Annotated in this window: 99 protein-coding genes, 2 tRNA genes and 1 other RNA gene (1 of these 102 running past the window's edge); 55 read left to right on the top strand and 47 right to left on the bottom strand. The window is 37.1% G+C overall.

The window, feature by feature from the left end; genetic code table 11:
• From U0R11_RS12265 to rhuM, 6 genes are all read left to right on the top strand, one after another.
• Nucleotides 1–376 carry the 3' portion of a gluconate 2-dehydrogenase subunit 3 family protein gene (locus U0R11_RS12265; RefSeq protein WP_406751961.1) on the top strand. 164 nt of this gene lie to the left of the window's left edge, so 376 of the gene's 540 nt are visible here — the last part of the coding sequence; its start codon lies beyond the left edge, outside the window; its stop codon occupies nt 374–376.
• A gap of 11 nt (nt 377–387) precedes the next feature.
• The gene (locus tag U0R11_RS12260) at nt 388–2097 is read left to right on the top strand and encodes a GMC oxidoreductase (protein WP_406751960.1); all 1710 of its coding nucleotides are present in this window, start codon (nt 388–390) and stop codon (nt 2095–2097) included.
• Nucleotides 2098–2103: 6 nt separating this feature from the next.
• A complete protein-coding gene (locus U0R11_RS12255; protein WP_406751959.1) occupies nt 2104–5022 on the top strand; it encodes a PD-(D/E)XK nuclease family protein in 2919 nt (972 codons plus the stop codon).
• A 68-nt stretch (nt 5023–5090) separates the two neighbouring features.
• Complete coding sequence (locus tag U0R11_RS12250) at nt 5091–5375, top strand: SCP2 sterol-binding domain-containing protein (protein WP_109322748.1); 285 nt, start codon at nt 5091–5093, stop codon at nt 5373–5375.
• Nucleotides 5375–6739 (top strand): tRNA uridine-5-carboxymethylaminomethyl(34) synthesis GTPase MnmE, encoded by a 1365-nt coding sequence (gene mnmE, locus U0R11_RS12245; protein ID WP_406751958.1) that lies wholly within the window; start codon nt 5375–5377, stop codon nt 6737–6739. The genes U0R11_RS12250 and mnmE overlap by 1 nt, the downstream gene beginning before the upstream one ends.
• 81 nt (nt 6740–6820) lie before the next feature.
• Nucleotides 6821–7405: a RhuM family protein gene (gene rhuM, locus U0R11_RS12240; protein ID WP_406751957.1), complete on the top strand. Its 585-nt coding sequence runs from the start codon at nt 6821–6823 to the stop codon at nt 7403–7405.
• 54 nt (nt 7406–7459) lie between these two features.
• Here rhuM and U0R11_RS12235 read toward each other — a convergent pair whose 3' ends face one another.
• On the bottom strand, nt 7460–8101 hold the full coding sequence (locus U0R11_RS12235; RefSeq protein WP_406751956.1) for a hypothetical protein: 642 nt from the start codon (nt 8099–8101) through the stop codon (nt 7460–7462).
• Nucleotides 8102–8262: 161 nt separating this feature from the next.
• Between U0R11_RS12235 and U0R11_RS12230 the strand changes: the two genes are divergently transcribed.
• Nucleotides 8263–8697: a VOC family protein gene (locus tag U0R11_RS12230; protein ID WP_406751955.1), complete on the top strand. Its 435-nt coding sequence runs from the start codon at nt 8263–8265 to the stop codon at nt 8695–8697.
• Between the two features lie 136 nt (nt 8698–8833).
• Nucleotides 8834–9511 carry a spheroidene monooxygenase gene (locus U0R11_RS12225; protein WP_406751954.1) on the top strand — a complete coding sequence of 226 codons (678 nt, stop codon included), beginning with the start codon at nt 8834–8836 and terminating at the stop codon, nt 9509–9511.
• Nucleotides 9512–9626: 115 nt separating this feature from the next.
• On the opposite strand, the gene U0R11_RS12220 is transcribed toward U0R11_RS12225, so the two are convergent.
• On the bottom strand, nt 9627–9968 hold the full coding sequence (locus tag U0R11_RS12220; protein WP_130925100.1) for a P-II family nitrogen regulator: 342 nt from the start codon (nt 9966–9968) through the stop codon (nt 9627–9629).
• Between the two features lie 18 nt (nt 9969–9986).
• Nucleotides 9987–11228 (bottom strand): ammonium transporter, encoded by a 1242-nt coding sequence (locus tag U0R11_RS12215; RefSeq protein WP_166227750.1) that lies wholly within the window; start codon nt 11226–11228, stop codon nt 9987–9989.
• A 122-nt stretch (nt 11229–11350) separates the two neighbouring features.
• Between U0R11_RS12215 and U0R11_RS12210 the strand changes: the two genes are divergently transcribed.
• The 3 genes from U0R11_RS12210 to U0R11_RS12200 are packed head-to-tail and all read left to right on the top strand — an operon-like array spanning nt 11351 to nt 14718.
• A complete protein-coding gene (locus U0R11_RS12210; RefSeq protein WP_406751953.1) occupies nt 11351–13273 on the top strand; it encodes a beta-N-acetylhexosaminidase in 1923 nt (640 codons plus the stop codon).
• Between the two features lie 4 nt (nt 13274–13277).
• Nucleotides 13278–14054 (top strand): carboxylesterase family protein, encoded by a 777-nt coding sequence (locus U0R11_RS12205; protein ID WP_406751952.1) that lies wholly within the window; start codon nt 13278–13280, stop codon nt 14052–14054.
• A 10-nt stretch (nt 14055–14064) separates the two neighbouring features.
• The gene (locus U0R11_RS12200) at nt 14065–14718 is read left to right on the top strand and encodes a DNA/RNA non-specific endonuclease (protein ID WP_406751950.1); all 654 of its coding nucleotides are present in this window, start codon (nt 14065–14067) and stop codon (nt 14716–14718) included.
• Here U0R11_RS12200 and U0R11_RS12195 read toward each other — a convergent pair.
• Nucleotides 14715–16610: a glycoside hydrolase family 88 protein gene (locus U0R11_RS12195; protein ID WP_406751949.1), complete on the bottom strand. Its 1896-nt coding sequence runs from the start codon at nt 16608–16610 to the stop codon at nt 14715–14717. The two genes, U0R11_RS12200 and U0R11_RS12195, sit on opposite strands and share 4 nt — an antisense overlap.
• A gap of 2 nt (nt 16611–16612) precedes the next feature.
• Nucleotides 16613–17443 (bottom strand): 5-dehydro-4-deoxy-D-glucuronate isomerase, encoded by an 831-nt coding sequence (gene kduI, locus U0R11_RS12190; protein WP_406751948.1) that lies wholly within the window; start codon nt 17441–17443, stop codon nt 16613–16615.
• Between the two features lie 50 nt (nt 17444–17493).
• On the opposite strand from kduI, the gene U0R11_RS12185 reads away from it, so the two are divergent.
• From U0R11_RS12185 to U0R11_RS12145, 9 genes are all read left to right on the top strand, one after another.
• Nucleotides 17494–18381 carry a hypothetical protein gene (locus tag U0R11_RS12185; protein WP_406751947.1) on the top strand — a complete coding sequence of 296 codons (888 nt, stop codon included), beginning with the start codon at nt 17494–17496 and terminating at the stop codon, nt 18379–18381.
• Nucleotides 18382–18432: 51 nt separating this feature from the next.
• Nucleotides 18433–19239, top strand: a complete 807-nt coding sequence (locus U0R11_RS12180; RefSeq protein WP_406751945.1) for a tRNA (adenosine(37)-N6)-dimethylallyltransferase — start codon at nt 18433–18435, stop codon at nt 19237–19239.
• 21 nt (nt 19240–19260) lie between these two features.
• Nucleotides 19261–19348, top strand: a tRNA-Ser gene (locus tag U0R11_RS12175).
• 172 nt (nt 19349–19520) lie between these two features.
• The gene (rsmI, locus tag U0R11_RS12170; RefSeq protein WP_406751944.1) at nt 19521–20192 is read left to right on the top strand and encodes a 16S rRNA (cytidine(1402)-2'-O)-methyltransferase; all 672 of its coding nucleotides are present in this window, start codon (nt 19521–19523) and stop codon (nt 20190–20192) included.
• A gap of 6 nt (nt 20193–20198) precedes the next feature.
• Entirely contained in the window at nt 20199–21347 is a 1149-nt protein-coding gene (locus U0R11_RS12165; RefSeq protein WP_406751943.1) for an Lnb N-terminal periplasmic domain-containing protein, read from the top strand.
• A 5-nt stretch (nt 21348–21352) separates the two neighbouring features.
• Nucleotides 21353–22369, top strand: coding sequence for a threonine aldolase family protein (locus U0R11_RS12160; protein ID WP_406751942.1), 1017 nt, complete (start codon nt 21353–21355; stop codon nt 22367–22369).
• Nucleotides 22370–22455: 86 nt separating this feature from the next.
• Nucleotides 22456–22770 (top strand): L-rhamnose mutarotase, encoded by a 315-nt coding sequence (gene rhaM, locus U0R11_RS12155; RefSeq protein ID WP_406751941.1) that lies wholly within the window; start codon nt 22456–22458, stop codon nt 22768–22770.
• A 10-nt stretch (nt 22771–22780) separates the two neighbouring features.
• Nucleotides 22781–23905 carry a glycoside hydrolase family 88/105 protein gene (locus U0R11_RS12150; protein ID WP_406751940.1) on the top strand — a complete coding sequence of 375 codons (1125 nt, stop codon included), beginning with the start codon at nt 22781–22783 and terminating at the stop codon, nt 23903–23905.
• 54 nt (nt 23906–23959) lie between these two features.
• A complete protein-coding gene (locus U0R11_RS12145; RefSeq protein WP_269003255.1) occupies nt 23960–24511 on the top strand; it encodes a hypothetical protein in 552 nt (183 codons plus the stop codon).
• 58 nt (nt 24512–24569) lie between these two features.
• On the opposite strand, the gene U0R11_RS12140 is transcribed toward U0R11_RS12145, so the two are convergent.
• The 4 genes from U0R11_RS12140 to U0R11_RS12125 form a co-directional block, all read right to left on the bottom strand.
• Entirely contained in the window at nt 24570–25523 is a 954-nt protein-coding gene (locus U0R11_RS12140) for a 3-keto-disaccharide hydrolase (protein WP_406751939.1), read from the bottom strand.
• 246 nt (nt 25524–25769) lie between these two features.
• Complete coding sequence (locus U0R11_RS12135) at nt 25770–27305, bottom strand: S10 family peptidase (RefSeq protein ID WP_406751938.1); 1536 nt, start codon at nt 27303–27305, stop codon at nt 25770–25772.
• 358 nt (nt 27306–27663) lie between these two features.
• Nucleotides 27664–28035, bottom strand: a transfer-messenger RNA (tmRNA) gene (gene ssrA / locus U0R11_RS12130).
• Between the two features lie 40 nt (nt 28036–28075).
• Nucleotides 28076–28549 carry an Lrp/AsnC family transcriptional regulator gene (locus U0R11_RS12125; RefSeq protein ID WP_166374234.1) on the bottom strand — a complete coding sequence of 158 codons (474 nt, stop codon included), beginning with the start codon at nt 28547–28549 and terminating at the stop codon, nt 28076–28078.
• Nucleotides 28550–28763: 214 nt separating this feature from the next.
• Between U0R11_RS12125 and ald the strand changes: the two genes are divergently transcribed.
• Complete coding sequence (gene ald / locus U0R11_RS12120) at nt 28764–29849, top strand: alanine dehydrogenase (RefSeq protein ID WP_406751937.1); 1086 nt, start codon at nt 28764–28766, stop codon at nt 29847–29849.
• On the opposite strand, the gene U0R11_RS12115 is transcribed toward ald, so the two are convergent.
• Genes U0R11_RS12115 through U0R11_RS12105 form a run of 3 tightly spaced genes read right to left on the bottom strand, consistent with a single transcriptional unit; the run spans nt 29850 to nt 33781 of the window.
• Nucleotides 29850–31151 carry a TolC family protein gene (locus U0R11_RS12115; protein ID WP_406751936.1) on the bottom strand — a complete coding sequence of 434 codons (1302 nt, stop codon included), beginning with the start codon at nt 31149–31151 and terminating at the stop codon, nt 29850–29852.
• Between the two features lie 4 nt (nt 31152–31155).
• Nucleotides 31156–32739: a DHA2 family efflux MFS transporter permease subunit gene (locus U0R11_RS12110; RefSeq protein WP_406751935.1), complete on the bottom strand. Its 1584-nt coding sequence runs from the start codon at nt 32737–32739 to the stop codon at nt 31156–31158.
• Between the two features lie 4 nt (nt 32740–32743).
• Nucleotides 32744–33781 carry an HlyD family secretion protein gene (locus U0R11_RS12105; protein ID WP_406751934.1) on the bottom strand — a complete coding sequence of 346 codons (1038 nt, stop codon included), beginning with the start codon at nt 33779–33781 and terminating at the stop codon, nt 32744–32746.
• Nucleotides 33782–33885: 104 nt separating this feature from the next.
• Here U0R11_RS12105 and U0R11_RS12100 point away from each other — a divergent pair, with 104 nt between their 5' ends.
• Entirely contained in the window at nt 33886–34386 is a 501-nt protein-coding gene (locus U0R11_RS12100) for a MarR family winged helix-turn-helix transcriptional regulator (RefSeq protein WP_406751933.1), read from the top strand.
• 1 nt (nt 34387) lies between these two features.
• On the opposite strand, the gene U0R11_RS12095 is transcribed toward U0R11_RS12100, so the two are convergent.
• From U0R11_RS12095 to alaS, 4 genes are read right to left on the bottom strand one after another with little or no spacing between them, the layout of a single operon-like run.
• Nucleotides 34388–35821 (bottom strand): ATP-dependent DNA helicase, encoded by a 1434-nt coding sequence (locus U0R11_RS12095; RefSeq protein ID WP_406751932.1) that lies wholly within the window; start codon nt 35819–35821, stop codon nt 34388–34390.
• A gap of 19 nt (nt 35822–35840) precedes the next feature.
• Nucleotides 35841–36440 (bottom strand): aminotransferase class IV, encoded by a 600-nt coding sequence (locus tag U0R11_RS12090; protein WP_406751931.1) that lies wholly within the window; start codon nt 36438–36440, stop codon nt 35841–35843.
• A gap of 3 nt (nt 36441–36443) precedes the next feature.
• Entirely contained in the window at nt 36444–37418 is a 975-nt protein-coding gene (locus U0R11_RS12085; RefSeq protein WP_406751930.1) for an aminodeoxychorismate synthase component I, read from the bottom strand.
• A gap of 7 nt (nt 37419–37425) precedes the next feature.
• Nucleotides 37426–40062 carry an alanine--tRNA ligase gene (gene alaS, locus U0R11_RS12080; protein WP_406751929.1) on the bottom strand — a complete coding sequence of 879 codons (2637 nt, stop codon included), beginning with the start codon at nt 40060–40062 and terminating at the stop codon, nt 37426–37428.
• A gap of 125 nt (nt 40063–40187) precedes the next feature.
• On the opposite strand from alaS, the gene U0R11_RS12075 reads away from it, so the two are divergent.
• Together U0R11_RS12075 and dprA are read left to right on the top strand one after the other, a co-directional pair.
• A complete protein-coding gene (locus U0R11_RS12075; protein WP_406751928.1) occupies nt 40188–40517 on the top strand; it encodes a MerR family transcriptional regulator in 330 nt (109 codons plus the stop codon).
• A 36-nt stretch (nt 40518–40553) separates the two neighbouring features.
• Nucleotides 40554–41654, top strand: coding sequence for a DNA-processing protein DprA (gene dprA, locus U0R11_RS12070; RefSeq protein WP_406751927.1), 1101 nt, complete (start codon nt 40554–40556; stop codon nt 41652–41654).
• Between the two features lies 1 nt (nt 41655).
• Here the strand turns inward: dprA and pyrE are convergent, their stop codons facing one another.
• Nucleotides 41656–42294 carry an orotate phosphoribosyltransferase gene (pyrE, locus tag U0R11_RS12065; protein WP_406752013.1) on the bottom strand — a complete coding sequence of 213 codons (639 nt, stop codon included), beginning with the start codon at nt 42292–42294 and terminating at the stop codon, nt 41656–41658.
• Nucleotides 42295–42394: 100 nt separating this feature from the next.
• Between pyrE and U0R11_RS12060 the strand changes: the two genes are divergently transcribed.
• Nucleotides 42395–43090 carry an NUDIX hydrolase gene (locus tag U0R11_RS12060; RefSeq protein ID WP_406751926.1) on the top strand — a complete coding sequence of 232 codons (696 nt, stop codon included), beginning with the start codon at nt 42395–42397 and terminating at the stop codon, nt 43088–43090.
• On the opposite strand, the gene coaD is transcribed toward U0R11_RS12060, so the two are convergent.
• Nucleotides 43060–43530 carry a pantetheine-phosphate adenylyltransferase gene (coaD, locus tag U0R11_RS12055; protein ID WP_406751925.1) on the bottom strand — a complete coding sequence of 157 codons (471 nt, stop codon included), beginning with the start codon at nt 43528–43530 and terminating at the stop codon, nt 43060–43062. The genes U0R11_RS12060 and coaD overlap by 31 nt on opposite strands.
• Nucleotides 43520–44194: a DUF3822 family protein gene (locus U0R11_RS12050; RefSeq protein ID WP_406751924.1), complete on the bottom strand. Its 675-nt coding sequence runs from the start codon at nt 44192–44194 to the stop codon at nt 43520–43522. The genes coaD and U0R11_RS12050 overlap by 11 nt, the downstream gene beginning before the upstream one ends.
• Before the next feature lie 154 nt (nt 44195–44348).
• Here U0R11_RS12050 and U0R11_RS12045 point away from each other — a divergent pair, with 154 nt between their 5' ends.
• Nucleotides 44349–45962, top strand: coding sequence for an ABC-F family ATP-binding cassette domain-containing protein (locus U0R11_RS12045; RefSeq protein WP_406751923.1), 1614 nt, complete (start codon nt 44349–44351; stop codon nt 45960–45962).
• 193 nt (nt 45963–46155) lie between these two features.
• On the opposite strand, the gene U0R11_RS12040 is transcribed toward U0R11_RS12045, so the two are convergent.
• The 7 genes from U0R11_RS12040 to queA form a co-directional block, all read right to left on the bottom strand.
• The gene (locus U0R11_RS12040; RefSeq protein WP_406751922.1) at nt 46156–47547 is read right to left on the bottom strand and encodes a Gfo/Idh/MocA family protein; all 1392 of its coding nucleotides are present in this window, start codon (nt 47545–47547) and stop codon (nt 46156–46158) included.
• Nucleotides 47548–47655: 108 nt separating this feature from the next.
• Nucleotides 47656–49278, bottom strand: a complete 1623-nt coding sequence (locus tag U0R11_RS12035; RefSeq protein WP_406751921.1) for an NADP-dependent glyceraldehyde-3-phosphate dehydrogenase — start codon at nt 49276–49278, stop codon at nt 47656–47658.
• 120 nt (nt 49279–49398) lie between these two features.
• Nucleotides 49399–49587, bottom strand: a complete 189-nt coding sequence (locus U0R11_RS12030; protein WP_406751920.1) for a hypothetical protein — start codon at nt 49585–49587, stop codon at nt 49399–49401.
• Nucleotides 49577–50761 carry an MFS transporter gene (locus U0R11_RS12025; RefSeq protein WP_406751919.1) on the bottom strand — a complete coding sequence of 395 codons (1185 nt, stop codon included), beginning with the start codon at nt 50759–50761 and terminating at the stop codon, nt 49577–49579. The genes U0R11_RS12030 and U0R11_RS12025 overlap by 11 nt, the downstream gene beginning before the upstream one ends.
• A gap of 1 nt (nt 50762) precedes the next feature.
• Nucleotides 50763–53135, bottom strand: a complete 2373-nt coding sequence (locus tag U0R11_RS12020) for an efflux RND transporter permease subunit (protein ID WP_406751918.1) — start codon at nt 53133–53135, stop codon at nt 50763–50765.
• A 2-nt stretch (nt 53136–53137) separates the two neighbouring features.
• Nucleotides 53138–53827 (bottom strand): 2-C-methyl-D-erythritol 4-phosphate cytidylyltransferase, encoded by a 690-nt coding sequence (locus U0R11_RS12015; protein WP_406751917.1) that lies wholly within the window; start codon nt 53825–53827, stop codon nt 53138–53140.
• Between the two features lie 18 nt (nt 53828–53845).
• A complete protein-coding gene (gene queA, locus U0R11_RS12010) occupies nt 53846–54898 on the bottom strand; it encodes a tRNA preQ1(34) S-adenosylmethionine ribosyltransferase-isomerase QueA (protein WP_406751916.1) in 1053 nt (350 codons plus the stop codon).
• A gap of 182 nt (nt 54899–55080) precedes the next feature.
• Between queA and U0R11_RS12005 the strand changes: the two genes are divergently transcribed.
• Complete coding sequence (locus U0R11_RS12005; protein ID WP_406751915.1) at nt 55081–56376, top strand: cryptochrome/photolyase family protein; 1296 nt, start codon at nt 55081–55083, stop codon at nt 56374–56376.
• Here U0R11_RS12005 and U0R11_RS12000 read toward each other — a convergent pair.
• Nucleotides 56368–57156 carry a DUF3108 domain-containing protein gene (locus U0R11_RS12000; RefSeq protein ID WP_406751914.1) on the bottom strand — a complete coding sequence of 263 codons (789 nt, stop codon included), beginning with the start codon at nt 57154–57156 and terminating at the stop codon, nt 56368–56370. The two genes, U0R11_RS12005 and U0R11_RS12000, sit on opposite strands and share 9 nt — an antisense overlap.
• Nucleotides 57157–57319: 163 nt before the next feature.
• On the opposite strand from U0R11_RS12000, the gene recA reads away from it, so the two are divergent.
• Complete coding sequence (recA, locus tag U0R11_RS11995) at nt 57320–58381, top strand: recombinase RecA (RefSeq protein WP_406751913.1); 1062 nt, start codon at nt 57320–57322, stop codon at nt 58379–58381.
• A gap of 50 nt (nt 58382–58431) precedes the next feature.
• Here the strand turns inward: recA and dnaA are convergent, their stop codons facing one another.
• Together dnaA and U0R11_RS11985 are read right to left on the bottom strand one after the other, a co-directional pair.
• A complete protein-coding gene (gene dnaA / locus U0R11_RS11990; protein ID WP_406751912.1) occupies nt 58432–59850 on the bottom strand; it encodes a chromosomal replication initiator protein DnaA in 1419 nt (472 codons plus the stop codon).
• A gap of 428 nt (nt 59851–60278) precedes the next feature.
• Entirely contained in the window at nt 60279–61130 is an 852-nt protein-coding gene (locus tag U0R11_RS11985) for a diacylglycerol/lipid kinase family protein (RefSeq protein ID WP_406751911.1), read from the bottom strand.
• Nucleotides 61131–61193: 63 nt separating this feature from the next.
• Here U0R11_RS11985 and U0R11_RS11980 point away from each other — a divergent pair, with 63 nt between their 5' ends.
• On the top strand, nt 61194–61598 hold the full coding sequence (locus U0R11_RS11980; RefSeq protein WP_406751910.1) for a MaoC family dehydratase: 405 nt from the start codon (nt 61194–61196) through the stop codon (nt 61596–61598).
• A 56-nt stretch (nt 61599–61654) separates the two neighbouring features.
• Here U0R11_RS11980 and U0R11_RS11975 read toward each other — a convergent pair whose 3' ends face one another.
• Entirely contained in the window at nt 61655–61834 is a 180-nt protein-coding gene (locus tag U0R11_RS11975) for a histone H1 (protein WP_109322819.1), read from the bottom strand.
• 156 nt (nt 61835–61990) lie between these two features.
• The gene (locus U0R11_RS11970) at nt 61991–63244 is read right to left on the bottom strand and encodes an aminotransferase class I/II-fold pyridoxal phosphate-dependent enzyme (protein WP_166374208.1); all 1254 of its coding nucleotides are present in this window, start codon (nt 63242–63244) and stop codon (nt 61991–61993) included.
• Between the two features lie 122 nt (nt 63245–63366).
• Here U0R11_RS11970 and ggt point away from each other — a divergent pair, with 122 nt between their 5' ends.
• Nucleotides 63367–65058 carry a gamma-glutamyltransferase gene (ggt, locus tag U0R11_RS11965; RefSeq protein ID WP_406751909.1) on the top strand — a complete coding sequence of 564 codons (1692 nt, stop codon included), beginning with the start codon at nt 63367–63369 and terminating at the stop codon, nt 65056–65058.
• Here the strand turns inward: ggt and U0R11_RS11960 are convergent.
• The gene (locus U0R11_RS11960; protein WP_406751908.1) at nt 65055–65753 is read right to left on the bottom strand and encodes a VIT1/CCC1 transporter family protein; all 699 of its coding nucleotides are present in this window, start codon (nt 65751–65753) and stop codon (nt 65055–65057) included. The genes ggt and U0R11_RS11960 overlap by 4 nt on opposite strands.
• A 4-nt stretch (nt 65754–65757) precedes the next feature.
• Nucleotides 65758–67347, bottom strand: a complete 1590-nt coding sequence (locus U0R11_RS11955) for a peptide MFS transporter (RefSeq protein ID WP_406751907.1) — start codon at nt 67345–67347, stop codon at nt 65758–65760.
• Nucleotides 67348–67510: 163 nt separating this feature from the next.
• On the opposite strand from U0R11_RS11955, the gene U0R11_RS11950 reads away from it, so the two are divergent.
• The 6 genes from U0R11_RS11950 to lepB are packed head-to-tail and all read left to right on the top strand — an operon-like array spanning nt 67511 to nt 72543.
• Nucleotides 67511–68290 (top strand): ParA family protein, encoded by a 780-nt coding sequence (locus U0R11_RS11950; RefSeq protein ID WP_406751906.1) that lies wholly within the window; start codon nt 67511–67513, stop codon nt 68288–68290.
• Nucleotides 68291–68303: 13 nt separating this feature from the next.
• The gene (locus tag U0R11_RS11945) at nt 68304–69224 is read left to right on the top strand and encodes a ParB/RepB/Spo0J family partition protein (RefSeq protein ID WP_406751905.1); all 921 of its coding nucleotides are present in this window, start codon (nt 68304–68306) and stop codon (nt 69222–69224) included.
• 7 nt (nt 69225–69231) lie between these two features.
• Nucleotides 69232–69888: a DUF5683 domain-containing protein gene (locus U0R11_RS11940; RefSeq protein ID WP_406751904.1), complete on the top strand. Its 657-nt coding sequence runs from the start codon at nt 69232–69234 to the stop codon at nt 69886–69888.
• Nucleotides 69889–69892: 4 nt separating this feature from the next.
• Nucleotides 69893–70612 carry a 4-hydroxy-tetrahydrodipicolinate reductase gene (gene dapB / locus U0R11_RS11935; RefSeq protein WP_406751903.1) on the top strand — a complete coding sequence of 240 codons (720 nt, stop codon included), beginning with the start codon at nt 69893–69895 and terminating at the stop codon, nt 70610–70612.
• 1 nt (nt 70613) lies between these two features.
• On the top strand, nt 70614–71396 hold the full coding sequence (locus U0R11_RS11930; protein WP_406751902.1) for a phytanoyl-CoA dioxygenase family protein: 783 nt from the start codon (nt 70614–70616) through the stop codon (nt 71394–71396).
• A gap of 1 nt (nt 71397) precedes the next feature.
• Nucleotides 71398–72543 carry a signal peptidase I gene (lepB, locus tag U0R11_RS11925; protein ID WP_406751901.1) on the top strand — a complete coding sequence of 382 codons (1146 nt, stop codon included), beginning with the start codon at nt 71398–71400 and terminating at the stop codon, nt 72541–72543.
• A 53-nt stretch (nt 72544–72596) separates the two neighbouring features.
• Here lepB and U0R11_RS11920 read toward each other — a convergent pair whose 3' ends face one another.
• Both U0R11_RS11920 and U0R11_RS11915 read right to left on the bottom strand, forming a co-directional pair.
• Entirely contained in the window at nt 72597–73778 is a 1182-nt protein-coding gene (locus U0R11_RS11920) for a class I SAM-dependent rRNA methyltransferase (RefSeq protein ID WP_406751900.1), read from the bottom strand.
• A 19-nt stretch (nt 73779–73797) separates the two neighbouring features.
• A complete protein-coding gene (locus U0R11_RS11915; RefSeq protein WP_406751899.1) occupies nt 73798–74694 on the bottom strand; it encodes a zinc dependent phospholipase C family protein in 897 nt (298 codons plus the stop codon).
• A 54-nt stretch (nt 74695–74748) separates the two neighbouring features.
• Between U0R11_RS11915 and rpsT the strand changes: the two genes are divergently transcribed.
• Nucleotides 74749–75006: a 30S ribosomal protein S20 gene (gene rpsT, locus U0R11_RS11910; RefSeq protein WP_406751898.1), complete on the top strand. Its 258-nt coding sequence runs from the start codon at nt 74749–74751 to the stop codon at nt 75004–75006.
• A gap of 85 nt (nt 75007–75091) precedes the next feature.
• On the top strand, nt 75092–75793 hold the full coding sequence (radC, locus tag U0R11_RS11905) for a RadC family protein (RefSeq protein ID WP_406751897.1): 702 nt from the start codon (nt 75092–75094) through the stop codon (nt 75791–75793).
• A 147-nt stretch (nt 75794–75940) separates the two neighbouring features.
• Here radC and hisB read toward each other — a convergent pair whose 3' ends face one another.
• Nucleotides 75941–77053: a bifunctional histidinol-phosphatase/imidazoleglycerol-phosphate dehydratase HisB gene (hisB, locus tag U0R11_RS11900; RefSeq protein ID WP_406751896.1), complete on the bottom strand. Its 1113-nt coding sequence runs from the start codon at nt 77051–77053 to the stop codon at nt 75941–75943.
• 120 nt (nt 77054–77173) lie between these two features.
• Between hisB and U0R11_RS11895 the strand changes: the two genes are divergently transcribed.
• Both U0R11_RS11895 and U0R11_RS11890 read left to right on the top strand, forming a co-directional pair.
• Nucleotides 77174–78424, top strand: a complete 1251-nt coding sequence (locus U0R11_RS11895; RefSeq protein ID WP_406751895.1) for an OmpA family protein — start codon at nt 77174–77176, stop codon at nt 78422–78424.
• Nucleotides 78425–78595: 171 nt separating this feature from the next.
• Entirely contained in the window at nt 78596–80395 is a 1800-nt protein-coding gene (locus tag U0R11_RS11890) for a DEAD/DEAH box helicase (RefSeq protein ID WP_406751894.1), read from the top strand.
• A gap of 49 nt (nt 80396–80444) precedes the next feature.
• Here U0R11_RS11890 and U0R11_RS11885 read toward each other — a convergent pair whose 3' ends face one another.
• Together U0R11_RS11885 and apaG are read right to left on the bottom strand one after the other, a co-directional pair.
• The gene (locus U0R11_RS11885) at nt 80445–80891 is read right to left on the bottom strand and encodes a hypothetical protein (protein ID WP_406751893.1); all 447 of its coding nucleotides are present in this window, start codon (nt 80889–80891) and stop codon (nt 80445–80447) included.
• The gene (apaG, locus tag U0R11_RS11880; RefSeq protein ID WP_406751892.1) at nt 80891–81277 is read right to left on the bottom strand and encodes a Co2+/Mg2+ efflux protein ApaG; all 387 of its coding nucleotides are present in this window, start codon (nt 81275–81277) and stop codon (nt 80891–80893) included. Before apaG ends, U0R11_RS11885 begins: the two co-directional genes overlap by 1 nt.
• A gap of 4 nt (nt 81278–81281) precedes the next feature.
• Here apaG and U0R11_RS11875 point away from each other — a divergent pair, with 4 nt between their 5' ends.
• On the top strand, nt 81282–81986 hold the full coding sequence (locus U0R11_RS11875) for a uracil-DNA glycosylase (RefSeq protein ID WP_406751891.1): 705 nt from the start codon (nt 81282–81284) through the stop codon (nt 81984–81986).
• Here U0R11_RS11875 and U0R11_RS11870 read toward each other — a convergent pair.
• Together U0R11_RS11870 and U0R11_RS11865 are read right to left on the bottom strand one after the other, a co-directional pair.
• Nucleotides 81981–82277: a DUF4286 family protein gene (locus tag U0R11_RS11870; RefSeq protein WP_406751890.1), complete on the bottom strand. Its 297-nt coding sequence runs from the start codon at nt 82275–82277 to the stop codon at nt 81981–81983. The genes U0R11_RS11875 and U0R11_RS11870 overlap by 6 nt on opposite strands.
• Nucleotides 82274–85234 carry an FAD-binding and (Fe-S)-binding domain-containing protein gene (locus U0R11_RS11865; RefSeq protein WP_406751889.1) on the bottom strand — a complete coding sequence of 987 codons (2961 nt, stop codon included), beginning with the start codon at nt 85232–85234 and terminating at the stop codon, nt 82274–82276. Before U0R11_RS11865 ends, U0R11_RS11870 begins: the two co-directional genes overlap by 4 nt.
• Nucleotides 85235–85379: 145 nt before the next feature.
• Here U0R11_RS11865 and U0R11_RS11860 point away from each other — a divergent pair, with 145 nt between their 5' ends.
• Nucleotides 85380–86624: an ABC transporter permease gene (locus U0R11_RS11860; RefSeq protein WP_406751888.1), complete on the top strand. Its 1245-nt coding sequence runs from the start codon at nt 85380–85382 to the stop codon at nt 86622–86624.
• Between the two features lie 48 nt (nt 86625–86672).
• On the opposite strand, the gene mdh is transcribed toward U0R11_RS11860, so the two are convergent.
• Nucleotides 86673–87608, bottom strand: a complete 936-nt coding sequence (gene mdh, locus U0R11_RS11855) for a malate dehydrogenase (RefSeq protein ID WP_406751887.1) — start codon at nt 87606–87608, stop codon at nt 86673–86675.
• A 156-nt stretch (nt 87609–87764) separates the two neighbouring features.
• On the opposite strand from mdh, the gene U0R11_RS11850 reads away from it, so the two are divergent.
• From U0R11_RS11850 to U0R11_RS11800, 11 genes are all read left to right on the top strand, one after another.
• Nucleotides 87765–88184, top strand: coding sequence for a YkvA family protein (locus U0R11_RS11850; protein ID WP_406751886.1), 420 nt, complete (start codon nt 87765–87767; stop codon nt 88182–88184).
• A 71-nt stretch (nt 88185–88255) separates the two neighbouring features.
• Nucleotides 88256–88462: a twin-arginine translocase TatA/TatE family subunit gene (gene tatA, locus U0R11_RS11845; RefSeq protein WP_109322843.1), complete on the top strand. Its 207-nt coding sequence runs from the start codon at nt 88256–88258 to the stop codon at nt 88460–88462.
• A 78-nt stretch (nt 88463–88540) separates the two neighbouring features.
• Nucleotides 88541–89956, top strand: a complete 1416-nt coding sequence (gene gatA, locus U0R11_RS11840; RefSeq protein WP_406751885.1) for an Asp-tRNA(Asn)/Glu-tRNA(Gln) amidotransferase subunit GatA — start codon at nt 88541–88543, stop codon at nt 89954–89956.
• 4 nt (nt 89957–89960) lie between these two features.
• Nucleotides 89961–91391 (top strand): lytic transglycosylase domain-containing protein, encoded by a 1431-nt coding sequence (locus tag U0R11_RS11835; RefSeq protein ID WP_406751884.1) that lies wholly within the window; start codon nt 89961–89963, stop codon nt 91389–91391.
• Between the two features lie 2 nt (nt 91392–91393).
• On the top strand, nt 91394–91981 hold the full coding sequence (gene ruvA, locus U0R11_RS11830; protein ID WP_406751883.1) for a Holliday junction branch migration protein RuvA: 588 nt from the start codon (nt 91394–91396) through the stop codon (nt 91979–91981).
• A gap of 29 nt (nt 91982–92010) precedes the next feature.
• The gene (gene sov / locus U0R11_RS11825) at nt 92011–99132 is read left to right on the top strand and encodes a T9SS outer membrane translocon Sov/SprA (protein WP_406751882.1); all 7122 of its coding nucleotides are present in this window, start codon (nt 92011–92013) and stop codon (nt 99130–99132) included.
• 74 nt (nt 99133–99206) lie between these two features.
• Entirely contained in the window at nt 99207–99587 is a 381-nt protein-coding gene (gene gcvH, locus U0R11_RS11820) for a glycine cleavage system protein GcvH (protein ID WP_406751881.1), read from the top strand.
• A gap of 44 nt (nt 99588–99631) precedes the next feature.
• On the top strand, nt 99632–100915 hold the full coding sequence (locus U0R11_RS11815) for a dihydroorotase (RefSeq protein WP_406751880.1): 1284 nt from the start codon (nt 99632–99634) through the stop codon (nt 100913–100915).
• A 1-nt stretch (nt 100916) separates the two neighbouring features.
• Nucleotides 100917–101438 (top strand): hypothetical protein, encoded by a 522-nt coding sequence (locus U0R11_RS11810; protein WP_406751879.1) that lies wholly within the window; start codon nt 100917–100919, stop codon nt 101436–101438.
• A 4-nt stretch (nt 101439–101442) separates the two neighbouring features.
• The gene (locus U0R11_RS11805) at nt 101443–101988 is read left to right on the top strand and encodes a DUF4199 domain-containing protein (RefSeq protein WP_406751878.1); all 546 of its coding nucleotides are present in this window, start codon (nt 101443–101445) and stop codon (nt 101986–101988) included.
• A 5-nt stretch (nt 101989–101993) separates the two neighbouring features.
• A complete protein-coding gene (locus tag U0R11_RS11800; RefSeq protein ID WP_406751877.1) occupies nt 101994–102719 on the top strand; it encodes an ABC transporter permease in 726 nt (241 codons plus the stop codon).
• Here U0R11_RS11800 and U0R11_RS11795 read toward each other — a convergent pair.
• Genes U0R11_RS11795 through U0R11_RS11770 form a run of 6 tightly spaced genes read right to left on the bottom strand, consistent with a single transcriptional unit; the run spans nt 102705 to nt 108555 of the window.
• Nucleotides 102705–103322: an ABC transporter ATP-binding protein gene (locus U0R11_RS11795; RefSeq protein WP_406751876.1), complete on the bottom strand. Its 618-nt coding sequence runs from the start codon at nt 103320–103322 to the stop codon at nt 102705–102707. The genes U0R11_RS11800 and U0R11_RS11795 overlap by 15 nt on opposite strands.
• An 11-nt stretch (nt 103323–103333) precedes the next feature.
• Nucleotides 103334–104104, bottom strand: a complete 771-nt coding sequence (gene lpxA / locus U0R11_RS11790) for an acyl-ACP--UDP-N-acetylglucosamine O-acyltransferase (protein ID WP_406751875.1) — start codon at nt 104102–104104, stop codon at nt 103334–103336.
• An 8-nt stretch (nt 104105–104112) separates the two neighbouring features.
• Nucleotides 104113–105507 carry a bifunctional UDP-3-O-[3-hydroxymyristoyl] N-acetylglucosamine deacetylase/3-hydroxyacyl-ACP dehydratase gene (locus tag U0R11_RS11785; RefSeq protein ID WP_406751874.1) on the bottom strand — a complete coding sequence of 465 codons (1395 nt, stop codon included), beginning with the start codon at nt 105505–105507 and terminating at the stop codon, nt 104113–104115.
• A 17-nt stretch (nt 105508–105524) separates the two neighbouring features.
• Nucleotides 105525–106547 carry a UDP-3-O-(3-hydroxymyristoyl)glucosamine N-acyltransferase gene (gene lpxD / locus U0R11_RS11780; RefSeq protein ID WP_406751873.1) on the bottom strand — a complete coding sequence of 341 codons (1023 nt, stop codon included), beginning with the start codon at nt 106545–106547 and terminating at the stop codon, nt 105525–105527.
• A 46-nt stretch (nt 106548–106593) separates the two neighbouring features.
• Nucleotides 106594–107838, bottom strand: a complete 1245-nt coding sequence (locus U0R11_RS11775) for an HD domain-containing protein (RefSeq protein ID WP_406751872.1) — start codon at nt 107836–107838, stop codon at nt 106594–106596.
• Between the two features lie 3 nt (nt 107839–107841).
• On the bottom strand, nt 107842–108555 hold the full coding sequence (locus U0R11_RS11770; protein WP_406751871.1) for a DUF1003 domain-containing protein: 714 nt from the start codon (nt 108553–108555) through the stop codon (nt 107842–107844).
• A 116-nt stretch (nt 108556–108671) separates the two neighbouring features.
• On the opposite strand from U0R11_RS11770, the gene U0R11_RS11765 reads away from it, so the two are divergent.
• Both U0R11_RS11765 and U0R11_RS11760 read left to right on the top strand, forming a co-directional pair.
• Nucleotides 108672–108745: transfer RNA gene (locus U0R11_RS11765), tRNA-Ile, on the top strand.
• Between the two features lie 324 nt (nt 108746–109069).
• A partial coding sequence (locus U0R11_RS11760; RefSeq protein WP_406751870.1) for an Ig-like domain-containing protein occupies nt 109070–115343 on the top strand: 6274 nt, incomplete at its 3' end.

Raw genomic sequence — 115343 nt, 5'->3', positions numbered from 1 at the left:
TGGAATCATTATCCCCGAATCGACAATCCCCGGAGCTGTTAGTTTAGGAGTTCCTTTGTTTGTTAAAACTATGTTGGATGATTGCTATCAGCCAGCAGCTCAGGAGGCGTTTCGTAAGGTATTGGATGGTTTTAGAACTTCTTTGGAATCCTATTTGAAAAAGCCATGGGTACAGGCTAATCAAGCAGAAAAGGAACAATTCCTGTTTACCATGTCCAAAGGAAATTTAGGCCCAGATGCACAAAAAGCGATGTCTACCCTGAAGGGATTAACTATTCAAGGCTATACTTCTTCGGAAGAAATCATGGTCAAATACTATCATTATGTTATGGCACCAGGCTTTTTTAATGGCTGTGCTCCTGTCAAAAAATCATAAGTTTTATTTCAATGAATTATTTAACGAATGCCGAAAAGCGCACCTATGGTGCTATTGTAATTGGATCAGGAATGGCAGGAGGATGGGCTGCCAAAGAATTTTGTGAGAAAGGGATTAAAACCCTTGTTTTGGAAAGAGGAAGAAAGGTGACTCACAATGAAGACTATCCTACAACTTTAATGTCTCCTTGGGAATTCCCCCATCGTGGTCGCTTGACTGATGAGGAAATCAAAGAAAATCCAATTATATCTAAATGTTATGCCTTCAAAGAGGATGCCAAACATTTTTTTGTAAAAGATAAGGAGCATCCATATGAACAAGACAAGCCATTCGACTGGATTCGTGGGTATCAAGTAGGAGGGAAATCCCTCTTGTGGGCTAGACAAACACAGCGATGGTCTCAATTGGATTTTGATGGACCTGCACGTGATGGTTTTGCCACACCTTGGCCAATTACCTATAAAGAATTAGACCCTTGGTACTCCCACGTAGAGAAATTTGCAGGTATATCGGGGAATAAAGATGGCTTAGATGCACTTCCCGATGGAGAATTTTTACCTCCACATGAATTGACTTGTGTAGAAAAACACTTTCAAAAGGAAATAAAACGACTATACAATGACCGCCATGTGATTATTGGTCGGTGTGCGCATTTAACTCAGCCTCAGGAAATACATTATCAGCAAGGTAGAGCCCAATGTTTAGGTAGAAATTTATGTCAAAGAGGCTGCCCTTATGGAGGCTATTTTTCAGCTAATGCTTCGACATTACCTTGGGCAGCCAAAACGGGTAACATGACTTTACGTCCTGATTCGGTGGTTCATTCCATCATTTACGATGAAAAGAAACAAAAGGCCGTAGGTGTTCGTGTGGTGGATGCATATACCAAAGAAATGGTGGAATATTATGCTAAAGTGATCTTTGTTACCGCTGCGGCTCTAAATACCAATTTAATTTTATTGAATTCTACTTCACATCGATTCCCGAATGGACTTGGTAATGATTCTGGTTTATTGGGTACACACATTGCCTTTCATAATTATCGCGCATCAATTTCTGCCGAATATGAAGGTTATTTGGACTTTAAAACAGAAGGTGGTCGACCTAATTCAGGATATATCCCTCGTTTCCGTAATTTGTACAAACAAGAAACAAATTTTCTACGTGGCTATGCGGCTGGTATGAATGCTGGTAGAGGATCAGGTACTGATCGAGAAGGTTTAGGAGAGAGTTTGAAAAATTCTCTATTAAATCCTAAGCTAAACCAAATGTGGTATGCTGGCTCGCACATGATGGGAGAGACGATACCTAAAGAGTCCAATAAAGTCACATTGGATAAATTGAAAAAGGATGAGAATGGCATGCCTATTTTGCATGTGAATGTGGCATATGACGACAATGACGATAAAATGGTACAAGATTTCATTGATCAGTTTACAGAGATGTATACCAAAGCGGGCTTTACCAATATTCATCACCGAGATACCAAACAAGCACCTGGTTTAGATATTCATGAAATGGGTGGTGTGCGCATGGGTGCGGATGCTAAAACTTCTCTTTTGAATAAATGGAATCAAATGCATCAGGTAAAAAACGTATTTGTAACCGACGGGGCTTGTATGACTTCTACTTCTACCCAAAACCCTTCCTTAACCTACATGGCTTTTACTGCCAGAGCCGTGGATTATGCTGTCAAAGAAATGAAAAAGGGAAATCTGTAAGACAGTATGAAATCATTTTTAAGGAAAACAGCCGAACATCTCATAGCCCAACATGGCTTTGATGAACTGAGGGAAGTCGCTATTGTGATGCCTTCCCAAAGGGGTACACTTTACCTTAAAACTCAATTAGCACAATTGGGAGAAAGACCTTTTATTTCCCCTAAAGTGATGACCATCGAGGAATTTGCCTTACAAATGACAAATTCTGAGCTTATAGATCCTATTACTTTATTGATGGAAGCTTTTGCTTGCTTCAAGGAAGTGGATACCAAGGTAGATTTTGACCGATTTGTTTCTTGGGGACAATTGATGTTGAAAGATTTTGATTTGCTAGATCTATATCTAGTAGACCCTGTTCAATTATTTTCTTTTTTGTCGGAAGCCAAATCCCTAGAACGATGGGGACAAGAATATGGAGAAGAGCATCCTGAAAAATTCATTACCGAAAATACCAAGGCCTATTTTAAGCTCTATGAGCATTTATTAGAGGTATATATTCGACTCAAAAGCAGATTAGAATCCTTAGGTTTGGTTTACCGGGGAATGGCTTACCGTAACTTGGTAGAAAATTTAGAAAAAGGAATACCCTTAGCCAAAAACTTCAAAAAAATATATTTTGTTGGTTTTAATGCACTTTCGAAAGCCGAAGAAGATATTATCAGGACCCTACTCAAACAAGGAGTGGCCGAAACCCTTTGGGATGCGGATGAATACTATGTAAAAAATAAATTTCATCGAGCAGGTAATTGGTTAAGAAATTATTCTCACCCTGCCTCGCAAGATTATTTATCGAGAGGTCCTTTCCTTTGGATGGAAAAGCATTTACTCGAAGATCCTAAAAAAGTTCAAATCATAGGTTTGGCCAATCCATCAGCTCAAGTTTATGTGGCTATAGAAGCTATCAGAAAATGGGCATATACCTATGGGGATCAAGAGCAAGTAGCCTTGGTGCTGGGGGATGAATCGCTTTTGGATCAAGTGACTCAGTATATTGGTGAATTTAAAGATCGTTTGAACATCACGATGGGTTTTTCCATCAAAAAGACACAAATATTTTCATTGATTAACCTTTGGTGGGACTTGACCAAAAGAGGTACTGATGGACGATATCCCACTTCCCATTTGATGAAGTTATGGCAACATCCCTTAGTTCAACTTTATGCCCAGTATTGGTCAAAACATCAACACAAAGATGTCCAACAATTATTTGTTTCAAAGCTTGCTAGCGATAGCCTTTATGTGTCATTCGATTCGATTAAGGAAATGAATATTCCATTATTGAATCACGTTTTGGTGCAGGTTGAAGCTGAATTTCCAGAAATTTTAGGGCATATCAAAAATTTTATCCATCAGATTATGCTGGCTTATCCTCGCAATGAATGGGATGAACAAGCGCAAGCCGTTCAGCAAGCTTTTGATGTTTGTGAAACGTTAGAAAAAGCTATATTTGATCGATTTTCAATATCTTATGCCAGTGGAAAAATTTTGTTGATGCAATTATTACAGCAACAAAAATTGACTTTTGAAGGGCCAGATCATAGTTCGCGAACCTTGCATGTGATGGGTCTATTGGAAACGCGAACCTTAGATTTTGATCGAGTAATTGTGTTGTCTTTGAATGAAGGTTCATTGCCTGGAACCAGAAAGCGAGAAAGTTTGATTCCTACCGACATCGCCAATATGTCGTATTTCTCATTACCCACTTTTACACAAGCAGATGCGGTTACTTCCTACCACTTTTATCGTTTGTTGCAGAGGGCCCAAGAAGTGATACTCTGTTATGTACATCCCTCCGAAAAATCGAGTATCAAGGAAATGAGTCGTTTTATTAAGCAAATACGATTTGATTGGAAAAAGAAGAATCCTAAGCTGGTTTTAGAAGAACCAATTTTGGAATTAGGCAAATCAGACAAAAAGCAGGAAGAACATGTAACGAGCATAGAAAAAACGGGGGAGATGCGACAAAAGATCAAGGAGGTTCTTTTGAAAAGAGGTTTATCTGCTTCTTCGGTATCCATGTTGGTGACCTGTTCCATGAAGTATTACTTCTCCCAAATTGTAGGATTGCGGGATGATAAACAAAGTGATGACGACATGGGGGCCGATGTTTTTGGTACTTGGATTCATAAAGTGTTGGAATTACTCGATACAGAAATTCAAGAGCAACATGCTGGGAGAATGGAGTTAGTCGATTGGAATGATAAAATTTTTCATTTGGATGATTATTTGAATCGAGCCATTCGAGAAATTGAAAAAGAGAAAGGGGTATTTGAGCTGGAAAAAGGTTTTAATTATGTGTTAAAAGAAGTAGCCAAAACGATATTAGAAAATTATTTAATGGCATCTCCTCAATGGGTAAATGAGCCCATTGAACTTTTAGAAGTCGAAGGAAGTTTAGAAACTCAAGTTGGTATACCAATTGATGGAGAAATTTGGCCAGTGAAAATCAAAGGTCGCGTTGACCGATTAGATCGTTTAGGGGCAAATACCCTTCGGATTATTGATTATAAAACGGGGAAAGTAGAGCAAAAGGATTTGAAAATTGGAGAAGACTTAATGTCAGAATTAACCTCCGAGGATATCAAGGAAAAGCTTTTTCAATTATGGCTATATAAGTTTTTACTAGGGAAAGAGTTATCTAAACCTCAAGAAGAGCGAGTGGATTATTTAAAAAATATCCATACTCCTTCAGCAAAGATTCAACCAGGCATTATATCTTTTCGGAATTTATCCGCCACGGTATTGACGGAGAATATTGAATTTAGGGAGAATCAACCCTTAGTAGATTTTTTAAAAGAATCTGAACAATTGATTGCCCATTGGGTTCACAGACTAATAGACCCCTCAGAGCCTTTTGAGAAAACGGCTAATTTGGAAGATTGCCAATATTGTGACTTCAAGGGGATTTGTCACCGAGAGGTCTAATGTAAAATTTCTTTAAGGAAATAAATGCCTTAAATTTGCTATTTCATTGACACATTTAGAAAAATAATATGACATTTCAAGACATCAACGATCGTATTGCTACCATGGCTGCACAAAAAGGCGGCTTAGGTGTATCATTTAAATTTGCCTTCCCAGAAGGAATCATTGTCGTTAAAAACGATGGAACGGTAACGAATGAAAATGAAGAGGCAGATTGTACTATCTCCGCTACGGTAGAAAATTTTAGTAAAGTAATGTCGGGCGACTTAAACCCGATGATGGCCGTAATGACTGGAAAAATCAAAATTTCTGGTGATATGTCAGTAGCCATGAAATTACAAAACTTGTTATAATGGATTTTAAGGATACAATTATTGCCCTAGCGACACCTTTGGGTGTAGGAGCTATTGGTGTCATCCGCTTGTCGGGCGACAAGGCCATAGCTTGGGTCAATGAGGTATTCCCAAACAAAGATTTATCCAAACAAGCCCCACATACCTTGCACTATGGACGTATTGAGTCGGGTAGACGCGTGTATGATGAGGTGGTCATTAGTTTATACAAGGGCCCTAAGTCCTATACAAAAGAGGATGTTATAGAGATTTCTTGTCATGGGTCGCCTTTTATTCAAGAAAGTATCATCCAATTATTTGTAGAGAAAGGGGCTAGATTGGCCCGGGCAGGTGAGTTTACACAAAGGGCCTTTTTGAATGGAGCCTTTGATTTAGCTCAAGCCGAAGCGGTAGCAGATGTTATTGCAGCCGATTCAGCAGCGGCTACTTCTGCTGCTTTACACCAATTGCGTGGAGGTTTTTCTCAGGAATTGGCCGCCTTACGAGAGGAATTAATTCATTTTGCTTCTTTGATCGAACTGGAGTTGGATTTTGGAGAGGAAGATGTAGAATTTGCGGATCGACAAGATTTAGAAGATTTAGTCAATAAGCTCTTGGATAAAGTGAGACCCTTGGTGGCTAGTTTTAAGGCAGGAAATGCCATTAAAAATGGCGTGGCTACCGTGATAGTAGGGAAACCCAATGCAGGAAAATCCACGCTGTTAAATGCCTTATTGAAAGAGGAGAGAGCCATAGTGTCTGATATTGCGGGCACTACCCGAGATAGTTTAGAAGATGAGTGGGTATTGGGGGGTATTCGATTCCGCTTGGTGGATACAGCAGGACTGCGTGATACTACGGATGTTATCGAAGCGCAGGGAGTTCAACGAACGCAAGCTTGGGTAAAGAAGGCTCAAGTGATTTTATATGTGGTCGATGTGAGTGAGAATAATCCTATGGATATTCAAGCTGCATTGTCGGAAATGGCCGAATTAGATATTCCGCTGATTTTGGTATTGAACAAAGTCGATGAGAACCAGCCAGCCATTACAGATTGGGAAGCAATAGGTTTTCCTACTGTTGCCATTTCGGCCAAATTTGGTCAAGGTTTAGCCGATTTTGAGCAATTGTTATTGGAGGTGGTCGGATTAAATCAGGTGTCCAACTCAGGAACTATGGTAACCAATTTACGACATTACGAAAAATTAAAACAGACACAGGAAACCTTGGAAGAGGTTTTGAACGCTTTGAAAATCAATTTAACGGGAGATTTAATTGCTCAAGACCTACGTTACGCCCTACATCATTTAGGCGAGATCACAGGAGCCATATCCAACGACGACCTTTTGAAAAACATCTTTGGGAAGTTTTGTATTGGAAAGTGATTTCATAATTAATATTACCGCTGTTTGGTATATCTACACAAATTTTAATACTTGCAGATTAGTCTTAGGATTCAAATTATTATGCCAGAGAAAATGCAAAGTAGCGATATCATTTTTTACACTACCCCAACAGGTCATGTGAATATTGAAGTTGTTTTTAATAACGAAACCTTTTGGCTTACACAAAAAGCGATGTCGGAATTATTTGGTGTCAAAGTACCAGCCATTAGTAAACATTTAACTAATATATTTGAAACCAACGAGTTAGATGAAAATTCAGTTATTTCCATTTTGGAAACAACTGCTCCCGATGGGAAAAACTACAAAACTTCCTATTACAGCTTAGATGCCATAATTGCTGTAGGATACAGGGTCAATTCCATCAATGCAACCCAATTCCGCATTTGGGCTACCAAAACCCTTAAAGAGTTCATTATAAAAGGTTTTGTATTAGACGATGAACGTCTGAAACAAGGTAAACGCTTTGGAAAAGATTATTTTGATGAACTCTTAGATCGGATCAGAGAAATCCGAGCGAGTGAAAGACGCTTTTATCTTAAAATTACGGATATATACGAGCAGTGCAGCATTGATTACAATAAGGAAGCTGAAATAACCCAGCAATTTTTTAAAACTGTTCAAATGAATGTCGTAACATATCTTTGATAAATTAATACAAAATCAAGAAAATCTATTTAATCACTTTTTATCTAAATTCTATTACTGTATTTGGATTTTAAGATTATCATAATCTTTCGAATTAATTATTGTGCTAATATTTCTCAAGCCTGGTATGTATATTTTAATGGCTTTGTCATTTGGTTGTTTAAATAGAATTCTATACTCATTTTGGTAGCTGAAATCATTATCTTTCTGGTGAAGTGTTAATTCTCCATTGTAAGATTTTCGGTCAAAATATGATACTTTTTTTCTTGAATATTGATAGTTTAGTTTTTCTAAATTTTCGTCTAAAATTTCAAAAAACTTTTGGCAGTCATAAATTATAAGCATTTTGTCACCCATTTGTAAAAGTCTCTCATTAAATGTAGGGGCTTTCTTACCTACTTCTAATTCCGTCCAATAGAGACAACAACAGTTTATTTTAGATTTTTCAAGATGAGTAATATATTGACCACTAAAATTTTTAGAATTTTTATCTGAAAGAATAGTTTTATTATTTGTTTTTATTGACAAAGATTTTAATTGTTCCAAATTAACAACTAATTCAAGAGGGTCATTTCTACCAGATTGGTCGGAATCAATACTTTTTTTAAACGTTTCCAAAGAGTTAAAATACAAATACTCATTTGAATACATGTCTTCAATAATTATTGACTCTTGTATTTTAATAAGGATAAACATCTATTAAATTAATTCTTTGTACATATGATAAATGTATTATAAACTTTCAATAACTTTTTAAAAATTGGATTATTTCTTTTGAAACGAAATCTATTTTTATTTGTTAATATTAAAATATTTTCTTCTATATCTTTTAATATTAAGTATTAAAAGATAACCACATGCCCAAAATCAGCACCTACCTCAACTTCCCCGGAAATGCAGAAGAGGCTTTTCTGTTTTATCAATCGATTTTTAAAACGGAGTTTGTGAATGGAATTCAGCGATTTGCTGATATTGCAACAGAAAGTAATTTGCCTCCTATGTCTGATGCTGTTAAAAATATGATTTCGCATATTGAGCTGCCATTACTAAATAATCATATTTTAATGGCTAGTGATGCTCCTTCAGAGTTGGGATTTACAGTAACTGCTGGAAATAACATGCACATTTGTGTGGAGCCTGAAAGTAAAGAAGAAGCTCAACGAATTTTTGATGGCTTGTCGGAAGGAGCAGCCATCTCCATGCCCATTCAAGATATGTTCTGGGGCGCCTATTATGGTACCTTAACCGATCAGTTTGGTATCAATTGGATGATTACATTTACGGCTAAATAGTAAGTGTACTTCACGGTGACTTTGGTTATTTTAAAGGTTGACTGAGGAAACGAAGTTGCCAGATTTTAGATCACGATATGTAAATATTAGTTTTGACAACAAATAATAATCTACATTACTCCTTTTAAATAGACACATGCAATTCATCACCATTCGATTTCTTCATGTAGCAGGTTTTGGGAAAAAGCTCAAAGCATTTGCCTTGATGGGGAAATTAAGGAATCAAGCTTGGAAAGCTGATGGTATGCTATTTGCCAAACAATTAGGCACGGGAGCAGGAAAAGGCTTTTCCATTTGGCCTGATTGGGGCACTTATGCTTTTTTAGGTCTTTGGGAGAAAGAAGAAGACGCAAAAGTATTTTTTCAGCAAGACGAAAGATGGCTTGAATTTTCAAGTTTAAGCTATTCCATTTCAGGGTGGGATGCCACGCCTTGGAAAGGGCATGGTACTTGGAATAACTTACAACCTTTTGAATTTGAAGATACCAATGAGTCTTGGGATGGCCCTGTGGCCGTAATCACCCGTGCTAGTATCCGTCGTTCTCAAGCCATCAGATTTTGGTGGAATGTTCCTTCCTCTAGTCGGGGTATTGAAAATCAAGCAGGACTCATTTTTGCCAAAGGAGTAGGAGAGATTCCCTTATTGGAACAGGCTACTTTCAGTCTGTGGGAAAACGTGCAGGTCTTGGATGCCTTTGCTTACCGTTCCCGATCTCATGCCCCCATGATTAAAAAAACGAGGCAGTATCAATGGTATACAGAGGAGATGTTTGTGCGGATGAAAACCAAAGAAATTATAAATTATAAGTTATAGTTTATAAATGAATTGTTTTTCAGAATTGAATTGACCCGTTACTTATCGATCATTAACAACTATAAATTCACCATTAACATCTTATAATCAATAATTTATAAATTATAACTTATAATTACCTTATTGCTTCCACCCCGCGAGTTCTAGTTCTGATGCGAATCGCATCTTGTACATCATAAATGAATATTTTGCCATCTCCAGTATTGCCTTCCGAGGCATTATCTAAAATGACGTCAATGCATTTTTCAAGATTTTCATCACTCACCACGCAAATGATCATCACTTTGGGAAGTAATATCAACGATTTCTCCGTACCACGGTAAATTTCAGAATAGCCTTGTTGTAAACCTGCTCCACGCACGGGAACCACTGTCATACAAGGGATGTTGGCATCTATAAGCCCTTTTTGAATGGCTTTTAATTTGGATGGCTTAACGATAGCTTCTACTTTTTTCATGTGTTTTTCCCTTTCAGCTTATTCAAATGTGGTATATGATTCAACTCCAAACTCAACAGCATCAATACCTGCCGATTCTTCTTTGTAACTTAAACGGATACCGATGGTGCTCTTTAATACTTTAAATATCGCAAATGTTGCGCCAAATGAAAACAAACTGATAATTCCTACACCCATCAATTGAATCAGCAATTGCTCACTTTGACCTGTGGTAAATAAACCATTCTTTTCTGAAAAAAGGCCAACAGCTACTGTACCAAAAAAACCATTGATTCCATGTACCGCAATAGCACCTACTGGATCATCAATTTGCATTTTATCGATTAATACAACAGCCACATCTACCAATATACCTGCTATGAAACCGATTAGTAAAGCACTTTCTGGACTGACCACATTACAACCAGCTGTTACTGCAACCAATCCTGCCAAAACCCCATTGATGACCATGGTGATATCTACTTTTTTATAGCGTAAAAAGGTATACAGCATGGTCGAAATACCCCCCATTGCCGACGCTAAAAAGGTATTGGTCGCTACGGAACCAATTAAATCCCATTTGCCTACCGCCGCTAGGGTAGATCCTGGGTTAAATCCAAACCATCCAAACCAAAGCAAAAAGGCTCCTACGGCAGAAAGCGTTAAATTATGACCAGGAATGGCATTGATGCTACCATCCTCATTGTATTTTCCAATTCTAGGTCCCAAAACAATGGCTCCTGCCAAAGCGGCAAATCCACCCATGGCATGTACAGCTGCCGAACCTGCAAAATCATTAAATCCTTTTACTGCAAACCATCCCTGTGGGTTCCAAACCCAATGTGCCACCACAGGATATAAAAACGCACAAAATATAGTTACATAAATAGCGTAAGCCCACATTTTCATTCTTTCAGCTACACCACCCGATACAATGGAAATAGCTGCAATGGCAAATCCCATTTGAATAAACCAAAATAATTTATTGGAAATGGTGAGACCTAATCCTAAATCTCCTAAATTGATTCCGAAATCGAATAAACCTGTTCCGTAGGCTATACCAAACCCTACTACATAAAAGGCTATTCCGCCAAACATGATGTCAATCATGACTTTGGCAATGATACTAACTGCGTTTTTTGAACGGACAAAGCCTGCTTCTAATAAAGCAAAGCCTCCTTCCATTTGAAAAATGAGCGCTCCACAAAGAGCCACCCAGACAGTATCAATAGCATGCGTGAGTTCGACTTGCTGTGCCGCAAGGGAAATGGTATTATTCATGGTTTTGTTTCTGTTTTTAACCTTATTGCTGCGAAATTATATTAAAATTTCGAAAACGGCTTTATTTTTTAACCTTTAAAATTTAAAAATTACATTTTTTACCTAAAATCTATTTAAAAATTATGTTGAAATTCAAATTTGTTGCAATTGCAGTTTTTCTTCTGCAAGGTTTAAGCTTGGTAATTACGGCCCAACAAGCACCTTTAATTCCCATACCCGTAAAAGCTGAATATCCCCAAGGATTTTATAGTTTACCTAGTCGAGTTATTATAGCCGCACCTAAACAGGAGGCCTTATTAGTTGCAGTCAAAAACCTAACAAATCGCTTAGAAAATACGGCCATGCGCAAGGTTCAGATGCTTTGGGATGCGAATTCGCAGGCTGATTTGGCACAAATTCGTTTGATATTAGCTAAACAGTCCATCCCTAATTTAGGAAATGAAGGCTATACTTTGCTTGTTAATGCCAAGGGTATAGTCATTACGGCTAATAAACCTGCTGGGCTATTTTATGGTATTCAGAGTTTATTACAATTAATGCCAAAAGAAATTGAGTCCAAGCAAACAGTCATTAAATCAGCTTGGAAAGTTCCTTTTGCTCAAATAACAGATTATCCACGTTTTGCATGGAGGGGCTTAATGCTCGATGTGGCTAGACATTTTTTCAATAAAGACCAAGTGAAGCAGTTCATCGATGAGATGGTCGCTTACAAATACAACATCTTACACTTTCACTTAACTGATGATGAAGGCTGGAGAGTTGAAATTAAATCCTTCCCCAATTTGACAAAAAAGGGTGCTTGGAATGTACCTAAGGTAGGTCGTTTTACGGAATTTTCTAAGCCAGAAGCCAATGAACCGCGTACCCAAGGTGGTTTCTTTACGAAGGAAGATATCCAAGATATCGTCGCTTATGCCAAAGATCGTTTTGTAAATGTGATGCCGGAAATCGACGTGCCTGGGCATTCCATGGCAGCTATTGCTTCTTATCCTGAACTTTCTTGTACTCCAGAAGCGGTTAATTATCAAGTGATTTCGGGTGAACCTTTCATCGATTGGTCACAAGGACATGCCGTAGCCTTGCAAGACAATACCTTATGTCCTGCCAATGAAAAAGTATATACTTTCCTAGATAAAGTGTTTACGGAAGTGGCTGAAATGTTTCCGTTTGAATACATACATATGGGAGGAGACGAATGCCCAAAAAACTATTGGGAAAAGAATCCTCAAATTTTAGCCTTGATGCAAAAGGAGAATTTAAAAACTCCTCAAGAAGTTCAAGCCTTTTTCACCCGTCGATTGGAAAAAATCATTACTTCCAAAGGTAAGAAAATGATGGGTTGGGATGAGATTTTAGAAGGAGGGGGATTGCCTAAAAATACGGCTGTGATGTCTTGGAGAGGTATTGCAGGTGGCGTTCAAGCAGCCAAAGACGGCCATGAAGTGGTGATGACTCCTAATAATCATGTTTATGTGGATTTGATGCAAGGTGATGCCGCTATCGAACCTCCGGTATATGAAACAGTACGTTTGCGTGATTCTTATGCTTTCAATCCGGTGCCAGAAGGGGTAGATGCTAAACTTGTTAAGGGTGGTCAAGCCAATTTATGGTCGGAGCAATTATTTACCTACCGTCATTTACAATACATGTTATTTCCTCGTGCTTGGGCTGTATCCGAAGCTCTTTGGTCTCCACAAGAAAACAGAAATTGGGATAATTTTGTAGGTCGTGTCGAACACCATTTTGCTCGTTTTGATCAGGCAGAAAAGAAATATGCTCCAAGTATGTATGATGCCATTATCAAGGTTGGGAAAAATGAGCAAGGTCAAATGTGGGTAGAATTAAGCACTGAAGTCAATCCTTTATCTATTCATTATAGTTTTGATTACTCGTATCCAGATAATTTTTATCCTGCTGCATCGGGTAAAGTAATCATTCCGAAGGATGCCTTGGTGATGCGGATGATTTCCTACCGAGGTAAAGAAAAAATAGGTCGTATGATGACAGTTTCTATTGAAGATTTGAAAAAACGTGTAAAGAAATAAAACCATGAAGAAAATACTTTTCCTTTTATGTGGCTTATTCATTAGCCTTGGTGCATTTTCACAAGCAAAATTCGAAAAAAGAGAATTGGCTTTTGGTCCAGACCAAACTTTGCCTTATCAGATTCTTTATCCTTCCAATATGGAAAAAGGAAAGAAATACCCCGTTATTTTGTTTTTACATGGGGCTGGTGAACGAGGAAGTGACAATGAAAAACAGTTGACTCATGGATCCAAATTGTTTTTGGATCCTAGTAATCAAGTTAAGTACCCTGCCATTGTAATTATGCCTCAATGCCCTGCTAATTCCTATTGGTCTACGGTCAAAATTGATCGAAATACGAAACCTACTACTTTTGTTTTCGAGTATCCGAAAGATCCCAATTGGCCTTTGGCAGCTGCTGTTAGTATTGTAAAGTCGTTGGTGAAAGAAAAAGTAGCTGATAAAAAGCGTTTATACATCATGGGATTGTCCATGGGAGGAATGGGTACATTTGAAGCTATTTCAAGAAATCCTAAATTGTTTGCGGCAGCGGCTCCTATCTGCGGTGGAGCTGATTTACATTTTGTAAAAAAGTATGCTAAAAAAATGCCTTTATGGGTATTCCATGGTGATGCTGATGCCGTGGTGCCTGTCAGACATTCCAGAGAGGCCGTAGCTGCTTTAAAGGAAGCTGGGGCTAATCCTACTTATACCGAATATCCTGGTGTCAATCATAATTCTTGGGATAATGTATTCAAAGAGCCAAACTTGTTTTCTTGGATGTTTTCGCACAAAAAATAATACCTAAATTATGCTTTTAGGCATCTTATTATACCTCCAGGTCGCTTTATTACCTGGAGGTATTTTTAATGTATCAGGGGCATCTACGGCCTCTACTACCAACTATTTATTGGTAAAGAAGGGTTATGTTATGTCTTATGATGGACTACAAGGGAAAGCGAATTGGGTGGCTTGGACCTTGACCGCTTCAGATATGGGTGATGTACCAAGATCCAACCGATTTAGACAAGACGAGGACTTGCCCAGGCAATTTAAGCGTATCGATTCGGATGATTATAAATATAGTGGTTATGACCGTGGGCATTTGTGTAATTCAGAAGATCGCTCGTCTAGTACTTATCTAAATGCGGAGACATTCCTCATGTCCAACATGATACCACAGACTCCTGAATTAAATCGAGGGCCTTGGGAGCGATTGGAAGCTTATTGTAGGAAATTGGCCAAAAGAGGACAAAAATTAACTATTTATGCCGGTGGAATTGGAGTGGTTGACAAAATTGGGAATGAAGTTGTCATCCCCAAATATTGCTGGAAAGTAGTTGTGGGTCCCGAAAAATCATGGTATTTATTGTTTCCCAATGTGCATGATTTACATCCCAACTGGCAAACATTTGCCGTTTCTAAATCTACCTTAGAAAAAATGACAGGTTTGCGTTTTCCTTAAGGTTTTAAGGCCCATTCCATGAGTTTCTTGGCAGCAGGGAAGTTCTCGTATTCCAAAGGAATGCGGCGATTATTCGTGTATTCATTGTAAATCCAAGGATCACCTAAAGCGAATACCCGTCCTTTCCCGACTTGGGCCATGGCCATGACACTAAAGCCGTTTAGATCTTCTAAGGATTTGGCTGGTCCAGCAAGTTTAATGGTTGAAATCTCTTTGATATAGATTTTTTTCAATCCTTTGAATACGGGATTATTGGCTGATATATTCAACGTTCCTTGATGCCAGTTTTTACCTTGAACCATGTTTAAATTTGGTCCAACAAACTCCATACCAAACCTTTTAGCTAAGGTATTAAACTTGGGTATTTCGCAATTGGTGGTATCATTGGCTAATAGAATTAATGTTCCACCCGCTTTTACCCATTTCTCGATTTCATCCGCATCTTGGCTACGCATGTAGTTAGGTTTAGCTGTTTCTTTTTGACTATCTGGATCTACGATGATGTAAACTTGGGCTCTAGCTAAGTTTTTAAGGGTAGGAGCTTGCGCTAAACTATCAATTTTAGCACCCAATTGTTCAATTTGAACTCCTAATAATTGGAATCCTGAGTCTTTTCTATCTTCCCAAGTATAGTGGAAGCGCTCTATGTTTCCTTGTTTATTTTTACGGAACTCATGGTTGAAATAATAATCTAATACCACTTTTTTACCTTTTCCTATACCCAATTCTTTGGCAATTTCCATTTCCAATGAAGCCATAATAAATGGCCCAGCACCTTTTAAATCATCTGTTTTTAAAGGTTCCGACATGTAATAAGCAAAGCTGCCATCTCGATAAGGTGTACCGCCTAATCCACCCACACTAACGGTTTTCTCAAGATGTATATACCCCTGAGGATCTTTGGTGATGAACTTTTCGATGATGGAGGCATAAGCTTTTTGAGATGCTGCCAAATAAGAAGAGGGAAGATAGCCCTTGCGAACCCCTTTTGCAAAGGCGTATACGTACATATTGGCACAAGAGGCCTCTAAGTAATTCCCTTTTTGAGTACCTAAAGTGGGTAATTGGTACCAAAGTCCAGTAGATTGATCTTGTACCTTAATAAGCGCTGCGCTCAATTCATTTAACTGTCTGATTAACATATTTCTTTTAGGATGCTGCTGAGGAAAATAGTCTAACACATCCACTAAGGCCATGGCATACCAGCCCATGGCTCTTCCCCAAAAATTTGGAGATAAACCAGTTTGTTTACTTGCCCAAGCCTGTTTACGCTCATGGTCATAAGCATGATACAAAAGCCCCGTTTTAGGGTCTTTAGCATTTTTATACATCAATTCAAATTGTAGAGCAATGTCATCCCAATTATTCTGTTGAAAGACTTGGCTGTATTCTGCATAAAAGGGCTCTAGCATATACAAGCCGTCCAACCACATTTGATCCGGATAGCGGTCTTTATGCCAAAATCCACCTTCTTTTGTTCTAGGTTGCTTGCTGATTTGTAAACGTAATTGCTCCGCGGCTATTCGATATTTATCTTCGCCCGTTTCCTGATAAAGAGATAGTAATAGTCGTCCTGTGGTAATGTTATCTGAATTGTATTCGGATAATTTATAAGTACGAATCTCTCCCTTTTCATTGATGAAGCTGTTGATATTCTTCTGAAAGTATTGGAAGTAGCTTGCGTCGCCTGTTCTTTGGTAAACATGTTCAAGCGCCTTTAGGAACAAGCCTTGTTCATAATCCCATGTAGCAGACTTCCCTATTTTAACTTGAATGGAATCTTGATGGGTATGCATCAAAGATTGAGCCATTTGGATAGAATAAGGAGTGTTTTGTGCCCATGCTGTAGCTAATAAACAATAGCAAAGTATACCTAAAAGCGCTTTTTTCATATTTAACGTAGTTCAGTAATTTCAGAAAAATCCATGTCAGTATAGTCTTTATTTTCACCAGCCATTCCCCAAATAAAGGAATAGTTTTGTGTGCCTGCACCGCTATGAATGGACCAAGGTGGGGAAATTACGGCTTGGTGATTTTGTACCCAGATATGTTTTGTTTCTTTGGTTTCGCCCATTAAATGTAAAACGGCTTGACCAGGTTTTACGTCAAAATACAAATAAGCTTCCATTCTGCGGTCATGCACGTGAGCAGGCATGGTATTCCAGATGGATCCAGGTTCTAATATGGTTAGACCCATGACCAATTGGCAGGATTGTATACCATCGTGGTGGATGTATTTATAGATGGTTCTATGATTGGAGTTTTCTAGTGTACCGACATTCACTGTCACCACATTTTCGCGGTCTAATTTTTCATTCGGATAGGTGGCATGTGCTGGAGAAGAAAGTAAATAAAACTGTGCTGGTTCATTAGCTGAAAGCGAACTAAAATGAACGTCTTGTGTTCCTTTTCCAAGATATACAGCACTTAATTTAGATATTTCAAAACTTTGTCCATCTGCTTTTACGATTCCCGGACCACCCACGTTGATAATTCCCAATTCTCTACGCTCTAGAAAATAATTGGCCTTTAATTTTTCTGGGTTAGGTAATTTTATTTCGCCTAATACCGGCATGGCCCCACCAATAATCATGCGATCATAAATGGAATAGGTTAGGTGAATTTGATTTGCTTCAAATATATGTTCAACCAAAAAATGGTCTCTTAATTCTTGATTAGTAAAGGTGGAAACTTCTTTTCTACTCGCCTCAAATCGATAGTTCATATGATTAATTTTTAGTTTAGAAAGAGATGACAGGTGATATTCTACTCAAAATGCAACTATCTTTGGACGCAATTTCAAACGGCATGTCGGTATATCCTATTAATTTCTATGATGATGTGTCCTCTTTTTTCAAGGAAATCGAGTTAACGGTAGAAATTGCTTTGGATAAAGCTCCCAACACCTTGTATTTACCTGAATTATCCTTATTTGTTCAATGTTATTCCTTGTCAGATTTTGAAATAGCAAAGAAACAAGTAGATCCGGAGACTTGGCAAAGGGATTATTTAAACTTAGTGAGTGGGACGGTAGAATTCATCCGAATTTGGGAAGATATATGGTTCAAGCATTCCGATTGGATTAAGTCCTATTTTCAATACCGAAAATTAGGTACTAAGGCCATTTTTGCTCGAGATTTACGTGTTGTACACATGACTAAAGAGCAAGCCAATACATTTTTAGATGCTGAACATCTTTTGGGAAAAGTACAAGCTAAATTTTTTTATGGTTTAGTTGTTCCTAAACACCGTCAATTTAGAAATATCACCAGTGAATACTTCATCGGAGAACAAAAATTGGTGGGCGTGGCAGCATTTGCCAAACCTATGCTCATGAAGGAAATGGGATTTGAAGGTCAACTTTCTGGAGAGCTGATTCGCTTTTGTTCCATGTTAGGAACACGTATTGTTGGAGGTTTGAGTAAGGTGATTCAATATTATCACCAGGAAGAAAAGGTAGATAATATCATGACCTACATCGACCTGGAATGGAATAGGGGTCAAGGTTATCAATCGATTGGATTTCAAGAGGTCCAAGTGACTAAACCGATTTTATATACGCTCAATGACCAAGGAGAACGAGTAATTTGTCCAACTTGGGAAGAAGCCAAGGTTTGTACTGCTGGAAATAAAAAACTCCGCATCTATTTTTCAGAAAATTGACGCAATTTTGTGAACGTTTTTGCCCATAGACCCCAAACTTGATCTAAGTTCATGCAACTTCCACTTATTACCATTCTTGGACCTACCGCTAGTGGGAAGACAGCTTTGGCAGTTGAATTGGCTAGAAGAATAGGGGGGGAGATTATTTCAGCGGATTCTAGGCAAGTATATCGACGCTTGGATATTGGAACGGGCAAAGATTTATTGGAATATGGATCAAATGAAAATGCAGTTCCTCATCATCTAATTGATATTTTGAAAGTGGGCGATACTTATTCGGTGGCACATTTTCAGAAGGATGCTTTTGATGCACTGAAGGAAATAGATGCTCATGAAAAATATCCCATACTATGTGGAGGTACGGGATTGTACATTGATGCCGTATTGTCCAGTTATCAATTTTCCAGTTTACCTCCTTTTTTAGATTCACCCTTAGAATTGGATCGTTCAAGCATCGTTTTTGGATTACAGCCTACATGGGAAAGCAGAAGAGCAAATTGCTCGAAACGATTGTTTCAGCGCTTGGATGAAGGGATGATTGAAGAAGTAGAAAATCTATTAAAAGAAGGTGTCATGCCAGCAGATTTACGTTGGTTAGGACTGGAATACAAATGGTTAACGGATTTTGTCGAAGGGAAAATTAGTAGTGAAGAGTTAGAAAAAGGCCTTGAAGTTGCTATTCATCAATTTGCCAAGAGGCAAATGACATTTTTCCGTAAAATGGAACGATCGGGGATTGAGATTCGATGGATTCCCGAAAATTTAAAGCGGTCAGAAGCAGTCGATTGGATGATTTCTCAATTAATTTTTAAGGATTTTTTGACAAAGGATTTGCTTAAAATCGAAAAAAGGCCTTAATTTGCATTCTCAATTTGAGACAGAGGGTTGTCAGAGTGGTCGATCGAGGCAGTCTTGAAAACTGTTGGCTGTTACAGGCCCGGGGGTTCGAATCCCTCACCCTCTACCAGAAGCGCAAAGAAATTTGCGCTTTTTTTGTTTTTAGCCCTTTCTTTTTTCGGAAATTCCGCAGCTTTTTTACTGTATTTGACGACAAAATCTAGTCGTTCAGTTTTTGGAAATTATTGTTGACTTATGAATGGTCTCCCAAGAAATTCATATTTATGTAGTATTTTCATGGCATGAAATTATACATTGTTCCTACACCTATTGGAAACTTAGAAGATATTACCTTAAGAGCTATTCGGATTTTAGGGGAAGTGGATGGTATTTTGGCAGAAGATACGCGTAATACGGGTCAATTATTGAAACATTTAAACATCAATAAGCCCTTATTTGCACATCATGCACATAATGAACATGCTGGGGTAGCAGGAGTTATCAAAATGTTATTAGCAGGGAAGTCGATGGCCTTAGTATCCGATGCAGGTACTCCTGGGATTTCAGATCCTGGTTTTTTATTGGTCAAAGCTTGTGTAGAACAAGGAATAGAGGTGGAGACTTTACCAGGAGCCACAGCCTTTGTACCAGCTTTAGTGAATTCTGGATTCCCTTGTGATCGATTTATATTTGAAGGATTTTTGCCCCATAAAAAAGGCCGACAGACTCGTTGGAAATTCATATCAGATGAAGATAAGACCGTAGTATTATATGAATCCCCTCATCGTATAGTAAAAACGATGGAACAAGCCGTAGAGTTTTTAGGGGAATCAAGACAAGTGATGCTTGCCAGGGAATTATCCAAAATGCATGAGCAAATGATTCGAGGAACGGCGGCTGAAGTATTATTGTATTTGAATCAACATCCTGATAAAGTAAGAGGCGAAATGGTTTTAATTATTGCTGGTAAATAAGCTTTTATGAAGTATTTGTATGTCTTGTTTCTGAGTATTCTGATGAGCTCAGCTTTGGCTCAAAATAGTCTAAGTACACAATCTCGGGTATCCTTAGTGACCATTGCTCCTGGAACAGAATTGTATTCCTATTTTGGTCATACCTTGATTCGGGTATATGATCCAGCCACGGGTTTAGACCGAGCCTATAGTTATGGTACTTTCGATTTTCAAACGGAAAATTTTTACTGGAAATTTTTGAAAGGTACTTTACCTTATTCTTTGTCGTACAATAGTATGTCCGACGTATTGAATTATTATTCACAATATGAAAACAGGACCCTTAGGGAACAAGTATTGGCTTTGAATGATACTCAGCGCAATCAAATTTTTCAAGCATTAGAAAAGAATTACTTGCCTGAAAACCGCTATTACCAATACAAGTTTTTCTACGATAACTGTGCTACGCGCATACGTGATATCTTTGAGCAGGCTGCTCCTGGAGCATATCCTTGGGATAAAATGACTCGTTTAGAAGGCTTATCTTACCGAGATTGGATGAACCGTTACTTGCCTGCTACTGCTTGGGTCACCTTTGGTATGAACATGGCTTTAGGTTTACCTTCTGATGTTACCACCAATGCTTCGCAATCTTGTTATTTGCCAGATAATTTGGAAATAGCCACGGCACAAGCTGGTCTGAATAATCAAAAACTGGTAGAACCATCCCTAACTTTGTTTGAAGCTCAACCGATTCTAGTGGAGGGATTTGATCCGTTAGGTCCATTACCTGTTTTGCTGACATTATCATTTGTTTTAGTGTTTTTATCTATGCGTTTTTCTCATAAAAGAGGCTTGCTTTATGGCTTAGATATAGCTCTTTTTCTGATATATGGATTATTTGGAATCTTGATATTCTTTTTGGCCACGGCTACTGACCATGAAGTAATGTCATATAATGTGAGTTGTTTAATTTTATGGCCTGTGCATTTTCCTTTGGTATTTTGGTTTGCTAAAAACCCATCTGGTGGATTTTGGCTCAAATATGTTAGACTTGCCCTTATTGTTGGGTTGATAGCTAGCATTATTTCAGGTTATCTCTTTTATGGCCTATTCATTATTGCCCTCCCAATTTTAATTCGTTTGTTCTTTTTGTCTCGTTTTTATTCCAAATAATCTCCATGAAAATCATTGAATTAAGAAGTGATACTTTTACATTACCCACTCCAGGAATGCGAGATGCCATGTTCTCTGCTCCATTGGGGGATGATGTATTTGGAGAAGATCCTAGTGTTTTGGCTTTGGAGTATAAATTGGCCAATATGTTTCATAAAGAAGCGGCTTTATTTTGTCCATCAGGAACGATGAGTAATCAAATGGCCATTTCTGCGACTGTTTCTAAAGGACAAGAAGTGATTTGCGATGAGCTATCTCATATATATTTGTACGAGGGCGGAGGAATCATGGCCAATGCGGGTGCCTCTGTGAAATTATTGAAAGGGGATTTAGGTCGATTAACTAAATCTCAAATAGAAGCAGCAATTTCATCAGACGACATTCATGCCTGTGAAAGTGCCATGGTGAGTTTAGAAAACACAGTAAACAAAGGAGGAGGAAGTGTTTATACCAGTGAAAGTCTAGAAGAAATTTCAAGTTTTTGTCAAGCTAAAGCTATTCCACTCCATTTAGATGGAGCACGAATATTTAATGCTATGGCTGTAACGGGTCAAATTCCTGCTCAATTCGGCCATTGGTTTGATTCCATTTCGATTTGTTTATCCAAAGGCTTAGGAGCACCAGTCGGATCTGTATTGGTGGGGAATGCTGCCTTTATCAAAAAAGCAAAAAGGGTTAGAAAGCGATTAGGAGGAGGTTGGCGACAAGCGGGAATGCTTGCTGCTGCAGGGATTTATGCCTTAGATCATCAAGTGGAAAGACTTCAAGAAGACCACCAAAGGGCGAAATCTATTGCAGAAATTTGTTCTACTTTGGATTGGGTAGCCATGACTTTACCTGTTGTTACCAATATCGTGATTGTCAAGATTCAAGCAGGTTTGAATTCCTCCACTAAAGTGGCTGAATTAGCTCAAAAAGGTATTAAATGTTCCCCATTTGGTGTGGATTACATCCGATTTGTTACCCACCTAGGCTTTGATGATGATGATTTAAATCGTTTTGAAAAAGCCATCCAAGCTTAGTTCAATTCTTTTCTTTGGCATAATCATATTGATTGAGTAGAATTGTTGATTCATTGACTTATTTCAACAATTAGATTCGCTAAAATATGCAAAGAAAAGCCCTTAAAATGTTTCTTCTTCCAGGGAAAGAGGCTGAATACAAAAAACGTCACGATGAAATTTGGCCAGAGTTGGTTGAACTATTAAAATCGGTAGGTGTCCAAAATTATTCCATATTTCTAGACCCTGAAACCTTAGTGCTTTTTGCCTATTTAGAGGCAGAGGGTCTAAGCCAATTAGATCATTTGCCCCAATTACCTATTATGCAAAAATGGTGGGCCTACATGGCGGATATCATGGAAAGCAATCCAGATCATTCACCTAAATCTGTTGAAATTCCTTCTGTATTTTACTTAGCTTAATCCTATTCTGATGAGAATTAGATACTCCTTGCCTAGTTTCCTTATTCTACTTTTTGTGGCTTTTTCCATTTGGGCTAAACCTAATAAAAAGCTGATTTTATCTCAAATGCATTTAGCAAACAGCTACTTTAAACAAAAGTGGCCAGAGGTAGGACAGGTGATTGTTAGCCCTGATCGAACGCGTCCATCCAATATTTGGACAAGGGCCGTTTATTATGAAGGACTGATGGAATTGTATAAACTAGATCCCAAAGAATCTGATTTGTCCTATATGACAGATTGGGGTATTTTTCATCAATGGGGTTTACGAGATGGCTTGAAAACTCGAAATGCGGATAACCAAGCTTGTGGACAAGTCTATTTAGATTTATTTGATATACAGGGTGATTCTGCGAGGATAAAACCCATTAAAGCTAATATTGATTACATGTTAGCCAGTGAAAAAGCGGATGATTGGTCTTGGATTGATTGTTTACAAATGAGTATGCCTGTTTTTGCTAGATTAGGAACTCGATTTCATGATAACCGATATTATGAAAAAATGTATGATTTATATGCCTTTACTAAATATAAACACGGCGGAAAAGGTTTATATAACGCACAAGAGCATCTTTGGTGGCGAGATAAGGATTTCATTCCTCCATATAAGGAGCCCAATGGGGAAAACTGTTATTGGTCACGAGGTAATGCCTGGGTTTATGCAGCTCTCATTAGAACATTAGAAGTGATGCCTGCGCATGCACCCCATCGTGCGGAATACATTCAAGATTTTAAAGATATGACGGAAGCCTTGCTCCCTTTACAAAGGAAAGATGGGTTTTGGAATGTGAGTTTAAAAGATGAAAGCAATTTTGGCGGTCCTGAATTAACGGGCACGGGATTATTTGTTTATGGCATGAAATGGGCTTTAAGGAATGGAATATTAAAGGATAAAAAATACCATAAAGCAGCCGATAAGGCTTGGGAAGCGATGAGCCATTGTGTTCATCCCAATGGATTTTTAGGCTTTGTTCAAGGTACAGGTAAAGAACCGAAAGATTCACAACCCGTGACATTTACTACGGTACCTAATTTTGAAGATTTTGGATTAGGTTGTTTCCTTTTGGCAGGCTCAGAAATGTTAAAATCAAATTAATTCTATGTTTTCTATTTTTTTTCATACATTTAACGCACACTAAATGTTAAAACCATGAAAAGAACAATCATAGGAGCTGTAGTAGGTGGCTTAATTATTTTCTTTTGGCAAGCTGCTTCCCATGTGGCATTCAACTTGCATGAGCCTTCCCAAATGTACACTGCTAGTCAGGATAGTGTATTGAACGTACTGACGAAACATCTCAAAAAGGAGGGAGGATATATTTTGCCTCGTATGGAAAATGAGCAAGACATGGCCAAAGCAGATGAGTTTACTAAATCTGTCACTGGAAAGCCATGGGCCAGAATACAATATTATTCCAACTATAATATTTCCATGCAGGAAAATATGATTCGAGGATTAATCGTGGATATATTCTTGGTATTCTTAGTCATTTATCTGATTAGGCAATTAAAAACGCCTACCATGAAGACAATTTTAGGTATGTGTTTGGTGATAGGCGTATTGGTATTTACTAATTCACCTTATACCCAACATATTTGGTACCCTGTGTTTGATTTGAGGGCAGAACTCATTGATTTAATCGTTTCTTGGGGCTTATGTGGCCTGTGGTTAGGATGGTACTTGCCAAGAAGAGTTGAATGAAGAATGTAGAATGAAGAATGTAGAATAGTCAATTAATTCTACATTCTTCATTCTACATTTATTTCGCTGGGGTGATTACCAAATTTCTGTATTCTACTGGGCCATGATCACCTTGAATCATGATTGGACCAGCCTGTCCTTCGTTGCTATCTAAAGCACCACCCGTAATTCCTGGAATTTCTGCTTTATAAATAACTGTTTTGCCATTTAAAGTAACCGTGATATTACGGCCAACTAATTCAATGTCATAAGTTTGCCATTCACCAGCTTCTTTAGCCACATTTTCTAAAGGAGCTATAAATCCATATACGGCACCTAACTGATCTTTGGCTGGTTCTAAGCCCTTGCTGTCGGCCACTTGGATTTCGTAACGACCGCGTAAATATAAACCACTGTTGCTTTCTTTAGGTACACGAAATTCTGCGTGTAATTTGAAATCTTGGAAAGTTTGAACGGTACGTATATTTGCCCCAGTTCTAGGACTTTTCATGATTCCATTCTCAGCTACCCATTGGTTATCGGGCCCTAAAGTCTGCCAGCCATCCATGTTTTTACCATTGAAAAGACTGATAGGAGTACCCCAAACAGGTGCTTTTTCTCTCCATAATTTAGGTGCTCTAACCCCTAGAATTCGGAATTTCTCTCCTAATGGGGTCGTTAATGTGCCCATTAATTTATCATCTTTTAACTCGGCTTCTAGCATTAAATCTTTTTCGGAATTTTCCCATTGGGGAGGAATGCTAAATGAAATGATATTGTTTGCAAAATTTACTTTGGAAATAGGTCGAGAACTACCGCCATCGCCTACAAAATGACCAGTCAATGTTTTTAAACCAGAGTGCGTCACTTCTAGCCAGGCCGGAGTGGTCACATTTCTTTTTGTAATGGTGATGTCCCACCTTCCTTCTATCACAGAATGCCCAGCTGGAACTTGAGCCAAGGTACTAAAGGATAAAGAGACAATGGAGAGCAAGAATGAGGTCTTAATGAATGAAATGAATCTTTGTTTCATAGTAAAATTGAGTATTGTTTGAACAATGAATTTACGATTTTTTCATTGTTATCATTCTGAAATCAATAAAAAAAGCTCCCACATCGGTTCTGTCCTGATTGAAAGAAGGGGAATATTAGAAATAGTAAAATGATGGAATGAAATCAGTTGAATTTAACATGATTAAATAGGAATACAGGTCCCATATTTGGCACTCAGCATGCATTCAATTGTTAAGTTCTAGGTTAAGCTGGATTATTTGTTCATTTAAAATTTTGCGGGTGTACCATGTTTGGGAATACTCTTTTTAATAAAAGTTCTTAGATGATCATTGCTGGTTTTTAAATCTTCTTTTCGTAAATACATCATGTGTCCACTCCTGTATCCTTCCCAAAACATTCGATCTTGAATTTTTCCAGCGGGATCCATTTGCCACATATTGTATTTCGCGTTGAAATAATCACATGCACCGTCATAATAACCTGATTGTACCAACACATGCAAGTAAGGATTTTGCATCATCGCTTGACGTAAATCGTCACCTGTATGGTTATTGGTTCTATCCCAAGGGAATGTTGGTCCAAAAATATAATAGGGTAAATCTGTTTTGTAACCTAATTCATCTCGTAAATACATGTTTATTGCGGGAGTAAATGAGTGCTCCCAACTGGTTAGCTCCGAATTATAATCTGGTTTGTCCCCAGCATCTTTTTTATCTATACCAATATATCTTGAATCTAATCGTCCAACCGTTTTACCTTGATTTCGTAATAATTCTTTCCAGAAAAAGTCTAATGGAATTTCTAAATTCTGATTCATGACTGCTGTCTCACTTAGCCCAGTATAACGTGCTAATTTTTTTACCATCAATGCGCGTTTCTCTTTACTTAACGCACCACCTTGGGCAATAGCAGGTAATAATTCATTCAGAGTAAATTCCTCTACCTCTGGTAAGTATGTTGTTAAATCTTTTGATTGTAAGTCTACAGGTAATTTTTTATGGTACCAAGCAGTTGCTGCCATATAAGGCACACGCAAGGCCGCACTCATATTTCCACCACGTTCAATGCCCAAATCCGTAGGAGAAACCAAGATGACACCATTTAAATACATCCAATGTTTATTTTGTAATTCTAAAGACAAGCCTGCCACCCTAGCTGTACCATAACTTTCACCAATCAAGAACTTAGGCGAAGCCCATCTTTTTTGACGAGCCACAAATGCATTGATCCATTCAGCTAAATATTTTATATCTGCATTGACTCCGAAGAATTTTGAAGTTGGGACTGATTTATCTAGAATACGTGAAAATCCGGTATTCACAGGATCGATGTACACAATATCTGCTACATCTAAGATAGATTGTGGGTTTTCATCAAATCCATAAGGTTGTATTGGATATCCCTCATCGTCAATTTTCAATTTCCGTGGGCCAGTATAACCTAAATGCATCCAAACACTGGCAGTTCCTGGACCTCCGTTAAAAGAAATGACTAAGGGACGTTCTGTTTTATTGCTAACATCTGTACGCTCATAATACACATAAAATAATCCAGCAATAGCTTTTCCCTGATCATCCCAAACAGGCATAGTTCCTGTTATCACTTTATAACTTACTTTTTGTCCTTTGATATTGATTTCTCCTTTATTTTCAGTTTTAGCCTCTAAAGACAGCTCTCTTTTAAAATTAGAATGCATATCTACCTTAAGAGCGGCCTTGGCAACTGTGTCTTCCAAGGGTTTTTGTGCTTGAGTGAATAAGCTAATAAACAGTAGCAAATATGTAAAGAGAAGTTTTTGCATGTTGGTATTATTTTATTTGTATAAAATTTACGGTTCCTAAATATACAGGTAATTGAAAATCATCCTTAGCCACATGATTATTTTTTTATCCATGCATGAAGTCTTTTTATGGGAATATGTCTGCCAAGGTTATAAAGGATGAATTTGTAATGATGTTATCCCCATTGATATGTTAAAAAATTAAAATTTGACTGATTTATTAGAATAAAAAAATCAAAAGAACTTCAGAAACAATCTCTTGCTTATATTTTTAAATATTTCAGAAGGAAAGGATTTATGGAGAAATTGGGGTTTTAAAAGCAAAAATAGGCCCGAATATTGACCGGGTCTATTTTGATTTTTATGCCTTGATGGCAAATGGTGGAGTCGGAGGGATTCGAACCCTCGTCCAAACCTAGCGAACAATAGCTTTCTACACGTTTAGAGGTGATTCATTTTCGTTCAAAAGCGGGTTCACATCAGACCCAAACTTTCAACTTATCCTCTGGATACTAACAAGCCCGTAGAGAAATTCGAACTTATCGACTCTGCGTGTCGACGCTCAGATGCCCTCCTCGGCAGAGTTTAGAGAAGGCTGAACGATGGCAAATTGATTAATCTCTAAGATTAAGCAGCCATGGCATACTGTGTATTGCCAGTTATAATTCGAAGGTTTTTTTAACAGGAAATGCCTACAACTCCCGACGTGCTTACCACCGACCGACATAAGCTGTCAAAACCGGTCGACCCCATTATTGGAATACAAAGGTACAACATTATACAAGCCATTGTCAAGCAATGGGTAATTCTGTACTTTGTTTTATTTCATCCATCACAAATAAACTGTTGATGTGGGCCACTGTAGGTAGTACAGCCAACTTCTCTTGATAGAATCGGTTGTAACTTTCTACATCTGCACTGACAACCATTAAGTAATAATCAAAGTTCCCTGAGACCAAATGGCAAGATAGAACTTCAGGAAAAGCTTGGACGGCCTGCTCAAATTCTTTGAAATTTTTTCGATTTTGTTTTTCAAGGGTTACCTGACAATGCACCAATAGCCCTAAGTCTAACATTTTTCGATTCAATAGTCCTACATAGGACATGATATATCCATCTTTTTCCATTTTTCTAATTCGATCATGAGTCGGAGATAGGGATAGATTGACTTGGGAAGCTATTTCTTTGAGTTTTTTTTGCCCATTTCCTTGGATAATTTTTAGAATCTTTAAATCAAGTGCGTCTAAATTAAGTTTGGAAGCCATATTTTTTTCGGATTTGTATTAACAGAAAGTTAATTTATAGAATATTTTTCTACAAAATCCATTTTTACAGAAATAATTCCTTTTTTATTAGTGATATGCATAAATATTTTTTGTCTTTTTTATATTTGCAGTGTATTATACTTCATCAAAGGTAACGGCCAGCGAAATTTTTCGTTGGCTGTTCTTTTTTTCAACAAGCTAAACATCTACTATCATGATTATTGGCGTCCCTAAGGAAATTAAAAAACAAGAGTTCCGAGTAGGTTTAACACCTGCAGGAGTTCAATCTTTGGTGGCTCAAGGTCACCAAGTGTATGTACAAAGTCAAGCAGGTGTAGGTTCTGGTTTTTCGGACGAGTTTTATACGCAAACTGGAGCTATCATTCTTCCTGATGCAGCTTCAGTTTATTCAAGGTCTCAGATGATTGTAAAGGTGAAAGAACCCTTGGTACAAGAATTTCCTCTGATTCAAGCAGGTCAAATTTTATTTACTTATTTTCATTTTGCAGCTTCAAAGGAACTGACCCAGGCGATGATAGCTAGTAAAGCAATTTGCATAGCTTATGAAACAGTAGAATTGCCTGATCGGAGTCTTCCTTTATTAACTCCGATGTCGGAAGTAGCCGGTAGAATGTCCATCCAAGTGGGTGCTTATTTTTTGGCTAAGGCACAAGGCGGAAAAGGAAAGATGTTAGGTGGTGTACCCGGTGTCAAACCCGCTAATGTGGTCATATTAGGTGGAGGAGTAGTAGGAACGCAGGCTGCCAAAATGGCCGCTGGTCTTGGAGCTAATGTAACCATTTTTGATACAAATCTAGCTAGATTACGTTATTTGGAAGATATATTGCCTGCCAATGTGTCTACTCAATATTCTACTTCCTTGTCCATTCAGGAATGTTTGCCTCAGGCCGATTTAATTGTAGGTGCCGTGCTTTTACATGGAGCCAAGGCTCCACATCTAATTAAAAGAGAAGATTTAAAACGAATGAGCCCAGGAACAGTGTTGGTCGATGTTGCCGTAGATCAGGGGGGATGTATTGAAACGTGTAGGCCAACTACCCATGAAAATCCTGTTTTTGAAATCGATGGAATCCTGCACTATTGTGTAGCCAATATGCCTGGAGCTGTGCCACAAACATCTACTTTGGCCTTGACCCAAGCGACATTACCTTATGTACAACAAATTGCCAAAGAAGGTTGGAATTTGGCTTGTACCAATAACCAAGCACTAGCCAATGGATTGACGATTTATGAAGGTAAATTGCAAAATCCTGCTTTGGCGATCTTGTTTGATTTATAATTACCAAATTTTTATTCCCTGTATTCTATATAATTCCAATTGTTGTAGGTTCACTTGATAATCAAACTGAGCTTGCATCAATTGGGATTCTTCTAAGATGGATTCTGCCTGATCTAATTCAATTCGGCGAATCAATCCCTGTTTAAATCGTGTATTTGCTAATTCTAACGCATATTGTGCTTGTGCAACGACCTCTTTCTGCGTTGCAGCTTTCTTTACATAGTTTTGATGATTCAATTGTGCTTGTCTCCAATCTGTTCCTAATTTTTCTTGAGCATCTTCCAATTGAAAAGCAACACGCTCTTTTTGAATGGTGGCTAATTCGGTTTGATAGCTAGCTCTTTTTCCTGCATATATAGGTATACTGAGCTTTAGACCTAAAACACTATTCACTTTAAAATCATCTCCAAAGGAGGGCGTTTCTCCATTAATTCTAGGAACATAACCGTTTTTTAATCCTAATGTAGCCAATCCTGCCAAAGTAGGGGTATTTTCAGACTTGGCTAATTCAATACTCTTATTAATGATTTCTTCTTGTGCTTTTATCTGAGAAATCTCAGGATTAGTAAATGATTCAATCGGTTTGGCCGTTTGAGCTTGCCAGATTTGTGGATTTTCTACTAAATAAACCTCGGCATTTGCCCCCAATAAAGTGCTTAAATAGTCCAACATACGTGCTACTTGATTTTCCGATTCCAAGATTTTACTCTCTTGATTCGCCATTTTAACTTGTTGGCTGATTTTATCATACTCGATAGCCTCACCTAGAGCTATTTGTTGTTGAATTACTTGGAAATTGTTTTCTAAACGTTTCAATTGTGATTTTTGAACTTGAATCGCTTTTTTATTGAAGATAATTTGTTGGTAAAGATTGGCGATTTGAAAACCCATTTGGAATTCCTGTTGCTCAACCTGAGCTTGACTTAATTGAGTTTCTAATCGTGTTTTCTCTATCGCCATCGCATTTCTTCCCCAATCATACAATACATGATTAGCCACAAATTGAGAATTATAATTCATGTTGGGTTGAAATTGTAAAGTTGAATTGCCTCCACCAAAGTTAAAACTAGCTTTTGCCACGGGATCGATTCGAGTTATCCCAATTTCGGCGCCAATGATTGGTTTAGCGTATGATTCTTGAATTTGTGTTTTTACTTGACCCATTTTAATCAGGTTTCTTTGTCCTTTTAATGCAGGCGAATGCTGTAAAATTCCTTGGATTAATTCGGGAAGACCTTTGGTTTGGGCTAGCATGGTGCTGCTCAACAAGGAATAGGATAGGAGTAGGATGTGTTTTTTCATATAATTAATGAGCCTCTTCACTCGCTTTCATGATTTTTTCAATTTCTGCTTTGGTTTTCCTTGGGGTACGTAATAACCACAAGAAGGGTAGTATACACAAGAATAAAATGGAGACCAATCGGAATGTATCTAAGTAGGCCAAATAATATGCTTGTTTATTGACCATGGCATCCAATTGGCGATAAGCAGCTTCCCCACTTCGGACGAAATCTCCCGTTTTTTGCATCATGTTCTGTGTTAAGCCTTGAATTCTCTGTTGGAACAAAGGATTTTCCACTTGAATATTCGCTAATAAGTCGGTTCGATGTTGGGCAGCTCGATGAGTGGCGTAATTATTGGCCACCGCAATACCAAAAGCCCCTCCTAATTGTCGAATCATATTACTCAAGGCTATTCCTGCCGGATATTCAGCTGGTTGTAGTCCCGCAACAGCTTGATTAATTAAGGGCATTTGTAACATAGCTACCCCCATCATACGCAAGAGGTGCATCGGAAAGAAATCCCAGCGACCCATTTCTGGAGTGGCTGAACCACCAATGAATCCGAAAATGATGAAAATGCAAATACCTACTCCCATCACGGGAATGGGTTTGCCTCCTAGAGATAGATATTTAGCAATCATAGGAAAGAATAGTACTCCCAATAATGTTGGAAACATCAATGATAATCCCGTTTCCGTAGAGCTTAATCCGTTAATCCGCTGCACCATGATGGGATAAATGAATACCGAGGTAAATAATCCAAATCCACTGACTAGGTTAAAGATGGTACTCATGGCAAATACCTTATTCTTGAAAATCTTCAAGTTGATTACAGGATGTTCCGTGGTTAACTCTCGCCAAATAAAACCAATGAGGCCAATGGCACACAATCCTGCCATGGTATTGATGGTTCTTGATTCAAACCAGCTTTCCGATTCTCCTTTTTCTAAGATATATTGTAAGTTTCCAATCCCTACAGCTAGCAATGCGATTCCGATGTAATCGATTTTCATACTTTTTCGATGCTGACCTTCACCTTCTTTACGATCAATGAATACAATTGTCAGAATGGATGCCAAAATACACACAGGGATATTGACATAGAAAATATCATTCCATTCATAATTATCCACTAAATACCCACCTAAAACAGGTCCTAAAGATGGCCCCAAGATGATTCCCATACCAAAAAAACCAGAGGCGGTTGGTCGGTCTTTAACTTCAAATGCGTCAAATAAAATGGCTTGAGAAGTAGAAAGCAAAGCTCCTCCACCAATTCCTTGAATAAATCGCCAAAAGACTAATTCCCAAAGACTATCACTCATCCCACAGAAGTAAGAGGCTATTCCAAAGAGAATCATGGAGCCTAAGTAATAGTTTTTTCTACCAAAATATTCGCCTAAAAATCCCGTCATGGGGATAATGATAACGTTTGCAATCGCATAACTCGTTATCACCCAGGCAATATCTTCAATAGTAGCTCCTAAATTCCCGGCTATTTGGTTGAGTGCCACGTTTACAATAGTGGTATCCAACAACTCCATGACAGCTGCGGTAATCGTCGTGAGTACGATGATGATCTTTGCGAATCCCTGAGGTCTTTGCATTGTATTAGTTTATGGGAACTGATACATCCAATGATAATCCTGCACGTAAAATATCTTTGTATTTATCGGCATTCAATATTTCAATTTTCACTGGGATACGTTGAGTAACTTTAACAAAGTTTCCTGAGGCATTATCAGGAGGAAGTAGGGTGGTTTTTGCCCCGGTAGATTCTGAAATTGATAAAATACGGCCTTTTAAGGTGATTTCTGGATACGCATCAATTTTTATTTCTGTGGACATTCCTACCTTTAAAGATTCTACTTGGGTTTCTTTGTAGTTTGCCACAACCCAGTACCGACTATCATCCATGATGGTCATCAATGGCTGGGAGACTTGAATGAATTGACCTGGTTCTACGGATTTTTTACCTATTTTTCCATCAGCAGGTGCATATGCTTTATTGTAGCTTAGTTTCAGTTTCTGTTGCTGAACCTTTACTTTTTTCAACTTTAAAGCTATTTCAGCTTTATGTAAGGTAGCTTGTAAGATGCCAATTCTCGATTGTGTACTACTTAATTCCGCTTTTGCTCCTTGGTATTTAACTGCACCTTGTTCAGCCAAATCTTGACTATCAATCAATTGTTGACGTGTTATGGCTTTGGCAGATTCTAAAGCTGCATTTCTAGTGAGATCTCGTGTATACTTATTATTCGCCAATTCCGCTGATTTGACAAGACTTTGTTGGGCTTCAATACTTTTATTTAGATTCGTTAAATTAGCTCTTGCACTTTCTATATCAGCTTGCGCTTGTTCTACCTCTACTTGCATTTCATCTAATGCCAATGCTGCTTCATCTGAATCAATTTCTAAGATCAATTGACCTTTTTTTACTTGGTCATAATCATTGACATATACTTTTTTTACAAATCCCGCCATTCTAGGTAAGACTGGAATAAAATAGGCTTCAATTTGAGCATTATCAGTGTCTTCATGAGAAGTGGCATATTGGTATTTTTTATAACCGAAATATCCTCCAATGAGTAAAACTACAGCTAAAATGATTTTTGGGAGATAAGATTTTGGTTTTTGAGAAGTAGACATAGTATCATTATTTTGTTGCAAAGTAAAGAAGCATAAACAATAAAGTCAAGTTAGTTGACTAGTTATTTATTTTTAGTATTTTTGTATGATTGAAAAATCTTATTATGTACCAGAATACACCAACAGATTATTCCAAACACATGTTTTTATCCAGGCTTTTGGTAAAGTCTTATCGCATTGTACAATCAATGAACGGCACATTTTTAAGAAGTTTAGGCTATGAAAACTTCAAAATTGGGCATATCATTGTTTTAATGAATCTTGATGAACAGGGAGTAACGATGACTGATTTGGCCAAAAAAGCGAAAGTAAGTAAGCAAGCTATGAGTAAGTTGGTGAATGAATTAATCCAAGAAGGATACATCATTTCTACGAATAATCCTCAAGACTTACGTTCTTCTCTCTTATTTTGTACGGAGAAAGGTAATCATTTTTTGGAAGATTTAATGAAATCGAGGGCGCATATTGAACAAAAATTTGCTGAAATAGTTGGCCAAGAGCGATTGGTGGAGCTAAATCAATTATTATCTGAAATCGTTTCTCACTACGATGATATTGAGAGTTTAGATACGATTAATGATAAGATAGTGGGAACTAAACTCTAGCTTATGGAAAGAATCTCTCATGAAAATTGACCAAAAATAGTTCATGAGTGGCTCGAGTAATTGCTGTGTATAACCATCGGATGTATTCCGCGTCAATTTGTTCTTCTTTTAGATAACCTTGATCCACAAAAACAGCTTTCCATTGTCCTCCTTGAGATTTATGGCAGGTTAATGCATAAGCAAATTTTACTTGAAGCGCATTTAAAAAAGGATCTTTTCGAATGGCTTCCATTCTTTCTTTTTTCTTGGTTATATGGGCATAATCTTCGCAAACAGAATCATACAATTTTTTATTGGCATCTTTCCCCAAAGCCGATTCAGCTGAATGAAGTGTATCTAATAAAATTTTGGCTTCCACCTCAGGATGATCTTCATAATCACACAAACGAAGACTGACGTTCAGAAATCGAAAACCATGCATGTCTTCCTGCTTTTTGATTTTCATCACTTCCACAAAATCCCCATTGGCTAAGAATCCAGCTGGAGAATCTTCATCTAGCCAATGGTAATTATTTCGAACAATCATCAATAAATCACCACTGCTAATTTCATCTTCTTGATATAAAATGCATCTCCGAACAAATTCATTGTATTGAACGGCACTTTTATTCGATCTTGTGAGCAAAATGGTTTCTTCTTTTCCGAATTTCCTATACGCATACTGCATACCATCTTCTACTTTTTCACCTGTCATTTTGAAAAAGTCTTTAAATGATTTGGTATTAAATTGGATAAGATGAGAAGATTGATTCAATAATTCTCTAAGATTAGTGGCATTGTATAAAATTCCAGAATGTATGTCTTGCCGCATCACATCTGTTAATTCATGGTCCAATACCTCCATATGGAATTCACTGCTGATATAATCTTTAGAAAGGGCAGGAGAAAGGCTTTTTCCTACTGGTGGTAATTGTGCTGTATCTCCTACAAATATCAATTTATTACCGGTATGGCCATTTTCTGGATTTGTAAATACATATTCAATTAAATCCGTTAATAAACTATTGGTACCAAAATCAGATTCATCGGTTATCATGGAAGCTTCATCCACAATGAAAACGGTGTTGGTAGCATAGTTATTCATTCGTTGAAATACGAGTGCCCCTGAATTAGGATTGCTGACTTGTCGGTAAATTTTCTTGTGGATCGTAAAGGCCTTTTTCTTGGCATAATTGGCCATGACCTTTGCTGCCCGACCGGTTGGAGCTAGTAATTGAGTTTTATAACCGAAACTTGATAAAATTTTTATGAGGGTGGAAATAACCGTCGTTTTCCCAGTTCCAGCATATCCTTTGATGATGAAAGTGAGGGCTCCCCATTCATCTTTATTCACAATAAAATCATTCAATTTCTGAAATAGAGCCGTTTGAGAAGGAGTGGGCTCAAAGGGAAACTTTTGATGCAACAGAAAGGAGGGACTTTTGGAAGGATTCATGTCTTAAAGAAGACACAATTTACACAATTGCATTGGGAAGCAAAAGAGCATTTTTATCTGAAAGCGGCCTAAATACATTGATGAGACAGATGTGGCTGTATTCTGTTAACTCCGATATCCAAATGTCTTTTTCTTCTAAAACTTGTTCATCAATCAATCTTCTTCGGGTAGTACCCCAATGTAAAGGGTCTTTTGGCGTATACCATGTATCTCCTTTTTTAAATGCCAAATTTGCTATACTTGAATCTTGTAATTTTCCATGTTTGGAAAATATGATATCATCAGCTTCTGGATGTTCAGCTACTTTTTTGAGGATATGAGATCTATCAGCATATTTAAAAAAATATTCAAAATCATCGGTATTGACGATAGCTAAATGCTTGATATTTTTCGATTTATAGGGAATAAACTCATGAAATTCCCATTCCGTTCGATAAACTAGTCGTGCTCGAAAGCTACCTTGTTGGGGTAATTCTAAACCTGCAAAATAATCATGTATGTTTAAAACAGGAGTATCGGGAAAGTAATAATGAAAGACATCATTAATTCTTTTTTGATGATAATTTAGATGAAGTGTTTCGCCATTCAATACATGAACAGTCTCTAAAAATGTGGGCATTTTTTAAATAGCTAGATAAACTTTTTGGATTAATTCCAAATACTCCTTTTCTGGATCTGAAAAGACGGTAATTCCTCCACCACTTTTAAAAACTAGCTTTTGGTTAATTTGTTCTATAAATCTAATTAAAACTCCTGAATATAAGGATGTTCCATCAAATTTACCCATTATTCCAGTATAAAATCCACGATCATATCCTTCCGCTTTTTCAATCATTTCCATAGTAGCATGCTTGGGAGCGCCTGTAATGGAACCAGCTGGCAACAGGGCTTTTAAAATACTTCCAAATTTATGCTTAAAATGTGGCATTAATTCTCCCGAAATCAGGGAAGACATTTGCCATAAATCTTGACTATGCGTCTTTACTTGTTCGATGTACTGGTATTTTTCAACTTGTATTGGAAATGCCACCCGACTGATGTCATTGCGTATCAAATCAACAATAGTAGCATGTTCAGCCTGCTCTTTTGCATCAATTAGTAAATCTTCAGGATGGTTTTTTTCATTGGCCGCCAATGTCCCTTTCATGGGAAAAGCTTGAATTTTATTATTTTCAATATGTATGAATGGTTCTGGCGAGAATACAACCAATTGGTCTTGAATGAGTAATTTATATTTAGCCTTGGTGTGTCGATAAATATCCTCTAAACTTAGATTGGTTTGAATTGGGGTTGGAAAAGTTAAATTAACCAAGAAGGAATCACCCCGTTTTAATCCAGCTTGAACTTGGTAAAATTTACTTAGGTATTCTGGATAGCTTATCGGGAATTTTTCAAAATGGATATGGCCTGGGAAATAAGGGATTTGGTTATTGTTAAATTCCAATGAAATACCCCAAGTTTTTGCTTCTTCTTCGCTGCCCCACCAAACTTTTTCTCCTTTGTAATCACAAATAAACACAAATGGACGTCCCTCCAAACCCCATTGATCCATACCTTCAACAGCTTGATCTAAGGAGATAAAAGGGATGTCCTTCATGGCAATTTTAAATGAATTGTTGAGCCAATTTTATTACTTGTGGTATTCCTTTGGGGTTTTGACCACCTGCTGTAGCCAAAAAGGCTTGTCCTCCACCGCCACCTTGAACCTCTTTTGCTAAATCACGAATGATTTTACCAGCATCCAATGATTTACTTGCGACTAATTCTTTGGAAATAGCTAGGGCTAAACTGGCTTTCCCATCTATTTCCGATAACAATAGACAGAATAAATTTTGATGTTCATTGCTCAAATCAAAAGCCAAATTTTTCAAGGCATCTGCCTGAGGAACCTCCACTTGTTGAATCAAGTAGAGCAATTCACCTCTACCTAAAATTTGTTGAGTCAACTCCGCTTTCAATAACTTTATCTCATTTGCTTGGTATTGAGCAATGGTTTTTTGCAAGCTAGAATTTTGTTCGATCAAACTAGCCACTGCTTTGATAATATCTTTTGGGGCTTTTAAAAGCTCATTAATTTGATCTAATTGATTCGCTTGTTGATTTAATAAATCAAAGGCTTTTTGAGAAGTTACAGCTTCAATTCTTCTAACTCCTGTAGCGACTGAACTCTCTGATAATATTTTGAATAAGGCAATTTCACCGGTGGATTTCACATGGGTTCCTCCACAAAGTTCAACGGAAAAAGTAGGGTCAAATGTAATCACACGAACAAAATCACCGTATTTTTCACCAAATAATGCCATAGCACCTTTTTCTTTTGCTTGTGATATCGGTACATTTCTTTCTTCCATTAATGGAATATTAGCAGCAATTTTGGCATTCACCATATCTTCAATTTGCTTCAATTCTTCATCCGTTACTTTTTGAAAATGAGAGAAATCAAAACGCAACAATTGCTCATTGACTAAGCTACCTTTTTGTGCTACATGCTTACCAAGAATTTGTTGTAATGCAGCCTGCATTAAGTGCGTGGAACTATGATGATTCGTTATGGCTTTTCTACGGCTTTCATCGATTTGTGCCACAACTTCCTCCTCTTGAGCTAGCTCCTCAATACTCGCATCTGTGGTCCAATGAACAATTAAATCATTTTCCTTTTTAGTATCTGAGATGGCAATTCGTTTTCCTGATTTTTTGAAAAACAAAAATCCAGAATCGCCAACTTGTCCTCCCGACTCAGCGTAGAATGGAGTACTTTCTAACACGATTTTATATTGGATTCCAGATTTATTTTGGACTTTTTGGTATTTCACCACTCGGCTTGTCCAAGTAGCATGGTCATATCCAACAAAAGAAACATCATCATTATCAAACAAGTTTACCCAATCTTCGGCACTTGCTCCAGCGTCTTTTCTGGAACGATTCTTCTGCGCATTCAGTGCTTGTTGGAATCCTGGTTCATCAATATCCATGCCTTTCTCTCGGGCAATTAAGGCAGTTAAATCTACAGGAAATCCATATGTATCATTTAGTTCGAAGACATCTTCACCCGTTAAAATTTGGGTTCCATTGGCTTGAGTTTCTTCCATTAACTTATCCAAGCGTACTAACCCAGTGGAAAGCGTTCTTAGGAATGATACTTCTTCCTCATATATTACTTTAGCAACAAAGGCTTCTTGCGAAATAAGCTCGTCAAATACACCGCTAAACTGTTGAGCCAATAGCGGAATTAATTCATACATAAAAGGCTCTTTGAAGCCTAAATAGGTGTATCCATAACGTACGGCACGACGTAAAATACGACGAATGACATAGCCAGCTTTGGCATTGGATGGTAATTGTCCATCGGAAATAGAAAAGGCAATGGCCCGAATATGGTCAGCAATAACTCGCATGGCGATGTCCGTCCATTGATCATGTCCATAGGCTATTCCACTTTTCTTAGCTAAATGTTGGATGCTACCTTGGAATACATCGGTATCATAATTGGATTGTTTTCCTTGAATCGCCATGCATAGACGTTCAAAGCCCATTCCAGTGTCTACGTGTTTAGATGGGAGAGAAACCAAAGAACCATCTGCCATACGCTCAAACTGCATGAATACATTGTTCCATATTTCAACTACTTGAGGATGATCCGCATTCACCAATGATTTACCCGGAATTCGATCTACTTCATCTTGATTTCTAAGGTCTATATGTATTTCGGAACAAGGACCGCATGGACCCGTTTCTCCCATTTCCCAGAAATTATCTTTTTTATTACCTAGGATAATTCGTTCTTCTCCAACGATGGCTTTCCAAATATCAAAAGCCTCTTGATCAAAAGGAACCCCATCTTTGGCATCTCCTTCAAAGACGGAAACATATATACGTTCTTTCGGTAGTTTAAAAACTTCTGTTAATAATTCCCAAGACCATGCCAAAGCTTCTTTTTTAAAATAATCTCCAAAAGACCAGTTGCCCAACATCTCAAACATAGTATGGTGGTAGGTATCAAAACCGACATCCTCAAGGTCATTATGCTTTCCAGAAACACGCAAACATTTTTGTGTATCAGCAATTCTTTTCGATGGGGGAGTACCATTTCCCAAGAAAAAATCCTTGAATTGGGCCATACCTGAATTATTAAATAATAAGGTAGGGTCATTTTTGGCTACTAATGGGGCTGATGGTACAATTAAATGTCCTTTCGATTGAAAAAAAGCTAAAAAATGCTGGCGGATCTCCGTTGAAGTCATTGGTTTAATATCGAAATTATGGGTAATTTTATTTTTCCTGATTTTTCTAATCAAAGGAAGTGCAAAATTACATGATTTTATTCAAATTCTTGATTTTGCTATAGAACAAGGTGTTAATTTATTCGATGGAACAGTTTAGTAAGCAGTATTATACAATTTCAGAGGTGGCCGAGATTTTCAAGGTGAAAACTTCTAAATTGAGGTATTGGGAAACGCAATTTCCTCACTTATTGCCGAAACGACGATCCAGTGGTATTAGGAAATACACACCAGAGGATATTGAAAAGATCAAAGTGCTCATACAGTTGATCGAAGAAAAAGGCTTAACCATCGAAGGTGCCAAACAAGCTATCAACCATCGAGGAGAAGCAAAAAATATCAATACGCCTTTAATTAATCAGTTAACTGAAATTCGACAGTTTTTACAAGGGCTACGCGAGGATTTGGGTGAATGATTTTTTTCTTTCGGGAAATGTTTCATTTAAAGCCCGATGGAAGAAGAAAAAGTATTCCAAATTGCCCTTAGTTTAGTTCCTCAGATTGGAATCGTACATGCTCGACGATTAATCTCCTACCTTGGTTCTGCCAAACAAGTTTTCCTGTCAACTACTTCCACTTTGCAGAAAGTTCCGCATATCGGACCTATGATTGCACATGAAATCAAGTTCAATCAGGTCTTGAAAGAGGCAGAAAAGATATATTCGGATTGTCAAAAGGAGCAAATAAAGCTATTTTTTTATTTGGACGAAGGATATCCAGATCGATTAAAGCAATTATACGACGCTCCCTTATTGCTGTATTTTAAGGGGAATGTGAATTTTCAACATGATAAAGTGATGGCTTTGGTGGGGACAAGGAAAGCCACCGAATATGGTCGAGAAATGACCTATCAAATTGTGAAGGATTCTGTAGATGATGAAGTGATTTTTGTGAGTGGCTTAGCTTATGGTATCGATATCGCCTTACATCAAGCTTGCATTGAATTGAATGTCCCTACCATTGCAGTTTTGGCAGGAGGCTTTCAACGCATTTATCCCTCTTTACATATTAAATATGCCCATCAAATGATGAAAATGGGAGGTATTTTGTCAGAACATCCATTTCATCAAAAGCCCGACCCCCGATTTTTCCCTTTGCGAAACCGAATTATTGCGGGAATGTCTGATGCCACCATCGTGGTCGAAGCAGCGGAAAAGGGAGGAGCTTTAATCACTGCGGAATATGCCAATAATTATCATCGTGATGTGTTTGCGGTTCCAGGGAATTTGCAAAAAATATTTTCGGAAGGCTGCAATCGGTTGATTCTAAAAAATCAAGCGACCATTTATACGGATTGGGAGACTTGTAAAGAGCAGCTAAACTGGCAATCCAATCCAGATAAAATAGTCAAGAATAAATGCTTACTGTGGAGTAGATTGACGGATGATGAAAGTCAAATTTTATCCTTGCTACACCAAGAGAAGGTCTTGGCTTTGGATGAAATTGCTTGGAAGTTGCAGAAAGGAGTAAATCAACTGGCAATGCTCTTATTAAACTTGGAGTTCCAAGGTTTTATAAAAACATTGCCAGGACATCGCTATGGCCTAAAATGATTTATTTGCGCCATTCGCTAGGGTTAATTCGCCAATCTTGTAATGTCATTAATTGAGTTTCAGTGACGTGATTTAATTTAACGGCCTCATCAATTAAAACATCATAGTTACTTAGTGTGATACAAGGTATCCCGTGGTTTTTGAAATTATCTTCAGCAATTTGGAAACCATAGGTAAAGATGGCTACCATTCCCAAAACTTCAGCGCCTGCTTCTTGTAAGGCTGCCGCAGCTTTTAAGGAACTACCTCCTGTAGAAATTAAGTCTTCAATTAAAACTACTTTTTGACCTTTTTCAATATGCCCTTCGATCTGATTTCCCATGCCATGTTTTTTAGGCTCTGGTCGAACATAACAAAATGGAAGATCTAAATAATCGGCAACCAATGCTCCTTGTGCAATCCCAGCGGTGGCTACTCCTGCGATGATTTCTACTTCGGAAAAATAGGCTTTAACGGCAGCGGAGAGACAGTTTTTAATGTAAGTTCTGACTTCAGGGTAGGAAAGAGAAATGCGATTGTCACAATAAATTGGAGAATTCCATCCAGAAGCCCATTTAAATGGTTGATCAGGTCTTAATTGGATCGCTTTTACGCTTAATAAATGTTGGGCTACTTCTTGTGAAATGGTAAAATCAGGCATACGAATTTGTTTCAAAGATTATATGTACAAAAATAGTTTATTCAAGTTATCTTTCATTATTTAATTCTATTTTTGCCAACTTAAATTCTGAATTCAACACATGATACTGTTTATTGACGACCGTCCGATTCGCATTTACAAGGAATCTAAAAAACATGCCATTCCGGTGGGTGATGAATTTGAATTAGTGATTGATGCTCGATTACAACCAGTTCGTTTAGCGGATTTCAAAGGGCATACCTGTATTTTGAATTTGACTTTAGATCAAATGGAGAAGTTGATACATGGACTTCATCAGAAATCGGGAGCGACATTTGATTCAGTATATATCCTAGTGCAAGATATTAAACCCTTTAAGCAACGAATTTTTGGTATGTATCAATTGCTTGAAGCTGCTGGAGGTGTTGTGCTTAATTCAGACGATAAAGTGCTTTGGATGTTACGTTTAGGCAAATGGGATTTGCCGAAAGGGAAATTGGAAAAAGGAGAGAAATTTAAAAAGGCAGCTGTGAGGGAAGTGGAAGAAGAATGTAATGTAAAAGCGGTTTTAGAGCAAAAACTTTGTACAACTTATCACACCTATACCCATAAAAATCAACGTATTTTAAAGAAAACGAAATGGTATTTAATGAGTTCGATAGGGAACTCTAAATTAATTCCTCAAAAAGAGGAAAATATAGAAAAAGTAGAGTGGTTGGGAACAGCAGCTATGAATAAAGCGATGACAAATACATATAGTTCAATACGTTATGTGATTCACCGATTTCAATTACTTTGCTCTTCTTCCAAATTGTAAGGTAAATATTGGTTGATGGAGCTTCCATAACGGTGTAAATCCCGAATAATGGTAGAACTAATGGGAGCTAAATGAGGTGATGTAATTAAAAATACGGTCTCTAATTCTTCATTGATATGCCTATTTACTTGCGAAATGGAGTTTTCATATTCAAAATCCGTGGTATTTCTTAACCCTCTTATAATGAATCTAGCTCCTACCTCTTTAGCCACGGTAGCTGTTAAATTTTGATAGGTTACGACCCGAATGGGTTTTCCTTCAAATGTTTTTTCAATTGCCTCTTTCATTTTTTCCAATGAAAAATAGCGTGCCTTACTTGAATTGTGTCCTATACCGATTACGATTTCATCAAATAGAGCTAGAGCCCTTAATACGATATCTTCATGTCCTTTGGTAAAAGGATCAAAAGAACCTGGGAAAAAAGCTGTTCTATGCTTCATGTGAAAAGGTTGGGGTGTAAATCTTTAATGAACTTAATTCTTCTACCCATTTAGCATCAATTTCACCTACCCAGTATATGCTAGATGGATTCCATTTTATAAAATAACTATCTCGTATGGAATGAATATAAAAAGCGAGCTCGGTAGCCTTGGCAAAAGGGAAAATATTAGCTAATGTCAAAATGCCAGATTTCCGAAGCACCATGCAAGCTTGTTGATGATGTATCGATATGCTTAATCCATTTTCCTGAGATTGTATAATTAGGGTTTCTAAGGGATGTTGGTAGGAAATTTGGGAAAAGGGAAACCAGTAACTTAGTAAATCCTTCCACTCACTTAGAACTAAAAAAAGCAAATTGGCTGCTTCTGACGGTATTTTTTGAACTTGAATTTCTCGACCCACTAAAGCTTCTTCTCCTAAGGCTTTTTCTAAAAAACCAATTCGATAGATCGGGCTATCGTATTTTTGTGGTATTAGTAAAAAATGTGGATGACAAATATGAACTTGTAGATAAGCCACTTGGGTAGGTGAGATGCCTTTTTTCTCCCAAAAATCCTTTTGTATTTTGGATGCTTTATTCCAATCAATATGGCCTTGATGAACACCTAAGGCATCATTGAATTCCAATCCATCTTCATGAAAATACACTTGTAGCGTTTTCATGGAGTTGTCGGCATTAGCATTATTCAAATTTTCCAAAGCATTTACTTGATATAGAGGTCGAAATTGCAAAAAAAATATGGGATAGGAATAAAAATATTCATTTTTTTCTAGGTGCAAAATGAGTAATTTTGCGCCTTATTTAATTAATTACGCTATGTTACAGGTGTCGAATGTTTCCCTAAGATTTGGGAAGAGAGTGTTATTTGAAGAAGTAAATATCAAATTTACTGAAGGTAACTGTTATGGATTAATTGGTGCCAATGGAGCTGGAAAATCCACATTTTTAAAGATTCTTTCTGGTGAAATTGATTCTCAGACAGGAAGTGTCAGTATGAATCCTGGCGAGCGTATGTCGATTCTTAAACAGAATCACTTTGAATTCGAAGATTTCCCTGTTTTACAAACCGTGATCATGGGAAATAAGCGCTTGTATGATATCATGTTAGAAAAGGATGCCATCTATATGAAGGAGGACTTTACAGAAGCAGATGGAAACAAAGCGGCTGATTTAGAAGCAGAATTTGCTGAGTTAAACGGTTGGGAAGCAGAATCAGAGGCAGCTACCTTATTGAGTGGTTTAGGGATTAAAGAAGATATTCATTATTCTTTGTTAAAAGATATCAACGGATCGGAGAAGGTGAAGGTGCTATTAGCTCAAGCTTTATTCGGAAACCCGGATATATTATTGTTAGATGAACCTACCAACAACTTGGATATTGATTCTATCATGTGGTTGGAAGGATATTTACAAAATTTCAAAAATACAGTGATTGTTGTTTCTCACGACCGTCACTTTTTGGATAATGTCTGTACGCATATTGCTGACCTTGATTTTAGTAAGATTCAATTATATGGGGGAACATATACATTTTGGTATGAATCTTCTCAATTAGCTGCTAGACAACGTACTGATCAAAATAAAAAAACTGACGAGAAACGTAAGGAATTAGAAGAATTCATTCGTCGATTCTCTGCTAACGTGGCTAAATCTAAGCAAGCCACTGCACGTCAGAAAATGTTAGATAAGTTGCAAGTGGATGATATCAAACCTTCATCCCGTAAATATCCATTCATTAATTTTAAACCTGAGCGTGAAGCGGGTGATCAGTTATTGAGTGTTGACAATTTGTCATATAAAACCGAGGAAGGAATTACCTTATTTTCTAATTTGTCTTTTACCATTAATAAAGGAGATAAAGTGGCCTTTTTGGCGAAAGATTCACTAGCTATCACCGCTTTATTTGATATCTTGATGGGAGAAAGAAAAGCAAGTGCAGGAGATTTCAAATGGGGAGTAACGACTTCTCAAACTTATTTGCCTAACGATAATGCTTCCTATTTCAAAGATGATTCTTTGAATTTAGTAGATTGGTTGCGTCAATATTCTACTGAAAAAGATGAAAGTTTTATTCGTGGTTTCCTTGGACGAATGTTGTTTTCGGGCGACGAAGCCTTGAAAAAATGTACGGTAATTTCTGGAGGAGAAAAGCAACGTTGTATGTTCTCTCGAATGATGTTATCAGGAGCGAATGTCCTATTGTTTGATGAACCAACCAATCACTTGGATTTAGAATCAATTACGGCATTGAACAACGGAATGATTGAGTTCCAAGGTACTATTTTATTCACTTGTCATGACCACCAATTAACGAATACAGTGGCGAGTCGTGTCATTGAACTAGGTGCAAAATCTTGTTTGGATAAATTAATGACCTATGATGAATTCATTAGTGATAATACAGTAAAATCACAACGGGATAATTTGTAAGCTCGGTTTTGTCAACTTAGATGTCAACTTAGATTTGTCAACTTTTTAAAAGTTGACAAATCTCTAAGTCCACTAAGTTCACTAAGTTCACTAAGTCCACTAAGTTCTCTAAGTTGTTAAATTTAAATTCAAGTCATCAAAGCTATCAATCTCTTCGATAATTTTAATGTAACTTATTGATAATCAATATCTGTTATTTGGATTTTTTCACTTTCATATTCAATGCATCCCATTCTATTGGTTTCCCAATTTCCACAGAAGTGTTACATAATACCGAAGGACCAGCAGCCCTTAATCCAAAAGAAGCATCTTCAAAGACTGGTTTACCGGTTCTAATCGAATCAAAGAAATTAATAAAATGATCTAAGCGCTCATCATATCCTTGTGGGGCATTGAACTCTATTTCATCCAACACTTTCATTCTCCGATCATCAGGACTATATTTCGCATTATAATCAGCCAACATGGCATCTTGCATAGCTTTTGGAAAACTTTCTAAAGAATCATAACCTCCCATACTGGCTACTTTGGCACGTTTAAAATGCTTGATTTTTATACCGCGATTTTTTACTTCAATAACCCCTTCCGTACCTATTAACCGAGTTCCTTCTCCTCCACCTGCACCATCAGCTAAATTAACACGGGTCATGAATTGAAATGCATTATGATTTTCTGTTTTACCGTAGGTCATAAAACCAGTCAATAAATCATAGGCATCACGTCCATCTTTCCAATAATTAAGAGCCCCTTGAGCATAAATTCGTTCAGGCCCTAAGGAATTAGTTATGGTATGCAATCCTGTGACATTATGAACGAATAAATCCCCTGCAACACCTGTTCCATAGGCTTTATAATTTCTCCATCTGAAAAACCGTACAGGATCAAATGCCACTTTAGGTGCATCGCCTAAAAACATATCCCAAGATACAGTTTGCAAACTGGCATCCGTAGGAATGGAATATTGCCATGCCCCATTAGCGGAATTTCTATCAGTATACGCTTCTACATAAGTAATCTCACCTATGGTCCCTTGCTGATAATATTTACGGGCTTCTTGAAATACAACCGAGCTTGCTCGTTGAGATCCAACTTGTAAAACTTTACCACTTGCTTTTTGTGCAGCTACTACAGCTAAGCCCTCCTCTACATGATGTACCATGGGTTTTTCGCAATACACATGTTTACCTGCTTTAAGAGCGTCAATGGTGATATGGTCATGCCAATGATCACTAGTACAAACTAACACAGCATCGATATCTTTTCGGGCTAAAATCTCTTTGTAATTTCTAGTGACAAAAATATCCTTGCCCCATTTTTCCTGTGCTCGATCTAGCCTGCCTTGGTATAAATCGGCTACGGCAACTAATTCTACTCCAGGTACTTTTAGGGCAGTTGTGGCGTCATAATGACCAATGATACCAGATCCAATTAATCCTATTCGGATGGTGTCGTTTGGACTAACTTTAATCTTTTCTAATATCTGTGACAATGGTCTTTCATCAGCCCCAAGTAAAGGAATTCCTCCCAATAGGAGCGAGGTGCTAGCACTTAGCGATTGAATAAATTGTCGTCTACTTTTTTCCATGTGTTTGTAGCTTTTGTGTTTTCCAAATTACAAATTATCTGGAAATAAAAAACCCTAATCTAACCTGATAAGGAAAAATTAGGGTTTAGGAAAACATTCGAAATCTATTTATAAAATAAATCGAGTCGATAAGAAGTTAGACTGTTGATTTTCAACAATTTGATTCACAATATCTTTATTCGCTTGAGTCGCTTTAGTCGCCACTACCGTACGAATCGAGAAGGAACGTAATGCCGCTGTAACGGATAGTGTACCTTCAGCAGAATCTTTACGACCAGTGAATGGGAAGGAATCAGGACCACGTTGACATTGTGCATTGATGTTGACACGAGAAACTTGATTTACCGTTTCATCAATCAAAGCCGAAATTTGGTTCGGATCTGTTCCAAATATGGCTACTTGCTGTCCATGTGAGGATTCATGTATGTAGTCAATAGGTACATTGATATCATCAAAAGGAACCACAGGAACCACTGGTCCAAATTGCTCTTCAGACCATACTTTCATTTTCTTGTTTACTGGATACAATAAAGCAGGGAAGAATAATGATTTGGAGTTTTCTCCACCATGCTTGTTCAATACCTTAGCTCCATGTAATTTAGCATCTTCAATTAATTCCTTCAAATAGGCAGGCTTATTCGGCTCAGGAAGAGGAGTGATTTGTACCCCTGGATCCCATACCATTCCTACTTTGATAGCTTCAATCTTTTCTGCTAATCCTTTATTAAATGCATCAGCTAAGCTGCTATGTACAAAAATGATTTTGATTGCAGTACACCGCTGACCATTGAAAGACAATGAACCTAATAAACATTCATTTATCGCATTTTCCAATTGCGCACTTTCTGTCACAATGGCTGCATTTTTAGCATCTAAACCTAAAATAGCACGCAAACGATTCACCTTAGGGTGCATTTTCTTTAATTTGTCAGCTACTTTTGATGAACCAATTAACGTTAACACATCAATTTTACCCGATTCCATTAATTGAGGAATGATGGAATTTCCACGACCATACAATGTATTAATTACACCTGCAGGGAAAGATTCTCTAAATGCTTCTAGTAATGGGTAGTGTAATAATGTACCGTGTTTCGGTGGTTTGAATAAAACCGTATTACCCATAATTAAAGCTGGGATTAAGGTGGTAAAGGTTTCGTTCAATGGGTAATTAAATGGTCCCATACATAATACCACACCTAACGGGGAACGACGAACTTGACCAATGATTCCTTCTTCGATTAAAAAAGTCGAAGAATTTCTATCAATATCTTTTAAAGCTCCAATGGTATCATAAATGTATTGAACCGTTCTGTCAAATTCTTTTTGTGAATCAGTCACAGATTTTCCGATTTCCCACATCAATAATTTGACAACTTCGTCACGTTTTAATATCATCTTCTGCGTGAATCTCTCCACACATTCGATGCGTTTATCTACTGACATAGATGGCCATTCACCACGTCCATTGGAATAGGCTTTTACACCCGCATAAAGCACCTCCATGGCATCTGTAGCATCCGTGATGGGATAGGATCCAATACGTTTAGGTTCAAAACCTTTATCTGATTTGATATAAATGGGAGACCAAACATCTTGAGTTTTGCCTTTCCATTGGCGCATCTCTCCATTCACTAAATATTCTCTTTGTTCGATCGGTTTGATCAAATCATATTCTTTCGGAATTTCTCCTTCTTTTGGAAACAGTTTTTCTAATTCACTCGATTGCATAGGTTATATTTTTATGGTCGCAAATTTCAGCTATTTGAACTATTCAAAGAATTCATGGCATGTATTATTTGAATAGTAATACTATATTTTGAAATTATTATAAAAATAGCAAAATAGCTATTAGTTAATTTCTGAATTCAAGGGATACTTTCTCCTGATTCGATTAATCTGAAATCGCTTTTGATCTGTAAAACTGGTTTCATGCAATTGACTAAATTCATAAAGCCAGGTAGAAAAGAGTTCGATGTCATTGGATTTAAAAGCCAAGGCATCTATTTTTTTACTTAATAAATAGGTTTCAAATTCCATTTCTAGTCCAGTTTTTTCTAAAGCTCAATAATACAATGAATGCAATAGTAGAAAATAATCCAGCAATGAAAAAGGGGAGTGGTATCATTTGGCTTAATCCTTTATATATATAACCTGAAAAAAGAGCTCCAATTCCTATACCAATTTCTAAGGCAATATACATGGTGGCCATGGCTCTTCCCATATGATTCTTATCAGCCAAATCTGAAGTCCAAGCCGCAAGCGTTGGAGTTGAAAATCCTGCTGAAATGCCAAATAGAATGGCTGATATTACCATAGTAATTTCATTTACTGGAAATGCCAAAATAAACATTGAAACAAATAAAAAGAAACAAGAAATGATTAAAATTGGAATTCTACCATGTTTGTCAGAGCTTTTTGAAAAGAAAAAACGAATAAATATAGAAGCGACGGTGTAAATAGTAAAATATAGTCCTTTGTTATGCCAACCCACCAATTTGGTCGTGTCTGGTATTAAAGTTAATACCACTCCATATGAAAATGATATCAATACCATAATCCAAAATACTTGTATCACTTTGGGTTCAAAAACATCTTTCCAATTGATTTTGAATAGCTTCAATGAAAATTTACTTTTCATGCTTTTCGGCAATGTTTCTTCCAATTTCATTAAAATGACAATGGAGGCTAAAGCAAAAAGAGATGAAACATAAAACATGGGATCTAAGCCAATGGAATTTGCCAATCCAGAACCTATACTAGGACCGATGGACATACCTGTGGCTGTAAATATTCCTAAAGTTCCTTGCGCTTCTCCGCGTCGATGTTCCGGTATGATATCAGCCACATAGGCAGCCGTAGCAGTTGGCTTGGTACCAGTTGACATGCCATGGATAAAACGTAAGAATAGGAAAGCTTGAACAGTATGTAGCATGGGATATATACCTCCACAGATGAAACATACAATAGAACCAAATGCCATAACGGGTACACGACCAATATGGTCGGTTAGTTTTCCTGAAAATGGTCTACTAAGCCCTGCAGTTAAAGTAAACAGCGCTATAATGTACCCAATGTATTCACTGCCTCCCATAGCTGCCAAATAGTCCGGTAATTCAGGAATGATCATGGAAAAGCTTGCGGCAAATAAAAAGTTACTCGAGCATAATAACCAGAAGGGAACTGTGTAGATTTTTTCCTCTTGAATTTTCATGCTAAATCTCCTCTTCTATTAGGGTATCAACTTCTTTTTTATTTAATCCCATCAAAAAGGCTGGCAATAAAATCAGATTACATATCATGGCCATCAATAAGGTTATGGATACCAATATACCTAATGCCTGAGTTCCCTTAAAAGTAGAAGCCGTAAAAATGAAGAATCCAAAAAACAAGATCATGGCTGTGTAGAACATCGAAACACCTGTTTTTTGAATGGTTATTTGTACCGCTCTTTTGACATTTTGTTGATTTTTCAACCACTCTTCTTTGTACCGAGTTAAGAAATAAATAGTCCCATCACTGGAGATTCCAAAGGCAATGGAGAAGATAAGTATGGTACTTGGTTTTAATGCAATGTTAAAATAGCCCATCAAGCCTGCTGTAATGATCAATGGAATTAAACTAGGTAAGGTCGAAATCAATACCATTTTCCAAGACCTAAATAAAAATGCCATCAAAAGACAAATTAATACAATGGCCGTTATGGTACTTTCAATTAAATTTTTCTGCAGATATTCTGTGTTAAATGTATTGATAACCGAATTTCCGGTGACATCTGCTTGATAAGCATTTGGATTTCCCTTGGTTAATATTTCCCCAGTTTCGGGATCAGTTCTAAAAATACTATCAATTTTTGGTTGTAATAGTTGATATAATTCCTTCGTTCTGACCGTTCCTGCATCGGCCATTTGGTAAGAAATTCGGGTATACTGCTTTTCCTTATCTATGAAACCCGCAAATAGGTTACTCTTTCCAGATAAGCTCGATTGAAAGTCTTTCAATTTATTCAATTCATCAATTCCTGGAAGAGTGAAATATTTAGGGTCTCCACCTCGATAAACTTGGTACAAGTATTTGGTAGCCGTTAAAATAGAAAGACCAGCCGTAAATTCAGGGTATTTAGCCATGAGCTTTTCTGTTCTTTTCATTTTGGATAAAATTTCAGGACTTAAGGCCTTTCCTGGACTTTTTGCATCTACCGAAATTTCAAAAGGTATGATCCCATGAAAATGTTTTTCTATGAACTTTAAATCGGAGTAAATGGCATTTTCTCTGGGTAAATCATCGACAATGAATCCTATGGCTTTAATTTGTAATAGGCCATAAACAGAGATCATCAGCAATACAAGTACCGTTCCATAAATGGATTTTCTATGATTTAAAACCCAATTTTCAATTCGAATTAAGAATAAATTGACTCTTTTTGATTCAAAATGAGCTAAGTCTTTTGGACGGGGAGGAGCCAAGTAGCTGAAGAAAATCGGGATTAAAAGTAAGGACAATAAAAAAGTAATCATGACATTGATAGAAGCCACAATTCCAAATTCAACCAATAATCCAGAACCCGTGAAACTGAATACACCAAAGCCAATGGAAGTCGTTAAATTGGCTAAAAATAAGGTTCTTCCCACTTTAGAGGCACTTTCTTTCAAAGAAAAGAGCTTGTCTTGTGTCTCGATGTATGTCTCATGGTACTTGTTCAATAAGAAAATGACATTCGGTATACCTATCACCACAATCAGCGGAGGAATTAAACCAGAAAGTAGGGTGATTTTAAATCCTAAAATTACAATGGTAGCCAAGGAGGCAAGTATACCAATCAATACCACAATTAATGCGAAAAATACCACTTGTATGGATCTGAAAAAGAACAGTAAAATGAGCGAAGTAACTAGAATAGCTAAACCGAGAAATATAATCAGTTCTTTGGTTACTTGAGAAGTGTATTCCGTACGAATAAATGGCATACCTGAATAATGAATATCTCGCTTTGTTTTTAAGCGATACTCTTCTCCTAATTGTTTGATTTTTTTGACCAAGGTGATTCGACCTTTATCATTTATGGTCTTCTGGTCCAATGTAATAAGTAACAAATGAACCTTATAATCATCCGTATATAAGAAATTAGTAAAAATCGGTAAACGACTAATTTTGCTCTTTAATGTATCTAAACGATCTTGGGTAGTTGGTAAATTGGCATCCCATATGGTTCTTGTTTTGAATTTTTTATCGATACTGTCAATATAGACTTCTGGAAGATTAGATAAGGATAAAATGTTTTTAATTCCTGTTAGTTGTTTGATATCTGTACTTAGATTTTTCCAAGCATCAAATTCCACAGGAGTGAAAAGTTGGGGGTTTTCTAAACCTATCACCATCACGTTTCCATCTTCCCCATATTTCTTTTTGAAGCTTTCGTAAAGTTGAAATCGCTCATCTGTTTTGGGTAAAATTTTGGCTAATTCATAACTTAATTGAATTTGAGAAGCCTTAAAGATGAGTCCAGCTGTTAGCAGAGTTAATGCCAACATGATGATAATTTTATATTTTAAAATATTGGATCCAATCCAATCCCAGGCGTTTTTCATGTTTATACTTTTTGAGTCAGTGCTTCTGCAATCAGCATATCTTCAGGGCTTGTAATTTTAATGTTGGAATAATTTCCCTCCACCAGATGGATGTCGATGCCTAATAATTCAACGACACTTGCATCATCCGTAAATAAATCCTGATATTCTTGTTGGTAAGCTCGTTTTAAGAGGGAAATTTCAAAGATCTGGGGTGTTTGAATCAGTTTGATTTGCGTACGATCTAGAGGAAGGTATACGTTTTTATGATGATCCCACTGCCGGATAGAATCCTTACTAGAAACAGCCAATACGGCATTGCCATACTCTTGGGCATGTTGATAAGCTTGTTGTATACTTTCTACAGATACCAATGGCCTAACACCATCATGAATAGCTACCAGAGCCTGCTGTTCTATCGCTATAGCTTGAATACCCCTTTGACTTGAATGAAAACGAGTGGCACCACCTTCCACTAATTGATGTGGACACGTTTGGAGTATTTCAGGATGTTCTTGGCAAAGTAAATTCCAAGTTGGGAATTGATTCAGTGGCAATACTAAAATCAATTCAATGTCAGCAAATGCTTTTTTGAATTGTAAAAGTGTATGGAATAAAATAGGTTTGCCTTGAAGGAGCAAAAATTGTTTAGGAACGGCACTTTTCATTCGCTGTCCAGTACCTCCGGCTACAATAATGGCATATTTCTTCAAAACAAACCCAATTTTTAATTAAATGATTAACATCACGTCACCATAACTAAAGAAACGGTATTTCTCTTTAATGGCTTGTTGGTATGCTTCATGAATTAATTCGTATCCTCCAAACGCTGAGGTCATCATCAATAAGATAGACTCTGGCAAATGGAAATTAGTTAATAAGGCCGTTGGAATCTTAAATTCGTAAGGAGGGAAAATGAATTTATCTGTCCAGCTATTGATAGGCTTTAAATGGCCACTAGCGGAAACGGATGACTCTAAAGCTTTCATTACCGTTGTACCTACTGATAAAACATGTTTTTTGTTGTCAATCGCTTGATTCACATAATCACAAGTATCTTGATTGATGATAAAATGCTCCGAATCTGTTTTATGTTTGGTCAAGTCTTCCACATCAACCTGACGAAAAGTACCTAAACCTACATGCAAAGTAATAGGAGTAAACTGCGAGCCATTTAACTCCATTCTTTTCATGATGATCTTAGAGAAGTGTAATCCAGCTGTTGGAGCAGCCACAGCACCCACATGCTCAGCATAAATGGTTTGAAAGCGCTCAGCATCTTCGGGAGTAGCCTCTCTCTTCGAACGAATTTCTTCTGGAAGTGGAGTTTCTCCTAATTCATGAATAGCGGCCATTAAAGCATCATGGTCTCCATCATATAAAAACCGGATAGTTCTTCCACGTGAAGTCGTGTTGTCAATAACTTCCGCAACCAAATCAGAATCACCAAAATATAATTTATTCCCTACACGTATTTTACGAGCAGGATCTACCAAAACATCCCAAAGACGATGTTCACGGTTAAGTTCTCTAAGTAAAAATACTTCAATTTGAGCACCAGTTTTTTCCTTATTTCCATACAATCTAGCAGGGAAAACTTTAGTGTTGTTGGTTACTAGTACATCTCCTTCTCCGAAGTAATCAACGATATCAGTGAATTTCTTGTGTTCAATGGTTTTGTTTTTTCTATTTACAACCATCATGCGAGCGTCTTCTCGGTTATCAGTTGGATGTAAGGCAATTAAACTTTGAGGTAAATCGAATCTGAATTCAGATAATTTCATTCGTATGGGGTTTGAAAATGAAAAACGTTGAATTATTTAATACAAAAAATTAATTCAATCGTTCATTTATTTTTGAACTAAAAAAACAATTTACAAATATACACTTTTCAAGGGGGGCTTGTCAAGGTAATTTTTCGAAACAATCAAAAGCAAAGGTGGTTTAAATGAGTATATTGAAAATTATGAATGAGATTTCTGTCTTTTGGTTTCGTCGCGATTTGCGTTTAGAGGATAATGTTGGGCTTTTTGCTGCTTTAAGTGGTCCGTTTCCAGTTTTACCAATTTTTATTTTTGATCCTGCTATTTTAGATAAATTAGAAAATAAAAAAGATGCCCGAGTAGAATTTATTCGCCAAGCGCTCAGTGATTTAAAAAGTGAAATCCAAAAACGTGGTGGGGACTTGTTGATATTACATGATAATCCTTTGGCTGCATTTAAATCATTGGCACAACAATACCAGATTAAACAGATAATTACCAACCATGACTATGAAAATTATGCCATTCATAGGGATTCAGCCATTAATTTATGGGCAAAGGATCTAGGAATAGCATTTCATAGTTTTAAAGATCAAGTCATTTTTGAGAAGAACGAGGTTTTATCTGGTCAGAATACACCTTACACGGTTTTTACTCCTTACTCAAGAAAGTGGAAAGAAAAATTTGCCAATACTGAATGGAGGCAATTTGAATCAGAGAATTTGGCGAATTATGCCAATGGCTCATTTGAAATGCCCTCTTTAAGTGAATTGGGTTTTCAACCAACTGGGATAAAATTCCCGTCTTTGAATTTTTCGGATGACTTAATTCAACAATATACATTAAGACGTGATTTTCCTGGACTCGATGCCACTTCCCATGTTTCTGTTCATTTACGTTTTGGAACCATTTCAATTCGTAATCTAGTAAAAAGGGCGCTTGGGAAATCCGAAACTTGGTTAAATGAACTAATTTGGAGGGATTTCTACTTTAATATCACGTTTCATTTCCCTCATATTAGTCAAGGAATTGCCTTTCGAAAAGAGTATGATCGGATGAATTGGCGTAATAATGAGCAAGAATTTGTGGCATGGAAAAGCGGTCAAACGGGTTATCCAATTGTGGACGCAGGTATGCGCGAATTGAATCAAACAGGATTCATGCATAACCGCGTTCGAATGATTGTAGCTAGTTTTTTAATTAAGCATCTTTTAATTGATTGGCGCTGGGGAGAAGCGTATTTTGCTGAAAAATTATTGGATTTTGATTTTTCTGCCAACAATGGTGGTTGGCAATGGGCAGCAGGTTCAGGCTGCGATGCCGCTCCCTATTTTCGAGTTTTTAATCCCTATTTACAAACTCAGAAGTTTGATAAAGATTTAAGTTACATTCGGAAATGGGTTCCTGAGTTTCAAGAATTACATTATCCTAAGCCCATTGTAGATCATGAATTTGCCAGAAAACGAGTGTTAGCCGCTTATAAAGAGGCTTTAGGGTAAAGCAGTGTAAATGGTTTTACCCGCTATTTTATAATCTTCCAAATCGATACTCAAGAAACCAATTTTTAAGTTTACTTCCATTTTGAATGGAATTTGGTAGTTATCTTGACTAATCCACAATCGGATCGCGTCTTTATCTTGAAACAAATTGTTTTTTGGTAAGACTAATGATGTACGGATGCAGTTTTTACTGCCAAATTTGCTATCCACTTTCTCAAAGCCTTTTACAATACACCAGACTTCATAAATTTGACCATCCACAAGTATTTTAGCACTCATTTTTTGACCAATTTCTAATTCTTGTAAATTCTTTTTACGCAGAAAATAATACCCAGATATTAAATCCAACATGGAATTTGAAATACTTAGGCTTTTGTCTTTAGGAGTGTTTTGAGGGGAGGAAATTTGCGCTAATCCTTTGTCATGGTAAAAATCAATTACTTCTTGTTTCTTGTAACGCCCTTCTCGCTTATTCATTTCGGCTTTGATGGGCAATAAAGTAGTAGGATCCATGTAGGAAACCCATATGTCTAGAAGTGGACTGAATACGTTGAATATGCCAACTGTTTTCCCTTCAATCTCGATTTTTCTAGTAGGAATCTGACGAATCGAACCCAAATTGGGACTACTTTTTATATTGGCCTCTGCCGCATTAATAAAACCTAAGTGAATTCGGTATTTTAACTGTTCTCCACCTAAAAGTACGTCCTTATCTTGTGCTTTTAACGTGATGGATAGGCAAAATAATAAAAAGAATAAGGCAAAAAAGTTTGTTTTCAAAGGGTAGAAGGCTCAATTATTGGCAAGATAAGTATTAATGAAATAAGAGTATAGAATATCAAGTAATTTGATTAAATATTAGTGGCTATTTCCTATTTTTGTTTAGCTAAATACAAAACAAATTAGTAGAAGCGACAAATACAATTTTATCAATCAACATACCATGGCAAAACAAGCGAGCGAAGCTCAAGGAATAACATCTGAGAAATTAAAAGCCTTACAAACCACTTTAGAAAAATTAGATAAAGCTTATGGAAAGGGGACGGTCATGCGCCTTTCAGACAGTAAAGTCATGGATGTACCTGTTATTTCAACAGGGTCTTTAGGTTTAGATTTGGCATTAGGCATAGGCGGAGTACCTAGAGGAAGGGTTGTTGAAATTTATGGTCCCGAGTCTTCTGGTAAAACAACCTTAACTTTGCATTGCATTGCTGAAGCGCAAAAAGCTGGTGGTATTGCTGCATTTGTTGATGCTGAGCATGCATTTGATCGTTCTTATGCTGAGAAATTGGGAATTGATACGCAAAATTTATTAATATCTCAACCCGACAATGGGGAACAAGCCTTGGAAATTGCGGAACACTTAATTAGTTCTGGAGCGATTGATATCATCGTAATTGATTCCGTAGCAGCATTGGTTCCTAAAGCGGAGATTGAAGGTGAAATGGGTGATTCGAAAATGGGTCTACAAGCTCGTTTAATGTCTCAAGCATTACGTAAATTAACAGGTACCATCAATAAAACGGGATGTTGCTGTATTTTCATTAACCAATTGCGTGATAAGATCGGGGTGATGTTTGGAAGCCCGGAAACAACTACAGGGGGTAATGCATTGAAGTTTTATGCTTCTGTACGTTTAGATATTCGTAGAGCAGGTCAAATCAAAGAAAGTGCTGACTCTATCACAGGTAATCGTACTCGTGTAAAAGTGGTTAAAAACAAATTAGCCCCTCCATTTAAAGTAGTCGAATTCGATATTATGTATGGTGAAGGTATTTCAAAAGCTGGCGAAATATTAGATTTAGGAGTTGATTTAGGAGTAATTGATAAATCAGGATCTTGGTTTTCTTACAACGGAAACCGCTTAGGTCAAGGTCGTGATGCTGTGAAAGATTTAATAAAAGATAATCCAGAATTGATGGATGAATTGGAAGCAAAAATTAAAGAAAAAGTGAAAGGGAATGACTCTGTCTTGTTAGATAAAGAAGGAGTTAAAGAAGAGTAGAAAAATAAATTAATGTGAAAAAAAAGTCTCTCAATCATTGAGAGACTTTTTTAGTTGGTGTTAAGATTAAAACGATTAAATAGTTTTTTAACTGTTTTTTCAACGGTTTTATCCGTTTCCATGGCCTCTGAAATGGATTGTACAGCATGAATGACCGTACTATGATCTCTCCCGCCAAAATGATAACCAATCGACTTCAAAGGAAGGTTGGTTAATTCCTTTAACATATACATGGCTACTTGTCTAGGGAAAACATTTTCTTTTTTACGACATTTACCTTGTAAAGTGCTTAATTCAACCGAAAAGTGATGAGTCACCGCTTCAAGTATATTTTCAACACTTAATTCTTTTTCTTGTTCGTTGACAATGCTTTTTAAGGTAGCTTTTGCCAAATCTAAATCAATTTCTTTTCTTGTTAATGATGCTTGTGCCATCAATGATATAATCACTCCTTCTAGTTCTCTCACATTCGTTTGAATGGAATGAGCTAAGTATTCGAGTACTTCGAAATCAATTTGAATGCCATCGTCCTGTAATTTTTTCTGAATGATAGCAATACGCGTTTCGAAGTCGGGTTGTTGAAGATCAGCTGTTAATCCCCATTTAAAGCGACTTAATAAACGATCTTCCATACCTGCTAAATCACGAGGAGCGCGGTCAGACGACAAAATGATTTGTTTTCCTGATTGATGCAGGTGATTAAAGATATTAAAGAATGTTTCTTGTGTCTTCTCTTTTCCCGATAAGAACTGTACGTCATCAATAATTAGGACATCCACTTGCAAATAGAAATTGGTAAATGCTTCGATGGAATTATTCCGAATGGCATTGACAAACTGATTGGTAAATTTCTCAGTAGAAACGTAAAGAACAAATTTTTCAGGGAACTGTTGTTTAATTTCATTTCCTATTGCCTGAATCAAGTGAGTCTTACCTAAACCTACACCTCCGTAAATCATTAAAGGGTTAAAAGAGGTCAAACCAGGTTTATTGGCCACTGCCATTCCAGCTGCACGTCCTAAGCGATTACAATCACCCTCAATGAATTTATCAAAGGTATATTTGGGAATTAAGTAAGAATCTAATTCTAATGAATCTAGATTTTTAAACTGAAATGGACTTTTTGCAGCTTGATTCTGATTGAAATCTTTACTTGTATTCTGTTGGTTAGTTGTCGGTAAATTAAAAGATAAAGGAGGGTTTTTACGATCCCCTTTGTCAACGATGATGGAGTATTCCAACATGCCTTGTCGACCGATGGTTTGATCTATCGCTTTTCTCAATGAAGAAACAAAGTTTTCTTCTAACCATTCGTAGAAAAACTGAGAAGGAACCTGGATCGTAAGCGTGTTATTTTGAAACTTTAAAGGGACAATTGGGTTGAACCAAGTCATGAAACTTTGCTCAGAAATATCATCACGGATGATATTCAAGCATTTATTCCACAATTGAGTTACTTCCATTTGCATATAAAAATCCTTTTTTTAGGGTCAAAAATTCCTCGTTGAAGTATTAGCCATAGAAGACATACTTCAAATGTTTAAATTTCAAATAATGGTTTGGGTACCTAGCGGAACGATAAAGCTTCACTAAAGCGGGGAGACAAAAATAGTAAAATTCAAGGTCGTTCCAAATCTAAAAAAAAATATTTTCAACTTATTTTTTGTAAAAAAAGTGTATTAAAATTTGGAACTAAAAATTGTTCAATTTTTATGTACTTCAGGTGTAGTTTGCCTTGAAAAAATATAAGAAAAAAAAATAAAATTATTTTGAATCAAAAACGTAGTTATTTAAACAAGGTCTAAATTTGATTTACAAAAATTTAGTATAAATTGTTGTAAATCAATTACTTATGTGTTTGAGTTTAGAAAGAGGCCCAATGTTAGCGTTTTTTGTTCTACACAATAATTCGCAAATAATTTGGAATTATTTTAATGGTATGTTGTAATTCTTTTGTTTGTAAATTTTCTCCATCCATATGGTATAAAGTGCCTAAAGGAACACTGAATTCATATCTTTGATAGGATTGTATCGATACTTTTTTTTGCTGGTTAATATTTTTAAAAAATAGGCTAATTCCAAGTTGGGCTGATTCCCAAACAGTTAGAGGTTTTACCTTCACTACTTCAAAGTTTCCATCTTGTAAATTGGAAAATGGAGAAATGAAGGCATTATTGCCAAATTGATTCGCATTAGCAAAAGTCATGGAAAAAATAGACTCATTACTTGAATCAGTATGTTGAACATCGATGGCATCGTATTTCAGGATGGAATTAAAAGAAGCTTTGATATAATTGACCAAACCTCTTTTTTTACCTTGGGCAAATTGGTGTGCAACAAAAGCATCAAAGCCTATACCGGCGGTACAGAAAAAAGCATCTTGATTCCAATATGCTACATCTATGGAGATTTCATGGCCCTGAATGGCTTGTTGCAATGCCTTAGAAAAGGTCAATTGAAGGCCTAAATGCCTTGCTAAACCATTTCCTGAACCAATGGGTATAATTCCTAATGCCGTTTTAGTTCCTACTAAAGCACTGGCTATCTCATGAATAGTACCATCTCCACCAATGGCAATTACTTTTTTAGCACCATGCTGTAGGGCTTGTAGTGCTAAATGATGTGCATGACCTGCATATTCTGTCAAATGAAGCTGACTATTTTCAATCTTTTCTAATTTTTGAAGCATTTGCTTTTTACTTGCATTACTTTTGCTTCCAGAATTGGGATTGTAAATAAAGTGGATCATGCCTTTTAATTTCAATTGCAAAGTTAGCCTCAATTTTTTATTAATAATTAATATACCTACAATATGTATTCTGTTGGAGATAGTTACGAAATTGAATTTAGTTTTAATCAGGAGCAAGTAAATGACTTCTGTAAAATATCGGGAGATTTTAATCCCTTGCATTGGGATGAGTCATTTGCTGCACAAACAGTATTTAAAAAGCCCATTATTCATGGCGCGCTCATTGCCAGTGTTTTTTCTCGTGTTATGGGTATGGAGTTTCCTGGGCAAGGCAGTGTATATTTAAGCCAATTGTCGGAATTTAAGCGACCTCTGTTTGTTGATCTAGTATATCAAGCAAAGTTTACAGTAAGCAGTATTGATCCTGTAAAGCACACAGCTGAAATTCAAACCCAAGTGTTTGACAAGGAAAGAGGTAAATTAATGGTTGATGGCATAGCCAAAGCGATGAACATAGAAAAATTTTAACATAAAAAAGCCCGATACTTAGTAACGGGCTTTTTTTAATCAAGAAATTAAACTAATTATTTTCCTGAGTTCTTTTGATTCTGAACTTCAGTACGAATTTCTTGAGCTAAAGTTTTTAGTTGCTGTAAGCCACCTCTAACGCGTGTTCCTGCTGCTTGGTTTCCTTTATCGTAGAATTTTTCGAAATCTGATTCTAATGACAAAACGAGGTCTTTCACTTGTGCAAATCTGCTCATAATAATTTGATTTTGTAGGTTGTAAAAATAGATTGTCTTATTTCGCTGTTTGAAGCGCTTATAAGGCGAAATTTAACAAAAAACTTAATCCATACAAACTATTTCTACGAAAAAACCCAAAAAAAAGTTAAAAAAGTTAAAAATGATTCATAAATCTTATTTTGCAGCATTTAAAACCTTATAATAACCGTCTTTTAATCTTTTTTGAACTTCAGCAAAACAATCCGTCGTATATTCAATATCGGCTTGTGTATGTGAGGATGTTGGGATAATTCTCAACATAATCTGCCCCTTAGGAACCACTGGGTATACCACAATACTGCAGAAAATACCCATGTTTTCACGTAAATCTCTAACCAAAGATGTAACGGCTGCGATATCATATTCACCATGTAAGAATACAGGTGTAACGGGCGATTGAGTTTCACCTATATCAAATCCTTTTTCTTTTAATCCTTTTTGTAAAGAACGGACGTTTTCCCATAAACGTTCTCTTAATTCAGGGTGTTTTTTAATTAATTCTAAACGCTTCATCCCTCCAATCACAAAAGGCATGGGTAAAGCCTTGGCATAGGTTTGAGAACGCATGTTGTATTTTAAGTACATGATGATGTCCTTAGGTGCAGCTACAAATGCTCCAATAGCAGCCATGGATTTTGCAAACGTTGAAAAATATAAATCAATACCATCCGTACAGTTTAAAAATTCACCTACTCCTTTACCATGTGCACCCATAGTTCCAAATCCGTGTGCATCATCCACTAATAAACGGAAGTTAAAGTCTTTCTTCATCTCCACAATTTTATCCAAGGAGCCCACTTTTCCTGACATGCCAAAAACACCTTCTGTAATCACTAAAATTCCACCTCCAGTTTCTTGAGTCTTTTTCGTAGCACGTTCTAAATTCTTACGCAATGAATCCATATCATTGTGGTTGAACTTATAATAATCGCCCATTTTAGCTTTATGTAGACGGATACCATCGATCAAACAAGCATGTGACTCAGCATCGTATACTATGATATCACGGTGATCTACCATACATTCAATGATGGACATAACACCTTGGTATCCATAGTTTAAAAGAAAACAATCTTCTTTTCCAACGAATTCAGCTAATTGTCTTTCAAATTCTTCATGTTCGTCCGTATTACCAGACATCATTCGAGCTCCCATAGGGTAAGCTAAACCATATTTGGCTGCAGCATCAGCATCAGCTTTTCTTACTTCAGGATGATTAGCTAGGCCTAAATAATTATTTAATGACCAGTTGAGCATCTCTTTTCCCATGAAGGTCATTCTTGGGCCAAGTTCTCCAGTTAACTTTGGAAATGAAAAATAATGGTGGGAGTAATGCGCATGAGCACCGATCGGTCCCATGTTTTTAACAACTTTCTCGAAAATATCCACTGTAAGTATCTGTTTTAATTAAAAAAACTTAAAATATTCACAAAGTTAAATTATATTTTTGTTATGACAACGCTCCCAAAGAGCTTTTACTACTTGAATGTTTTCAATTTTAATTCAACATCATGCAACAACCTAAGCTTATTGTTCTTATTGCCTTATTTTTAGGCAATGCTACTTATGCACAAACTAGTAAACCATTAGTGGAATCATCTAAAGGAATGGTAGTATCTACGCATCCTGCTTCCAGTGAAGTGGGATTAGCCATTTTGAAAAAAGGGGGGAATGCCATTGATGCGGCAGTGGCTGTCAATTTTGCCTTAGCCGTTTGTCACCCAGCAGCTGGTAATATTGGAGGAGGAGGATTTTTGGTCTATCGAGATAAACAAGCTCAAACCTTTGCATTGGATTTTAGAGAAAAAGCTCCTTTGAAAGCATTCAGAGATATGTATTTGGATGAAAATGGGGCTATTATTCCTGGTAAAAGTCTGGCTGGTATATTTTCAGTTGGTGTACCAGGAGCGGTTGCTGGCATGGAAGCAATGCATCAGAAATTCGGAAAATTACCGTGGTATGAGCTTGTCAAACCGGCTATCGATTTAGCCAGAAATGGAGTGGTATTAACAGAAAAAGAGGCCAGAGGATTGAATAGTCAAAAGCTTGATTTTCAGAAATTTAATGTGGGTAAAAATTATATGATTAAATCCCAGGATCTAAAATGGGAAAAGGGAGATTTGTTTGTTCAAGAGGATTTGGCACAATCATTGGAACGTATTGCTAAAAGAAAATCAAAAGGTTTTTACCGTGGTAAAACCGCCAGACTTTTAGTTAAAGAAATGAAGCATCAGGGAGGAATCATGACAAAGAAAGATTTGAAATCGTATCAAGCTGCTTGGAGAAATACGGTCAATTTTGACTATAAAGGAAAGAAAATCATCAGTATGCCTCCTCCTTCTAGTGGTGGCATCGCATTGAACCAACTGATGAAAATGGTAGAACCTTTCCCGATTTCCCAATGGGGGCCACAGTCTGATTCTACGATACAAGTGATGGTAGAGGCAGAAAGAAGGGTATATGCTGATCGATCTAAATGGTTAGGTGATCCTGATTTTGTGAAAGTTCCACAGACTGAAATGGTGAATCTGTCTTACATTCAACAGAGAATGACGGACTTTAGTTTTGCTAAAGCGTCCTTAAGTACTTCCATTTCAGCAGGTCAATTTCCAGGTTATGAAAGTCCAGAGACCACACATTATTCAATTGTAGACGAAGAAGGGAATGCGGTTTCTATTACAACCACCTTGAATAATAGTTATGGAAGTAAGGTATTTGTCGGAGGAGCTGGATTTCTTTTAAACGATGAAATGGATGATTTTTCTGCTAAAGCTGGATCGCCCAATATGTTTGGTTTAATTGGCTCAAAAGCCAATGAGATTCAACCGGGTAAACGGATGCTTTCTAGTATGACACCAACGATCGTAGAAGAAAATGGAAAATTGAAGATGGTGGTAGGAACACCGGGGGGGGCTACCATTATTACTTCGGTTTTTCAAGTGATTTTAAATACGCTAGAAATGGGTATGAATATGCAACAAGCTGTCGAGTATCCTCGTTTTCACCATCAATGGCTACCAGATCAAGTATTATTTGAAAAAAATCGATTTAGTTCAGAACAATTGAATCGTTTGAACGAAAAGAAATACAAAATGATGCCTGTCAATGGATTGGGATTAGTAGAAGGTATTTTAGTATTACCCTCTGGAAAACTGCAAGGAGGTGCAGATTCCAGAGGAGATGATACTGTTTCAGCTTATTAAAAAAGTTTGGCAACCATAAAGGCGGCACCAGCTGCAGCAGCCCCAATGGACATCACTTTGAGAGCTCCTACGAAAGGTTGCTGGCCTGTCATTTTGCTTTTGAAAAAACCAAAGATAAATAAGGCTAGCAAGGTGATGATGGCCGAATAGATTAATCCATCTTCAGGTTTCTTTAAATAAAAATAGGGGATCAACGGAATTAAACCACCAATGGCATAGGAAATACCAATGGTTAATGCTGAATTTCTGGCACGATTTGGATTAGGTTTTTCTAAGCCTAATTCAAATCGCATCATAAAGTCTACCCATTTGTCTTTGTCGCTAGCAATGCAATTAACTACTATTTCTTGAGCTTCTGGACTTAGACCATAATCCTCAAATACTTCTCTGATTTCTTCCTTTTCTCGATCTGGCACACGTTCTACCTCGTCATATTCTCGAGCTAATTCGGCTTCATAATGCTCTTTTTCTGTCATCCCAGCTAAATATCCCCCTAATCCCATGGCTATTGAACCTGCAACAATTTCAGCAACTCCCGCCGTGGTGACAATATCATTGCTGGAAACTGCGCCAGAAAGTCCGGCTGCTAGAGCAAAGGGTACCGTTAAGCCGTCCGACATACCAATGACTACATCGGTCAGAAAATCGGAACTTTTTAAATGTTTTTCGTGAAGGTGGTGATCTGGTCCATGCATAGAATTATCGGATGCCGTGCATCATACGTTTTAAAGGTCCAATGGCTAAAATATAAAGTATAATAGCTGCTATGCCCGTTAATGTGACAAATAGCATAAAGAAATCATAGAGGTTATGAATTTCAAATCCTAAAAAACTAGGAAAATTCATTTGTCCAACAACTGATTCGGCTGGAGGCAATAAGGCTCCTAAAGTTCCTGCCAGCGCATATCCTGCTGCGTTGGCTAAAAACCAAACTCCCATTAGCAAAGAAGAAAAGCGCTTAGGAGCTAATTTAGAAACTAAGGATAAGCCGATAGGAGATAAGCATAATTCACCCATGGTATGAAATAAGTACATGACAATCAGCCAAATGACACCTAATTTGTTATTTCCTAAATCCTTGATTTGTGAAGCTATAATGAAGTATCCCATGGAAAGTAATAATAATCCAATGGCTTGTTTAGCAGGGGAATTGGGTTCTAAACCTCGTTTATTGAGCCAAATCCATAGCCATGAAAAAGGAAAGGCAAGTAATATGATGAAAAATGAATTGGCATTTTGAACGGAGCTAGGTGGAAGTTCAATCCCTAGGAAATGTAAATCAGTTTGTTGATCTGCAATGAAGGTAAGTGAAGAACCGGCTTGTTCGAAAGATGCCCAAAAGAAGATGACAAAAAAGGATATGATGTACATGACTAAAATCCTGTTTCTTTCAATACTAGTAATGGTTTTATCGGTAATTATCAAAAATGCCAAACTTAGCCCGGATGAATAAATGACGGGGTAAATCCAATCTTTGATGATATTAGGCTCTTCTGTGATGAATAAATAATGGAATGTGAAGACCAAAATGATAAATATAATTACGGCACTAAAAATGGATTTTGAGCTGAATTCTGCTTTTTCTGTTTCTCCATCTTTGTTAATAGCATCATGATTGGAAAATGGTTTTTCTCCTACAGGAAATCCATCTGGATCAACAATAAATTTGTTTTTAAGAAAATAGAAGGAAACAGTTCCTATTAACATAGCGGTTCCTGCTGCGAAGAAACCCCATTTAAAAGCATCTAATACGCGAATTCCGTCAACTTTTACATCACCAAGAAAAGGGCAAATTAACATACCTAATAAGGCACCCGTATTTATGCCCATGTAGAATATGGTAAAAGCTGCATCTAGTCGATTATCCCCTTTACGGTACAATTGCCCTACCATGGATGATATATTAGGTTTAAAAAAACCATTTCCAATGATTAAAAAGAATAATCCTCCCCACATTAAATTTTGAGCAAGACTTATATCCATTTCAAAAGTACTGGCTGATGAGAACATGAATATTTGGCCAATTGCCATGATAAGCCCTCCAATAAGGATACAATTTCGATTACCTAGGTAACGGTCCGATATATATCCACCAGCCATGGTAGTCAAATAGCTTAAACCTAAAAATCCACCGTAAAGGATGGAAGCGTCGGTTTGTTTGAAAGCAAGGGCATTTACTAAGAACAGAGAGAGCAAGGCTCTCATACCATAAAAATTGAATCGTTCCCACATTTCAGTGGAATACAAAACATAAAGGCCTTTCGGATGACTGCTTGTGTTTTCGGACATATAGGTTGATGAATACAAATACCAAGTTACAAGAATGTTGCAAAAATTGATACACCACAATTGATTAAATCTTAAAACCGCACATAAAAAAATGAACTCAGATGTGAAACATATTTTGTAATATTGTCCTTCATTTGTCCGTATAATTCTTCAGATTTTAATCATGGGTAAGATCATTGCTATCGCTAATCAAAAAGGTGGAGTTGGTAAAACGACCACAGCTATTAATTTAGCAGCCTCATTAGCAGCTTTAGAATTTAAGACATTGATTATAGATGCTGATCCTCAGGCTAATTCAACTTCTGGTTTAGGTTTAAACCCCAAAGATATCACTCAAAGTATTTATGAGTGCATGGTGGGTTTGGCAAAAGTGAAAGAAAGCATTGTATCCACAGAGCTTGATTTTTTAGATATTATTCCTTCACATATTGATTTAGTAGGAGCGGAGATTGAGATGATCAATTTGAATAATCGGGAAGCCAGAATGCGCGATGCATTACTAGAAATCAAGGATTTATATGATTTCATCATCATGGATTGTTCTCCTTCTTTGGGATTGATTACGATCAACTGCCTGACGGCTGCGGATTCTGTGATTATCCCAGTTCAATGCGAATATTATGCCTTAGAAGGTTTAGGTAAATTACTGAATACCATAAAAATTATTCAATCTCGTTTAAACCCTAATTTAATGATTGAGGGTATCTTATTGACTATGTATGACTTACGCTTACGTTTGTCGAATCAGGTGGTCAATGAAGTCAACAGTCACTTTAAAAACATGGTGTTTGAGACGATTATACCAAGAAATATCCGTTTGTCGGAGTCACCAAGTTTTGGAATACCTGCTATTTTGCATGATGCAGAAAGCAAAGGAGCTATAAGCTACCTCAATTTGGCAAAAGAAATTATCACCAAAAACGGTTTATTACAGGCTGTTTAGCAGATTATATCATATGAGTGCAAAGCAAGAATCAAATTCAAAAAAAAGAATAGGTTTGGGTAGAGGTTTAGGCGCTTTGCTTGAAGATTCTGAAAATGTGTCCCATACATCCAAGCATTCATCTGAGTTTGCTGGAAGTTTAGAAGGGGTAAATTTAATGGATGAAATTCCTTTGGAATACATTGAAACCAATCCCTATCAACCTCGCGAGCATTTTGAACAAGAAGCCTTGGCTGATCTTGCGGAATCTATCCGTATTCAAGGAATTATACAGCCAATTACGGTTAGAAAAATAGCTCCTAAGAGATTTCAATTGATTTCAGGAGAGCGCCGTTTACAAGCTTCTAAATTAGCGGGATTGAAGAGCATTCCTGCTTATGTAAGAACAGCAGACGATCAGCAAATGATCGAAATGGCTTTGATTGAGAACATTCAACGGGAAAATTTGAATGCTATTGAAATTGCATTATCCTACAAACGCTTGATGGATGAATGCCAATTAAAACAAGAAGATTTAGGTAATCGAGTTGGAAAGAGTCGTTCTAATGTTACCAATTACATGCGCTTGTTGAAATTGCCCATTGCTATCCAAGCTGCGATTCGTGATGCTAAATTATCGATGGGTCATGCCCGCTGTTTGGTGTCTGTTGAAAATCCTGAATTGCAACATGTGCTTTTTCAAAAAACCATTTCAGAAGAGTGGTCCGTTCGTAAATTAGAAGATGCTGTTAGGCAGTCAGCCCACCCTAGCCTTGGTAAACCAGATGAATCTAAAACACTTCCACTGGCAGAAATGCAACAAATTCAACAATCCTTTGCAAGTTTTTTTCAATCACCTGTTTCTTTCAAAATGAATGAAGAAGGGAAAGGCGAGTTGAAAGTTAGTTTTAAATCGAAAGAAGAGCTATTAAAACTATTGAAAGCAGTACAATAGTAGACCCATGAGGCATGTCATTATTCCCGTATTCCGGGCTTTTATGTATTTTACTCTTTTATTCTTTTGCTCTTGGGTATCCAAGGCTAATGTGATAGCATTGGATTCTGTAAGCAAAGTAAAAGAAGTTAAGGTGGATAGTTTACCAAAGAAAAAAACGGTTCCATATAAAATTATCCCAAGAGAAGCGACCTTAAAATCATTGATGATTCCAGGTTGGGGGCAGTATTATAATCGTCAATATTGGAAATTACCCTTAGTCGCAGGAGCATTTATTACCTTAGGAATTATTGCTAATTATAACAATGTTCGATATGAAAAGTATCGAGCCTATTATTACTTGGCTTCGCCACATCCAGATGATCCAAGCTATGTACCTCCAGCTACACTAGCAGTGCCATATGAAGATGGATTAGTCCGTGATTTAGATGTCAATCAATTAAAGCGATTAAACGACGGTTATCGAAGGAATAGAGATTATACTTATATTGGGATGGTTTTGGCTTGGGCGTTTAATGTGGTAGATGCCAACGTAAGTGCCCATTTAAAGACATTTGATGTATCGGATGATATCACTTTGAAAATAAAACCCACTTTTGAATATCAGTCGCATTCAAATGGGTTGGTTTCTGGTGTATCTTTGTCGTTTAATTTTAAAAAGTAAAGGAATGAAAATAGTTTTGATTGGTTATGGTAAGATGGGTAAGGAAATTGAGCGTATAGCTCTTAGTAGAGGCCATCAAATTGTAGCTAAAATTGATATTGATAACCCAAATGATTTGCTTGATTTAAGCAATCAAGATGTGGATGTAGCCATTGAATTTTCAAATCCAACTTCGGCCTATACCAATATCTTAGTTTGTTTAGAAAAGCAAATTCCTATAGTTTGTGGTACTACAGGTTGGTTGGAAAAAAAGGCAGAAGTAGAGGCATTAGCTCAAAAAAACAAGGCTACTTTCTTTTATGCCTCAAATTATTCCATTGGAGTGAATTTATTTTTTGCTTTAAATAAACATTTGGCCAAATTAATGGCTCCTCACAATCAATATGATATTTATACGAATGAAATTCATCATACTGAGAAAAAGGATTCGCCAAGTGGAACGGCCATTACCATTGCAGAAGGTATTATTTCGGCTTTTCCAGCCAAAGATTCTTGGGTAAATAATGAGATTCCCAAAAGTAATGAAGTGGCCATTTGGTCACAAAGAGAATCCACCAAACCAGGAACTCATACAGTTAAGTATATATCCAAAGTGGATCAAATTGAAATTACTCATGAGGCATTTAGTCGGGAAGGATTTGCTTTAGGTGCCGTCATTGCTGCGGAATGGGTAAAAGATAAGAAAGGTGTTTTGGGTATGGAAGATATGTTAAAATTAGATTAATATGCACGATATCGAATTCATAAAAAAGGAATTAGACGAACAAGGCGTAGTGGTGATACCTGGTTTCTTTGATCCTTCATTAATTCAAAAATTGCAGGAGGCGGCCAAACAAATTTTTCAAATCCAATTTGATTATTTTGGTATTCAAGGGGATTTTTTGAGCCAAATGGTACAATTGTTTGAAAACCATTTGGACGAATTTATCAATTGTGGAAAATTGATTCAAACGGGTTTGATTGAATTATATCAAATTGCTGTTCATCCTGATTTAGTTCAATTGATGCATGAAATAGGGATGCAAGTGCCTAATATGTGTACTCGTCCAGTTTTGTTTTTTAATCATCCATCACTAGCTAAATCAGAGCATTTTTATAAAACTCCTTTGCATCAAGATTGGGTATCTATGTTATCCTCGGCTGATTCTGTGGTCGTTTGGATACCTTTGATGGACGTTCAAGTAGAACATGGACCTGTCATTTTTTATCCGGGATCCCACAAATTAGGTCCTTTGACAGATAAAATCGATAATGGTTTTGCAGAAGTGCCTTTTGATCGAAATTCATACCCAAGGCTACAACCTGAGTTGAAAGCGGGTGATATTGCTGTTTTTTCAACCATGTTAGTACATGAATCAGGTGTAATTACTAATAATGAAATACGCTGGTCTTGTCATTTCCGTTATACGAACATGCTTGATCCTGACTTTATAGAAAGAGGGTTTCCGCATCCATATATACATAAACCATCGCAAGAGTTGATTGATAAATTTTTGAAAAAGAAATAAAATGAAACAAGAGGAAACTAAACATCCTAAACAAAAGTCAGCTTTTAGAGAATGGCTTGATTCTGTAGCCTTTGCTGTGGTAGCTGCTACCCTGATCAGATTCTTCTTATTTGAAGCCTATACGATTCCCACACCATCCATGGAAAGCTCTTTGATGGTCGGTGATTTCCTTTTTGTAAGTAAAATGCATTATGGTGTTCGAACTCCTAAAACGCCTTTGCAGCTTCCTTTGACTCATCAGAAAATTTGGTTTACCAATTTACCTTCGTATCTACGTTGGTTGGATTTACCCGTATTTCGCCTTCCAGGATTTACCGAAGTTAAGAAAGGGGATGCTGTCGTATTTAATGCACCTAATTGGGAAGAAGATGGAGATGCTCCTTTAGATTTACGTACCTTTTATGTGAAGCGTTGTGTGGCTACTCCAGGAGATGTTTTAGAGCTCAGAGATCAACAAGTATTTATTAACGGAAAGGCATTAGATAATCCAGAAAGAATGCAGCATCCCGTTTTCTTAAAGACAAAAGAAGATTTGGATGAAACGTTTTTTGATCAATATGGAATCAGAAATTCGGCTGATGCTAGTTTTGAATCTTCAGACTGGTTGCCATTAGCAGATTCTACAAATCAATTGGTAGGTTATAAGCTCAATACCAGTAAGAAACATTTAGAAGAAATCATGAAATTACCTTTCAAAAAGGAAATTGATTCTAATTCATTTAAAGATCCCAAAGGTGTAACCTATTTAGACATCTTCCCTCACGATACCACCCGGTTTAAATGGAACCGTGATTTCTTTGGACCTTTACAGGTTCCTAAGGAAGGATGGACAGTCCAATTAGATTCGAAATCAACTCCTTTGTATCAGGAGGCTATCAGAACATATGAAGGAAATAAGGACATCACAATGGAAGGTGGGAAATTAATGAAAGATGGCAAGGTTTTGACATCTTATACCTTCAAACAAGATTACTATTTCATGATGGGAGATAATCGCCATAATTCAGCGGATTCACGTTTTTGGGGCTTTGTTCCTGCTGATCACATCGTGGGTAAGGCGGTATTTGTGTGGATGTCCTTGGATCCCAACAAAGGCTTATTCTCTGGCAAAATTCGTTGGAGTAGAATCTTTCGATTTGTTAACTAAGTAGATTTTATTTAAGAAAAAAGCCATCTGAATTAGATTTCAGATGGCTTTTTTTATATTACTCGTAAAACAAATCCTTTTAGGTAATTACTTTCTGGATGAAACAGGTTGATAGGATGATCAGGTGCTTGGGTCATTTGATGAATCACTTGAATTTCTCTTCCTGCCGCTATTCCCGCAGCCACTAACATATTCAAGAACAATTCTCTCGTTATCACTTGCGAACACGAATAGGTAAAAAGAAGACCATTTTTCTTGATTTGTTGAATCGCTAGCTGGTTGATTTTTTGATATCCTTGAAGAGCCTTATGCTTCGTACTAATGGACTTGGCAAAGGCAGGAGGATCCAGGATGATGATATCAAATTCATCTTGATTGTTTTTAAGATAGGGAAGCGTATCTCCTACTATAGCTTCGTGTTTCTTTTTTCCCAACTTATTCAAGCTAATATTGGCATTGACCAAATCAATAGCTTTAGCAGATGCATCTAAGGATATAACAGAAGCCGCTCCTGCTTTTAATGCATACATGGAAAAGCCCCCTGAATAACAAAATGTGTTTAGTATATGCTTATCCTTGGCGTAATGTGCTAATAAAGCACGATTATCTCTTTGATCTAAGAAGAAGCCAGTCTTTTGACCTGTAACCCAATTCACGGAGAACTTGATGCCGTTTTCTTGAATATTAAAGGGTACTGAGGCCGTGCCTAGTACATAATCATTCTGACAAGTTGCGGCAAAGTTAGGGGGTAATGTTTCTTTGCTTTTATCATATACCGCTTTCAATAAGTCCCCAAAGACAATTTTAAGGGCATTTACAATCGCTTCTCTATTTCGATACATTCCAATGGTATGAGCTTGAAAAACAAATACGTCTTGATACACGTCAATGATTAATCCAGGGCAGCCGTCGCCTTCACCATGAATTAAACGAAAAGCATTGGTATCGGTAAAATTTAATTGTTGCCTTAATTCCCAGGCTCTGGTTATTTTATGAACCCATAAATCTTGTAAGTCTTCTACAGGTGCAAACGATACGATTTTTACTGCGATACTTCCTGCATGATAATGTCCCAAACCAAGAAATTCCTCTTTGTCACTTAATACATTGACCCAATCCCCATCTTGCAAGTTTGGGCTTTGTTGGAAAATCGCACCAGAAAATATCCATGGGTGAAACCTTCTAACGGGGGCATCTTTGCCTCGTTTCAAATGTATGCTTTGCTCTGTTATCATGTTGCAAAATTGCACATTTTTATTTGAAATCACTTTGTCCACCTAATATCCATGCAGTAAATAGTAAATCTCCTAGATGTTGAATGGCAAATTTAAATTGATTTTCGATCTGTTGATTTAGGGATTGATGATAGGCTAAGCTGTAGGATTTACTGTAAGTTTTGATCAAGGAATTTCCCTTTTTTTCAAAGCTGTATTTTTTGTTCTCCGCAGTTATTTGATTTAAGTCTTTTTCTTTTTTCAATAAAGTTGGAATTAATTGGTTTGCATTTAATACCCACTCCCAGGCAGATTGTTGGGTATTTTCCACATAATTTGCTGGTCCTACCCAATCTTCTAATGCGTTTCCAAGTAATTCTGGTATACGAGATTCCCAAAAACTATGTAAGCCCTGTTGGCCTGTTTTTTGTCCATCGTAATTGGAGGTAGTATGTAAGGGAACGTGAGCATCTGCTACATAATGGCCTAATTCTGCTGATAATTTAATGATTTGTATGGTATCATTGTTTTTAAAGGCCTGTATCAATCGCTGGTGTGTTTTGGGAATATGCCAAACTACGATTCCATGTTTTTGAAGACTGTCCTCAGGTATTCGATTCATTGCTTGTACCCATGAAGTATGATGTAAAGATGTTGGATATTGATCTAGGTCAATGTAATGACGAGCTGCCTCTACATCTAGAATATACCTTCTTTGGTCGGGAAGCACGGCCCAATCTTCCATTTTGGATATATGTCTTTTATAAAACTTGCTTAAAGTAGGAGGTAAGGTGAAGATTGCCAGCTTGTTGATTTTTTTATGAACGAAGAATCCCCACGGATTTGCGGATATATTAGGACTGAAGAATAAAAAGAGGCTAAAAATCCAGTAAATTATCTGGCTTTTTTTAGGTAAAACCTTGTGAGTATAAATCATATTGTTTACTTTTGCATTTCAATTTTCAAAAGAATAGAAATTTTTTAGTTAAAAATGGCAAATCATAAATCAGCACTAAAGCGTATTCGGGCAAATGAAGCAAAGCGTTTGCGCAATCGTTATCAGCATAAATCTACTCGTACATTGATCAAGAAATTGAGATTGACTACGGACACATCTGTAGTGGTAGATTTGTTCAAACAAGTTTCTTCAGCTTTGGATAAATTGGCGAAGAAGAACATCATCCACAAGAATAAAGCAGCCAACCAGAAGTCTAAATTAGCTAAGTTGGTTAACAAAGTCGCTGCTTAATCGCGCGAATATCATATACTTGATAAACCCTGCCTATGGCGGGGTTTTTTCGTTTATGGGTCTTACATTCGCTTAAAAAAAGCCAATGGAATACGAAGGCCCCAAGCTAGGAATTAAAGAGCTAAATGTCGAAGATCGCCCTCGAGAGAAGTTGAACTTAGTTGGTAAGGATTTATTAGGTGTGGATGAGTTACTTGCTATTTTGATTCATTCAGGGATTCCCAATAAATCCGCATTGCAGATGGCCAATGAATTATTAAATTCCATTGGAGGAAATTTAAGTACCCTAGGTCGTTTTTCATTGAGTGATTTCATGAAATTTAAAGGACTTGGAAATGCAAAGGCAACCATGTTAGTAGCAGCTATGGAATTAGGGAGGAGGAGAATGTCGTATGAGGCTTCTCAAGCCATCCAAGTGATTCAAAGCTCAAAGGATGCCTATCGCTTATTTCATCCCCATCTCTTTGATTTAAATCATGAAGAGTTTTGGGTCATGCATTTAAATCGGGCATCCAGTGTATTGAAAATGCAACGACTGAGTATGGGAGGAGTAGCAGGAACATCCGTCGACTTAAAACTTTTATTTAAGTCCGCTTTAGACACGATATCTAGTTCTTTGATCATTGCTCATAACCATCCATCTGGACAATTAAAACCAAGTAAGGCAGATCGAGAATTAACGCAACGAATTGTGGAAGCAGGTAAGATGTTAGATATCCAGATTTTGGACCATGTAATAATTACTGCTCAGGGCTATTTCAGTTTTGCCGATGAAGGCTGTTTATAAAGAAAGAGGCTTATTTACCTCTCTCTTTATAAATTTTTTGAAGTTTTGAACCAATAACAATTGAAATTGCAAACAAAATAATAAAAAATGCTGCTCCTGAATAACCCATAGTTGTATGTTTAATGACGTGCAAAAATACTAAAAAAATTAAAGCAGGCCTTTAGTACTAGGTAAAGAATTTAAATTATTTACGTCTCTTTGGACTGCTAATCGAATTGACTTAGCAAAAGCTTTAAAAATGGCCTCTATTTTATGGTGTTCATTTTCTCCTTCTGCCTTGATATTTATATTGGACTTAGATGCATCGGAAAAAGATTTGAAAAAATGAGCGAACATTTCAGTTGGCATTTCTCCAATTTTTTCTCTTTTGAAAGTGGCTTCCCAAACCAACCAATTACGGCCAGAGAAGTCAATCGCCACTTGAGCCAAACAATCATCCATGGGCAATAAAAAACCATAACGATTGATTCCTCGCTTATTTCCTAAGGCGATAGCAAAAGCCTCTCCCAAGGCAATACCCGTGTCTTCAATTGTATGGTGCTCATCAATGTGTAAATCTCCTTGTACATGGACTGCTAAATCCATATTAGCGTGTTTCGCAATTTGATCCAACATATGATCAAAAAAACCTAGGCCAGTTTGGTTATTAGCCTGACCACTTCCATCCAAATTTAATTCAATGTGGATTTTCGTTTCATGCGTATTTCTATGGTGAGATACCTTTCTATCAGGTAATTGGAAAAAATGGAATATTTGATTCCAATCCTCACATTGTAGAGCCAAAGAAGCTTGTAATGCTGATGGGACTTCCAATGCTCCAATTAAAATTCCCTGACATCCTAAGTTTTCAGCTAATTGTATATCCGTTAGGCGATCACCTATCACATAAGAATTCGATAAATCGTATTCGGGAGAAAAGTACTCTGTTAATAGTCCAATCCCTGGTTTTCTTGTCGGTAAATTTTCATGAGGAAAACTCTTATCAATGTGAATCTTCGAAAATGTTATTTCCTCAGAAGCTAAAATTTCCAACATTTTATTTTGAGCAGGCCAAAACGTATCTTCAGGAAATGAAGAGGTTCCTAAGCCATCTTGATTGGTCACCATCACCAATTCATAATCAGTGATCTCGGTGATTTTTTTCAAATTGGAAATGACTTGAGGCAAAAAGGCTAGTTTTTCATAGCTATCCACCTGCTGGTCAATGATGGGTTCAATGATAATGGTTCCATCACGGTCAATGAATAATACTTTCTTCATTCGGCAAAGTTAATGATACATTTTCATGGAAGTAAGAAATATGAAAAAAATACGAATCAATATGTGCTAAAAGTGATGATACTAATGTAATTTAGGGGATAATTATACCCAAAGAGGCAGATGTTTACAATTTTGGAAGCTGGCGAGAGAGAGATTTTTATTCAACGTGTAGCACTATTAACCAACGAGAATGTTGATAAAATACAGGAATTAGTACCTGTTTGGGAATCCATTATTTTAGGTTCATCCCTAAAGATGATACGAAATCAGATTCGTTTCAATGCTTTATACAATTTTATTCAGCACAAGTCCGTGCCCAGTAAAGAGATAGAAGTAATTTTTTCTAGTTCAACGGCTAGTGTAAACTGGGATGAAATCATATCCTATGGAGAAGGATTATTTGGCATATTAATGCCCGATAAAAAAAGTGCAATTGCCTTATTGGTTTCTCGTGAATTGAAGTGTAAAAGTTCATTGGTAGTAAAAGGCTTGAGTATTTGTTTCGCTATGTACGGAAATCGGTTGAAGCAAGTTGATATAGCTATTATGAAGGATTGGAATTCCTTTGGGGAACATTTTTTTGCTCAAAAGCATGATTTTGCGTCTTTGTGTCCTCCTAAATTACAAGGCCAGATTTCTGAAATTTTACTTTTATCCGATGTATTCAAGCATGAATCTAGTTCGTTTCAAATTAATGCAGATGAAATTGACTTGAATTCTGATGAAGAAGGTGGTTCAACTACTAATTGGAAAGCAATTGGGCTGATTATTGGTTCCGTTTTGTTAGCTTCGGCTATAGCTTGGTTTGTGTATACCAAGATGACTAAAGAGGATGAAGTAGTTAGTGCTGATACCGAAGAAATTATACCCATTGACAGTTTGGCTAAGCTACGTGATAGTTTGTCTAAATTGACTGCAGATTCTGCCAGAATAGCATCGGATTCATTGACGCATTTGAGTTGGCCCGACGGTAAGGCCTATGATGTGCCTAAATCCTCCGCCTTAGTTCCCATGTTTGAGTATTTAACGGATACTACGAATACAGAATCCAGCGAATTGCGAGTAAGTGAAATTTCTTTTGATGTAGAAACCAATCAATTAGTTTCACCTTTTGATGCCTTTTTTAAGAAGATGGCAGAGGGTTTAAATAAGTACAAAGATGTCCAAATTCGTATCTTTGCATTTGCTGAAAATGATGCTAAATCTGGCTTGAAACGTGGTTTTGTAGTCAAAAATCGTTTAGTCGGTGAAGGGATTTCCCCCAATCGTATTGAAGTAAAAGCAGCAGGAAATAACATCAATCCCGAGGCATCTGTTCCAATCAATTCACAAGTACTTTTGGTCTTATCTAAGAAGTCTGTATTAAAATAATACAATTTATTTGCTTCTCATTTTTTATTAAAGTACTTTTGTGCTTTAGAAATACAAATACATCCTCACAACTCTTTTTTACATTAATTGTAAAATTCTTTTCCCTGGTAAAGGGCTATCGGCAAGAGTTAATTACGGATGTGTTCGGGCAACGTAATTAAAAAACAACAAATGAGTAATCAAATTCGCTTTGATTCGCTTCCGTTTTCGGAAGGAATCCTGGCTGCTGTTAATGAAATGGGCTTTGAATTCGCTTCTCCCATTCAATCAGAAGCTATTCCATTTATTTTAGAAGGTCGTGATGTAATCGGCCAAGCACAAACAGGTACAGGTAAAACTGCCGCGTTTGGTATTCCAATGATCGAGCATGTAGCTCCATTCGAGAAATATGTGCAGGCCATCGTGTTATGTCCTACGCGTGAATTAGCTCTTCAGGTGACTGAAGAATTAAAGAAATTATCCAAGTTTACTAAAGGTGTTTGGGTTACAACTGTTTATGGAGGAGACTCCATTGATCGTCAAATCAAGTCATTAAAGGCTGGAGCCAACATCGTTGTGGGTACTCCTGGTCGTGTTATCGACTTAATCGAACGACGTGCATTGAAATTAGGTCAAGCTTCCATGATTGTATTGGATGAGGCAGATGAAATGTTAGACATGGGTTTTAGAGAGGATATTGAAAGTATCTTGCAAGAAATTCCAGAAGAGCGCCAAGTGGTATTATTTTCTGCCACGATGTCAAAGCCGATTTTGGCTTTAACCAACCGTTATTTAACTAACCCTAAATTAGTTAAGGTAGTTAAAAACGAAATTACGAATGTGAACATTGAGCAATTGTACTTTGATGTCAAAGGACGTGCGAAAATGGAAGTAACAACACGTTTGATAGATTTTTACAACCTGAAATTGGTTCTTATTTTCTGTAATCAGAAGAAAAGGGTTGATGAAGTGGTTGAAGAATTGGTGATACGTGGATATGCTGCCGAAGGTTTACATGGTGATTTACGTCAATCTCAACGTACACAAGTGATGAACCGTTTCCGTAACGGAAATGTAGGGTTCTTAGTAGCTACTGACGTAGCTGCTCGTGGTTTGGACGTAGAAAATGTAGATGCGGTTATTAATTATGATATCCCATTGGATGAAGAATATTATGTACACCGTATCGGTCGTACTGGTAGAGCTGGAAAATTCGGTAAAGCTTTCACTTTAGTCGTTGGTTCAGAGAGAAATCGCTTGCGCGAAATCATGAATTACACTAAAGTAAAGATTGAAAAAGGAGTTATTCCTACGTTCACGGATGTAGTAGGTGTTAAAAAAGGCATGTTTATTGAGCGTGTTGCTGCTACAATTCAAGAAGGAGATTTAGATGTATTTAATGATGCATTGACAAACCTACATCATGCTGGGTTTACAACGGAGCAAATTGTTGCCGCTTTAGTGAAAATTAGCATGGGAGTTCAAAAGAATGAGTTTGGTGATGAAAATCTCGAAGGAGAATTAGAACGTCAATCTCGTAAATATGGTCGTGATGACCGTGGTAGTGATCGCGGTGGAGACCGTGGAGGATACCGTGGTGATCGTGGCGGTGAACGTGATGGCCGTCGTGGCGCTGGTCGTTTCGAGAGAGATTCTCGTTATGGTGGACGTGATGACCGTGGTGGCGATAGAGATCGTGGACCACGTGGACCAAGAAGTGACAAAGAAGGTAAGCCTTATCGTTCCGATGAAAATATGGTTCGTATGTTTGTTAACATTGGTTTCAACGAGAAAATATCTCCTTCTAACATCGTAGGAGCTTTTGCAGGTGAATCTGGAATCCCTGGTAATGTATTAGGGCAAATTCAAATTGAAAATAAGCATACCTATGTAGATGTGCCTAAAGAATATGCGAATGTTGTTTTAGAAAAAATGGCTGGAGCTCAAATTAAAGGAAAACGTGTTTTAGTAGAAATTGCTAAGCCCGTATAATTTTTTGAGAATACATGGAAAAGGCGACTTCGGTCGCCTTTTTTTATGTCTAAGATTTTTTCAGCATAAAATGCTGTTTACTAGCTAGCTGATTAAATCGTAATATACCTATATCAAATAGGTCAATGCTGTGAATGACTCGTGGGTCATCTACTAAAGTATCCCAAATATCTTGGCTTAGTGTAGATTCATAGGGATGTAGAATAAATAAAATGGAATTAGATTGGGCCTTTGGAATTAAATCTTGATCAATTTGTTGGTAAATTTCTGGATTTAAATGTGGAATAACCAAAGGAAAAACTTCCCCAGAATCAATTTCTTGGGCATAAAATTGACTCACCTCGTGGATGAGTTCATTGGTTTTATCGTTCGTTGAAATTCGCTTTTGTAATATCGGATTGATTACCTCGGTGTATAATTTAAATATAGAGGGGGAGTGTAATCCATGACTTGTTTGAGCTTGTATTAAAAAGAAGAATTTTTGAAATAAACGCATTAATTTAAAATATAAGTAGGTGCTAATTCAAAGGGTGGAATCTTAACTGAAAAGGTGGATTGATTTTCTAAATTCAGAAAAGTGTAATGGCCACTCATTTTGCCCAAATTGCCGATAATAGGACAGCCTGAAGTGTAGGTAAAGGATTGGTTTGGTTCAAGAATGGGTTGTTGACCTACCACACCTAAGCCATTCACATGTTCTGTTTTTCCAGAGCCATCTTGTATTTTCCAGAATCTACTGACTAATTGAGCAGGTTGCTTACTGAGGTTTTTGATTGTAATTTGGTAAGAGAAAAAATGTTGGTATGGTTTTTGAATTTCATATTCCGACAAATGTTGTGTCTCTACAGCAATATAAAAACCATTCGTGATAGCTTCAGTCATAAGTATGGATCAAATTGAGAGTAAAATAGTTCGAAAATTACCTGATTTACTAATGAATGATTGGAAAAATATTTTCCTTTCTGAATTAGGTGAATCATATTTTGAATCGATGCAAGTGAAGTTGTCCAAAAAAATGCAATCGGATGAAGTTTTTCCGCCTCAAGATGCTATTTTTCAAGCATTTAATTTATGTTCTTTTGCCGATACTCAAGTGGTTATTATAGGTCAGGATCCCTATCATGGGAAAGGTCAAGCTCATGGCCTGTGTTTTTCGGTTACATCAGGTTTACCACTTCCTCCCTCATTGAGAAATATAAAAAAAGAACTACATCTGGATTTAGATGTGTTTTTGACAAATCAAGATGGTGATTTAAGTCTATGGGCGAAACAAGGTGTACTATTACTGAATTCGATTTTAACAGTTTCTGAGGCTAGACCTGGTTCACATGAAGATATAGGGTGGCAAAAATTAACTTCCTTAGCCATTGAAAAAATCAGTAAAGAAAAAGAACATGTGGTATTTTTGTTGTGGGGTCATTATGCGCAGCAATTGGCCAAAAATGTAGATGAGAAAAAGCATTTGCTTTTAAAATCTTCTCATCCTTCGCCACTATCGGCTAACAGGGGAGGTTGGTTTGGGAATAAGGTGTTTTCAAAAACCAATGACTACCTGATCGCCCATCAAAAGAAAGCGATCAACTGGCTATAACTTCTTCAACTGACTTGGGAAATAGACATGTTGATTGGGGAATTCTTCCAATAAAAACCCGGATACAAGGGTCTCTATAATAGCCAATTGTTTTTCAAATTCTGGTTCCACCCAGCATTGTAAGCTAAAACCTTTGGAGTCAGGTTCTTGATGTGAGGTGATTTCAAATAAATATACGCGAGAAATAAATGATTGCTTTTCTATTTCTGGTACAATGATTTTTTGTAAAGCAATAAGAGCTTTTTCTTCAGTTGAATTTTCAAAAAAGAGCGATAAATTAAATTGAATCATATTTTTATCTGGGGATTGGCCAAGGATTGGTATAGAATTTCAACAGTATGATATGCGTTTTTATCAATACCATCTTTGATTTGATGCCTACAAGAAGTACCATTGCTTGCCACAATGGTTGAACTTGGTTTGGATAATATTGTTGGGAATAATACCAAGTTGGCTATTTGTTTAGAAATCTTGAAATGTTTTTTTTCATAACCAAATGAACCTGCCATACCACAACATCCTGAAGGTATTAATTCTACTTCATGTCCTTCTGGAAATGACAAAACCTGTCTTGTAGAGCTTAAGCCAGCAATGGATTTTTGATGGCAATGCCCATGCAAGACTATTTTCCTGCTTTTTGTTCCAAATGATGATTTTTGTATTCTTCTAGACTTGATCTCTTGGGCTAAGAATTCGTCAATCAATAGGCAGTTTGCTTTTAATTTTAGCGCATCATTTTTGAGTTCAGGGTCAACTAATTCTGGAATCTCATCACGGAAGCTTAGAATAGCACTTGGCTCCAAGCCAATGAAGGGTGCGTTTGAACGAATGATTTCTTTAAGTAACACTACATTACGGTTAGCAAGCTTTTTAGCCTCAATGAGCATGCCTTTCGATAAATAACTTCTGCCGCTAATGATTCCTTTGGGTATTTCTACACCATAGCCAAGTTCATTTAATAAGACAATGGCCTTTTTGCCGATCCCAACATCATTGTAATTGGTAAATTCATCAGCAAAAAAGTAAACCATCCCCAAAGGCATTTCTGTTTGGCTCACTTTCTTTTTGTAGGTTGAAAACCATTCTTCGAGACTGGTAAATGATACTTTGGGAATACTTCTTTCCCAAGAAAATCCCATGATGCTTTTGATGATGATGCTGCTTAAAGGGAATTCGATGGCAAAATTATATAGGGGAGAAATTTTTCTAACCCAGTTTTGTATTCGAGGAAAATGACCAATTAATTGAGTTCTCCATGGAGTACCTTGTTCGATATAACTCTGTTGAAGAGTTTCTGCTTTTAATTTACTAATATCAACTCCCGAAGGACATTCTGTTTGACATCCCTTGCAGGAAAGACATAAATCCAATATGTCTTTCAATTGTGGATCAGAAAAGGGTTTTTCTACCTCAGAACTGAGAATTTGCCGCAGCATATTGGCTCTTGCTCGGGTACTATCCTTTTCTTGTTGGGTAGCCATAAAACTAGGACACATGGTTCCACCTGATAGGGCTGTTTTTTTACAGTCGCCTGAACCCGAACATTTTTCGGCTAAGGTCAGTGGGTCATTTAACGCACCATAATCAAAGAAATACTGTCTTTTTTGTGGAATTTTAGCTTGAATTCTAAATGCCTCATCCATGGGAGGAGTATGGACTATTTTTCCTGGATTAAGGGTATTGTTTGGGTCAAAAATATGTTTGATTTCTTGAAAAAGCTCATAAATTTCGGGACCCATGATTTCAGGAATAAATTCTCCCCGAAGTCTGCCATCTCCATGTTCGCCGCTTAATGATCCTTGATATTTTTTAAGAATCTGAACTGTTTCTTGCAATAATTGGCGGAAAAGTTTTTTCCCTTCCTCCGATTTTAAATCAAGAAATGGCTCAATATGCAATTCTCCAGCGCCCGCATGAGCATAAAATGCGGCTTGTACTTGATGTTGTTCTAGAAGATTTTGAATATCAGCAACATAATTGGGCAAATCTTCTGGATCTACAGCACAATCCTCAATTAAATTGACAGCTTGTTTATCGCCAAGAATATTCCGTATCAAGCCTAGTCCAGCTTTCCTGATATCCCATCCTTTGGAAATTTCTTCTCCAAATAAAGTAGGACAGGCATATCCTATGTTCTGAGCATTTAATTTTTCAATAAATTGATTGGCTTTATTTTCACTACTAGACGCTTCGTCTCCTCGAAACTCCACCATTAAAATTGCCTCGGGCTTACCTTGAATAAAATCTCGATCTTTTTCGAATTGAGGGTGACCTTCTGTAAAAGATAGTATGAAATCATCTACCAATTCCGAGGCAGTAGGAAGACAAGATAATGCCACTAAATTGGCTTGCAGAGATTCTTGAATGGAATGGCAGTGTACGCATACTAAACAAACATCCGCAGAAGGAATATCTAATAATTGTAGACGAAGGGAGTGAACCACTGCCAAGGTACCTTCAGAACCAGCTATTAATGTGGAAAGATTAAATGGCTTTCCAGTAGGGTTGAAAGGTTGCATTTCCACCAAAGCATCTAAAGCGTAGCCCGTATTTCTACGTTTAATGCTGGGTTTGGGAAATTTGTTTCTGATTAATTCTTGCAAAGCAGGATTATTCAAAATCCGATGTAACTCCCGGTATATGTTACCTTCTAAATTCTGAAGACTCGTTTTTTTATAGAATTCTTCATTACTTAATGGATGAGTGTATATGTCTGTACCATCGGCTAAAATAGCTTTTGTTTCAATCAAGTGATCACGAACATTTCCCCAAACGATGGAATGTAATCCACAGGAATTATTGCCCACCATGCCACCTAAAAGTGCCCTATTGGCCGTGGAGGTTTCGGGTCCGAAGAATAGGCCTGTTTTTTTTATGGATGTATTTAAATCATCTCTGACCATACCAGGTTCTACCCATACCGTTTTTTCTTTTTTATTAAGCGAAATGATTTTACTCATGGAAGAAGAAACTTCCATCACGATACCTTCACCTACGACTTGGCCTGCCAGTGATGTACCTGCGCCGCGTGGAATGATGCCTAATTTATTATTTTTAGCAAATTGAATGAGACGTTTAATGTCTTTATGAGAAGCTGGTATGGCAACGGCCTTCGGCTGGACTTGGTATACCGAAGCGTCAGTGGCATAAATTTTACGGGCTATTTGTGAAGATTGAGAGGTATCGAAATACAATTTACCCTCAAAATGAGCAGATAATAGGTGATATTCTCGTTGACTCCAAGCCATGGGTATGAATTAAGATATAAAATTACAAAAATCCAGTCTTACCATCATATTGCCATTCAAAGTTTATACCATCTATTCATACAAATAGAAGAATATAAATTGAAATAGCTTAGTAACTTTAAGCTTATTGCCCAAATTCATAGCTATGAAATTTCTAAGACAAGTATTTGAAAGTTTAGTTTTTGCCTACCAGGCACTTCGTTCTAATATCATGCGTACCACCTTGTCCTTGCTAGGAGTTAGTGTAGGTATTTTTGCCATAGTCGCTGTTTTTACTGCAGTGGATTCATTGAATGGCAAAATTCGCTCGGAGATTGATTCTTTTGCAGGTTCAGGAGTTTTGTACGTAGGCAAATGGCCTTGGTTGATGCAAAATAATTATCCTTGGTGGAAATATTTGAATCGCCCTGAGATGAAATATTCGGAGTTTAAGTACTTGAAGGAAAATCTAACTTCGGCACAAGCGGTGGCAATTATTGATGGAGGTAGAACAGCCTCAGTCAATCGCGGAAGTAGTAGTATGGATGTTAATATCACAGGGGCAAGTTATGATTATAATCAAGTAACTAGTTGTCCTGTTAATCAAGGAAGGTATTTTTTACCCATTGAATCAGATAATGGACTGAATGTGGCCATTATTGGTTCCAAGGTTGCTGAAAACCTTGCCAATGGGGAGTCGATGATTGGTCAGGTAATAAAATTAAATGGAATTAAATTTTCGGTGATAGGCGTCATAGAAAAGAAAGGAAATGATATGTTGGGTTTTGGTGGTACTCCAGACGAGAAAGTTATTATTCCTTACATTACTTATGCAACTATTTTTCAAAAAGATCGACCACAGCCAGATATATCCATTAAAGCTTTTGAGGATGATGTGAATCAGCAAAATTTGGAAGGAGATATTTCGGGGATGATGCGTAGTTTGCGTTCGATTAAACCTAAACAAGAGGATTCTTTTTCTATCAATCGAATGGATGGTTTGAATCAGTTTTTTGATGGAATTTTTTCTGTTCTCAATATAGCAGGAGCTTTAATTGCTGGTTTTTCTTTATTAGTTGGAGGTTTTGGTATTGCCAATATTATGTTTGTTTCGGTAAAAGAAAGGACTAATATTATCGGGATTCAAAAGTCTTTAGGAGCTAAAAATTATTTCATCATGTTTCAGTTTTTATTTGAAGCTGTATTCTTAAGTTTAATTGGAGGGATAGTGGGGATCGGTTTGGTGGTCTTAATTACACTCATCCCACAAGAGGCCTTGCCATTAAGTTTAAGTTTTAAAAATATTCTTAGTGGTTTAATGATATCAAGCTTTATTGGAATATTGTCTGGTATTATCCCAGCTTGGGTGGCAGCTAAGATGGATCCTGTTATTGCAATCCGCTCTAAATAGAAAAAGGCCATCGAGAGATGGCCTTTTTAATTTTATATTTTGATGGTATTATAAACTCAAGGTACTTAAAACGGAGTTCATATTACGTACAGCATCAGCTGATTTATTGAAAGCAGCTTGCTCATCTTCTGTTAATTGATAATCAACGATTTTCTCCCATCCGTTTTTACCTAAAACAACGGGGACACCTAAGCAAATGTCTGATTGGCCATATTCTCCTTCAAGAGATACGCAGCATGCCATGATTTTTTTCTCATCACGCACGATAGCTTCTACCAATGCAGCACCAGCTGCACCAGGTGCATACCAAGCAGAAGTACCTAATAGGCCTGTTAATGTAGCTCCACCAACCATCGTATCAGCAGCCACTTTATCCAATGTTTCAGTGGATAGGAATTGATTTACTGGAACGCCATTGTAAGTAGCTAAACGTTTCAACGGAATCATCGTAGTATCTCCATGACCACCTATGACAGTTCCATGGATATCATTGATTGAGACATCCATAGCTTTTGCTAAATAACATTTGAAACGAGCTGAGTCCAACGTACCACCCATACCAATGATACGGTGCTTGTCTAATCCAGCTACCGACTTCGCTAAATAAGTCATGGTATCCATAGGATTGGAAATAATCACAATGATTGGATTTTTAGAAAATTTCAAAATATTTTCTACTACACTCTTAACGATACCAGCGTTAACCCCAATTAATTCTTCACGTGTCATACCAGGTTTTCTTGGTAAGCCAGAAGTAATGACTACCACATCTGAATTAGCTGTTTTAGCATAATCATTGGTAGAACCTACTAATTTGGTATCAAAACCTAATAGGGAGGCAGTTTGGAACATATCCAAGGTTTTGCCTTCAGCAATTCCTTCTTTGATGTCCAATAAAACTAATTCATCTGCTAATTCTTTTCTAGCGATGTTGTCAGCACATGTAGCACCTACAGCACCAGCTCCAACTACGGTAATTTTCATTGTTGTGTGATTTTAATGATTCTTATGAGCAAAAAACTCCCCTAAATTACGATAAAACACTTACATATTTGTAAAAGTAGTCGGATTATATAAATAAGGGCAAGGCCTGCTAGATTTTGGTATTCAATTTGTATATTTATGGATAAATCAATGTTTATGACTAGAAAAATCACTTTTATTGATCGCATTATAAGCTCCCAATTTTTCAAAGAAGCTTTGGATAAAGGGGAAGACTTAATGGATAACAATAAATATGGTTTATTAAATTTGGTGAAACAATCTTTACAAAAAGTGAATGAAACTGCTGCTCAAAGCAATCTTTCTGTGGTTCGTTTATTAAATCATTACATTGTATTGTTTAGTCAGTTGATTAAGGCGTATGTACAAGGAACTTATCGGAAATTACCTGCGATAACTCTAGCAAAAATTGCTGCCGTGTTGATTTACTTTATATCACCTTTTGATTTTATACCCGATTTGTTGCCCATTGTTGGTTTTACAGATGATTTGGCATTAGTCCTATGGGTAGGAAAATCAATTAAACAAGAACTAGATGAATTTGAAAAACAAATGTAATCTTTGACCCTTAGAGAAGGATTTTTAATTAGTATTGAATATATTTACAAAATTTTTAAATACAGAAAATGATGAGCATAGCAAGTATATTGTTGTTTTTGAACGGTTTAGGTGGTGGAGAACTTTTATTAATCGGTTTAGCCATACTATTGTTCTTTGGTGGAAAGAAGTTACCTGAGTTAATGCGTGGACTAGGTAAAGGTATCCGTGAATTTCAGGATGCTAAAAATGAAGTGAAAGATCAAATCAATAAAGAACTAGACGAGACTAAGAAGTAATTCTTCGTTTTACTTATTTATCTGCATAGTTGGACTTGTCCAACTATGCTTTTGTGTTTTATTGAATACCCCATTTGGATGAATATATCCCAGTTAAAATACAGTGATTTAAGGAAATTGTTGGACGAAGGTCAGTTGACCTGTGTGGACATTGTGAAGTATTATTTGTCCCAAATTGAAGCACATAATCCCAAGCTGAATGCCTTTTTAGAAGTATATGCTTCGGAAGCACTAGAAAAAGCGGCGCACATTGATAATAAGTTCCAATCAGGAACGGCAGGTGAATTAGCCGGCTTGGTCATTGGAATCAAAGACTTACTTTGTTATGAAGATCATCATTCCTATGCCGGAAGTAAAATTTTACATTCTTTTAAATCAACTTTTTCTGCAACTGCTGTTCAGCGACTACTAGATCAAGATGCCATTGTAATTGGTAGACAAAATTGTGATGAGTTTGGTATGGGCTCTACCAATGAAAACTCGGCTTTTGGTCCTGTCCTGAATTTCAAAAATACAACCCACGTTGCTGGTGGAAGTTCGGGTGGTTCTGCTGTAGCCGTCCAAGCCAACATGTGCCATATTTCTTTAGGTACAGACACTGGGGGATCTATTCGTATGCCAGCTGCTTTCTGTGGTGTTATTGGTTTGAAACCCACTTACGGTCGTGTTTCTCGTTGGGGATTAATTGCCTATGCCTCCTCTTTTGACACGATTGGTCCTATAGCTCGCCATGTAGATGACCTAGCTTTAGTTTTGAGATATATTTCAGGGGCTGATGGACAAGATAGTACGGTTATTTCTATGTCCCAGTTTTCAGCTAAAAAGCCAAGTTCTGGTAAGCGAATAGCCTACATCAAGGAAATGGCTGAGCATCCAAGTCTGCAAGCTGATATAAAAATTGCCTTTTTTGAGAAGTTAGAACGATTGAAAAATAAAGGTTATGAGGTTATTCCGGTAGATTTTCCTTTTGTAGATGCTTTATTGCCTACATATTATATCCTTACAACTGCAGAAGCGAGCTCTAATTTATCACGATTTGACGGTGTCAAATTTGGTCATAGAACATCTGTTTCCACCAAAGATTTGTTGGACATGTATAAAAAGACGCGTGATGAAGCATTTGGAGAAGAAGTCAAGCGAAGAATCATGCTGGGAACATTTGTCCTAAGTGCCGATTATTATGATGCTTATTATACCAAGGCGCAAAAGGTTCGGAGATTGATCAAAGAGTTTACGCAAGGCTTATTGGAGGAAAATGAATTTTTAGTTTCTCCGACAACATCTTCTACCGCTTACCGTTTGGGAGAGAAAACACTAGATCCACTACAAATGTATTTAGGAGATTTATTTACCGTTCAGGCCAATGTGGCAGGTTTACCTGCTATTTCTATACCTATGGGTGAAGATACACAATCTTTACCCATGGGATTTCAAATCATGGCTGATGTTTTCCAAGAAGAAGCAATGTTAATATTAGCCAAGGAATTAGTTTAATACGTTGAATAAGAAGATCTTACATATTATTTTCATTTTACTACTTATTGTTAGCTCAATAGGGAAGGCTCAAGTATGGAATCCATTCAAACCTATATTAGATGAGCGTGTCATTGATTCTTTAGCTCAATATGAACAAGGTTCTCCGACAGCTTGGATGATTGATCCAGCTTTGATTGAGGGACGTTTGAAACAGATGAAGAATCAAATTCCGCTGCCTTATAATTTCTACGTGCATCAGTTTGTTGAGTACTTTGCTTTTAGGAAGTCTGACTTTACTCAGCGCATGTTGGAAAAGCGTGATTTATATTTTCCTATTTATGAGAAATATTTAAAGCAATATAACCTTCCTGATGAACTTAAATATTTATCATTAATAGAATCAGGTCTTGATCCTAAAGCCTTATCCAATAAAGGAGCTGGTGGATTGTGGCAATTTATGCCTTATACCGCCCGAGGTGATTTTGGTCTTCGTGTAGATTCATACATTGATGAACGATTTGATCCTGAACGAGCTTCGGAAGCAGCAAGTAAGTATTTAAGGCAATTGTATCGAATTTTTGGCGATTGGCATTTAGCTTTGGCAGCGTATAATACGGGGCCCGGAAATGTGAAACGTGCCATTCGAAACTGCAAAGGTTCTGATGATTTTTGGGGGATTTATCCCTGTTTGCCTAAACAAACACGTGCGTATGTCCCCCAGTTTATTGCTATGGCCTACATGATGAATTATCATTGGGATCATGCCATACATCCGGAAACTTGGGCGAGTCATGTTCCTTCTGATACCTTACAAATCAATGGATATTTGAACTTAAGTGTATTTGCTTCTTTAGCCAAGATATCCATGGATACGTTGAAAAAGCTAAATCCACATGTATTAACCCATTATTTGCCAAAAGATTCAAAATCGTTTGTATTAAAAATCCCTAAAAATAGATCTGACTTTTTCCAAGTAAATCGAAAGCAAATCCTTGATTCTGCTGGACTAGCGTCAATTTCCATACAACCCGTTTTTGCAACAGATACCAGTGCAAGTATGAGAATGCGTATGGTTAAGGTGCGCTACAAGGTTAAAAAGGGAGAAACTATTTATGAAGTAGCACGCAAATTTGAAATATCTGTTTTTGAATTAAAAAGGATTAACCGTTTAAGGAGAAATCGCTTGAAAAAAGGTCAAAATTTGTTTGTTTTGGAAAAGCAATGGTTTCCAGTAAAATATGTGGCTAAGGTAGCGGATACCTCAACCATCAAATTAACGACTAAGCAATTAGTCTCTAAAAAGAAAAAAGTCAAGTACTATTTAGTTCGATCTGGAGATACTTTATCCGACATAGCAGAAAGGCATGAAGGATTGACAGTGGCTAAAATTAAGAAATTAAATCGATTGCGTTCAGCGGTATTACGACCAGGAATGCGACTTAGAATATCCTAAAGATGATTGCATATTTGCAAGGTAAATTAGCCCATAAAGATCGTACACATGTCATTATTGATGTGAATGGAGTAGGATATGAAGTTAAGATATCACTTCAAACCTATGACAGTTTGACAAATGGACATGAATCCATCAAGCTTTTTACCCATTTACAGATAAAAGAAGACTCCCATACTTTGGTTGGTTTTCATAGTATGGACGAAAAGTTTTTGTTTTTAGATTTAATTAGTGTTTCAGGTATTGGTTTAAGCACGGCTTTGGTCATGTTATCTTCATTCTCTTCTGGGGAAATTAGAGCAGCCATTATGAATGAAAATATTGGTTTGATTCAATCGATTAAAGGTATAGGTTCTAAAACGGCACAGCGTGTTATTTTGGAATTGAAAGACAAATGCAAAAAGGATGCCCTATTTGTTGAAGCTGGTTTAGCTTCTCATGATCATACATATGGGGTTAAACAAGAAGCTTTAGCGGCGCTTGTTACCTTGGGAATTGCTAGGGGTGTTGCTGAGAAAAGTTTGGATAGTTTACTAAAAAGTAATCCAGATGCTTCAATTGAGCAATTAATTAAGTTGGCTCTTCGTTAAATTGGTTTAAAATTGTTTCCCGAATAATTGTGCATAAACATTTTGCATCTCGTGTTCTGATTACTTGCATAGCATTTTTGCTACTTAATGGGGTAGTAAATGGGGCTTATGCTGATAAGAGTGCATTTATTGAGGAAGATACTACTTTAGAAAAAAGTGGGAAAAGACCTAGGTTCACTCTCAAGTCACCTACTCCATTTAGTATATTTCAACAAAGCCCAAAATCTCCTTTTTCGATCTATTCCATTAAAGGAGCTAAAAGTACTTTATCTTTTCTGGAACAAAATCAGTTAGTTCAATCTCAGCAATTAGGGAATATAGCGGTTCAACCTATCAGGCCATTTTCTTTTCAAGAATATGCCCGAGAGCAAGATGGGCAAGTCAACCGCAGTTTTTGGAATGCCTATTCCAAAAGTTTAGACGGAAGTAGTTCATTACAATCCCGCGGTCTTTTTCCTAAAATAGAATTACCTCCGGCTATTGACCGAATATTTGGAGGAAACGAGGTCTATTTTAAGCCCAATGGTAGTTTGTTATTGGATATTGGATATATGGGACAGTTTGTGGATAATCCTGCTATTCCAGTCCAATTGCGATATGTCGGAAATTTATTTTTTAATGAGCAAGCACAAATTAACTTTCAAGGAAAAATTGGAGAAAAACTGAATCTTAATACCAATTTTGATACTAAAGCAAGTTTTAACTTTCAAAATCAATTAAAACTAAATTGGAAAACTCAAGAAGAAGATATTCTACAAAATATTGAATTGGGAAATACATCGTGGACACTGAATTCCCAATTGATTCCTGGCGTTCAAAATTTGTTTGGTTTAAAGACATTAATGAGATTTGGAAATTTGGATGTGACGGTTGTTGCAGCTCAACAACGTTCCAAACAAGATTGTATCACGTTAAAAGGAGGAACTCAAGGTAAATCTTTTGAAATACGAGCAGATCAATACGATGAAAATCGACATTTCTTCTTGTCAAGCTATTTTAGAAATCAATATGAGCAAGCATTGAAGAATGTGCCCATGCTTTCTTCTGGAATTTCTATTACTCGTGTAGAAGTATATGTTACCAATAGAACACAAAGTACCGAGACGCTTCGAAACTTAATTTCTCTCTCAGATTTAGGAGAATCTGCTCCATATAGTGCCAATAACCTAACTTTAAGTCCCATTATTCCCAATCAACCTGTTGACAATAGAAATAATGGATTATATGCTAAGTTGGTGAATGACGCTGAAATAAGAAAATCGGATCAGGCTTCTTATCGTTTGGAGTCAGCCTATAATTTACAGAGAGGGACTGACTTTGATATGTTGAAGGGAGCCAAGCGATTGAATGAAAGGGAATTTAAATTTCATCCAACCCTAGGTTATTTATCCTTGGTTTCTCCTTTAAGAAATGACGAAGTTTTGGCTGTAGCTTATGAGTACACCTTGAATGGGAGAAAGTACAAAGTTGGCGAGTTAACAGAGGATTATCAAGCTCGTAGAGATGATGAGGTGTTGGTACTTAAAATGTTAAAGTCGTCTACCATCCGTAATAATTTGTATCACCCTATGTGGGATTTAATGATGAAGAATATTTATTCATTGAATACCAATGGTTTAGCTAAGCAAAATTTTCAATTACGGATTGTTTATAAGGATGACGCCACAGGTATAGACAATTCCAATTTGATTGAAGGAGAAAAATTGAAGGATATTCCTTTGGTGAAAGTATTGGGATTGGACAAACTGAATTTTGCAGGTGATCCGCAACCCGATGGAAATTTTGACTTTGTTGATGAATTAACCATTGATGCTAAAAATGGACGTATTATTTTTCCTGTTTTAGAACCCTTTGGTCGGAATTTAAAATCTAATTTTGGACCTTCAGAATCTAATTTGGAAAGTAAATATGTTTTTGATGAGTTATATCGAAAAACCCAGTCCGATGCTTTACAATTAGCAGGAAAAAATAAATTTTTTCTAAAAGGGTCATTCCAGTCTGGGATGGGCAGCGATATCATGTTACCATTTGGTGTGGAAGCGAAATCGGTTACGGTTTCTGCCGGTGGTCAATTACTTACTTCAGGTACAGATTTCATTGTAGAAGGAATGTCTGGAAGATTGAAAATCATCAATGAAAGTATCTTTTCTTCAGGTAGAGAGTTGAAGATTTGTTATGAAAAGCCTGATTTGTTTTCCAATCAAGTGCGTACCTTATTGGGTACTCGATTGGATTATAATTTAGGTTCTGATTTTCATTTAGGAGCCACCTTCCAAAATATGAGTGAAAGTCCACCGGCATTTTTTCGTCGTGTGGCTATTGGGAATGAACCGGTAAATAATACCTTGATTGGATTTGATGCCAGTTTATTTCGTAAATCGATGGCGCTAACCCGAGCTTTAGATGCTTTGCCGATTGTATCGACAAAAGAGGCATCGGTCATTGATTTTCAAGGAGAGGTAGCCAAATTAATTCCTAATGTTAATGATCGCGTTCAAGGAAATGCTTTTATTGATGATTTTGAGGCAGCACGTGTGGTATATAATTTTTCTTCTCAACCGACACTTTGGAAACCAGCTTCAACACCCAAGGAATTTATCGTTGGTAATCCACGAGATTTAACTTCAAATTTTAAGCGTGCTAAGATTTCAGCCTACAATGTAGACGCTAGTATTTATGGCCAAGGAGGCTTTGGTTTAGATGTTCCTGGTATAGATCCTAATAAAGTAAATGCCTATGCCTATGAAAGGGTGGTTACTCCGAAAGGATTATTTCCCAATAAAGACTTTGCTAACAATATTACCAATTTACCTCTAGGGGTATTAGATGTTGCTTATTTCCCACAAGAGCGAGGTATCTATAATTTCAATACAGACATGACAGCCAAAGGATTGTTGGCAGGAGATCCTAAGAATAATTTTGGGGCTATCACTCGAGCTATCAATTCAGATACAGATTTTGATAATGCCAATGTAGAGCAGATTGAATTTTGGTTAATGAATCCATTTGTTGCCGGTGAACAAGGGAAGGTACGTGATGGTATTATTAACAAAAATAATGAAACAGGCGGGAAGCTTGTATTTCATTTAGGAGATATTTCAGAAGACTTTATTCCTGATGGTTTTTCCAACTTTGAAAATGGAATTCCAGCAGGTGAAAAAATCACCTCTGGCCCTTCACAGAATGTCGAGGTTACCCAATGGGGGATAGCACCCAAAAGGCAATTTGTCATCAATGCATTTGATAATCAAGCAGGTAGGTCTACGCAAGATGTTGGGTTGGATGGATTATCCAATCAGGTTTCTGAAGGGACCACTGTTTCAGAGGAAACTTATTTCAAAGAGTATTTAAATCAAGTACGAACTAAAGTTACGGATCAAACTGCTCTTACTAAAATAGTTAAAGATCCGGCAGGTGACGATTTTGATTACTATTTGAATGAGAAGTTTAACGGAACAGAAAGTTTAATTGAGCGCTACAAGAACTTTATGGGGCTTGAAAATAACTCTCCCACAACGGATAACCCAAGTAATACTAATTTTACGGAAGCCAATAGTATGGTTCCAGATCGAGAAGATTTGAATACCGATAATACGGTGAATGAAGTAGAATCGTACTTCAAATATGAAGTGGATTTGAAACCAGGGCAATTGGAAGTGGGTAAAGGCTACGTTGTGGATCGTGTGACTGAAAATGGGGTCGATTGGTATTTATTCCGTATTCCAATCAAAGATAAACCTACGGCAGTAGGTGGAATGAACAGTTTTAAATCCATTCGTTTTTTCCGCATGTTGCTGACTCAATTCCAAGAGCCAGTGGTATTGCGTTTTGCTCAATTACAGCTTTCTGGCTATTCTTACCGTAAGTTTTTAGGTGATTTGGACAAGAAAAATGGAGTGGATCTTCCTGAACCATATGATGCTAAGTTTAAAGTTTCTTCTGTGAATATTGAGGAAAACGGACCTGCTTTTAAAGGAACTAACACGATTCCTTATGTCGTTCCACCAGGTTTTGTACGTGATCAAGATATCACGACCATAAATAATGCTCGTTTAAATGAGCAATCGATGAGTTTATGTGTGGATAATTTACGTCCGGGGGATGCTCGAGCGGTATTTAAAAATACCAGTTTTGACTTCATCAATTATAAACGACTACGCATGTTTGTATCCATGCAAAGTCAAGAACAAATCAATGGCAAAGTTGCTGCATTTATAAGAATTGGTACGGATTTGACGGATAACTACTATGAAGTTCAATCTGTGGGATTGACTCAAACTCAAAAAGGTCAAAGTTTGGACTTGGAAATTTGGCCAATGGAAAATGAGTTTGATATTGAGTTTGACTTATTAAAGCGTGCCAAAATGGAGCGAGATAAGCAAGGGAAAACGTTGAATGAACGTTTCTCCATTCTTATGACTAGTTCATCAGGAAAGCAATATCTAGTGACTGTTATGGGCCGACCAGATCAAAGTGCTAGTATGACCATGATGATTGGTATGCGTAACATCAGCACGGATGGGCCAAAGAGTTTTTGTATATGGGTGAATGAATTAAGAGCTTCAGATTTTGATCAAACATCGGGAGAAGCTGCAGTAGGTAAATTAGGATTAAAATTGGCTGATTTAGGAACCATCATGTTAAACGGAAGTTTCAAGAATTATGGTTTTGGAGGAGTTCAATCCAAGATATCTGAACGTTCTAGAGAGAATTACATCGAATATGGAATTACCGCAAATTTAAATTTGGAGAAGTTTTTGCCTGCCAATTGGGGTTTCCGAATTCCGTTCTTTATAACCTACGATAAACGCAATATCTCGCCTCAATTTGATCCATTAGATCCAGATATATTTTTATCTAATGCTTTGGAAACTAAAGGTGCGGGCTATGCTAAATTGGTGGAAGACAATACTGAACGTCGAGGTTTTAACTTCACCAATGTGCGAAAAGTCAAGAATAGCTTATCTAAACGGGCCTATTTGTGGGATTTTTCAAATTTCACATTCTCTTATGCCTATTCGGAGATGCTCAGAACGAGTACGATGATACATTCTTACCAGCAGTACAGCCAACGAGCTAGTATCTTATATTCATTCACAACGAATAGTGCATTTTGGGAGCCCTTTAACAAATGGAATACGAGTTCTTCTTGGTTGGATATCATCAAAGATTTTAATTTTAACTGGAAGCCTAGCTCTTTTACTGTTAGGGCTGAAATGGATCGTAGTTTTGTCAAAACTCAACTGAGAAATCAAGATTTAAATATCAATGGTGTAGCACCTCAATTTGAAAAGTATTGGTTCTTTAATCGGCAATATGCTTTGAATTGGAATTTGACCAAAAGCATCATTTTTAATTATAATACGATGGTTAATGCCATCATCGATGAGCCGTTCGGTGATATTGATACTCAAGCCAAACGAGATTCTGTGATGAACAACATTAAGTCATTTGGAAGAGCGAAGAACTTTGATCAGCAGGCTGGTATCGTTTGGCGATTACCTCTACAAAAGCTTCCGTTGACGGATTGGATGAATGCTGATTATACACACCGAATTGGTTATAATTATTATGCCAATTCATTCAATATACGTGATTCCTTGGATTTGCCTTTTGGAAATATTATTAAAAATACGAGGGAAAGAGCTATTAGTGGAAAAGTGGATTTTGTGTCTTTATACAATCGAATTCGAGCATTACGTTGGGCTAATACACCAGCAGCAACGGGAAAAAATGTGGCTAGAAATCCCGGTGATGAGGAAGAAATTGCCATTCCAAGTAAATCGGTCTTAAAAACCTTTGCTCGTTTATTTTTAACGCTAAGGGGTATTCAGGTGAATTATTCTGTCAATGAATCTACGACATTACCTGGTTTCTTACAGCAACCAGGGCTGTTTGGATTGAATGGTAATACCTCAGCGCCTGGTTTGGATTTTGTTAGTGGTGGCCAAGATGATGGTATTCGTTTTAAAGCAGCTCAGGAAGGTTGGTTAACCAAGAGTACCGTTCAAAATGTACCATTTACTCAATTACGAAATACTAAATTTAGTTATATCACTCAATTGGAACCCAATAAGGATTTACGTATTCAATTGGAAGGTAATTATAATCGAGGTGATAATTATCAGGAGTTTTTTAGACCTACCGCAGTAGGAGGTAAGTTTGTAAGTCAGAATCCATTAAGATCGGGTAATTATTCGATGTCCTTTTTATCCTTTTTAACTGCTTTCAAAGACCCCCAATTGGTTTTTGATGAATTTAGAAGTAACCGAGAAGTTTTATTGGCACGTCTAAATAGAGCCAAGGCGGCGGATGGTAGTTATAATATCAATTCTCAAGATGTATTGATTCCGTCCTTTTTTGCGGCATATTCTGGAGTTTCAGCACAAACAGTTAAATATTCACCTTTTTATGATATTCCATTACCTAACTGGAAAGTGGATTACAACGGTATAAATTTAATGCCTTGGTTGAAAAAGAAATTCAGCTCATTTACCATAACACACATGTATTCTAGTACGTATAATGTGGGTAATTTTATTTCTTCTTTGGAATATGGTCAATTCGAAAATGACTACGTTAACCTAACCTTAAATAGTTTATTGTATCCATTATCGTCCCGTTTTGATCCCCAAACCAATACATTAATTCCAGTTTATGTGATGAGCACGATCTCTTTCTCAGAAAGATTTTCGCCATTAATTGGCTTTAATGCCATTACTAAAAGTAGGGTATCCTTGCGTTTGGAATATAATCAAGACCGAAATGTCGGGTTGAATTTGTCGAATTCTCAGGTAGCAGAATTATCCAATAAAGACTTTACTGTTTCCATCGGTTTTACCAGAGCGAATATGTTGATACCTTTTAAAATCAATGGTGCTTTTGTTCGACTACCGAATGATTTGAGGTTTAATATGAATTTAACCATTCGAGATACCAGGACTTTACAAAGAAAATTGGATGCAGAGACGATTGTAACCCAAGGATTTATCAATTTCCAATTTAGACCTCAGATAACTTATTCCATCAATAATAAGTTATCAGTCACGGCTTACTTCGATAAGATGATGAATAATCCATTGGTTTCGAATTCATTTTATCGTTCTACAGTGGCTGGAGGATTCCAGATACGATATAGTTTATCTGAATAGCAAAAAGGATGTAAATTCGATTTGCAAAAAATGATAACTTTATTGACCTTTGTGTAACAAATTAAAATAAGAATATGAATTTTCCAGATCAATTAAAATATACCCAAGAGCACGAGTGGATTCGTTTAGAAGGAGATGTAGCTGTCGTAGGAATTACTGATTTCGCACAAAGTGAATTAGGAGATATCGTTTTTGTTGAAGTGGAAACAATAGGCAAGAATATCGCTAAAGATGGTGTATTTGGAACAGTGGAAGCTGTGAAAACAGTTTCTGATTTGTTTTTACCTGTTGCAGGAGAAGTAATCGAGTTTAATACAGCATTAAATAATAGCCCAGAATTAATCAACTCAGATCCGTATGGTGAAGGTTGGATCGTGAAATTAAAACCAAGTAATGTTGGTGATTTATCCGAATTAATGGATGTGGCCACCTATAAATCATTCGTTGCACATTGATTTTAAAACCCTGATTTTCAGGGTTTTTTTTTATACCAAAAGCCATGCGCATTTTATTTAAGTCCGTTTTAATTTTAGATAGTACTTCGAGCTATTTTCAACAAAAAGTTGATTTATTGGCTGAAAATGGATTTTGGAAGGAAATTGCACCGACTATCTCTGGTCCTGCTAATACACAGGTAGATGGTGAAAATTTGAGTTGGTATCCTTCTGTCATAGATCTACGTGTACATCATACTTTACCCGGAGGAGAATTTAAAGAAGATTGGAATTCCTTGAAATCCGCCGCATTGCGAGGTGGAGTTTTGGATTTGGCTCTATTACCTACTGGAAATCCAGTGCCTCAACAAGCGGAAGCGATCCAATTTATTGGGAATCAATCATCTGAGGTAAATTTTTATCCTATAGCACCACTGACCTTAGATAATCAAGGTGAGAATTTTACGGATCTATATGATTTACACCAAGCGGGCGCACAATGGTTTAGCCACGGTACGGGTTCATTGCAGAATACAGATTTGATGGTCAAATGTTTACAGTATCTACAAACATTACCTGTAACCATGGTTACCAGACCTAATACAGATGGATTATCTCTTTATGGACAAATTCATGAGGGCTTGCAAAGTACATTGATGGGATTAAAAGGTATTCCTGTTTTAGCGGAAACCTTGTCCATCAATCGGGATTTGGATTTATTAAGATATGTACAAAGTAATAGTTTCGGGAATGGTAGTGAAGGATTTAGACTTCATTTTTCCTGTTTATCAAGTAGAGAATCCGTAGAATTAATACGACAAGCAAAACAAGATGGATTGCCAGTTTCTTCAGATGTAGCTATCCATCAATTGATATTTACAGAATCAGATTTAGCTGATTTTGACACGAATAAAAAGGTTAATCCTCCATTTAGAACCAATGATGATCAGGATGCACTTTGGGATGGTTTACAAGATGGAACAATAGATGCTATTGTATCTGATCATCACCCTATTGAAATAGAATTGAAAGCGATTGAGTTTGATCAAGCAAGTTTTGGAATTGTAGGCTTAGAAACACTTTTGCCTGCACTTTTACAAGCTGCAACACATAGAAATATTTCTAGCGTTGATTCGTGGATTCATCATAGACCAGCTAAATTAGTAGGAATTGATGCTACGACATTGTCTGTGGGTCAGGTTTGTAAGGGTGTTTTGGTAGCAGAGAAGAAGGTCGAATACCAGGAATCCATGATTTTAAGTAAATCGAAAAATTCTGGATTTTTGAATCACTCTTTTGACCACCAAATAGTAGGAGTGGTTAATGGTTCATTTTATACCTCATTTTAATATGTTTTTAAACCTTAAACGCTTGCCAGAATTGGTCATAGCTGCCCTTGTTGTATTGGGCCTAATTTTGGTTTATTGTTATGTATTATACCAAAATGAAATTATACCAATTGGAGGTAAAAAGGCACCTAGTTATGTGATTGTCTTATTATTTCAGTGGTTTTTGGTGCAAAGGGCCTTAAAGCAAAATACGAATCATTCCGTTCATTTTCTGCACTTGTTTGTGTTTCAATATGTCTTTGTGATCATAGTCGGTATATTAACATTTAGTTTTTTTCATTGGTTTTTTCAATCAAATGCTGGTTTAGATATATTAAATGAATATATTCGATTAAGCTTAGTTGAACTAGCTCAATATCAAGAGGTTATCGTTCAACAAGAAGGACAAACTTATTTTTTAGAATTGAAAAATAGTATATCACATATTAATGCATTTAGCATTGCTAAGGATGACTTTTTTCAGAAAATAGCTTTATCATTTTTACCCAATCTACTTATTTCTCTATACTACAAACGTTCTTAAATCTATGGAAAATCAATCCGAATCTACACCTTCATCCTCGCTTCTTGCTTTAAAATGGGGCTTAATTGGAGGAACATTAAGTTTTTTATTTACCTTATTAACCAAGTATATTGGATTAGAAGATCAATTTTCTGAATCTCTAGGTTGGATAACATTTTTGTCCACTTTAGTGATAAATATCTCTATTTTATTCCTCACATTGAAGGAATTTAGAGAGCAAAATGGCGGATACTTAGGGTATAGTCAGGGTTTGGGAGTATCTAGTTTGCTAGGGGCTATTTGGGGCTTAGCTGCTGGAGCTTATAATTATATTTATTTGAATTTCATTGATACAACGGTACTTCAAAAGCAAATGGATATTGCTCGTGAAAAGATGGAGGAGCAAGGATTAAGTGAAAGTCAAATTTCTGAAGCGATGAAAGTGTCCTCTATGATGATGGGACCAGGTGTACAATTTGTGTTAATTGTATTCATGTCTACTCTATTCTTATTTTTATTGGGATTAATTGTTTCTGCCATTTTAAAGAAAGAAAAACCATTTTTTGAGTAAAATTTATGTGGGCTATTGTTCAAAAAGAGTATCTATCCTTTTTCAGTTCATTTATTGGCTTAGGGCTTATGTTAGCTTTTTATATGCTGACAGGCCTTTATACCTGGGTATTTGAAGGAAATGTATTGGATTTTGGATTTGCTGAATTAAGTGTATTTTTTGAATTAGCACCTTGGTTTTTCTTGTTCTTTATTCCAGCATTGAGCATGCGTTTATTTTCGGAGGAATATGCTTTGAAAACATATGATTTGCTTCGATCTTTGCCCGTTTCAGATTGGGATATCTTGGTAGGAAAGGTCCTAGGAACATTTGCTGTCGTGCTTACTTCACTTATTCCTACGCTCTTTTTTGTGTATTCTTTGAGCCATTTAGGAAGTCCTGTTGGTAATTATGATTCAACATTGATTCTAGGGGGCTATATTTCTATTTGCTTATTGGGATTAGCCTTTGTGTGCTTAAGTGCCTTGGCATCTTCTTTAACTAACAAACAAGCCTTAGCATTTGTATTGGGCGTAGCTTTCAATTTTGTTTTTTGGCAAGGTCCTCAAGAACTAGCTTTAATTCCATTTTTCGCAAGTTTGGATATTGATTTATATAGTCTGAATTTTCATTATCGAAATATCTCTAAAGGAGTACTTGGATTAGCTGATATAGCTTATTTTTTGGGATTCAATTTCGTAGTATTAGGCCTACTGTTATTTCGACTGAAACGAAATTTATTTAAAGTCTAGGATCGAGATACGATGTTGACATAAATTAATCTCAGCTGCTTCATTTGATGCAATGATGATCAAGCGATTGCTTTGTTCCTTGATTTTTTGATAAAACCATTTTTTTGCTTTTTCATCCAAATTCGTCGTAGGTTCATCAAAGAATAAAAATGGTTTATTGGCCAATAGGGTTATTCCCAATTTGATTTTTTGCCGCATACCTGAGGAATAGTTCTTAATGAATTTATTCTTGTCTGGTTGTAATTCAATATATTGCTGAAAGAGATCTAAGCTAATTTGGGCAGGTAATGCTTTTAATTGAATGAGGAAGCTTATTAATTCAGATAAAGTAAATTCCTCAATTAATTCGACATAGGGGGCAGCATAAGCTACAAGTGAATGACATTGTTCAGCTTCAAAGCTGCTAAGGTTATCTTGGAGAAAGTTAACTTTACCTTTTGTTGGGAGGGAATATTGTGCTAAAATTCGAAGTAGGGTAGATTTTCCTGAACCATTGGGTCCTGTTAGAGCATAAGATTGGCCAGATTCAAATTCAAAGGAAAAGGAGCGAACGACCCATTCTTGACGGAATTTTTTTTCAACATGTTCGGCAAGAATTTTCATGAATTGAATTATTATCCTTTCATGATTCCACGTTCGGAGCTACGAATAAAGGAAAGTATCTCATCTCTTTCTAAAGAAGGGCTTATTTGTTCTTCGATTTCACTTAAGGCTGTTTGGATGTTCAGGCCTTTTTGATAGACATACCGATAGATTTCTTGTATATCAGCTATTTGACCATCTGTGAAATTTCTTCGGCGTAAACCTACCGAATTGATGCCAGCATATGTAAGCGGTTCTCTACCAGATTTGGTATAAGGTGGAACATCTTTACGAACGAGTGAGCCCCCTGAAATCATCACATGTTTACCGATACTGGCGAATTGATGAATGGCAGTAGATCCACCAATAATCGCATATTCACCTACAGTGACGTGTCCTGCCATTTGAACAGCATTGGCCAAAATACAATTGTCTGCAATTTGGCAATCATGAGCTATATGTACATAGGCCATGATTAAACAATTTTTCCCTATCACGGTTCGGTCCTTATCTACAGTACCCCGATTGATTGTGACACATTCTCGAATGGTGGTATTATCACCAATTTCAGCCGTTGTTTTTTCACCCCCAAATTTCAAGTCTTGAGGTATTGCGGATATCACAGCGCCAGGAAAAATGCGTACATTTTTACCGATGCGAGCACCTGGAAAAATAGTTACATTGGATCCAATCCATGTTCCATCACCGATTTCCACATCTCCGTGTATCATGGTAAATGGATCAATAGTCACATTTTGGCCAATTTTTGCGGATGGATCTATATGTGTAAGCGGATATGTCATAGGTAAAATTATGATTTTCTAACTAAACTAGCGGTCATTTCTGCTTCACAAACAACTTGTCCAGCTACATAAGCCTTTCCTGTCATTTTAGCAATTCCTCTTCTTATTGGTGAAATTAATTCGCAGCGAAAGATAACAGTATCTCCAGGAATTACGCTTCTTCTGAATCGACAATTTTCAATGCCCACTAAATAAGGCCAATAGTTTTCTGGATCTGGAACAGAACTTAACACTAAAATGCCTCCAGTTTGTGCCATGGCCTCTACCTGCATAACACCAGGCATAACGGGATTATTTGGGAAATGGCCCATGAAATAGCTTTCATTCATGGTTACATTTTTGATACCCACCACACTATTTTCATCCAAATAAGTGATTTTATCAATCATTTGGAATGGATATCGGTGAGGTAATAGCTCGTAAATACGTTCGTGAGAACATATAGGAGGTTGTTTAGGATCGTAAACAGGTACTTTATTTTTCTCTGTTTCAAGCATTAATTTCTTAATCTTTTTGGCCAATTCAACGTTTGAGGCATGTCCCGGTCTTGAGGCAAGAATCTGCGCTTTAATTGGTCTTCCCACTAAGGCTAAGTCGCCCATTACATCCAATAATTTATGGCGTGCCATTTCATTATTATAGTATAATTGGGTGTTATTGAGAATACCTACTTCTTTGGATATGCTTACTTTGGGTTTTCCCAGAACTTCTGATAAATGAGATAATTCATTTTCTGAATAGTCGCGATCAGCAATGACGATGGCATTATTTAAATCTCCACCTTTTATTAAACCTGCTTTATATAAGACTTCTAATTCATGCACAAAACAGAAAGTTCTGCACATAGCAAATTGTTCCTTAAATTGAGAAACGTGTGTCAAATTTGCGTGTTGACTGGAAAGAAATTTAGAATTATAATCCACCATGACAGCAATTCGGTAATCATTCAAGGGAAGTGCTGCCAATTCAATTCCTTTATCTAAATCCTTAAAACGAATTTCTTCAGGTAGTTCAAAGAATTTTCGATGAGCTTCTTGTTCTAATGGAATTGCGTCTTCTAAAGCTTCGACAAACTTGATGGAGCTACCATCCATGATCGGAGGTTCAGGACCGTCTAATTGTATCAGAATATTATCTATTTCCATACCCACCATAGCGGCCAAAACATGCTCAACCGTATTGATTCGTGCCCCGTTATGCTCGATTGTGGTACCTCTTGATGTATCTACAACATAGTCAACATCAGCATCTGCAATAGGTTGATCAGGTAAATCAATACGTTGAAACTTTATGCCGTGATTGGCAGGTGCTGGTAAAAATGTCATATTGGCTATTACGCCTGTATGGAGACCCACTCCGCTTAGAGTGACAGATTTACTAATGGTGTGTTGCTTATTGTTCATACGAATCTAATGTCCATTTACTCAACTTTCATTGCTTGATTTATTTTTTCAAACAAGTCTGGTAATTGACGAATAAGTGCATTTCTTTTTAAATAATCTACATTAGGGGAGGCTGGAGTGCCTCCTAGTGTTTGACCAGGAGTTTTAACGGTTTTTGTTACACCAGATTGTGCTGTAACAATGGTGTTGGAAGCAATACTAATATGTCCTGCTACGCCAACTTGTCCACCTATTAAACAATGATCTCCAATCTTTGTGGAACCCGAAACACCCACTTGAGCGGCTATGGCAGTATTTTTGCCAATTTCTACATTGTGGGCAATTTGTACTAAATTATCAATTTTGGAACCTTGACCAATTTTGGTTGAGCCCATGGTAGCACGGTCAATGGTGGTATTCGCACCAATACTGACATAATCTTCAATGAGTACATTGCCTAATTGTGGAATGCTTGTAAAGGTACCATCAGGTTGAGGAGCAAATCCAAAGCCATCTGAACCTATGACCGCATTCGCATGAATGATGCAGTGATTCCCAATTTTCGAATCTGAATAAATGATTGCTCCTGGGTATATGACGCAATTTTCCCCAATTTCAACATTAGCTCCTATACTGACGTTGTTCAATATTCGGGTACCTGAACCTATTTTCGCATTCCGATTAATACTGGAGAAAGTACCAACATATAGGTTTTCACCTAAAGTAGCACTAGGATCAATAAAAGAAGGTTGCTGAATCCCCGTTTCATTAGATGCTATCATTTCTTGGTATTTTTGTAATAATACCGTAAATGACAAATAGGGATTAGCCACGCGAATTAAAGTAGCTAAAGGTTTCTTTTTGAGTACTTGATCTTCTGAAATGATAATGGCAGTGGCCTTAGAATCATATAAAAATGCCTCGTATTTGGGGTTGGCTAAAAATGAAATAGTACCTGATTTCCCTTCTTCTATCTTGCTGAAATCAGATATAATATCAGCTCCATTCCCATCTACTGTTCCATGAATTAGTCCGGCAATTTGATCAACAGTAAATTTCATGCAGGGATGAATTGATTTTCAGGTAATAATGGAATTAGGTACACAATTAACGTAGTTCGCCTTGCAAATATACGCTCTTTGGGCAACAAAAATAGTATTTTTTTACAATCTTACTTAATGCTTGGATGGTCGGTAAGTCAGAAGCTTCGAGTAACTCGACCACATGACCTTGTTTATCGACCATTTTGATGGTATTGTCTCCTTGAATATAGGCGGCATTACTCGTTGAGCCATCTACCACAAAATATCCCACTTCATCTGCACTAATACCTAGGCTTTTTTGAATCATTTGCTCTATTTCCTGTTTTTTCGTTCTTGGAATAGGTTGACTCCCTAATTTACAAGTAAACAGTTTCCTTGTTAAAAATTGCTGGCAAAGGTTTTTTAAAATAATATCTTCGGCAGATTTCCAGCTTTTTATGGCAGCCCAAACGTCGTGGTCATCTAAATCAGTAAAAGCGACCAAAAGAGATTCTCTGGTAGAAAATTCTTCCCAAGTATATACTTTACTTAAAAAGGTAAATAGGGGTGTTGAACATTCTAATTGTATACCCGAATTAATTAAATATTTTGCTCTTCTTAGTATTTGTATCAACATGCTTTCGGCGGCAATAGCTGTTTTGTGTAAATAAACCTGCCAATACATGAGTCTTCGGGCCATCAAGAAATTTTCAATGGAATAAATCCCCTTTTCTTCCAAAACGAGCTTCTCATTCACTAAATCCAACATGGATAATAGCCTTTCTGAGCCGATGAATCCCTCTCTTACTCCTGTGTAAAAAGAATCTCTACTTAGATAATCTAAGCGATCTACATCCAATTGACTTGAAATCAATTGATGAAAAAATGGACGATGGTATTTGTCTGAAAACATTTGGATGGCAAGATCTAATTTACCTTCAAAATGTTTGTTTAAAGTGGCCATTAATAATTGGGAAATATCCTCATGGTGTACTTTTTCTAATAAGGAATATTCCAATACATGAGAAAATGGACCATGTCCTATATCATGTAATAAAATAGCAATTTCAGCAGCTTCTCTTTCATCATCTGATATGGAGTAACCTTTGGCCTGTAAATTATTTAAAGCTTGGTCCATCAAATGCATGGCTCCCAAGGCATGGTGGAAACGGGTATGATGTGCACCCGGATACACAAATTCGGCTAAACCTAGTTGTTTGATGCGTTTTAATCGCTGAAAATAGGGGTGATCAATGAGTTTTAATATGAACGGATTATTAATTTTAATAAATCCATAAATAGGGTCATTGATAATTTTAGTTGGGTACATAGTTTAGCGGACTTTCTTATCTTTTACCAAATTGGTTATTTCATTTAACATTTCAACTTGGATATTTTGTATTTCGAGTAATTCTTGTTGCTGATGAGTCATCAAATGATCTATTTTTTCGTTCAATAACCTGATTTCCAGTTCTGATTTTAAATTGATTAAATAATCTTTTTTGGATCTCTCTCGATCTCTTTCCTCTTGTCTATTTTGACTCATCATAATCACTGGTGCTTGCAGGGACGCAATACAGGATAAAATTAGATTCAATAGAATAAAAGGGTAGGGGTCAAAGCCTTGGTTTAAAAACAAATAGACATTAGCCAATATCCACAGGGCTAAAAATACGAAGAAGGAAATGATAAAACGCCAACTTCCTCCAAAGGAAGCTACTTTATCGGCAATTTTTTGACCAATAGTCAATTCCCCGAAGTCCTCCATATCCACCGCTTGGGTAATTAGTCGGTGGTCAGCTTCATTTTTCAAAACTACTTGTTCCAAGGCGGTTAAGTCGCCCGTTTCTTTTTTGAGGAAGTCCGACAAATAGATTTGACGAAAAATGTTCAATTCTGTTAGAGCTAAATTACTCTCTGATTTGAAATTTGGGTAATCTTTTTGAATAAGTTGTAAAATCCCTTCTTGTATATTATTCCCGTTGATCATTTCTGAGATTGGGTAAATTTTCTTGGATAAATCGCTGATAAAGGTTTTTGTTTTCATTGTTAAACTTGGAGTCTAGCTATCCAGATTGAACCTCAAATTATAAATTTATAAAGGAAATTAGTTAAAAAGCTCTTGATTATTTAATTTTGCAGCTCGTTGAAGCAATTCAATGCGGACTTGTAGCTCAGTTGGTTAGAGCATCTGACTCATAATCAGGGGGTCCATGGTTCGAGCCCATGCTGGTCCACCCCAACAAAAAAGCAATACCTTGGAAACGGGGTATTGCTTTTTTTAGTTTAAATCGATTAAATTCTGATTCCTTCTTCCACCAAAAAAATATTTTGAAATAGAAATAAGAGGAAAACTATTTCTTCAACGATGCCATTTTTCAATTATAATTAAATCCATGATTAAACTACTTGCTTCGTTTATTTGGTGGTAAATCGAAAATAATATTTTTTATTTTTTTTAGAAAAGAATGTTCTTAGTTTATAATTGAAGGCCTTTTTGTTAAATTATTTTAATAATTTTAAATATCATTACCTGTCGTTCTCTTGTAAATTTTTAATGTATGTTGCAAAAATCAGTACGGACGCTGTCCATATTGTATTTTGTGTTTTTGTCTTCTTTTGTTCCGGCTTTTGCACAATTTCCCCTTGATGTCCTAAATTTAACGGCCTCTTCACCCGCAAGTGTGGCTTTTTCTGTTAGAAAATTAAGTACTTCTTATACAGGAAAGATCATGCAAGTTCGAAGAGCTAGTGATCAAGCAACTGTCGATATTGGTTTTGATACAAATAATGAATTGAGTGGTTCAAGTATTTGTACTGTGGTATCTACTGGGACTTCTGGATTATCAATAGGAGCAACCTTATCTTTTTCTACTTTTTTTGCTGGAACAGATGTATTTGTAAGCATTTGGTATGATCAATCTGGTAATGGAAATAATTTAACTCAGTCAAGCTCGGCCAATCAGCCTCAAATTGTGAGTTCAGGAAGCATCATTTTGGAAAGCAATAAACCATTTATTCGTTTTTCAGGGACAGTTTCTGGTAATGATTTTAGATCATTAGCTCTTTCAAGTGCTGTGACGACCAACGGACAAATTATAAGCGTTAATAAATTTCAATCTAGCGGAAATGGATTTTTATTGGGAGATGCGACAACGAATAATTGGAATTCAAGTTCTTCCACTAATTTACTTTTCAGTGCTACATTAGCTTCTAGTTCCATTAGAAATGGATCGATTTATCAAAATGGAATCAATATTCCCCTAGCTTCGGCTGTTTGGAATACTACATTGGGAATAAATTCAGTACAAGCCCAAACAGCTAATTCAGGAACTTCTTGGGACAATATTGGTAGAGATCGCTTGAATGAACACACTACTGGAGGTGGCGGTTGGTCTGAGCTATTATCATTTCCGTCCAGTTTAAGTATGGAAGATCGGATTAAAGTTGAATTAACAGAAAACGCCTATTTTGGTATTCCTGTTTTAGAAGTAAATTCAACGGGGTTTTCAACTTGTTCTGAAAAATTTACGGTTAGTGGTAAAGGATTAACGGCAAATATGGTAATCACAGCACCTACAGGATATACAGTTTCTACTAGCCTTTCTGGAACATATACCGCTTCTGTAACCTTAACTCAATCAGGCGGAATTGTAAATGAAACTACCATTTATCTTAAGCAAACATCAGGAGGAGCTGGAAATGTAGTTATCTCTTCTACCGGTTTTACTAGTCAAAATTTAGCCATAGTTAATGCCATTCCAAACGCCCCAACTCAATCTGTTGGTAGTGTATCCAACAATCTACAATTTTCATACGCTTCATCAAACAGTTCGAGGGGATTGGTTTTTAATCCTCTAAATTCCTATTTGTATAGCCCCAAAGTAAGTGATGCCCCAGTAATTCAAATTTATTCTACCGCAGGAACACTTATTGCAGCCTCAAGTAGTATGCCGATTGGGGGACTTTCTAATAGTGCTATCTCTTCATTAACAATTGACAATTTGGGAAATGTGTATGTCATTATGCCCCAAGCCAATGGTGTTGTTAAAATGGAATATAGTACTAATACCTTGAGTGTTTTTGCTACTATAACCAGTCCGCAAGGCTCGGCTGTTGACAGTAATAATAATGTATATGTAACCACTACAGGGAATGTTATATACAAAATTTCACCAAGTGGGATAGTTTCAACTTTTTGTAATGATTCACAAATAAATAATGCTTTTGGTATATGTTTTGATCCTGATGGAAATATGTATGTGGCGAACCGAGGTGCGGCCAATATCTTAAAAATTAATTCTTCAGGTACTAGTGTATCTGTTTATGCCACTTCGGTCAATACCAACATTGCTGACCTAATTCGTGATTCTAATGGAAATTTGTATTATCCCATTTTTGCGAGTTCTATTATACGAAAAGTAGCAACAGATAGAACAATTTCATCATATGCTACGGGTATTACAACTCCACAGGGCATGACCTTTGATGCACAAGGATCAATCTATGTGGCAGGCAATGGGTCTTCTACTAAAAGCATCTATAAATTAACTCCCCCAAGTCCCAATTCTATTTGTGGTTCTGGTACCATGAATTTAGCTATTTCCGCTACTAGTGGACTAGTTGGCGATTGGTATTCAAATTCATCTGGCGGCTCAGCGCTTTTTACAGGAACTAATGCAATAACCACTCCATCTACCAGTACCCCACTTATTTATTATGTAGAAAGCCGTAATAGTACAACTGGATGTGTTTCCAATACTAGAACAAAAATTGTTGCCCCTGTCAATGGTCTTGAAAGTATAACAGCAGGAAGTGCTTGTGAAACAACTTCGGCTAATTTAGCTGCCATAGGTACCACAGGTACAGTAAAGTGGTATGATGCTTTAAGTGGTACAAATTTGTTGGGTAGTGGAGCAACCTTTTCTACTCCTTCACTTTCAGCAACTACAACTTTTTATGCACAAGCAGCTGCTACTAGTTGTTCAGAAAGTAGCAGAACTGCGGTTATAGCTACTAGCATTCCACGTCCAAGCATTACATTGTCCGCCATTGCTTCAGTTTATCGATCTGCAAGCAGTTTTTTAATTCCCTATTCTGCCACGACTAATTCCCCTGATCAGTATTCATTAACTACTGGAACTACCGCATTAAGTGGCTTTATGGCATTGACAAACTCGAGTTTGGTTTCTAGCCCAATTTCCGTCGGTATTCCCCTTAATTCAGCATTAAATACATATAATTTTAATTTTTCAGTTAGGAATTCAGGTACAGGTTGTATATCTCCTACGTCGACTTTTAATATGGTGGTAAATGACATTCCGCCTTCAGGATTGACTTATTCTACTCCAGCTACTTTTTATCGGGGAGAGAATGCAACAAGTATCAGTCCTACTGTCACAGGATCAAATATTGTTTATTCAATAAACCCAGCTTTACCAACAGGATTAGCCTTAGATGTTAATACTGGTATTATTAGTGGTACACCCACTAGTATTCTTGCTTCATCTACTTATGTGGTAACGGCCACCAATTCGGGAGGTTCTACTACATTTAATCTAAATCTAGGAGTTGTTCAAGGTGCTGCCTTAAAATTTATTATTACGGGTACTGGAACTCAAACAGCTGGTACATCACAAAATCTAACCATCACAGCTGTTGACGTTTTGGGAGATGCCGTTACAGCATATACAGGTGTTAAAAGTTTAGTATTTTCTGGAGCGAATAGTGCTTCGTCACCAATAACTGTACCCCAAATAGGAAGTACCGACTTTGGTGCAGCCACTAGTGTGACCTTCAGTAATGGAGTAGCAACAGCTACTTTAACATTATATAAAGCTGAAACAGCTGTTATTGTTGCTTCTCAAGGTGCAATTAATACAACAGGGGTTGATCGTTTGACAGTTATTGCTAGCCCATCTAGTGCAAGTAAATTTTTAGTCAGCTTAGCAAGTTCACAAACTTCAGGTACAGCGTTTACAGGAACAAATACCTTAACGGCACAAGATGCTTATGGCAATACGGTAACAGGCTTTAGTGCTGCCAGCAATAACGTAACAGTAACAGCTAGTTTAACAGGAAGCATTACAGGCTTAAGTGGCACGAATAAATTAAACAATGCGGGCGACTTTACATCCGGTGTAGCGAACTTAACGAACTTAGGTTTAATCTACACGGGAGCTTCCGGCTCAGGCACATTTACCTTTAGTCCAGTTACTGGAGCACCAGTAACATCTGGAGCGATTACGGTGAATTCAGGCGCAGCCACTAAATTGATTATCACAGGAACAGGCACCCAAACAGCGGGAGCAAGCCAAACGATTACAATCACAGCCAAGGATGCGAGTGGCAACACGGCAACGGGTTATACAGGCATCAAGTCGATCACGTTCAGTGGAGCGAATGCTTCATCAAGCCCAGCCACGAACCCAACGGTGGGGGGCACGAACGTTGGTACAGCCACGAGCGTGAGCTTCAGCAATGGAGTAGCCACAGCGAGCCTGAGCTTGTATCAAGTAGAATCAGCGGTCGTAGCAGCAACGGATGGAAGCATCAGTGCAGGGGCTGACCGTTTGAGTGTAGCAGTAAGCGCAGGATCATTCAGTAAATTGGCCGTTAGCTTAACGAGTCCACAAAATAGTGGAGTATTCTTTACAGGAGTAAATACTTTACAAGCCTTGGATGCTTATGGTAATTTAGTTTCGACTTTCAATGCGGCAGTAAATAATGTTACTGTTACGGTCAATACCTTGACGGGATCTGTAGCTGGTTTATCAGGAACCCATATATTGAATGCAAATACTGACTTCTCTGGAGGTGTGGCGAATTTGACCAGTCTTGGATTAAAATATTCTGGAACCATTGGAACAGGAACCTTTACATTTACTCCAGCCACAGGAACAGCAGTATCGAGTGCGAATGTTACGATAGGCGCAGGTTCTGCTAGCAAGTTCATCATTACAGGAACAGGCACCCAGACAGCAGGAGCAAGTCAAAACATCACGATTACAGCAAAAGATGCGAGTGGCAACACAGCAACAGGCTATACTGGAGTTAAGTCGATTACGTTCAGTGGAGCAAATCAATCCAATAGTCCAATCATAACACCAACCCTAGATGCTACGAATTTTGGATCAGCGGTGAGCTTGACTTTTACCGCGGGTGTAGCATCAGGTTCTATTATTTTGTACAAAGCTGAATCGGCAGCACTTAATGCTTCGGATGGTGTCATTAACTCGAATATAGGTGGAACATTGAATGTGACAGTTGGATCATCATCTATGACAAAATTGGCACTTAGTTTAACTAGTCCACAAATTAATGGAGCGGCTTTTACAGCATCGAACACCTTGACAGCCATGGATAATTATGGTAATACAGTAGTAGGCTTTGATGCGAGTGCAAATAATATAAGCCTGACGACAAGTTTATCAGGTAGTATTTCTGGATTGTCAGGAATAACTAAATTAAGTAATTCAGGGGACTTCATGAATGGAATAGCTAATTTAAGTAGCTTAGGTTTGAAGTACACAGGAACATCAGGTACAGGAACTTTTACGTTCACTCCAACAACAGGAACAGCAGTAACAAGTTCTACCATCACCATCAATCCGGGTTCCTCCAATAAATTTGTCATAATGGGGAGCGGAACACAGACAGCAGGAAGCATTCAAACGATTACAATAACAGCGAAAGATGCGCAAGGAAATACCGTAACCTCATATGTTGGAACGAAGAGTTTAACTTTCTCGGGAGCAAATAGTTCTACTTCACCAGTAACTGCACCCCAATTAGGAAGTACGGACTTTGGCACATCAACAAGTATTAACTTCAGCAATGGAGTAGCGACAGGAAACATGAGCTTATACAAAGTGGAGTCGGCTCTGATTAATGTAAATGACGGAAGCGTAACATCAAGTGGTGCTGGAGATTTAGCTGTAAGCGTAACGGTAGGGGCCTTTGCTAAGTTTAGTGTAGTTTTGGCTAGTCCTCAAATCAATGGAATAGCATTCATTGGAACCAATAGTTTAACAGCACAAGATGCTTATGGAAATACAGTAACAGGATTTAATGCATCTTCGAATAATGTACTAGTAACATCTAGCTTAACAGGAAGTATCACAGGATTATCTGGAACGAATAAATTGAATGGAGCAGGAGACTTTGTGAATGGAGTGGCGAACCTAAGCAACTTAGGTTTAAACTTTACTGGAACCTCAGGTTCAGGCACGTTTACCTTTAGTCCAATTACTGGGCCACCCTTTACTTCTGGATTGATTTCTGTGAATTCGGGAGCAGCCACAAAATTGCTTATCACTGGAACAGGTACACAAACCGCAGGTACTACACAAACAATTACGATCACCGCGAAAGACGCACAAGGAAATACGGTAACAACTTACACCGGAGCCAAGAGTTTAACGTTCTCAGGTGCAGCTAGTTCTTCTTCTCCTACCACAAATCCAACCGTAAATTCTACGGCATTTGGTACAGCAACATCCGTGACTTTCAGCAATGGAGTAGCCACGGCTACTTTAGGTCTTTACCATGCTGAATCCGCTACGGTGGCAGTTAATGATGGTTCATTGGCAGCGGCTGGTTCTGATCGATTAAGCATTACGGTGGGATCATCCAGCTTGAGTAAATTTGCCTTGAATTTTAATTCCCCACAAAGTAGTGGAGTGGCATTTACAGGAACAAATACCATTACCGCACAGGATGCCTATGGCAATACCGTAACAGGTTTTGATGCATCTACGAATCATGTAACAATAACAGCTAGCTTAACAGGAAGTATTACAGGTTTATCTGGTACCAATAAATTAAGTGGAGCAG

Source organism: Aquirufa salirivi (genome assembly GCF_045310485.1).
Lineage (GTDB): Bacteria > Bacteroidota > Bacteroidia > Cytophagales > Spirosomataceae > Aquirufa > Aquirufa salirivi.
The sequence above is the reverse complement of the archived record's forward strand: the minus strand, read 5'-3'. Positions and strand labels throughout refer to the sequence as shown.

What these genes read in the sequence shown, in the direction of transcription:
- U0R11_RS12115 (WP_406751936.1), bottom strand. Translation starts at nt 31,151, where the DNA reads ATGAAAAAACACATCCTACTCCTATCCTATTCCTTGTTGAGCAGCACC.
- rhaM (WP_406751941.1), top strand. Translation starts at nt 22,456, where the DNA reads ATGCAAAGAAAAGCCCTTAAAATGTTTCTTCTTCCAGGGAAAGAGGCT.
- U0R11_RS12045 (WP_406751923.1), top strand. Translation starts at nt 44,349, where the DNA reads ATGTTACAGGTGTCGAATGTTTCCCTAAGATTTGGGAAGAGAGTGTTA.
- dprA (WP_406751927.1), top strand. Translation starts at nt 40,554, where the DNA reads ATGGAAGAAGAAAAAGTATTCCAAATTGCCCTTAGTTTAGTTCCTCAG.
- U0R11_RS11895 (WP_406751895.1), top strand. Translation starts at nt 77,174, where the DNA reads ATGTTTACAATTTTGGAAGCTGGCGAGAGAGAGATTTTTATTCAACGT.
- U0R11_RS12140 (WP_406751939.1), bottom strand. Translation starts at nt 25,523, where the DNA reads ATGAAACAAAGATTCATTTCATTCATTAAGACCTCATTCTTGCTCTCC.
- U0R11_RS12025 (WP_406751919.1), bottom strand. Translation starts at nt 50,761, where the DNA reads ATGAAAATTCAAGAGGAAAAAATCTACACAGTTCCCTTCTGGTTATTA.
- U0R11_RS12135 (WP_406751938.1), bottom strand. Translation starts at nt 27,305, where the DNA reads ATGCAAAAACTTCTCTTTACATATTTGCTACTGTTTATTAGCTTATTC.
- U0R11_RS12195 (WP_406751949.1), bottom strand. Translation starts at nt 16,610, where the DNA reads ATGAAAAAAGCGCTTTTAGGTATACTTTGCTATTGTTTATTAGCTACA.
- U0R11_RS12110 (WP_406751935.1), bottom strand. Translation starts at nt 32,739, where the DNA reads ATGCAAAGACCTCAGGGATTCGCAAAGATCATCATCGTACTCACGACG.
- U0R11_RS11815 (WP_406751880.1), top strand. Translation starts at nt 99,632, where the DNA reads ATGCGCATTTTATTTAAGTCCGTTTTAATTTTAGATAGTACTTCGAGC.
- U0R11_RS12235 (WP_406751956.1), bottom strand. Translation starts at nt 8,101, where the DNA reads ATGTTTATCCTTATTAAAATACAAGAGTCAATAATTATTGAAGACATG.
- U0R11_RS12180 (WP_406751945.1), top strand. Translation starts at nt 18,433, where the DNA reads ATGCAACTTCCACTTATTACCATTCTTGGACCTACCGCTAGTGGGAAG.
- U0R11_RS11770 (WP_406751871.1), bottom strand. Translation starts at nt 108,555, where the DNA reads ATGAAAACAAAAACCTTTATCAGCGATTTATCCAAGAAAATTTACCCA.
- U0R11_RS12050 (WP_406751924.1), bottom strand. Translation starts at nt 44,194, where the DNA reads ATGAAAACGCTACAAGTGTATTTTCATGAAGATGGATTGGAATTCAAT.
- U0R11_RS12185 (WP_406751947.1), top strand. Translation starts at nt 17,494, where the DNA reads ATGCAACTATCTTTGGACGCAATTTCAAACGGCATGTCGGTATATCCT.
- U0R11_RS12210 (WP_406751953.1), top strand. Translation starts at nt 11,351, where the DNA reads ATGTTGAAATTCAAATTTGTTGCAATTGCAGTTTTTCTTCTGCAAGGT.
- queA (WP_406751916.1), bottom strand. Translation starts at nt 54,898, where the DNA reads ATGAAATTATCTGAATTCAGATTCGATTTACCTCAAAGTTTAATTGCC.
- apaG (WP_406751892.1), bottom strand. Translation starts at nt 81,277, where the DNA reads ATGACTGAAGCTATCACGAATGGTTTTTATATTGCTGTAGAGACACAA.
- U0R11_RS12085 (WP_406751930.1), bottom strand. Translation starts at nt 37,418, where the DNA reads ATGAAGGACATCCCTTTTATCTCCTTAGATCAAGCTGTTGAAGGTATG.
- U0R11_RS12020 (WP_406751918.1), bottom strand. Translation starts at nt 53,135, where the DNA reads ATGAAAAACGCCTGGGATTGGATTGGATCCAATATTTTAAAATATAAA.
- U0R11_RS12160 (WP_406751942.1), top strand. Translation starts at nt 21,353, where the DNA reads ATGAAAATCATTGAATTAAGAAGTGATACTTTTACATTACCCACTCCA.
- U0R11_RS11950 (WP_406751906.1), top strand. Translation starts at nt 67,511, where the DNA reads ATGGGTAAGATCATTGCTATCGCTAATCAAAAAGGTGGAGTTGGTAAA.
- U0R11_RS12225 (WP_406751954.1), top strand. Translation starts at nt 8,834, where the DNA reads ATGCAATTCATCACCATTCGATTTCTTCATGTAGCAGGTTTTGGGAAA.
- U0R11_RS11850 (WP_406751886.1), top strand. Translation starts at nt 87,765, where the DNA reads ATGACTAGAAAAATCACTTTTATTGATCGCATTATAAGCTCCCAATTT.
- U0R11_RS11975 (WP_109322819.1), bottom strand. Translation starts at nt 61,834, where the DNA reads ATGAGCAGATTTGCACAAGTGAAAGACCTCGTTTTGTCATTAGAATCA.
- radC (WP_406751897.1), top strand. Translation starts at nt 75,092, where the DNA reads ATGGAATACGAAGGCCCCAAGCTAGGAATTAAAGAGCTAAATGTCGAA.
- U0R11_RS11800 (WP_406751877.1), top strand. Translation starts at nt 101,994, where the DNA reads ATGTGGGCTATTGTTCAAAAAGAGTATCTATCCTTTTTCAGTTCATTT.
- lpxD (WP_406751873.1), bottom strand. Translation starts at nt 106,547, where the DNA reads ATGAAATTTACTGTTGATCAAATTGCCGGACTAATTCATGGAACAGTA.
- coaD (WP_406751925.1), bottom strand. Translation starts at nt 43,530, where the DNA reads ATGAAGCATAGAACAGCTTTTTTCCCAGGTTCTTTTGATCCTTTTACC.
- ald (WP_406751937.1), top strand. Translation starts at nt 28,764, where the DNA reads ATGATTATTGGCGTCCCTAAGGAAATTAAAAAACAAGAGTTCCGAGTA.
- U0R11_RS12200 (WP_406751950.1), top strand. Translation starts at nt 14,065, where the DNA reads ATGCTTTTAGGCATCTTATTATACCTCCAGGTCGCTTTATTACCTGGA.
- U0R11_RS12100 (WP_406751933.1), top strand. Translation starts at nt 33,886, where the DNA reads ATGTACCAGAATACACCAACAGATTATTCCAAACACATGTTTTTATCC.
- rhuM (WP_406751957.1), top strand. Translation starts at nt 6,821, where the DNA reads ATGCCAGAGAAAATGCAAAGTAGCGATATCATTTTTTACACTACCCCA.
- U0R11_RS11930 (WP_406751902.1), top strand. Translation starts at nt 70,614, where the DNA reads ATGCACGATATCGAATTCATAAAAAAGGAATTAGACGAACAAGGCGTA.
- U0R11_RS12075 (WP_406751928.1), top strand. Translation starts at nt 40,188, where the DNA reads ATGGAACAGTTTAGTAAGCAGTATTATACAATTTCAGAGGTGGCCGAG.
- U0R11_RS11945 (WP_406751905.1), top strand. Translation starts at nt 68,304, where the DNA reads ATGAGTGCAAAGCAAGAATCAAATTCAAAAAAAAGAATAGGTTTGGGT.
- rsmI (WP_406751944.1), top strand. Translation starts at nt 19,521, where the DNA reads ATGAAATTATACATTGTTCCTACACCTATTGGAAACTTAGAAGATATT.
- rpsT (WP_406751898.1), top strand. Translation starts at nt 74,749, where the DNA reads ATGGCAAATCATAAATCAGCACTAAAGCGTATTCGGGCAAATGAAGCA.
- U0R11_RS12260 (WP_406751960.1), top strand. Translation starts at nt 388, where the DNA reads ATGAATTATTTAACGAATGCCGAAAAGCGCACCTATGGTGCTATTGTA.
- U0R11_RS12005 (WP_406751915.1), top strand. Translation starts at nt 55,081, where the DNA reads ATGAATGAGATTTCTGTCTTTTGGTTTCGTCGCGATTTGCGTTTAGAG.
- dapB (WP_406751903.1), top strand. Translation starts at nt 69,893, where the DNA reads ATGAAAATAGTTTTGATTGGTTATGGTAAGATGGGTAAGGAAATTGAG.
- U0R11_RS11775 (WP_406751872.1), bottom strand. Translation starts at nt 107,838, where the DNA reads ATGTACCCAACTAAAATTATCAATGACCCTATTTATGGATTTATTAAA.
- U0R11_RS12220 (WP_130925100.1), bottom strand. Translation starts at nt 9,968, where the DNA reads ATGAAAAAAGTAGAAGCTATCGTTAAGCCATCCAAATTAAAAGCCATT.
- U0R11_RS12090 (WP_406751931.1), bottom strand. Translation starts at nt 36,440, where the DNA reads ATGCCCACATTTTTAGAGACTGTTCATGTATTGAATGGCGAAACACTT.
- lpxA (WP_406751875.1), bottom strand. Translation starts at nt 104,104, where the DNA reads ATGACATATCCGCTTACACATATAGATCCATCCGCAAAAATTGGCCAA.
- U0R11_RS12040 (WP_406751922.1), bottom strand. Translation starts at nt 47,547, where the DNA reads ATGGAAAAAAGTAGACGACAATTTATTCAATCGCTAAGTGCTAGCACC.
- U0R11_RS11980 (WP_406751910.1), top strand. Translation starts at nt 61,194, where the DNA reads ATGTATTCTGTTGGAGATAGTTACGAAATTGAATTTAGTTTTAATCAG.
- U0R11_RS11885 (WP_406751893.1), bottom strand. Translation starts at nt 80,891, where the DNA reads ATGCGTTTATTTCAAAAATTCTTCTTTTTAATACAAGCTCAAACAAGT.
- U0R11_RS12035 (WP_406751921.1), bottom strand. Translation starts at nt 49,278, where the DNA reads ATGCAATCGAGTGAATTAGAAAAACTGTTTCCAAAAGAAGGAGAAATT.
- recA (WP_406751913.1), top strand. Translation starts at nt 57,320, where the DNA reads ATGGCAAAACAAGCGAGCGAAGCTCAAGGAATAACATCTGAGAAATTA.
- tatA (WP_109322843.1), top strand. Translation starts at nt 88,256, where the DNA reads ATGAGCATAGCAAGTATATTGTTGTTTTTGAACGGTTTAGGTGGTGGA.
- U0R11_RS12105 (WP_406751934.1), bottom strand. Translation starts at nt 33,781, where the DNA reads ATGTCTACTTCTCAAAAACCAAAATCTTATCTCCCAAAAATCATTTTA.
- U0R11_RS12150 (WP_406751940.1), top strand. Translation starts at nt 22,781, where the DNA reads ATGAGAATTAGATACTCCTTGCCTAGTTTCCTTATTCTACTTTTTGTG.
- U0R11_RS11865 (WP_406751889.1), bottom strand. Translation starts at nt 85,234, where the DNA reads ATGGCTTGGAGTCAACGAGAATATCACCTATTATCTGCTCATTTTGAG.
- mdh (WP_406751887.1), bottom strand. Translation starts at nt 87,608, where the DNA reads ATGAAAATTACCGTAGTTGGAGCTGGTGCTGTAGGTGCTACATGTGCT.
- lepB (WP_406751901.1), top strand. Translation starts at nt 71,398, where the DNA reads ATGAAACAAGAGGAAACTAAACATCCTAAACAAAAGTCAGCTTTTAGA.
- U0R11_RS12230 (WP_406751955.1), top strand. Translation starts at nt 8,263, where the DNA reads ATGCCCAAAATCAGCACCTACCTCAACTTCCCCGGAAATGCAGAAGAG.
- U0R11_RS12165 (WP_406751943.1), top strand. Translation starts at nt 20,199, where the DNA reads ATGAAGTATTTGTATGTCTTGTTTCTGAGTATTCTGATGAGCTCAGCT.
- U0R11_RS11860 (WP_406751888.1), top strand. Translation starts at nt 85,380, where the DNA reads ATGAAATTTCTAAGACAAGTATTTGAAAGTTTAGTTTTTGCCTACCAG.
- U0R11_RS11940 (WP_406751904.1), top strand. Translation starts at nt 69,232, where the DNA reads ATGAGGCATGTCATTATTCCCGTATTCCGGGCTTTTATGTATTTTACT.
- U0R11_RS11960 (WP_406751908.1), bottom strand. Translation starts at nt 65,753, where the DNA reads ATGCATGGACCAGATCACCACCTTCACGAAAAACATTTAAAAAGTTCC.
- kduI (WP_406751948.1), bottom strand. Translation starts at nt 17,443, where the DNA reads ATGAACTATCGATTTGAGGCGAGTAGAAAAGAAGTTTCCACCTTTACT.
- ggt (WP_406751909.1), top strand. Translation starts at nt 63,367, where the DNA reads ATGCAACAACCTAAGCTTATTGTTCTTATTGCCTTATTTTTAGGCAAT.
- U0R11_RS11875 (WP_406751891.1), top strand. Translation starts at nt 81,282, where the DNA reads ATGGATCAAATTGAGAGTAAAATAGTTCGAAAATTACCTGATTTACTA.
- pyrE (WP_406752013.1), bottom strand. Translation starts at nt 42,294, where the DNA reads ATGCCTGATTTTACCATTTCACAAGAAGTAGCCCAACATTTATTAAGC.
- U0R11_RS11810 (WP_406751879.1), top strand. Translation starts at nt 100,917, where the DNA reads ATGTTTTTAAACCTTAAACGCTTGCCAGAATTGGTCATAGCTGCCCTT.
- U0R11_RS11920 (WP_406751900.1), bottom strand. Translation starts at nt 73,778, where the DNA reads ATGATAACAGAGCAAAGCATACATTTGAAACGAGGCAAAGATGCCCCC.
- gcvH (WP_406751881.1), top strand. Translation starts at nt 99,207, where the DNA reads ATGAATTTTCCAGATCAATTAAAATATACCCAAGAGCACGAGTGGATT.
- mnmE (WP_406751958.1), top strand. Translation starts at nt 5,375, where the DNA reads ATGGATTTTAAGGATACAATTATTGCCCTAGCGACACCTTTGGGTGTA.
- gatA (WP_406751885.1), top strand. Translation starts at nt 88,541, where the DNA reads ATGAATATATCCCAGTTAAAATACAGTGATTTAAGGAAATTGTTGGAC.
- U0R11_RS12060 (WP_406751926.1), top strand. Translation starts at nt 42,395, where the DNA reads ATGATACTGTTTATTGACGACCGTCCGATTCGCATTTACAAGGAATCT.
- U0R11_RS12215 (WP_166227750.1), bottom strand. Translation starts at nt 11,228, where the DNA reads ATGAATAATACCATTTCCCTTGCGGCACAGCAAGTCGAACTCACGCAT.
- ruvA (WP_406751883.1), top strand. Translation starts at nt 91,394, where the DNA reads ATGATTGCATATTTGCAAGGTAAATTAGCCCATAAAGATCGTACACAT.
- U0R11_RS11795 (WP_406751876.1), bottom strand. Translation starts at nt 103,322, where the DNA reads ATGAAAATTCTTGCCGAACATGTTGAAAAAAAATTCCGTCAAGAATGG.
- hisB (WP_406751896.1), bottom strand. Translation starts at nt 77,053, where the DNA reads ATGAAGAAAGTATTATTCATTGACCGTGATGGAACCATTATCATTGAA.
- U0R11_RS12125 (WP_166374234.1), bottom strand. Translation starts at nt 28,549, where the DNA reads ATGGCTTCCAAACTTAATTTAGACGCACTTGATTTAAAGATTCTAAAA.
- U0R11_RS12205 (WP_406751952.1), top strand. Translation starts at nt 13,278, where the DNA reads ATGAAGAAAATACTTTTCCTTTTATGTGGCTTATTCATTAGCCTTGGT.
- U0R11_RS11870 (WP_406751890.1), bottom strand. Translation starts at nt 82,277, where the DNA reads ATGATTCAATTTAATTTATCGCTCTTTTTTGAAAATTCAACTGAAGAA.
- U0R11_RS11955 (WP_406751907.1), bottom strand. Translation starts at nt 67,347, where the DNA reads ATGTCCGAAAACACAAGCAGTCATCCGAAAGGCCTTTATGTTTTGTAT.
- U0R11_RS12030 (WP_406751920.1), bottom strand. Translation starts at nt 49,587, where the DNA reads ATGGAATTTGAAACCTATTTATTAAGTAAAAAAATAGATGCCTTGGCT.
- U0R11_RS11805 (WP_406751878.1), top strand. Translation starts at nt 101,443, where the DNA reads ATGGAAAATCAATCCGAATCTACACCTTCATCCTCGCTTCTTGCTTTA.
- U0R11_RS11985 (WP_406751911.1), bottom strand. Translation starts at nt 61,130, where the DNA reads ATGATCCACTTTATTTACAATCCCAATTCTGGAAGCAAAAGTAATGCA.
- dnaA (WP_406751912.1), bottom strand. Translation starts at nt 59,850, where the DNA reads ATGCAAATGGAAGTAACTCAATTGTGGAATAAATGCTTGAATATCATC.
- U0R11_RS12255 (WP_406751959.1), top strand. Translation starts at nt 2,104, where the DNA reads ATGAAATCATTTTTAAGGAAAACAGCCGAACATCTCATAGCCCAACAT.
- U0R11_RS12095 (WP_406751932.1), bottom strand. Translation starts at nt 35,821, where the DNA reads ATGAATCCTTCCAAAAGTCCCTCCTTTCTGTTGCATCAAAAGTTTCCC.
- U0R11_RS11915 (WP_406751899.1), bottom strand. Translation starts at nt 74,694, where the DNA reads ATGATTTATACTCACAAGGTTTTACCTAAAAAAAGCCAGATAATTTAC.
- U0R11_RS12145 (WP_269003255.1), top strand. Translation starts at nt 23,960, where the DNA reads ATGAAAAGAACAATCATAGGAGCTGTAGTAGGTGGCTTAATTATTTTC.
- U0R11_RS12250 (WP_109322748.1), top strand. Translation starts at nt 5,091, where the DNA reads ATGACATTTCAAGACATCAACGATCGTATTGCTACCATGGCTGCACAA.
- U0R11_RS11785 (WP_406751874.1), bottom strand. Translation starts at nt 105,507, where the DNA reads ATGAACAATAAGCAACACACCATTAGTAAATCTGTCACTCTAAGCGGA.
- U0R11_RS11890 (WP_406751894.1), top strand. Translation starts at nt 78,596, where the DNA reads ATGAGTAATCAAATTCGCTTTGATTCGCTTCCGTTTTCGGAAGGAATC.
- alaS (WP_406751929.1), bottom strand. Translation starts at nt 40,062, where the DNA reads ATGACTTCAACGGAGATCCGCCAGCATTTTTTAGCTTTTTTTCAATCG.